The 115,343-nt window shown below is 50.2% G+C and carries 112 protein-coding genes and 3 tRNA genes (2 of these 115 only partly in view); 77 read left to right on the top strand and 38 right to left on the bottom strand.

The window, feature by feature from the left end:
- The 4 genes in view from UNDKW_RS10860 to UNDKW_RS10875 are tightly spaced (at most 36 nt apart) and all read left to right on the top strand, a layout consistent with a single transcriptional unit that may run on beyond the window.
- A protein-coding gene (locus UNDKW_RS10860) for a YbaB/EbfC family nucleoid-associated protein (protein WP_110253135.1) crosses the window boundary here: on the top strand, window positions 1-9 show its 3' end. The gene continues 318 nt to the left of window position 1, outside the view; the window shows 9 of its 327 coding nt (coding positions 319-327); the start codon falls outside the window, past its left edge; the stop codon is at window positions 7-9.
- A 2-nt stretch (window positions 10-11) separates the two neighbouring features.
- Entirely contained in the window at window positions 12-608 is a 597-nt protein-coding gene (recR, locus tag UNDKW_RS10865; RefSeq protein WP_162058699.1) for a recombination mediator RecR, read from the top strand.
- Window positions 609-637: 29 nt separating this feature from the next.
- Complete coding sequence (locus UNDKW_RS10870) at window positions 638-1,303, top strand: hypothetical protein (RefSeq protein WP_162058700.1); 666 nt, start codon at window positions 638-640, stop codon at window positions 1,301-1,303.
- Between the two features lie 36 nt (window positions 1,304-1,339).
- On the top strand, window positions 1,340-2,587 hold the full coding sequence (locus tag UNDKW_RS10875) for a CaiB/BaiF CoA-transferase family protein (RefSeq protein WP_162058701.1): 1,248 nt from the start codon (window positions 1,340-1,342) through the stop codon (window positions 2,585-2,587).
- A 151-nt stretch (window positions 2,588-2,738) separates the two neighbouring features.
- Here UNDKW_RS10875 and UNDKW_RS10880 read toward each other — a convergent pair whose 3' ends face one another.
- Together UNDKW_RS10880 and elbB are read right to left on the bottom strand one after the other, a co-directional pair.
- Window positions 2,739-3,341 (bottom strand): MarC family protein, encoded by a 603-nt coding sequence (locus tag UNDKW_RS10880; RefSeq protein ID WP_162041049.1) that lies wholly within the window; start codon window positions 3,339-3,341, stop codon window positions 2,739-2,741.
- 41 nt (window positions 3,342-3,382) lie between these two features.
- Window positions 3,383-4,033, bottom strand: a complete 651-nt coding sequence (elbB, locus tag UNDKW_RS10885) for an isoprenoid biosynthesis glyoxalase ElbB (protein WP_232063340.1) — start codon at window positions 4,031-4,033, stop codon at window positions 3,383-3,385.
- Between the two features lie 239 nt (window positions 4,034-4,272).
- On the opposite strand from elbB, the gene UNDKW_RS10890 reads away from it, so the two are divergent.
- The 16 genes from UNDKW_RS10890 (at window position 4,273) to UNDKW_RS10965 (ending at window position 20,168) form a co-directional block, all read left to right on the top strand.
- Complete coding sequence (locus tag UNDKW_RS10890) at window positions 4,273-4,473, top strand: DUF1289 domain-containing protein (RefSeq protein WP_162058702.1); 201 nt, start codon at window positions 4,273-4,275, stop codon at window positions 4,471-4,473.
- 56 nt (window positions 4,474-4,529) lie between these two features.
- Window positions 4,530-6,788, top strand: a complete 2,259-nt coding sequence (locus UNDKW_RS10895; RefSeq protein WP_162058703.1) for a xanthine dehydrogenase family protein molybdopterin-binding subunit — start codon at window positions 4,530-4,532, stop codon at window positions 6,786-6,788.
- A 219-nt stretch (window positions 6,789-7,007) separates the two neighbouring features.
- Window positions 7,008-7,478 carry a type II secretion system major pseudopilin GspG gene (gspG, locus tag UNDKW_RS10900; RefSeq protein ID WP_162041052.1) on the top strand — a complete coding sequence of 157 codons (471 nt, stop codon included), beginning with the start codon at window positions 7,008-7,010 and terminating at the stop codon, window positions 7,476-7,478.
- Window positions 7,479-7,487: 9 nt separating this feature from the next.
- A complete protein-coding gene (gene gspH, locus UNDKW_RS10905; RefSeq protein ID WP_370529109.1) occupies window positions 7,488-7,952 on the top strand; it encodes a type II secretion system minor pseudopilin GspH in 465 nt (154 codons plus the stop codon).
- Between the two features lies 1 nt (window position 7,953).
- On the top strand, window positions 7,954-8,340 hold the full coding sequence (gene gspI / locus UNDKW_RS10910) for a type II secretion system minor pseudopilin GspI (RefSeq protein ID WP_162041053.1): 387 nt from the start codon (window positions 7,954-7,956) through the stop codon (window positions 8,338-8,340).
- Window positions 8,330-9,010, top strand: coding sequence for a type II secretion system protein J (locus tag UNDKW_RS10915; protein ID WP_162058704.1), 681 nt, complete (start codon window positions 8,330-8,332; stop codon window positions 9,008-9,010). The genes gspI and UNDKW_RS10915 overlap by 11 nt, the downstream gene beginning before the upstream one ends.
- Complete coding sequence (gene gspK / locus UNDKW_RS10920; RefSeq protein WP_162058705.1) at window positions 9,007-10,011, top strand: type II secretion system minor pseudopilin GspK; 1,005 nt, start codon at window positions 9,007-9,009, stop codon at window positions 10,009-10,011. The genes UNDKW_RS10915 and gspK overlap by 4 nt, the downstream gene beginning before the upstream one ends.
- Window positions 10,012-10,017: 6 nt before the next feature.
- Entirely contained in the window at window positions 10,018-11,265 is a 1,248-nt protein-coding gene (gspL, locus tag UNDKW_RS10925; protein ID WP_162058706.1) for a type II secretion system protein GspL, read from the top strand.
- Window positions 11,265-11,765, top strand: coding sequence for a type II secretion system protein GspM (gene gspM, locus UNDKW_RS10930; protein ID WP_162058707.1), 501 nt, complete (start codon window positions 11,265-11,267; stop codon window positions 11,763-11,765). The genes gspL and gspM overlap by 1 nt, the downstream gene beginning before the upstream one ends.
- Before the next feature lie 15 nt (window positions 11,766-11,780).
- A complete protein-coding gene (gspN, locus tag UNDKW_RS10935; protein ID WP_370529110.1) occupies window positions 11,781-12,560 on the top strand; it encodes a type II secretion system protein N in 780 nt (259 codons plus the stop codon).
- Window positions 12,561-12,589: 29 nt separating this feature from the next.
- Window positions 12,590-14,725 (top strand): type II secretion system secretin GspD, encoded by a 2,136-nt coding sequence (gspD, locus tag UNDKW_RS10940; RefSeq protein WP_162058708.1) that lies wholly within the window; start codon window positions 12,590-12,592, stop codon window positions 14,723-14,725.
- Between the two features lie 3 nt (window positions 14,726-14,728).
- A complete protein-coding gene (gspE, locus tag UNDKW_RS10945) occupies window positions 14,729-16,159 on the top strand; it encodes a type II secretion system ATPase GspE (RefSeq protein ID WP_162058709.1) in 1,431 nt (476 codons plus the stop codon).
- A gap of 4 nt (window positions 16,160-16,163) precedes the next feature.
- Window positions 16,164-17,384 carry a type II secretion system inner membrane protein GspF gene (gene gspF, locus UNDKW_RS10950; protein ID WP_162058710.1) on the top strand — a complete coding sequence of 407 codons (1,221 nt, stop codon included), beginning with the start codon at window positions 16,164-16,166 and terminating at the stop codon, window positions 17,382-17,384.
- A gap of 10 nt (window positions 17,385-17,394) precedes the next feature.
- Window positions 17,395-17,994, top strand: a complete 600-nt coding sequence (locus UNDKW_RS10955; protein ID WP_162058711.1) for a type II secretion system protein N — start codon at window positions 17,395-17,397, stop codon at window positions 17,992-17,994.
- Complete coding sequence (locus UNDKW_RS10960; RefSeq protein ID WP_162058712.1) at window positions 17,991-18,815, top strand: uracil-DNA glycosylase; 825 nt, start codon at window positions 17,991-17,993, stop codon at window positions 18,813-18,815. The genes UNDKW_RS10955 and UNDKW_RS10960 overlap by 4 nt, the downstream gene beginning before the upstream one ends.
- A gap of 102 nt (window positions 18,816-18,917) precedes the next feature.
- On the top strand, window positions 18,918-20,168 hold the full coding sequence (locus tag UNDKW_RS10965) for an HD-GYP domain-containing protein (protein ID WP_162058713.1): 1,251 nt from the start codon (window positions 18,918-18,920) through the stop codon (window positions 20,166-20,168).
- A gap of 52 nt (window positions 20,169-20,220) precedes the next feature.
- Here the strand turns inward: UNDKW_RS10965 and UNDKW_RS10970 are convergent, their stop codons facing one another.
- Complete coding sequence (locus UNDKW_RS10970; RefSeq protein ID WP_162058714.1) at window positions 20,221-21,201, bottom strand: NADPH:quinone oxidoreductase family protein; 981 nt, start codon at window positions 21,199-21,201, stop codon at window positions 20,221-20,223.
- A 105-nt stretch (window positions 21,202-21,306) separates the two neighbouring features.
- Here UNDKW_RS10970 and surE point away from each other — a divergent pair, with 105 nt between their 5' ends.
- The 21 genes from surE (at window position 21,307) to UNDKW_RS11075 (ending at window position 43,178) form a co-directional block, all read left to right on the top strand.
- Window positions 21,307-22,044, top strand: coding sequence for a 5'/3'-nucleotidase SurE (gene surE, locus UNDKW_RS10975; RefSeq protein ID WP_162058715.1), 738 nt, complete (start codon window positions 21,307-21,309; stop codon window positions 22,042-22,044).
- Window positions 22,041-22,910, top strand: coding sequence for a protein-L-isoaspartate(D-aspartate) O-methyltransferase (locus tag UNDKW_RS10980; RefSeq protein WP_162058716.1), 870 nt, complete (start codon window positions 22,041-22,043; stop codon window positions 22,908-22,910). The genes surE and UNDKW_RS10980 overlap by 4 nt, the downstream gene beginning before the upstream one ends.
- Window positions 22,911-22,952: 42 nt before the next feature.
- Complete coding sequence (locus UNDKW_RS10985; RefSeq protein ID WP_162058717.1) at window positions 22,953-23,906, top strand: peptidoglycan DD-metalloendopeptidase family protein; 954 nt, start codon at window positions 22,953-22,955, stop codon at window positions 23,904-23,906.
- Window positions 23,907-24,079: 173 nt separating this feature from the next.
- Window positions 24,080-25,141, top strand: a complete 1,062-nt coding sequence (gene rpoS / locus UNDKW_RS10990; protein ID WP_370529111.1) for an RNA polymerase sigma factor RpoS — start codon at window positions 24,080-24,082, stop codon at window positions 25,139-25,141.
- A 138-nt stretch (window positions 25,142-25,279) separates the two neighbouring features.
- Complete coding sequence (gene rlmD, locus UNDKW_RS10995) at window positions 25,280-26,614, top strand: 23S rRNA (uracil(1939)-C(5))-methyltransferase RlmD (RefSeq protein ID WP_162058718.1); 1,335 nt, start codon at window positions 25,280-25,282, stop codon at window positions 26,612-26,614.
- 223 nt (window positions 26,615-26,837) lie between these two features.
- Window positions 26,838-27,263 carry a nucleoside-diphosphate kinase gene (ndk, locus tag UNDKW_RS11000; RefSeq protein WP_162041069.1) on the top strand — a complete coding sequence of 142 codons (426 nt, stop codon included), beginning with the start codon at window positions 26,838-26,840 and terminating at the stop codon, window positions 27,261-27,263.
- A gap of 86 nt (window positions 27,264-27,349) precedes the next feature.
- The gene (gene rlmN, locus UNDKW_RS11005; protein WP_162061886.1) at window positions 27,350-28,510 is read left to right on the top strand and encodes a 23S rRNA (adenine(2503)-C(2))-methyltransferase RlmN; all 1,161 of its coding nucleotides are present in this window, start codon (window positions 27,350-27,352) and stop codon (window positions 28,508-28,510) included.
- Between the two features lie 11 nt (window positions 28,511-28,521).
- Complete coding sequence (pilW, locus tag UNDKW_RS11010) at window positions 28,522-29,313, top strand: type IV pilus biogenesis/stability protein PilW (protein WP_162061887.1); 792 nt, start codon at window positions 28,522-28,524, stop codon at window positions 29,311-29,313.
- Window positions 29,306-30,370, top strand: coding sequence for a RodZ domain-containing protein (locus UNDKW_RS11015; RefSeq protein ID WP_162058719.1), 1,065 nt, complete (start codon window positions 29,306-29,308; stop codon window positions 30,368-30,370). Before pilW ends, UNDKW_RS11015 begins: the two co-directional genes overlap by 8 nt.
- A gap of 2 nt (window positions 30,371-30,372) precedes the next feature.
- Window positions 30,373-31,650: a flavodoxin-dependent (E)-4-hydroxy-3-methylbut-2-enyl-diphosphate synthase gene (gene ispG, locus UNDKW_RS11020; RefSeq protein ID WP_162058720.1), complete on the top strand. Its 1,278-nt coding sequence runs from the start codon at window positions 30,373-30,375 to the stop codon at window positions 31,648-31,650.
- 14 nt (window positions 31,651-31,664) lie between these two features.
- Window positions 31,665-33,023 (top strand): histidine--tRNA ligase, encoded by a 1,359-nt coding sequence (hisS, locus tag UNDKW_RS11025; protein ID WP_162058721.1) that lies wholly within the window; start codon window positions 31,665-31,667, stop codon window positions 33,021-33,023.
- A 42-nt stretch (window positions 33,024-33,065) separates the two neighbouring features.
- Window positions 33,066-33,722 carry a tetratricopeptide repeat protein gene (locus UNDKW_RS11030; protein ID WP_162058722.1) on the top strand — a complete coding sequence of 219 codons (657 nt, stop codon included), beginning with the start codon at window positions 33,066-33,068 and terminating at the stop codon, window positions 33,720-33,722.
- Window positions 33,723-33,734: 12 nt separating this feature from the next.
- Window positions 33,735-34,895, top strand: coding sequence for an outer membrane protein assembly factor BamB (bamB, locus tag UNDKW_RS11035; protein ID WP_162058723.1), 1,161 nt, complete (start codon window positions 33,735-33,737; stop codon window positions 34,893-34,895).
- Window positions 34,896-34,900: 5 nt separating this feature from the next.
- Window positions 34,901-36,244, top strand: coding sequence for a ribosome biogenesis GTPase Der (der, locus tag UNDKW_RS11040; protein WP_162041075.1), 1,344 nt, complete (start codon window positions 34,901-34,903; stop codon window positions 36,242-36,244).
- Window positions 36,245-36,443: 199 nt separating this feature from the next.
- Complete coding sequence (hfq, locus tag UNDKW_RS11045) at window positions 36,444-36,680, top strand: RNA chaperone Hfq (protein ID WP_162041076.1); 237 nt, start codon at window positions 36,444-36,446, stop codon at window positions 36,678-36,680.
- 30 nt (window positions 36,681-36,710) lie between these two features.
- Window positions 36,711-37,838, top strand: coding sequence for a GTPase HflX (gene hflX, locus UNDKW_RS11050; protein WP_162058724.1), 1,128 nt, complete (start codon window positions 36,711-36,713; stop codon window positions 37,836-37,838).
- 31 nt (window positions 37,839-37,869) lie between these two features.
- Entirely contained in the window at window positions 37,870-39,135 is a 1,266-nt protein-coding gene (gene hflK / locus UNDKW_RS11055; RefSeq protein WP_162058725.1) for an FtsH protease activity modulator HflK, read from the top strand.
- Window positions 39,135-40,037 (top strand): protease modulator HflC, encoded by a 903-nt coding sequence (hflC, locus tag UNDKW_RS11060; protein WP_162058726.1) that lies wholly within the window; start codon window positions 39,135-39,137, stop codon window positions 40,035-40,037. The genes hflK and hflC overlap by 1 nt, the downstream gene beginning before the upstream one ends.
- A 115-nt stretch (window positions 40,038-40,152) precedes the next feature.
- Window positions 40,153-41,304, top strand: a complete 1,152-nt coding sequence (locus tag UNDKW_RS11065; RefSeq protein ID WP_162058727.1) for an ATP phosphoribosyltransferase regulatory subunit — start codon at window positions 40,153-40,155, stop codon at window positions 41,302-41,304.
- A gap of 3 nt (window positions 41,305-41,307) precedes the next feature.
- Entirely contained in the window at window positions 41,308-42,621 is a 1,314-nt protein-coding gene (locus UNDKW_RS11070; RefSeq protein ID WP_162058728.1) for an adenylosuccinate synthase, read from the top strand.
- A 23-nt stretch (window positions 42,622-42,644) separates the two neighbouring features.
- A complete protein-coding gene (locus UNDKW_RS11075) occupies window positions 42,645-43,178 on the top strand; it encodes a phosphoribosyltransferase (RefSeq protein ID WP_110254186.1) in 534 nt (177 codons plus the stop codon).
- A gap of 246 nt (window positions 43,179-43,424) precedes the next feature.
- Here UNDKW_RS11075 and UNDKW_RS11080 read toward each other — a convergent pair.
- Window positions 43,425-43,509, bottom strand: a tRNA-Leu gene (locus UNDKW_RS11080).
- 232 nt (window positions 43,510-43,741) lie between these two features.
- A tRNA-Leu gene (locus UNDKW_RS11085) sits at window positions 43,742-43,826 on the bottom strand.
- 159 nt (window positions 43,827-43,985) lie between these two features.
- Between UNDKW_RS11085 and rnr the strand changes: the two genes are divergently transcribed.
- The 3 genes from rnr (at window position 43,986) to cysE (ending at window position 48,119) form a co-directional block, all read left to right on the top strand.
- Entirely contained in the window at window positions 43,986-46,481 is a 2,496-nt protein-coding gene (gene rnr, locus UNDKW_RS11090) for a ribonuclease R (protein WP_162058729.1), read from the top strand.
- 45 nt (window positions 46,482-46,526) lie between these two features.
- Window positions 46,527-47,258 carry a 23S rRNA (guanosine(2251)-2'-O)-methyltransferase RlmB gene (gene rlmB, locus UNDKW_RS11095; protein WP_162058730.1) on the top strand — a complete coding sequence of 244 codons (732 nt, stop codon included), beginning with the start codon at window positions 46,527-46,529 and terminating at the stop codon, window positions 47,256-47,258.
- Between the two features lie 114 nt (window positions 47,259-47,372).
- Window positions 47,373-48,119, top strand: coding sequence for a serine O-acetyltransferase (cysE, locus tag UNDKW_RS11100; RefSeq protein WP_162058731.1), 747 nt, complete (start codon window positions 47,373-47,375; stop codon window positions 48,117-48,119).
- 32 nt (window positions 48,120-48,151) lie between these two features.
- Here the strand turns inward: cysE and UNDKW_RS11105 are convergent, their stop codons facing one another.
- The 14 genes from UNDKW_RS11105 to fliF form a co-directional block, all read right to left on the bottom strand.
- Window positions 48,152-49,690, bottom strand: coding sequence for an NAD(P)H-hydrate dehydratase (locus tag UNDKW_RS11105; protein WP_162058732.1), 1,539 nt, complete (start codon window positions 49,688-49,690; stop codon window positions 48,152-48,154).
- Window positions 49,691-49,693: 3 nt separating this feature from the next.
- Entirely contained in the window at window positions 49,694-50,491 is a 798-nt protein-coding gene (gene fliR, locus UNDKW_RS11110) for a flagellar biosynthetic protein FliR (RefSeq protein WP_162058733.1), read from the bottom strand.
- A gap of 21 nt (window positions 50,492-50,512) precedes the next feature.
- Window positions 50,513-50,782: a flagellar biosynthesis protein FliQ gene (gene fliQ / locus UNDKW_RS11115; protein WP_162058734.1), complete on the bottom strand. Its 270-nt coding sequence runs from the start codon at window positions 50,780-50,782 to the stop codon at window positions 50,513-50,515.
- Window positions 50,783-50,790: 8 nt separating this feature from the next.
- Entirely contained in the window at window positions 50,791-51,558 is a 768-nt protein-coding gene (fliP, locus tag UNDKW_RS11120; protein ID WP_162058735.1) for a flagellar type III secretion system pore protein FliP, read from the bottom strand.
- 9 nt (window positions 51,559-51,567) lie between these two features.
- Window positions 51,568-52,032 (bottom strand): flagellar biosynthetic protein FliO, encoded by a 465-nt coding sequence (fliO, locus tag UNDKW_RS11125; protein WP_162058736.1) that lies wholly within the window; start codon window positions 52,030-52,032, stop codon window positions 51,568-51,570.
- Entirely contained in the window at window positions 52,029-52,457 is a 429-nt protein-coding gene (gene fliN / locus UNDKW_RS11130; RefSeq protein ID WP_162041089.1) for a flagellar motor switch protein FliN, read from the bottom strand. Before fliN ends, fliO begins: the two co-directional genes overlap by 4 nt.
- The gene (gene fliM / locus UNDKW_RS11135; RefSeq protein ID WP_162058737.1) at window positions 52,450-53,451 is read right to left on the bottom strand and encodes a flagellar motor switch protein FliM; all 1,002 of its coding nucleotides are present in this window, start codon (window positions 53,449-53,451) and stop codon (window positions 52,450-52,452) included. The genes fliN and fliM overlap by 8 nt, the downstream gene beginning before the upstream one ends.
- Before the next feature lie 4 nt (window positions 53,452-53,455).
- Window positions 53,456-53,959 carry a flagellar basal body-associated protein FliL gene (gene fliL, locus UNDKW_RS11140; RefSeq protein ID WP_162058738.1) on the bottom strand — a complete coding sequence of 168 codons (504 nt, stop codon included), beginning with the start codon at window positions 53,957-53,959 and terminating at the stop codon, window positions 53,456-53,458.
- Between the two features lie 331 nt (window positions 53,960-54,290).
- Entirely contained in the window at window positions 54,291-55,907 is a 1,617-nt protein-coding gene (locus UNDKW_RS30400) for a flagellar hook-length control protein FliK (RefSeq protein ID WP_232063341.1), read from the bottom strand.
- A gap of 20 nt (window positions 55,908-55,927) precedes the next feature.
- A complete protein-coding gene (fliJ, locus tag UNDKW_RS11150) occupies window positions 55,928-56,368 on the bottom strand; it encodes a flagellar export protein FliJ (RefSeq protein ID WP_162058739.1) in 441 nt (146 codons plus the stop codon).
- Window positions 56,369-56,400: 32 nt separating this feature from the next.
- Window positions 56,401-57,789, bottom strand: coding sequence for a flagellar protein export ATPase FliI (fliI, locus tag UNDKW_RS11155; RefSeq protein ID WP_162058740.1), 1,389 nt, complete (start codon window positions 57,787-57,789; stop codon window positions 56,401-56,403).
- A 5-nt stretch (window positions 57,790-57,794) separates the two neighbouring features.
- Complete coding sequence (locus UNDKW_RS11160; protein ID WP_162058741.1) at window positions 57,795-58,475, bottom strand: flagellar assembly protein FliH; 681 nt, start codon at window positions 58,473-58,475, stop codon at window positions 57,795-57,797.
- On the bottom strand, window positions 58,468-59,463 hold the full coding sequence (gene fliG, locus UNDKW_RS11165; RefSeq protein ID WP_162041094.1) for a flagellar motor switch protein FliG: 996 nt from the start codon (window positions 59,461-59,463) through the stop codon (window positions 58,468-58,470). The genes UNDKW_RS11160 and fliG overlap by 8 nt, the downstream gene beginning before the upstream one ends.
- A complete protein-coding gene (gene fliF / locus UNDKW_RS11170) occupies window positions 59,456-61,147 on the bottom strand; it encodes a flagellar basal-body MS-ring/collar protein FliF (protein ID WP_162058742.1) in 1,692 nt (563 codons plus the stop codon). Before fliF ends, fliG begins: the two co-directional genes overlap by 8 nt.
- Window positions 61,148-61,349: 202 nt before the next feature.
- Between fliF and fliE the strand changes: the two genes are divergently transcribed.
- Complete coding sequence (gene fliE, locus UNDKW_RS11175; protein WP_162058743.1) at window positions 61,350-61,703, top strand: flagellar hook-basal body complex protein FliE; 354 nt, start codon at window positions 61,350-61,352, stop codon at window positions 61,701-61,703.
- A 139-nt stretch (window positions 61,704-61,842) separates the two neighbouring features.
- Here the strand turns inward: fliE and UNDKW_RS11180 are convergent, their stop codons facing one another.
- The 8 genes from UNDKW_RS11180 to UNDKW_RS11215 all read right to left on the bottom strand — a co-directional run bounded on the left by UNDKW_RS11180 (window position 61,843) and on the right by UNDKW_RS11215 (window position 69,236).
- Entirely contained in the window at window positions 61,843-62,604 is a 762-nt protein-coding gene (locus tag UNDKW_RS11180; RefSeq protein ID WP_162058744.1) for a flagellar brake protein, read from the bottom strand.
- 36 nt (window positions 62,605-62,640) lie between these two features.
- A complete protein-coding gene (locus tag UNDKW_RS11185) occupies window positions 62,641-62,952 on the bottom strand; it encodes an EscU/YscU/HrcU family type III secretion system export apparatus switch protein (RefSeq protein WP_162058745.1) in 312 nt (103 codons plus the stop codon).
- Complete coding sequence (locus tag UNDKW_RS11190) at window positions 62,939-64,270, bottom strand: flagellar hook-length control protein FliK (protein WP_162058746.1); 1,332 nt, start codon at window positions 64,268-64,270, stop codon at window positions 62,939-62,941. The genes UNDKW_RS11185 and UNDKW_RS11190 overlap by 14 nt, the downstream gene beginning before the upstream one ends.
- 5 nt (window positions 64,271-64,275) lie before the next feature.
- The gene (locus UNDKW_RS11195) at window positions 64,276-64,611 is read right to left on the bottom strand and encodes a flagellar protein FliT (protein ID WP_162058747.1); all 336 of its coding nucleotides are present in this window, start codon (window positions 64,609-64,611) and stop codon (window positions 64,276-64,278) included.
- Between the two features lie 6 nt (window positions 64,612-64,617).
- Complete coding sequence (fliS, locus tag UNDKW_RS11200; protein WP_162058748.1) at window positions 64,618-65,088, bottom strand: flagellar export chaperone FliS; 471 nt, start codon at window positions 65,086-65,088, stop codon at window positions 64,618-64,620.
- 43 nt (window positions 65,089-65,131) lie between these two features.
- Window positions 65,132-67,144, bottom strand: coding sequence for a flagellar filament capping protein FliD (gene fliD, locus UNDKW_RS11205; RefSeq protein ID WP_162058749.1), 2,013 nt, complete (start codon window positions 67,142-67,144; stop codon window positions 65,132-65,134).
- A gap of 120 nt (window positions 67,145-67,264) precedes the next feature.
- On the bottom strand, window positions 67,265-67,648 hold the full coding sequence (locus tag UNDKW_RS11210) for a flagellar protein FlaG (RefSeq protein WP_162058750.1): 384 nt from the start codon (window positions 67,646-67,648) through the stop codon (window positions 67,265-67,267).
- Between the two features lie 100 nt (window positions 67,649-67,748).
- Window positions 67,749-69,236: a flagellin gene (locus UNDKW_RS11215; RefSeq protein ID WP_162058751.1), complete on the bottom strand. Its 1,488-nt coding sequence runs from the start codon at window positions 69,234-69,236 to the stop codon at window positions 67,749-67,751.
- Between the two features lie 404 nt (window positions 69,237-69,640).
- Between UNDKW_RS11215 and UNDKW_RS11220 the strand changes: the two genes are divergently transcribed.
- From UNDKW_RS11220 to UNDKW_RS11260, 9 genes are read left to right on the top strand one after another with little or no spacing between them, the layout of a single operon-like run.
- Window positions 69,641-70,636, top strand: coding sequence for a tetratricopeptide repeat protein (locus UNDKW_RS11220; RefSeq protein WP_162058752.1), 996 nt, complete (start codon window positions 69,641-69,643; stop codon window positions 70,634-70,636).
- Complete coding sequence (locus UNDKW_RS11225; protein ID WP_162058753.1) at window positions 70,534-71,844, top strand: hypothetical protein; 1,311 nt, start codon at window positions 70,534-70,536, stop codon at window positions 71,842-71,844. Before UNDKW_RS11220 ends, UNDKW_RS11225 begins: the two co-directional genes overlap by 103 nt.
- Window positions 71,841-72,611, top strand: coding sequence for a glucose-1-phosphate cytidylyltransferase (rfbF, locus tag UNDKW_RS11230; RefSeq protein ID WP_162058754.1), 771 nt, complete (start codon window positions 71,841-71,843; stop codon window positions 72,609-72,611). Before UNDKW_RS11225 ends, rfbF begins: the two co-directional genes overlap by 4 nt.
- Window positions 72,605-73,684 (top strand): CDP-glucose 4,6-dehydratase, encoded by a 1,080-nt coding sequence (gene rfbG / locus UNDKW_RS11235; protein ID WP_162061889.1) that lies wholly within the window; start codon window positions 72,605-72,607, stop codon window positions 73,682-73,684. Before rfbF ends, rfbG begins: the two co-directional genes overlap by 7 nt.
- A complete protein-coding gene (locus tag UNDKW_RS11240; protein ID WP_232063342.1) occupies window positions 73,681-74,259 on the top strand; it encodes a dTDP-4-dehydrorhamnose 3,5-epimerase family protein in 579 nt (192 codons plus the stop codon). The genes rfbG and UNDKW_RS11240 overlap by 4 nt, the downstream gene beginning before the upstream one ends.
- The gene (locus UNDKW_RS11245) at window positions 74,256-75,482 is read left to right on the top strand and encodes a class I SAM-dependent methyltransferase (RefSeq protein ID WP_162058755.1); all 1,227 of its coding nucleotides are present in this window, start codon (window positions 74,256-74,258) and stop codon (window positions 75,480-75,482) included. The genes UNDKW_RS11240 and UNDKW_RS11245 overlap by 4 nt, the downstream gene beginning before the upstream one ends.
- Window positions 75,483-75,491: 9 nt before the next feature.
- Window positions 75,492-75,980 carry a DapH/DapD/GlmU-related protein gene (locus UNDKW_RS11250; protein ID WP_162058756.1) on the top strand — a complete coding sequence of 163 codons (489 nt, stop codon included), beginning with the start codon at window positions 75,492-75,494 and terminating at the stop codon, window positions 75,978-75,980.
- A complete protein-coding gene (locus UNDKW_RS11255; RefSeq protein WP_162058757.1) occupies window positions 75,977-76,792 on the top strand; it encodes an NAD(P)-dependent oxidoreductase in 816 nt (271 codons plus the stop codon). The genes UNDKW_RS11250 and UNDKW_RS11255 overlap by 4 nt, the downstream gene beginning before the upstream one ends.
- Window positions 76,789-77,538, top strand: a complete 750-nt coding sequence (locus UNDKW_RS11260) for a cephalosporin hydroxylase family protein (protein WP_162058758.1) — start codon at window positions 76,789-76,791, stop codon at window positions 77,536-77,538. The genes UNDKW_RS11255 and UNDKW_RS11260 overlap by 4 nt, the downstream gene beginning before the upstream one ends.
- A gap of 121 nt (window positions 77,539-77,659) precedes the next feature.
- On the opposite strand, the gene UNDKW_RS11265 is transcribed toward UNDKW_RS11260, so the two are convergent.
- Window positions 77,660-79,312: a GGDEF domain-containing protein gene (locus tag UNDKW_RS11265; RefSeq protein ID WP_162058759.1), complete on the bottom strand. Its 1,653-nt coding sequence runs from the start codon at window positions 79,310-79,312 to the stop codon at window positions 77,660-77,662.
- A 58-nt stretch (window positions 79,313-79,370) separates the two neighbouring features.
- The gene (locus UNDKW_RS11270) at window positions 79,371-80,018 is read right to left on the bottom strand and encodes a response regulator transcription factor (RefSeq protein WP_162058760.1); all 648 of its coding nucleotides are present in this window, start codon (window positions 80,016-80,018) and stop codon (window positions 79,371-79,373) included.
- Between the two features lie 166 nt (window positions 80,019-80,184).
- On the opposite strand from UNDKW_RS11270, the gene greB reads away from it, so the two are divergent.
- Both greB and UNDKW_RS11280 read left to right on the top strand, forming a co-directional pair.
- Window positions 80,185-80,733, top strand: a complete 549-nt coding sequence (gene greB, locus UNDKW_RS11275) for a transcription elongation factor GreB (RefSeq protein ID WP_162058761.1) — start codon at window positions 80,185-80,187, stop codon at window positions 80,731-80,733.
- A 26-nt stretch (window positions 80,734-80,759) separates the two neighbouring features.
- The gene (locus UNDKW_RS11280; RefSeq protein WP_162058762.1) at window positions 80,760-82,112 is read left to right on the top strand and encodes a DUF3422 family protein; all 1,353 of its coding nucleotides are present in this window, start codon (window positions 80,760-80,762) and stop codon (window positions 82,110-82,112) included.
- 8 nt (window positions 82,113-82,120) lie between these two features.
- Here UNDKW_RS11280 and UNDKW_RS11285 read toward each other — a convergent pair whose 3' ends face one another.
- The 4 genes from UNDKW_RS11285 to UNDKW_RS11300 form a co-directional block, all read right to left on the bottom strand.
- The gene (locus UNDKW_RS11285; RefSeq protein ID WP_162041114.1) at window positions 82,121-84,424 is read right to left on the bottom strand and encodes a bifunctional (p)ppGpp synthetase/guanosine-3',5'-bis(diphosphate) 3'-pyrophosphohydrolase; all 2,304 of its coding nucleotides are present in this window, start codon (window positions 84,422-84,424) and stop codon (window positions 82,121-82,123) included.
- Between the two features lie 63 nt (window positions 84,425-84,487).
- Entirely contained in the window at window positions 84,488-84,691 is a 204-nt protein-coding gene (rpoZ, locus tag UNDKW_RS11290) for a DNA-directed RNA polymerase subunit omega (RefSeq protein ID WP_110253221.1), read from the bottom strand.
- Between the two features lie 43 nt (window positions 84,692-84,734).
- Window positions 84,735-85,379, bottom strand: a complete 645-nt coding sequence (gene gmk / locus UNDKW_RS11295) for a guanylate kinase (protein WP_162041115.1) — start codon at window positions 85,377-85,379, stop codon at window positions 84,735-84,737.
- A 136-nt stretch (window positions 85,380-85,515) separates the two neighbouring features.
- Window positions 85,516-86,433 carry a YicC/YloC family endoribonuclease gene (locus UNDKW_RS11300; protein WP_232063343.1) on the bottom strand — a complete coding sequence of 306 codons (918 nt, stop codon included), beginning with the start codon at window positions 86,431-86,433 and terminating at the stop codon, window positions 85,516-85,518.
- A gap of 137 nt (window positions 86,434-86,570) precedes the next feature.
- Here UNDKW_RS11300 and UNDKW_RS11305 point away from each other — a divergent pair, with 137 nt between their 5' ends.
- The 8 genes from UNDKW_RS11305 to UNDKW_RS11340 all read left to right on the top strand — a co-directional run bounded on the left by UNDKW_RS11305 (window position 86,571) and on the right by UNDKW_RS11340 (window position 94,899).
- Window positions 86,571-87,581, top strand: coding sequence for a serine/threonine-protein kinase (locus UNDKW_RS11305; protein WP_162041116.1), 1,011 nt, complete (start codon window positions 86,571-86,573; stop codon window positions 87,579-87,581).
- A gap of 124 nt (window positions 87,582-87,705) precedes the next feature.
- Window positions 87,706-88,641, top strand: coding sequence for a PP2C family serine/threonine-protein phosphatase (locus tag UNDKW_RS11310; RefSeq protein ID WP_162041117.1), 936 nt, complete (start codon window positions 87,706-87,708; stop codon window positions 88,639-88,641).
- 3 nt (window positions 88,642-88,644) lie between these two features.
- Window positions 88,645-89,382 (top strand): ribonuclease PH, encoded by a 738-nt coding sequence (gene rph, locus UNDKW_RS11315; protein WP_162058763.1) that lies wholly within the window; start codon window positions 88,645-88,647, stop codon window positions 89,380-89,382.
- 22 nt (window positions 89,383-89,404) lie between these two features.
- Window positions 89,405-89,995: an RdgB/HAM1 family non-canonical purine NTP pyrophosphatase gene (gene rdgB / locus UNDKW_RS11320; RefSeq protein ID WP_162058764.1), complete on the top strand. Its 591-nt coding sequence runs from the start codon at window positions 89,405-89,407 to the stop codon at window positions 89,993-89,995.
- Complete coding sequence (gene hemW / locus UNDKW_RS11325) at window positions 89,992-91,251, top strand: radical SAM family heme chaperone HemW (protein WP_162058765.1); 1,260 nt, start codon at window positions 89,992-89,994, stop codon at window positions 91,249-91,251. The genes rdgB and hemW overlap by 4 nt, the downstream gene beginning before the upstream one ends.
- Before the next feature lie 343 nt (window positions 91,252-91,594).
- Complete coding sequence (locus UNDKW_RS11330; protein ID WP_162058766.1) at window positions 91,595-92,746, top strand: HDOD domain-containing protein; 1,152 nt, start codon at window positions 91,595-91,597, stop codon at window positions 92,744-92,746.
- 3 nt (window positions 92,747-92,749) lie between these two features.
- Window positions 92,750-94,768, top strand: coding sequence for a bifunctional diguanylate cyclase/phosphodiesterase (locus UNDKW_RS11335; protein ID WP_162058767.1), 2,019 nt, complete (start codon window positions 92,750-92,752; stop codon window positions 94,766-94,768).
- Between the two features lie 41 nt (window positions 94,769-94,809).
- Window positions 94,810-94,899: transfer RNA gene (locus UNDKW_RS11340), tRNA-Ser, on the top strand.
- A 128-nt stretch (window positions 94,900-95,027) separates the two neighbouring features.
- On the opposite strand, the gene UNDKW_RS30095 is transcribed toward UNDKW_RS11340, so the two are convergent.
- The 5 genes from UNDKW_RS30095 to UNDKW_RS11365 all read right to left on the bottom strand — a co-directional run bounded on the left by UNDKW_RS30095 (window position 95,028) and on the right by UNDKW_RS11365 (window position 98,110).
- On the bottom strand, window positions 95,028-95,285 hold the full coding sequence (locus UNDKW_RS30095; protein WP_197893139.1) for a hypothetical protein: 258 nt from the start codon (window positions 95,283-95,285) through the stop codon (window positions 95,028-95,030).
- 9 nt (window positions 95,286-95,294) lie between these two features.
- Window positions 95,295-95,564, bottom strand: coding sequence for a PAAR domain-containing protein (locus UNDKW_RS11350; protein ID WP_162058768.1), 270 nt, complete (start codon window positions 95,562-95,564; stop codon window positions 95,295-95,297).
- Window positions 95,561-96,031 carry a phage baseplate assembly protein V gene (locus UNDKW_RS11355; RefSeq protein ID WP_162058769.1) on the bottom strand — a complete coding sequence of 157 codons (471 nt, stop codon included), beginning with the start codon at window positions 96,029-96,031 and terminating at the stop codon, window positions 95,561-95,563. Before UNDKW_RS11355 ends, UNDKW_RS11350 begins: the two co-directional genes overlap by 4 nt.
- Window positions 96,032-96,130: 99 nt before the next feature.
- Window positions 96,131-97,528, bottom strand: a complete 1,398-nt coding sequence (locus UNDKW_RS11360) for a phage antirepressor N-terminal domain-containing protein (protein ID WP_197893140.1) — start codon at window positions 97,526-97,528, stop codon at window positions 96,131-96,133.
- 102 nt (window positions 97,529-97,630) lie between these two features.
- Window positions 97,631-98,110 (bottom strand): lysis system i-spanin subunit Rz, encoded by a 480-nt coding sequence (locus tag UNDKW_RS11365; RefSeq protein WP_232063344.1) that lies wholly within the window; start codon window positions 98,108-98,110, stop codon window positions 97,631-97,633.
- A 730-nt stretch (window positions 98,111-98,840) separates the two neighbouring features.
- On the opposite strand from UNDKW_RS11365, the gene gspG (UNDKW_RS11370) reads away from it, so the two are divergent.
- From gspG (UNDKW_RS11370) to UNDKW_RS11430, 13 genes are all read left to right on the top strand, one after another.
- A complete protein-coding gene (gspG, locus tag UNDKW_RS11370; protein WP_162058771.1) occupies window positions 98,841-99,275 on the top strand; it encodes a type II secretion system major pseudopilin GspG in 435 nt (144 codons plus the stop codon).
- Between the two features lie 32 nt (window positions 99,276-99,307).
- Window positions 99,308-100,510, top strand: a complete 1,203-nt coding sequence (locus tag UNDKW_RS11375) for a type II secretion system F family protein (protein ID WP_162058772.1) — start codon at window positions 99,308-99,310, stop codon at window positions 100,508-100,510.
- The gene (locus UNDKW_RS11380; protein WP_232063345.1) at window positions 100,507-102,210 is read left to right on the top strand and encodes a GspE/PulE family protein; all 1,704 of its coding nucleotides are present in this window, start codon (window positions 100,507-100,509) and stop codon (window positions 102,208-102,210) included. Before UNDKW_RS11375 ends, UNDKW_RS11380 begins: the two co-directional genes overlap by 4 nt.
- Window positions 102,203-103,027, top strand: a complete 825-nt coding sequence (locus UNDKW_RS11385) for a hypothetical protein (RefSeq protein WP_162058773.1) — start codon at window positions 102,203-102,205, stop codon at window positions 103,025-103,027. The genes UNDKW_RS11380 and UNDKW_RS11385 overlap by 8 nt, the downstream gene beginning before the upstream one ends.
- On the top strand, window positions 103,024-103,578 hold the full coding sequence (locus UNDKW_RS11390; protein WP_162058774.1) for a PilN domain-containing protein: 555 nt from the start codon (window positions 103,024-103,026) through the stop codon (window positions 103,576-103,578). The genes UNDKW_RS11385 and UNDKW_RS11390 overlap by 4 nt, the downstream gene beginning before the upstream one ends.
- Window positions 103,575-104,186, top strand: a complete 612-nt coding sequence (locus UNDKW_RS11395; RefSeq protein ID WP_162058775.1) for a hypothetical protein — start codon at window positions 103,575-103,577, stop codon at window positions 104,184-104,186. The genes UNDKW_RS11390 and UNDKW_RS11395 overlap by 4 nt, the downstream gene beginning before the upstream one ends.
- Window positions 104,183-104,728 carry a hypothetical protein gene (locus tag UNDKW_RS11400; protein ID WP_162058776.1) on the top strand — a complete coding sequence of 182 codons (546 nt, stop codon included), beginning with the start codon at window positions 104,183-104,185 and terminating at the stop codon, window positions 104,726-104,728. The genes UNDKW_RS11395 and UNDKW_RS11400 overlap by 4 nt, the downstream gene beginning before the upstream one ends.
- A gap of 12 nt (window positions 104,729-104,740) precedes the next feature.
- Complete coding sequence (locus UNDKW_RS11405) at window positions 104,741-106,921, top strand: secretin N-terminal domain-containing protein (RefSeq protein ID WP_162058777.1); 2,181 nt, start codon at window positions 104,741-104,743, stop codon at window positions 106,919-106,921.
- Window positions 106,918-107,109 (top strand): hypothetical protein, encoded by a 192-nt coding sequence (locus UNDKW_RS11410; protein WP_162058778.1) that lies wholly within the window; start codon window positions 106,918-106,920, stop codon window positions 107,107-107,109. The genes UNDKW_RS11405 and UNDKW_RS11410 overlap by 4 nt, the downstream gene beginning before the upstream one ends.
- 42 nt (window positions 107,110-107,151) lie before the next feature.
- On the top strand, window positions 107,152-107,631 hold the full coding sequence (locus UNDKW_RS11415) for a type II secretion system protein (protein ID WP_162058779.1): 480 nt from the start codon (window positions 107,152-107,154) through the stop codon (window positions 107,629-107,631).
- Window positions 107,632-107,635: 4 nt separating this feature from the next.
- The gene (locus UNDKW_RS11420) at window positions 107,636-108,040 is read left to right on the top strand and encodes a type II secretion system protein (RefSeq protein ID WP_162058780.1); all 405 of its coding nucleotides are present in this window, start codon (window positions 107,636-107,638) and stop codon (window positions 108,038-108,040) included.
- 10 nt (window positions 108,041-108,050) lie between these two features.
- The gene (locus tag UNDKW_RS11425; protein ID WP_232063346.1) at window positions 108,051-108,545 is read left to right on the top strand and encodes a type II secretion system protein; all 495 of its coding nucleotides are present in this window, start codon (window positions 108,051-108,053) and stop codon (window positions 108,543-108,545) included.
- 358 nt (window positions 108,546-108,903) lie between these two features.
- A protein-coding gene (locus tag UNDKW_RS11430; protein ID WP_162058781.1) for a carboxypeptidase-like regulatory domain-containing protein crosses the window boundary here: on the top strand, window positions 108,904-115,343 show its 5' portion. 193 nt of this gene lie beyond the right edge of the window; 6,440 of the gene's 6,633 nt are visible here — the first part of the coding sequence; its start codon is at window positions 108,904-108,906; its stop codon lies off the right edge, out of view.

Here is a 115,343-nt window from a genome sequence, read left to right on the forward strand (position 1 = left end):
CCATTCTGAGTGTGAAAAAACTCGGTAGTCTGGAAGCCTTGTCTGAGGCATTGCGCCGCTTACCCGGTGTTGGGCCAAAGTCTGCGCAGCGCATGGCTTATCACTTGCTGCAACATGACAGGGAAGGCGCCGCCATCCTTGGTATGGCGCTGACTCACGCGGTTGAGCGGATACAGCATTGTGCATCCTGCAATACCTTCAGCGAGAGCGAAGTCTGTGAAACCTGTCTGGATGCGGTGCGCGATACCAGCCTGCTGTGTGTGGTAGAAACACCCTCAGACCAGATGATGATAGAGCAGACCATGACCTACAAGGGTCTGTACTTTGTGCTCATGGGGCGGCTTTCTCCGCTTGATGGCATAGGCCCAAAAGACATACACCTGGAAAAGCTGGTCTCCAGGGCTACCGACGGTAAAGTGCAGGAGGTGGTGCTGGCCACCAATTTCACCAATGAAGGTGAGGCAACCGCGCATTACATCAGCGAAACGCTGAAGGCACGTGGCTTGCGGGTCAGCCGCCTGGCACGTGGTGTGCCGGTTGGTGGTGAGCTTGAATATGTGGATGCAGGCACGATTGCCCGCGCCATGCTGGATAGACGGACTACTTAATACAGTAACTGAGATAATAATAAGCCATCATGTTTCTGATCCCCGCCGAACAAAAAAGCAAATTGCAGTTGCAATGGTCAGACCTGATACAGGGCTTGGCGGGTAGTCCCCGGCATGCCAAAGAAGTCTGGGCTTTACTGGACAAACACTACTCAGAACCTCAACGCAGTTTTCATAATCTCACGCATATCCAGTCCATGCTCAGGCATGCTGAACAGCGGCGCGCAGATATCCAGAATTTCCCTGTTGTGTCTCTGGCGATCTGGTTTCATGACATGGTGTATGACACCCATGCCAACAATAATGAACTGAAAAGTGCAGAATTGGCAGGGGAGTTGATGATGCGCATGGAGATCAATCCTACCGTCATCATGCATGTGCAGCAATGCATACTCGCCACGGCCAGACATGAAGTGGCTGATTTTAAAAACCGTGCGGCAGATATTCCCTTGTTTCTCGATATCGCACTGACTATCCTGGGCGCACCCAAGGACGTGTATCAGCAATATAGCCGGGCGATCCGCAATGAATTCCGCTGGCTGGAAGCACCTGCTTACAGGGCAGGGCGCCTGAAAGTGCTGAAGCGCTTTGCAGGCCGCGAACAACTATATTTTCATCCCATCATGGCGGCGCAGTTTGATGCGCAGGCACGCGCAAATATCGAATGGGAAATCAAGAAGCTGACTTTTGTATAGGTCGGTCCCGTAACTTTTCTGAGCGCATTTTCTCTTATGCAGTCACAAGCTAAAGCACATGGCCCTTTGGCGGGCATCAAGGTTCTGGAGTTGGGCACACTGATCGCTGGGCCATTTTGCTCGCGCATGCTGGCTGAATTTGGTGCCGAAGTGATCAAGGTAGAGTCACCCGATGGTGGTGACCCCCTGCGTCAATGGCGTGTGCTGAAAGATGGTACTTCACTGTGGTGGAGTGTGCAGGCACGCAATAAGAAAAGCATCACCCTGAATATGAAGCAGGAGCAGGCGCGTGAAATTGCCAAACGCCTGGCTCTGGATGCCGACATCATCATAGAAAATTATCGTCCCGGCGTACTGGAAAAATGGGAGCTGGGATTTGAAGATTTAAAAGCGATCAATCCCGCCACCATCATGGTACGTCTATCTGGCTATGGCCAGACCGGGCCTTTGAGAGACTTGCCCGGCTTTGGTGCTATCGGTGAATCCATGGGTGGTTTGCGTTATGTCTCTGGCCATGCTGATCGCCCACCTGTGCGCGTAGGCATATCGATAGGTGACTCTGTCGCTGCCTTGCATGGTGTCATTGGTGCCATGATGGCCTTGCGTCATCGCGATGTTACTGGCGGACGCTGGAATGGCAAGCAGGGCGAGGCATGTGTCGCTGGGCAGGGGCAAATGGTGGATGTGGCTTTGTATGAGTCAGTATTCAATTTGATGGAATCGCTGGTGCCAGAATTTGATCATGCTGGTGTCGTGCGTGAGCGTACTGGTGGGGCCTTGCCTGGCATCGTCCCATCGAATACTTACACCACGGCGGAAGGTGAAAATATCGTCATTGCGGGCAATGGTGACGCGATCTTCCACAGGCTCATGAAAGCCATAGACCGTGACGACCTGGCACAAGACCCTGGCCTGGTGCGCAATGATGGCCGCGTTCCGCGTACGGCAGAAATCGATGCGGCAATTCAAGCCTGGTGCTCAGGCCATGATATAGAAACTGCTTTGCAAATACTTAAAGCAGCCGATGTGCCGGTGGGTAAAATCTACTCCGTACGCGATATGATGAGTGACCCGCAATTCCTGGCGCGGCAGATGTTTGAACAACATGCATTTGAAGATGGCACGCCAGTCAAGTTGCCTGCGATTACACCGAAGATGTCAGAAACTCCTGGTCAGACACAATGGCTGGGTCCACGCCTGGGACAACATAATCAGGAGGTATTGAGCGGGCTGGGTTATAGTGATGCCGAGATCGCGCAAATGACTGAAGATAAAATAATTTAAAGGACAACCATGAATCGTCAGATGCTTAAACAATTCCTGATCGCCCTGGCGCTGTTCCTGCTCGGTTACTTTAGCTTTAATCACTGAAGGCGCTTGATAAATCGTCTGGTGTGGCTGACCAAGACCTCAATGCCTGGTCAGCTGTATTTTGTCAGTTCAGGGTTTTCAGATAATCCCTGATCCCCGCCAGCAGCATTTCGACCGACATCGCCGTCAGTATCAAGCCCATCAGGCGTTCGAAGGCTGTCATCGCGCGCACACCCAGTACTTTTTGCATGCGTTCTGCGCTCAACAATACCACCAGCCAGACTATTGCAACGGCAGTCAATGCCGCCAGATGTACCACCATGTCCTGACGGCTATCGGATGAAAACAGCAAGACTGTTGCCAGCGCAGACGGGCCAGCCAGGGCTGGTATTGCCAATGGCACGATAAAGGGTTCGTGACCATCTTCCACATCGCCAAAAATACCACCTTCCTGCGGGAACACCATGCGCAAGGCGATAAGGAACAGGATCACGCCGCCACCTATGCGCAAGGACACTTCGGTCAATTGCAGCGCAGTGAGGAAGTGTTTGCCAAAGAACATGAACAGCAAAAGCAGGCCAAAGGCTATCGCGCATTCGCGCACGACGACCCGCCAGCGCCGCTCGGGCGCAACATGGGACAGGGCGCTGACAAAGATGGGGACGTTGCCAAACGGGTCGGTGACCAGTATCAGCAACATCAGGGATTGGAAAAAATCTTGAGTCATGAAGACCTTGTTTGAAAAATGAGACCTGGGGCTTTGGTGTTTTAGATTAATGCCAGCGTCGCTTTGACGGCCGCTTCTATGCCAGTGGCAGCTTCAGCAATGTTTTCTGCCAGCATATAGGCTGGTGTGCTGACAACTTTTCTTTGCTTGTCGATGACAAATTCTTTGACCGGGCAATTGATGTGCTGCCCGCCCATGGCTGTGACAGCGCTTGCTGTGCCTTCATCTGTGCCTATGGTGACGGCAACACCATTGCCGTAGATGTGGGGCATCATGGCGGGAGCGATGCAGATGTAACACGCTGGTTTGCCTGCATCAGCGATGGCTTTGGCAAAACGCAATACATCTGGCTGTATCTGGCAGTCCGCTCCTTTGCTGGCAAAGTCAGACAGGTTTTTGGCGGCACCAAAACCACCAGGGAAAAATACTGCGGCATAATCATTGGCATTGGCCAGCGCGATGTCCTTGATTTTGCCACGGGCAATGCGGGCAGACTCTACCAATACATTGCGGCTTTCACCTTCAGCGACCAGGCCAGTAAGGTGATTGACAACATGGGCTTGCGGGATATCGGGTGCCAGGAATTCAGGTTCTGCACCGGCTCTGACGAGAGCCAGCATAGTCAGCACACTCTCGTGAATTTCAGCGCCATCGAAGACGCCACAACCGGAAAGAACGACGGCTACTTTCATGATGTACCTTTATATTTGTGAGGGATAGACAGAAAGCAGCCAATTTTCCCGCTGAAGCCTGTAGGCTGTCAACAAAGTCCCTCTGTTTCTGGAAAAATAGAGGGCAAAATAGAGTAAGGCCACCAACGCAGTAAACAAAAAAACATTTACTATTAGCCGGGGAAAATGCGAACGCTCGTTTTATTATAAGAGTGCCAAGCTCTCAAGCAAGATTTTCCTGAAAACAAGAGTACATATATATGTCAGTAATAAAGATGGAAGGCAAAGAGCGCCCGGACACACCCTGTGTTGCTGTTTGCTCAACAACATTTGATGATGTCTGTCGTGGCTGTGGCCGCACTGTGGCTGAGGTGGCAGAGTGGGTGTTCATGACGGCAGAACAAAAGGAAATCGTTTGGACCAGGATATTGGCAGAAGGTTATCCAAGACGGAATACATAAGCACGCCAAATATATAAGAAATAATGTGAAGGCGGCAAAAATAAGGGAGACAGCGCATGTCGCAGCAAAAAAAATCAGGACGCCGCCGCTTCATCCTGGGTGGCTTGGGCTTGACGGGTGCATTGCTGGTGGGGTGGGGCGTCGTGCCGCCGCGCCAGCGACTGAACACCAGTACACCCTTGCCGGTATCAAATGGCGAAGTTGCCATGAATGGCTGGATCAAGATTGCGCAAGATGGCACAGTCAGTGTTGCCATGCACAGGAGCGAGATGGGGCAGGGCATACACACTGCCTTGCAAATGTTGGTAGCCGAAGAGCTGGATGTGCCCATGAGCATGGTCAGGCCCATGTATGTGCCCGCTGACAAAATCTATGGAAACATGGCCGCATTGGCTGATGGCCTGCCTTTTCACCCGGATGATCACGGTAGCCTCAAGCGCACCGCGCAATGGGTGACGCTCAAGTTTGCCCGCGAACTGGGTTTGCAAATGACCGGCGGCTCTTCCAGCGTCAAAGATGCCTGGCAACCTATGCGTGAAGCGGGTGCTACGGCCCGCGCCATGCTTATTGCCGCAGCAGCAAAAAAATGGAATGTGGCTGCGACAGAATGTACAACCAAGGATGGCGTGGTCAGCCATTCAACCGGCAAGCACGCCAGCTATGCTGAGCTGGCTGCCGATGCTGTCAACAGCAAACCTGGCGAGATACAACTCAAGCGTCCGCAAGATTTCAAAATCATAGGCCAGCCGCAGCTGCGTACTGATGCCGTCCCCAAAGGCGATGGCAGCGCCCAGTTTGGTATTGATGCGCGACCAGAAGGCATGGTGTATGCCGCCATCAAACAAAGCCCGACCATAGGTGGTCGCATCAAGTCTTTTGATGCCGCTGCAGTCAAGTCCATGCCCGGCGTTATGCAGGTCATTGATTTTTCCATGGAAGGGGCGGTTGCAGGTGTTGCCGTGGTGGCTCAGTCTTATTGGCAAGCCAGACAGGCACTGGATAAATTGCCCATCACTTGGGATGCGGGTGAGAATGCGCAACTCTCTACAGAAAGTATTTTTAAGGACTTTGCCAGTAAACTCGATAGTGAATCTGGTTTTGCCTATCACAACACCGGAGATGTCGAAGAAACCTTGGCTGGCAAGGGCGTAACAAAAACCGTGGAGGCAGAATATCGTGCGCCGTTTCTTGCACATGCAGCGATGGAGCCTATCAATTGCACCGCACAGCTCAAGGATGGCAAGCTGCAAATTTGGGTTTCTACTCAAGTACCTGGCGTGGCAGCAGATGTAGCTGCTAAAGTCACCAAGCTTAAATCTGAAGATGTCACTCTGCACATGGCCTATCTGGGTGGTGGTTTTGGCCGCAGGCTGGAAGTAGATATGGTCGCGCAAGCCGCGCGTGTTGCCTTGGAATCCAGGGGTGCTCCGGTCAAGCTGATCTGGAGCCGGGAAGAAGATACTACGCACGACATGTATCGCCCGGCCGCCCTGGCACGCTTCAGGGCAGGGCTGGATAGTGCGGGCAAATTGCTGGCTTATGACAACAAGTCCGTGTCGGGTTCAATTACCCATCAGGTATTGGCGCGCACCTTTGGTTTGATGGGGGCAGGTCCTGATAAAACCACGGCAGAAGGTGAATTTGACATGCCGTACGAAATCCCGCATCAGCGTATCCGGCATGTCATTGCTCCAAGCCCGGTGGCGCTGGGTTTCTGGCGCTCAGTAGGCCATTCACACAATGCCTTTTTTAAAGAGAGTTTTATCGATGAACTTGCCCACGCAGCCAAGCAGGATAGCCTGATATTTCGCCGTGGTTTGTTGAAAGAGCATCCACGTCACCTTGCCGTGTTGGATGCCGCAGTACAAAAAGCAGGCAAGCCAGCAGAGGGTAGAGCGCATGGCCTGGCATTGCATGAATCCTTTGGCAGTATAGTCGCCCAGATAGCTGAGGTCTCGGTGCAGGGTGGCCAAATCCGGGTGCACAAGGTCACTTGTGCTGTGGATTGCGGTATCGCGGTTAATCCCAATATCATTGCCCAGCAAATGGAGTCTGCCGTGGTATTTGGTCTCAGTGCCGCCCTGTATGGCGAGATCACGATCAAGGACGGCAAGGTCATGCAGAGTAACTTCAACGACTATCAGGTCTTGCGCATCAATGAGGCACCAGAAGTCGAAACTGTCATCATCAAGAGTGCAGAGCCTCCGCAGGGAATAGGTGAGCCAGGGGTTCCGCCAATTGCCCCGGCCGTTGCCAATGCGGTATTTATACTAACGGGCAAACGTCTGCGTAGTCTGCCGCTGAAATTGAGTTGACACATACTGGTGGTAGTATGAGGTGCAATTCAACAGAATTCATACATATTAATTTCCAATTTTGTGTTTAAATATTGTCTTCAAGGCATTTTTTGTTACTATTCGATACAGAAAGTGGCCCCAGGGATAATCTCAGGATTTATACTGCGTCAGCGTGCAGCTAGTATGTACGCCACGCATTTTTTTATTTTTAGAGTTTTTATTTTTTAGAATTACGCCATGCTTAATTTTTCAGTTCCTTCAGTTTCATTACGTGCAGGCAAGGCCAGGAATTCCCAGCGCGGTTTTACCCTGATCGAGATCATGGTGGTTGTGACCATCATCGCCATTTTGGGCGCATTCATGGTGCCTAGGCTGACGGGTTTTACCCATGAAGCCAGGGTGACTGCAGCCAAGCAGGATATTTCCACCATCATGGGTGCACTGAAGATGTACAAATTGCATAACCAGCGCTACCCGACTACGGAGCAGGGTTTGCAGGCACTGATAGAAAAACCAACGTCTGGCCCTGCAGCAAATGCATGGCAGACGGGTGGCTATATAGAAAAACTGCGCAATGACCCATGGGGCAAGCCATATCAATATCTTTCGCCTGGTATCAGAGGTGATGTTGATGTATTTTCTCTGGGTGCTGATGGCCAGCCCGGCGGCAGCGGAGAAGATGCCGATATAGGCTCCTGGGACTTATAAGAAACAAACATGAAGATGAAGCATGGGCAGCAAGGTTTTACCTTGCTGGAGTTATTGGTGGTGTTAGTCATTTTTGGCCTCATTCTGGGGGCCATCAGTATTAACGCCATGCCGGGCGAGCAGCAACGCCTGGAAAATGACGCCAAGCGTATTTCCCTGCTTTTGCAACTTGCCCGTGATGAAGCGATCGTGCGCAATTTGCCGGTGGCTTTTGAGGTGGATCAGAATGGTTATCGCTTTCTGGTCAGGGAAGACAGAATCTGGTCTCCTATCAAGGACGACATGCTGCGCGAACGGTTTTTTCAAACTGCGCCAGTGGAATTATCCATGCAGCCCCAAGCGGCAGACAGCTCGGTGATCAGGATACTGTTTGGCCGTGAACCCGTCGATAAACCCTTTGTGCTCACCATCAAGTCCAATGACAAACATGTCAGTGTACGGGCCGACGGTATAGGTCATTTTTCAGTGGAATAAGATGCATAAGATGCCGCGCTTGCGCTCACAATCTGGATTTACCTTGCTGGAAGTACTGGTGGCACTGGTCATCGTCGGTACTGCCCTGGGTGCGAGCTTGCGTGCAGTGGGTAGCCTGACGCAAAACAGCAGCAGCTTGCGCGCTTCCATGATGGCGACCTGGTCGGCTGAGAACCGTTTGGCACAAATACGTCTGGCGCATGAGTGGCCCGCCTTTGGTGAACGTACCTTTGCCTGCCCGCAAGGCGACTTGCACCTGATGTGCGAAGAGCATGTCATTGCCACTCCCAATCCTTCTTTCAGAAGAGTTGAAGTGTTTGTGTATGAAGCAGACAGCCCTGAGCGCCGCATCATCAAGCTGACGCAGGTGGTGCCGAATGCACTTTAAATGTAAACCATACCGGAAAGACCGTACAGCCAATTTGCCACAGTCCGGTTTTACCCTCATAGAGCTCTTGGTAGCGATTACCATATTGGCGATTATTGCCGTGCTCGGCTGGCGTGGCCTCGATAGTATTGTCCGCGCCCGGACCGTGCTGGCCGAGGAAATGGAGCAGACACGCGGCATACAACTGGCGTTTGCCCAATTGGAGAATGATTGCGCCCATATTGTCGATGCCAGTAATTTGCCGGGTCGCGAAGTTTTCAGCGCCCAAGGGCCGAGATTGGCATTGGTGCGCACTGTATTTGAAGAGAATCAACCCACCCGCTTGCAAGTTGTCGTCTACAGCGTGCGTGGTGGCGTACTTGGCAGGCGCGAAATGCTGCCCACCCGTGAACTGGCAGTGCTGGAGCATGATTGGCAAAATGCCATGTCTGATGCCGAGACTACGCCCTCGATCGGCTTGCAGACCCAGGTGACAGGGTTTGAAATGCGCACTTGGAAAGAAGGTGAAAATGGCTGGCGTGCCGGTGGCAGCGAAGCTGGTGCGAATCCCACGCCAGCAGCGCCAGGCATTCCAAGCAGAGCCGGTAAATTGACCGGGCTGGAAATTGCCGTGCAGCTATCGGGCCGTGAGCTGCCTGTCACCAAAGTATTCTTGCTGGGCGCGGTATGAACTCAAAAAATACCCGCCAACAGCGTGGCGTAGCTGTGATTACTGCCTTGTTGCTGACAACCCTTGCTATCACCATTGTTGCCAGCCTGTTCTGGCAACAGCAAGTACAGGTCAGGTCGATAGAAAACCAGCGCATGCAATTGCAAAAGAAATGGATATTGCGCGGGGCGATAGACTGGGCAAGACTGATATTGCGTGAAGACGGCAAGCAGTCTGCCAATGTCGATCACCTGGGAGAGCCATGGGCTGTCAAGCTGGCAGATACCCGCCTTGATCAATATGTGGAAAATGCCAAGACTGAAAATGAAGATAGCGATGCCACGCTGTCAGGCCAGGTCGTTGATGCGCAAGGAATGTATAACCTGAATAATCTGGCGACAGATGGCAATGTGGATGCACGTGAGGTGGCCGTGTTCAGCCGTCTGCTGGTGAATTTGCGTTTTGATGGGCAACTCGCAGAAGCTGTTGCAGATATGGTGGCAAGGACACAAACCCGGGCGATTGCTGCGCCAGGTTCTTCTTCCGCTGAAACAGGGGCAGGAAAAAGCACCTCCGATTCCGTGCAACCTGAAGTACAATTCCTGCGCTTTACTCAAGTAGATGATTTGCTGGCAATTAATGGATTTACGCCGGAGATGGTGGAGAAGCTGAAAGGCTTTGTCACGGTGTTGCCAGGCAAGACCAGTATTAATGTCAATACGACATTTGCCGAAGTGCTGGCTGCCAGAATTGACGGACTTAGCGTGGGTGATGCTGCCGCCATGATCGCCAGTCGCGACCGTGCGTACTTTCGCACGATGGCAGAATTCAAGTCGCGCTTTGAAGACAGGCTCAAAACACTGACGGACAAGGATGTGGATGTCGCCACCAGATACTTCATCGTCAATGGCAAGGTCAAAATGAATCGTTCGGCACTGGATGTCAGTGCATTGATAGAGCGTGCCGATAATATAGGGTCAACGGCAATGACAACAACGGTGCTTTGGGTACGGGAAAATTAAATAAAAATGGCAAGCACACTGTATATCTCTTTGCCCTCCAGAGTGGCGGCACAACACAGGCCAGACTGGTCTGCGCAAGCATTGGCTTTCGCCTTGATATCGGCAGAAGGCCGCCTGCAACAGCAAGGGCATTCCAGCCTCGCCGATTTAAAAGCGCTGGCGATCAGCGCAAAACAGGTGGCTTTTATCCTGGCTGCCAGTGACACCAGTTTGCTGAAAACCAAAGTGCCACCGATGTCGGCAGCCAGGTTGAAACAGGCATTGCCGAATTTGCTCGAAGATCAGTTGATTACCGATCCTTCAGACCTGGTGCTGGTCGGTGGTGATGTGCAGGATGGAGAAGTCACTGTTGCCGTCACGGATAAAGCCTGGCTTGAAGGCTTGGCCAAACGGGTAAAAGACTGGCCGACCAGGAAATTTTCTGCCTATCCAGCACAATTGTCGCTTGCCTATGATGAGGCCAGCCAGACTGCCTCAGCCCTGATAGAAGAGAAAGATGAGGGACTGGAGCTGAGCCTGCGTGACGGTGTTCAGCATGGCCTGGGCCTGAGCCTTGAAAGTGCAGGCATGGGCGATGCGCTTTCCATGCTGGCGCAATTGAGCAATAGCACCAAAGTTGCTGCTTATGTTCCGGCAACTGCAATCGAAGCATGTCAACTGGCATTGAAGTCAGATGGCCTGGAAGACAAGATAGAAATCTTGCCAGTAAGCTGGGTCAACCGGGTAGCGGGTATCAATACCAATACGCCCGACCTGATGACAGGCGTGGCGGCAGAACACATGGCCAGTTTTGACTGGAGCAAATGGCGCTGGCCGCTACGTTTGGCAATAGCCTTGGCGGTAGTCAATTTGCTGGCGCTGAATATTGAATGGTTCAATCTGAGGCGTGAAGAAAAAGATCAGAAGAGTGCCTTGTTGCAGGTATTCCGTAATACCTATCCAAAAGAAACCGTCATTTCTGACCCGTTGAAACAGATGCAACAAAAAATCAACATATCAAAACGGGCAGCCGGACAGTTTGCAATCAATGACTTTGCCGTGATTGCAGCGCAATTCTCGCAAGTATGGGACAGGGTCGGCGTGCCTGGTGGTGTGGCGTCCATAGAATACAAAGACAGGTCATTGTTCGTCAGAATCAAACCGAATGTGCAAGTGCCGATGGATGCCTTGCGTTCTGCACTGGGCGAGCAATCCATGAAAATCACTACCGCATCAGATGGTGCTTTGCGTGTTTCCACCGGGGGTAAAGAATAATGTTCAGTGCAATAAGAGAACAGTTCAATTTCTTTTGGCAGTCCAGGGTAGAGCGCGAGCGCAAAATGCTGATCATTTGTGCCTTGTTCATTATTGCTGCCATAGTCTATGGTTTTTTTCTTGCTCCTGCCTTGAACGGCCGCAAGCAATTGAGTATTGCATTGCCTGTCTTGAATCAGCAATTGGCAGAAATTACCGAGTTAAGCAAACAGCAGGCCGGCTTGACTGCCAATTTGTCTGAATTTGTTGCGCCTGTGAGCCGCGAGCAAATAGAGGCGGTGTTGGGGCGGCGTGGTATCAAGGTGCAAACTGTCGCAGTCAGTGATGATCTGGTACGTTTGCAAATTCCAACTGCTTCTTATGCAAGTTTGATGGAATGTCTGGTGGAAATGCAAAAAGCCTCAAGACTGACCGTGGAAGAAGCAAAGCTGGTGTCCCTGCTCGAAAGTGGTCAGGTAAGTGCGACCCTGACTTTGCGGCAGCAAAGAAGTTCTACCTGAGGCCGGAATACAGCGATGTTAATCACCCGGCGTTTGACGTGGATACTGACAGCATTGATCAGTGTCATTTTGACTGTAGTTGTGTTTTTGCCTGCCAGTTGGCTGGGCTTTGCGCTTGAAAGACAAAGCCAGGGCAGGTTGAGTCTGGGCGATGTGCAAGGCAGTTTCTGGCAAGGCTCGGCATTTGTGGGTGTGGCAGCAGGTAAAGTCGGGCCGGTGACGCCTTTGTTCCCCGGGCGGTTTCAGTGGCGAATTTCGCCTTTGCTGATGTTGGGGCAAATCAAGGTTGAGCTGGAAAATTCTGCGGCCTTGTCTGCCCCTGTCAAGATTGCAGGTAACTTCAGTCAGTGGCAAGTCAGTCCGTCGGTGTTGTTGTTGCCGCCAGAGCGGCTGGAAGGTTTGGGGGCTCCTTTGAATACCGTAGGGCCTACCGGTTTATTGCATTTGTCCTGGAATGAGTTGCTGTTTTCGCGCAAGAATGCGCAACTGAGTATGACGGGGCATATGCAACTGGAGCTGGCAGAAATGGCATCACGCCTGTCGCCTATCAAGCCTCTGGGTAGTTACCAGATGGCGTTTGATTTGCGCGGAACAGAAGCAGATATGCAGTTGTTGACGATGAAGGGCCCGATGATGCTGGCAGGAAGTGGGAAGATGACAAATGGTCGTTTCCAATTTTCTGGCAAGGCATGGGCAGAGGCAGGGCAAGAAGCAAGGCTGGCAAATTTATTGAATTTGCTTGGGCAGCGTCGTAATGACGGTGAAAAAGATGTAATTGCGTTAGAGTTCAAATGAAAACATTTCCATTAAAGCACAGGGTCGCCATGACTAGAAATTCGCTACGCCAACCTATCCAGCAATTGTCTGCATTGACTGGTGCGGCAATATTGACAGCCGGTTTCTTGATGGCACCTATGGCCATGGCACAAGACCCGTCAAAAAATACGGTCGATATCAACCTGGTTGGCGCGGATATAGAGTCGGCCATCAAGGCGATAGGTCACTATACCGGCGTGACTTTCATCATTGATCCACGCGTCAAGGGACAGATCAATCTGGTGTCGGAAACACCGCTGACCAAGGACCAGGCTTATAAGCTACTGACTTCCACTTTGCGTCTGCAAGGTTTTTCAGTGGTGACGGCGGACGGTTACTCCAAGGTGGTGCCAGAGTCAGATGCCAAGTTGCAGCCCGGCCCTACCCAGAATACAAGTTCAGAAAGAACAGAAACTGCCAAGGGTGACCAGGTAGTCACCCAGATCTATAAGCTGAATTATGAGTCATCCGCCAATATCGTGACGATATTGCGCCCGCTGATTTCGCCGAATAATACGATTAATGGTAACCCCAGCAATAATACGGTGGTCATTACCGATTATGCAGACAACATCAAGCGCTTGAACAAGATCATCGCTGCCCTGGATGTACCTGCAACCACAGATATGGATGTGGTCCTGATCAAGCATGCAATCGCTTCTGACATCGCCACCATGGTTTCCAAGGTCGTAGATTCGGGCGGCGGCGGTGCTGATCCTACCAAGCCGGTATTGCTGGCTGACCCGCGTTCCAATGCCATACTGGTGCGTGCTTCTTCTGTGGCGAAGGCAAACCAGATCAAGTCGCTGATCGCCAAGCTTGATCAGCCTACCTCACAGCCTGGCAATGTCCATGTGGTTTATTTAAAGAATGCTGAGGCTGAGAAGCTGGCGCAAACCTTGCGCTCCATCGTTACTGGCGATACATCTTCTTCGCGTAGTTCAAGCAGCACGATTTCCAATGCAGGCAGCGCAGCCAATGGTACCAACAGCCCTGTATCTGCAAATACTACCGGCACTGCGCAAAGCAGCATGCCATCATTCAGTAATAACAGCACAGGCAGCAGTTCTAGTGGTGGAGGTGCAGCGGGATATATCCAGGCTGACGCATCGACCAATACCCTGATCATTACCGCGAGTGAACCTGTCTACCGCAATTTGCGCACGGTGATAGAACAGCTTGATGCCCGCCGTGCCCAGGTTTATGTAGAGGCCCTGATTGTTGAGATCAGTGCAGACAAATCCAATGAGCTGGGTGTGCAATGGCTGGGTTTGTCAGGTGACAGTACCAGTAATTATCGTATAGGCGGCGGCACGTCGTTCTCTACCAAGGGAAATAATATCCTTAACCTTGCTGCAGGCAATGCCACTACTTTAGGCTCGGTGTTGCCGGGCTCAGGCTTGTCCCTTGGCTTGTTCAAACAAGTCAATGGTCAATTGGGCCTGGGCGCATTGGCGCGCGTGTTGCAGACAGATGGCAATGCCAATGTCTTGTCGATACCAAATATCGTCACGCTGGATAACGAAGAAGCCAATATTATCGTCGGTAAAAATGTCCCACTGATTACTGGTCAATTTACGACTGCATCCAGTGGTACTGCTGGTGTCAATCCTTTTCAGACCATAGACCGCAAACAGGTAGGTTTGAAGTTGAAAATCAAGCCGCAAATCTCTGAAGGTGGCACAGTCAAGCTGGCGATTTATCAGGAAGTATCGAGCGTGGATGATACGACCAATGCCGCAGGCATTATCACTAAGGAACGCTCGATCACTACCAATGTGCTGGTCGATGATGGCCAGATTATTGCGCTGGGTGGTTTGATTGAAGACAGCACTACTGATGGTGGCGAAAAAGTACCAGGTCTTGGTGATATTCCCTTGATTGGTAATCTGTTCAAATACCAGACCAGCAAGCGCTCTAAAACTAACCTGATGGTGTTCCTGCGTCCTACCGTGATACGCAACGCAGAGCAAAGCAATAATATTTCTGTTGATCGCTATGACTATATGCGTACCCAGATCGTACCTTCCAAGGATGGCGTTGCAGAGAATTTGTGGCCGTCTGCAGAAAAAGGAAAATTACTGACCACCCCTTTGCTGATCTCTCCTGAGAAAACACCGACCACAGGCAAGGAAGGCAAATAAGCCATGCTTGATCATCGTTTATTGCCTTATGGTTTTGCCAGGGATTTCTCTGTGCTGGCAGTCAGAGACAATGCTGTCATCAATGGCGTCGTAGAAATCCAGATTTCCAAGATGACGCCGTCTGCAGCGATATCTGAAGTCGGCCGCAAGTTTGGCAAGGTTAAACTGGTCATGCTGCCGCATACTGAGTTAGCCGAGGCAATCGCCAAGGCTTATGCCGGTTCTGGTGGTGATGCAGCCGATGTCGTCGGCGAAGTGGAGTCTGACCTGGACTTGGCCAAACTCATGCTGGATATGCCAGCGATTGAGGACTTGCTGGAGTCGGCTGATGATGCGCCGGTGATACGCATGATCAATGCGCTGCTGACGCAGGCCCTGCGTGATGGCGCATCAGACATCCATATCGAGCCGTTCGAACAGATTTCTGTCGTGCGTTTCCGCGTCGATGGTGCTTTGCGTGACGTGGTGCGTCCGAAGAAGGCAATCCATGCTTCCCTGATTTCACGTATCAAAATCATGGCGCAGCTTGATATTGCCGAAAAACGCCTGCCGCAGGATGGTCGCATTACCTTGCGCATAGGTGGCAAGCCTGTTGATGTGCGGGTATCCACTTTACCAACCGGCCACGGAGAACGTGCTGTATTGCGCTTGCTGGATAAAGAAGCGGGACGTTTGGATTTGAGTCATCTGGGCATGAGCGCCGATGTGTTGACGCAATTCGACAAGCTGATTGCTCAGCCGCATGGCATCGTGCTGGTGACCGGGCCAACTGGCTCGGGCAAGACCACCACTTTGTATGCAGCGCTGTCACGGGTAAATGCCGGTACCACCAATATCCTGACGGTAGAAGATCCTATCGAATATGAATTGGCCGGTGTAGGCCAGACACAGGTCAATGCAAAAATCGAAATGACTTTTGCCAAAGCCTTGCGGGCAATTTTGCGGCAAGATCCTGACGTCATCATGATAGGTGAGATACGCGATCTGGAAACTGCGCAAATTGCCGTGCAGGCTTCTTTGACAGGCCATCTGGTGCTGGCAACCCTGCATACCAATGATTCTGCCGCCGCAGTGACACGTTTGCTGGATATGGGGATAGAACCTTTCCTGTTGTCTTCTTCATTGCTGGGTGTTGTCGCGCAACGACTCGTACGTAAACTGTGTATCCATTGCCGTGTTGAAAAAGATGGTGCGTGGCATGCGGTCGGTTGCGAGCATTGCGGTCATACCGGTTATCAGGGGCGCGTTGGTGTCTATGAGTTATTACAAACCACGGACGCGATTCGTGCCCAGATACATCATGAGGCGGCAGAAGCAGAAATACGTGCGGCAGCCCAGGCGGATGGCATGAAAACCATGCGTGAAGATGGTGATCGCTGGCTGAAAACTGGTGTTACTACGCCAGAAGAATTGTTGCGCGTGACTAAGGAATAAGTACATGCCAGCATTTCGATATGAGGCTGTTGATAACTCAGGCCATACCAGTAAAGGCGTATTAAATGCCGATAGTGCCCGGGCTGCCCGCAGTGACTTGCGAGCTCAGGGCCTGGTGCCGGTTACTGTAGAGTCCATTGCCAATCAAATGGATGCGGGTGGCAAGCGCAAGACCAGCTTCTTTGCCGATCATCTTTCTACTGTGGAAAATGCCTTGTTTACCAGGCAATTGTCCAGCTTGCTGGAGGCTGGCTTACCGCTTGAGCAATCCCTGTCTGCCTTGCTGGAGCAATCAGAGCGCACTTATGTCCGTGACCTGGTCGGTTCTATACGCTCGGAAGTCATGGCCGGTAATTCCCTGTCTGACGCGCTGAAGCAGCATCCCAATGATTTTACTGATATCTATTGCGCACTCGTGGCTTCGGGCGAGCATATCGGCCATCTGTCGCGGGTGTTGTCGCGACTGGCTGATTACATAGAGAGACGTAATGCGCTGGTGCAAAAAGTCAGGCTGGCATTTACTTATCCGGCAATCGTGACGGTGGTGGCTTTTGCCATCGTGATCTTCTTGTTGACTTATGTGGTGCCACAAATTGTTTCTGTCTTTGCCAATACCAAGCAGAAGCTACCTTTCCTGACACTGGTGATGCTGGCAATTTCAGATTTTGTGCGGGCTTATGGCTGGATCGTTGCAATTCTGTTGGTGGCTGCTTATTCCCTGTGGCGGCTGGCTTTGCGTAATCCTGATTTCAAGATGCGCTGGCATCGCTGGTTATTGCACGCACCTTTGTATGGCAAGTTTGAACGCAGCCTGAATACGGCAAGGTTCGCCAGTACCCTGGCGATTACAACTGGCTCAGGTGTGCCTATCTTGCGGGCCCTGCAAACCAGCCGCGAAACCTTGTCCAATGTGGCCATGCGTGCGCAGGTGGAAGAGGCAACGGCCAGTGTCAGGGAGGGCGTCAGTCTGGCGCGCGCCTTGTCCGCACACAAGCATTTTCCACCTATGCTGATACACATGATCAGAGCTGGTGAGGTGACTGGTGAATTGCCCGCCATGCTGGAGCGCGCGTCAAATACCCAGGAGCAGGACCTTGAGCGCCGGGCAATGACCATGGCTGGCTTTCTGGAGCCGGTATTGATCCTGACCATGGGGATCGTCGTCTTGCTCATCGTGCTGGCGGTACTGATGCCTATCATAGAAATAAATCAATTGGTACGCTAAAAGGATAAAAATGAAACGCTTACCTGTCCTTGTGACATTTCTTTTGTTTATCGCACTATGTGCGTCATTGAGTTTTTGGGCGCTGCGTTTATTCAAGCCGCAGGCAAGGGCGGTTGCTGCCGGGTTTCAGCAAAACAGTTATGAACCAGGTACTGGGCAATGGGGTGGTATTTTCGGTAATAGCCAGGTCGCGCAAGCTACTGCCACCAATTACCAGTTAAAAGGCATTGTGCTGGCAAAGCAGGCTGAGAAAAGCCTGGCCATCATCAGTGCCAACGGAAAACCAGCTGTAGCTGTGGCCATGGATAAGGAGGTTGCTCCTGGCGTGCTCCTGAAAGAAGTGCATGAAAAATATGTGATGGTGTCTGAATCCGGCATCATGCGCCGCGTAGAATTGCCGCAAATGCCGGATATGAATCGTGGTCCGGTACAAATACCGCCCTTGAATCAGTCCAATACAGTGCCGCCACAAGTGGCGCCTGTCGCATTTCCTTCTGCCAAGCACAATGATGCACCAGGCGGACCTATCAGCAGCCCGCCACCACCTATGGTGACACCTGGCTTGCCTACGGCCTCTCTGCCATCTGCAATGCCGGGCGGGCAGCAATGAGTTCATGGCAAGATGTGTGCCCAGAAGATGTGCGTCTGGCGATAGAACAGTCACACTCATCCTGGCGGCCTGTCATAGAGAGGGGATTGCAGCGAGTGCATGAAGCCAATCCGGATTATTTCCCGGGTTTGACCAAGTCTGACTATCTGCCCAACCAGGCCAGATTATTTGCTGCCTTCTCCATGCCTATGGATGATGTACGTTACATCCTGATGGGTGAGGGACCTTATCCGAGGGTAGACAGTGCTACAGGTTATTGTTTCATGGACGGGGCGGTAAAAAGCTTGTGGTCTGATGAAGAGGGCGGTGGCTTATCCAAGAAAGTCAATCGCGCCACGTCACTCAGAAACTTCATGAAGATGTTGCTGGTCGCTTCTGGTCATTTGCAGCAAGAGGCAACTGCTGGTGACGCCATGGCTGCTGTTGCCACACAGGCGCGTTTGCCTGAGGGCGGTTTTATACAGACGCTGGACGATTTACAACACAAGCTCATTGCACAAGGATTTTTACTATTGAATGCCAGTCTGGTATTTCGTGAAGACACAGCTCCGGTAAAAGATGCAAAAGCATGGCAGCCATTTTTGCAAACTGTTTTATCTGCGCTAGATCAATATCAAAGTTCGCACAAAAAGCAAAAGGCAGTGTTAGTCTTGTGGGGTAAGATTGCCGAGCAGCTTCGTCTCATGCCCGAGACCGCACTGTACGAGCAGATCAGTGCTGAGCATCCCTACAACCTGAGTTTTATTGCTAACAAGACAATGCAGGATTTTTTCCGTCCTATGAATTTATTGGGTAACTTGCCTGAAGGAAAAATTTTGTAATATACGGTTTTACTACTGGCTTGTGGACGAGCTTTGTAGAATAATTGGGTGACACGTATTGAAGCCTTTTTTGCTTATCCAATTCATAACTTTCCCCTGCCTATGTTGAAGAAAATTGAAGTCGCTCAACTGAGGGTTGGCATGTATGTGCAGGAACTGTGCAGTTCCTGGATAGATACGCCATTCTGGCAAAAGTCTTTCTTGCTTGGAGAAATTGAAGAGTTAAAAAAAATCCAGGCAACCAAAATCCGTCATGCCTGGATTGATGTCAGCAAGGGCCTTGATGTCCTGCCCGAAGCGGTAGAAAAAACGGTCGCCGAGCCAGAGCCGCAACCCGAGCCTGCGCCAGAACCGTTGCCAGAGCCTGCTCCATCGCCGCGCCAGATCACCTCAGCCTCCATGGATGACGAACTGGGGCGTGCTTCTGCCATTGTCAGCAAATCCAAGCAAGCCGTGTTCAGCATGTTCAGTGAAGCCCGCATGGGCAAGGCGGTAGATGTCGGTAATGCCCAGAACATGGTGGAAGAAATTGCTGATTCCGTCATGCGCAATCCTGGTGCCCTGATAGGTTTGGCCAGACTCAAGACCAAGGATGATTACACCTATATGCATTCGATTGCCGTATGCGCACTAATGGTGGCATTGGCCAAGCAACTGGGCTTGTCTGAAGAGGCAACCAGGGAAGCCGGTCTGGCTGGCTTGTTGCACGATATAGGCAAGATGATGGTGGATGCTGATATTTTGAACAAACCAGGAAAATTGACGGAAGCTGAATTTGTCTCCGTCAAGGAGCATCCAGTAGCTGGCTACAAAATGTTGAAAGAGGCCAAGGGTGTCAGCGCAATTGCCTTGGATGTATGCCTGCATCATCATGAAAAAATTGATGGTACCGGTTACCCAAGACGTCTGAAGGGAGATGAGATCAGTTTGTACGCACGTATGGGGGCGGTATGCGATGTGTATGACGCGATTACTTCAGATCGACCCTATAAACAAGGCTGGTGCCCTGCTGAATCATTGCGCAAAATGGCTGAGTGGAGTAGCGGTCATTTTGATGAAAAAGTATTTCAGGCTTTTGTCAAAAGTATAGGTATTTATCCTGTGGGTACAATGGTCAAGCTGGAGTCTGGCAGGCTGGCTGTCGTCGTTGAACAACAGGTTGGCAAGTCTCTGTTATTGCCAAAGGTCAGAGTATTCTTTTCTGTTAAATCTATGGCCTACATTGCTCCAGAACTGATTGACTTGTCACGTCCGGGAATGAATGACAAGATCGCCTCACGTGAAGATGCTGCCAAATGGGGTATCAAGGACATCAATCGTTATTGGCTCGGTGAGGCTGCCAACAACCGCTAACAAGTAGTCCCTTTTTGGGAAAAGACCTCGCACGCAGGCGAGGTCCCGGACTTTATTGTTCAGGTTGTATGACGATCTTGCCTGTCACCTTGCGGGCTGCCAGGTCGTTCAAGGCTGCTGGTGTGTCTTTGAGTGCATAGCGGGCAGAGATATGTGGCTTTATTTTTCCTTCATGCAGCCATCCCATCAGCTCACGCATGGCAGCCAGGTTGGCTTTAGGCTCACGCTTGGCAAACTCACCCCAGAAAACACCAACCAGAGAAGCACCTTTGAGCAGGGTCAGATTCAATGGCAGCTTGGGTATTTCGCCATTGGCAAAACCTACCACCAGATAGCGACCGCGCCAGCCTATGGAGCGAAAAGCTGGTTCTGCGTAAATGCCACCGACCGGGTCATAAATCACATCCGGGCCTTTGCCATCTGTAGCGGCCTTGATGGCTTCGCGCAAATCCTGATTGCTGTAGTTGATAGTGACATCGGCACCATGCTGCTTGCAGATATCGAGTTTTTCATCGGTCGATGCTGCTGCAATGACACGGGCACCCAGAGCCTTGCCAATTTCTATGGCGGCAAGTCCGACACCACCGGCAGCGCCCAATACCAGCATGGTTTCACCAGCTTTTAACTGGGCACGATCTACCACTGCGTGATGGGAAGTGCCATAGGTCAGGGTGATCGCTGCTGCAACGTCAAAGTCCATACCTGGTGGCATGGGCATGACGGCATTGGCAGGGGCAACGACCTGTTGTGCAAACGCACCATTACCAATAAAGGCAATCACCTTGTCGCCAGCCTTGATATGGCTGACACCTTCACCAACGGCATAGACTATCCCGGACAATTCGCTGCCTGGCGTAAATGGCAGTTCAGGTTTGAACTGGTACTTGTTTTGTATGATCAATACGTCAGGGAAGTTGACGCCTGCTGCCTTGACATTGATGGCCACCTGGCCAGGTGCTGGCACCAGATCTGGTAAATCTTCTATCACCAAAGTGTCTGGCAATCCCCACTCCTTGCAAACAACAGCTTTCATTTTGATGTCTCCATAAAATAGTACGACCGTTTGATTTTGTGATTATGCCGTAAAAATCTGTTCTCTGTAGAAATTTATATTTCAGCATCAGGTAGAATACAAAACATGAAAATTCTGATCAGTAATGATGATGGTTATCTGGCTCCTGGCATCGTGGCGCTCGCTGAGGCCATGGCATCAATTGCCGAGATTACCGTGGTGGCTCCCGATAGTAACCGTTCCGGGGCATCGAATGCCTTGACCCTGGACCGGCCCTTGAGTGTGCAAAGAGCCAGCAATGGTTTTTACTTTGTGAATGGTACTCCTTCTGACTGCGTGCACATCGCCCTGACCGCCATCATGAAAGAAAAACCTGACCTGATCGTTTCTGGTATCAATCAGGGGCAGAATATGGGGGACGATACTTTGTATTCTGGTACCGTAGCCGCAGCGACTGAAGGATTTTTGTTTGGTATCCCGGCAATTGCCTTTTCGCAAACTGAAAAAGGCTGGACGCATCTGGATGCAGCAGCACGCATTGCGCTGGATATGGTGAAGCGTGGTTTCTCAGACTTGGCCAGACCGTTCCTGCTGAATGTGAATATTCCTAATCTGCCGTTTGAAGACATCAAGGGAGTGCGCAAGGCGCGCCTGGGTAAGCGTCATACTTCTGAGCCTGTCATCCACATGACTGATCCGCACGGTCGGGATATTTACTGGATAGGCCCGCCAGGAGCAGCACGGGATGCCAGCGCGGGGACGGATTTTGATACGACGGCCAGGCATTTTGTTTCGGTAACACCTTTACAAATAGATTTGACGAATACCCGCCAGTTGGCTGACCTGGATATGGATTTTGCATGACAACCAAGGATAAGCGCTTTCCTTTGCCCTTGTCTTCTGTGGTCAATCAAAAAGACAAGGCCGGTGGTGGGGCAGTGCGGCATACCGCGATGCCGCAAACTGCCATGCGCAATGCCGCCCATCATTTAAGTGGTGTGGCTGCAGCTAAAGCTGCAAAATCCCAGCAATTGAATGTACCGCAGGGGGCTGCAGGTTCTTCCGCAGGTTTGTCGCCTTCTTTATTGTCTGGCCCCCTGGTGTCTGAAGGCGTAAGGCGTGCCATGGTCGCTCGGGTTGCGCAACAAGGGGTCAAGGATGCGACTGTGCTGGCAGCTTTGCAAGCCGTGCCCAGACATTTGTTTCTGGAATCTGGCATGGCCAGCCAGGCCTATGTGGATGCCTCCCTGCCCATAGGCCATCACCAGACCATTTCGCAACCGTATATTGTGGCCCGTATGCTGGAAATCATGCGTAATGGTGGCAAATTGGAGCGTGTACTTGAGATTGGTACTGGCTGCGGTTACCAGGCAGCCGTCCTGTCTGTGATGGTCAAAGAGGTATATTCCATAGAGCGTATCAAGGCCTTGCATGAACTGGCCAAAAGCAATCTGCGTCCCATGCGTATCGCTAATATCCGGCTTTTATATGGCGATGGCATGCAGGGTTTGCCGGGCGAGGCCCCTTTTGACGGTATCATATTGGCAGCAGCGGGAATGGAAGTGCCGCAGGCCCTGTTAAAACAGTTGCGGGTAGGTGGTAGGTTGGTTGCACCTGTGGGCGGGCGTAATCAGGTGTTGCAATTGATAGAACGTGTATCCAATTATGAATGGAAGAGTTCTGTGCTCGAATCCTGCCATTTTGTGCCTTTGCATCCCGGCGTAATTTAGCTTTGCCCATGGCAACAATGAATTTGATAGATTAAAACAGAAATGAAGAAAATACAGCAAATACTACAAACTGGTTTATCCATAACAGTCTTGGCGGTCATGACTGCATGTACCACCAATGTCCAGAATAAGGCGCCAGTTGTGGAGCGGGGCTTTGATCCCAAGCCAGTTGATCCTCCTCCTGTCGTTGAGGTTGTCAAGCCAGTGGTGAAGGCTCCCGATAATACTCGCGGTACCTATGTGGTCAAACGTGGTGATGGCCTGTACAGAATCGCACTTGATCATGGGCAAAGCTATAGTGACCTGGTTGCCTGGAATGACTTGAAAAACCCGAACGACATCAAAGTGGGGCAGGTTCTGCGGGTTGCTCCACCGGACGCTGTCCAGGGGGCGCAAACTACGGGTGTGGCACCAAATGCCGGAATTGAAGTCAAACCTTTGCCAGTGAACGCAGCTACCAACAAAACCAGCCCGCGCGGCGACAAGCGGCCATATTCAGAGGCTAATCTCGCTGAGTTGCAGAAGGCAGATGCCACGGTAGTCGCCTCGGTTGCACCGACAGTGCCAGTCATTAAGCCTGAAAGTCCTGTACCAGCCAAGGCAGCAGAACCTGCTACGGCTGAAACCGAAAGTGTGGATTGGATGTGGCCGGCTGACGGTAAAGTCCTGGCGACATTTGACGATGTTAAGAATAAAGGCTTCGATATCGCTGGCAAGATGGGGCAGGATGTATTGTCCGCAGGTGCCGGTAAAGTTTTGTACGCAGGTAGTGGCATCCGTGGTTATGGTAATCTGGTGATTATCAAGCATACCAGCACCTTGCTGTCAGCCTATGCGCATAACAAATCCATACTCGTCAAGGAAGGGCAGAGTATAAGCAAAGGGCAAAAAATTGCTGAAATGGGAAATTCTGACAGTGATACGGTGAAGCTGCATTTTGAGATCAGGGTCCAGGGTAAGCCGGTTGATCCGGCAAGATATCTGCCAGCCCGCTAGCTTTTGCGCGCCTTTGTTGTGAAGATGCAGCAAGTGCCGATGTTTTGCGTAAATTGACATTTTTTATGTAGGGTAATTCCAGAAAAACTGTATTGGTAAATTAATATTGCCATTTTCGACAATAATTTGTTCAAGCAGGACTCACTTACCGGATTCGCAAACCAGCTCAGATCATGCATAACAATTTAAGCACCTACAAGTTGGAAAATTCTTCCGCTAGCGATGAGCCGGATATGTCGCCGGACGGCGCTGATGGTGATGCGCATCCTGCCTCGGATGCTGTGGATATGGATGATGCGGCTGATCTGGCGCAGGAGGGGCAGGACGAGCAAAGTGAAGATCCTGCGGCGCTCATTGTTGCCCCTATTGATGAGCTGAAAAACGTACTTGCTGCCGAGCTTTCTACAGATACCACGCAATACTATTTGAATCAGATAGGTACTCGGCCATTGTTTGCCTCTGCTGAAGAGCTGCATTATGCGACTCTGGCCAAGCAAGGTAATTTTGAGGCCAGGCAAAAAATGATAGAGCACAATCTGCGCCTGGTTGTGTCGATTGCCAAACACTATATCAACCGTGGCGTTGCTTTGCTCGACATGATAGAAGAGGGTAATCTGGGTCTGATGCATGCCATCGACAAATTCGAGCCCGAACGCGGCTTTCGTTTTTCGACCTACGCAACTTGGTGGATACGCCAGAGTATAGAGCGCGCAATCATGAACCAGGCCAGGACCATACGTCTGCCTGTGCACATGGTGCGTGAACTGAACCAGATACTACGGGCCAAGTACCATCTTGAATCGCAAAGGCGCGATGGCAGGGATGCGGCACTGGAAGATATTGCCCTGCTGGTCGACAGGCCAGTTGATGAAGTGCAGGATATTCTGACCCTGTCCGAGCATGCCACCTCGCTGGATACGCCACTTGACAATGATCCCCAGTCCAGTCTCATGGATATGCTGCCAGGTGATAGTGATGATGCGCCAGACATTCGTGCCGAGCAGCATGAAATGACGATCCTGGTCAGGGACTGGCTGTCAAAATTGCCTGACAAGCAACGTATCGTCATCGTGCGCCGCTTTGGACTTGATAATGATGATCCGGCAACTCTGGAAACCCTGGCCGATGAAATGGGGATTACCCGTGAACGTGTGCGTCAGATACAGCAGGAGGCTTTGATCAAACTAAAGCGTTCGTTTGCTTCACGTGGCGTGGGTCGTGACTCTGTGCTTTAGTTGGCTGGCGGCATCTTAAGTTATAGCAGCCAGTTCAATTCGCATATTTCTTGAGGTGCGCGTCCGCGCATCTCTTATAATTCCGTCTTTTAAATCTCACTTCCTCCCGGCGCGATATATCTCGCACCGTTAATTTCCATGAATACAATAGAAATTCGCTCTTTGGATATGGACGCACGTGGCGTCGGTAACTTGCAAAATGAAGATGGTTCCACTGGTAAGGTGGTGTTTGTTGATGGTGCGCTGCCAGGTGAGTTGGTTGAGTTTAGTACCTACAAAAAGAAGGCCAGTTGGGAAGCTGCAACCATGATGAGCCTGGTACGCGAATCTTCGCAAAGGGTGGAGCCTAAATGTGAATTTTTTGGCACTTGCGGCGGTTGTTCCATGCAGCATCTGGATGCCAGCGCCCAGGTTGCCATGAAGCAGCGTGTGCTGGAAGACAACCTCTGGCATATTGGCAAGGTTAAATCCGAAATCATGCTCCGGCCCATCATAGGTCCGACCTGGGGTTACCGCTACCGCGCACGTCTGTCTGTGCGCCATGTGATCAAAAAGGGCACGGTACTTGTTGGTTTCCATGAGAAAAAATCGCGTTATGTCGCGAATATGGAAACCTGTGACATCTTGCCTGCGCATGTGTCTGCCATGCTCATGCCTTTGCGTGGCCTGGTGGCTTCGCTGTCCATCGTTGAAGCCTTGCCGCAAATCGAACTGGCAATAGGTGAGGGCGTGACTGCCATGGTATTGCGCATCATGGCACCATTGACCAAAGAAGATGAAGTCAAGTTGAAGGCATTTGCTGATCAATATCAGGTGCAATGGTGGTTGCAAACCAAGGGGCCGGAAACAGCCGCGCCATACTACCCTGTGACTAGCGAATTGCATTATCTGTTGCCAGAATTTGGCGTCAAAATGCCGTTCAAGCCGACTGATTTCACTCAGGTGAACCATCATATCAACCGGGTACTGGTCGCACGCGCTTTGCGCATGCTGGATGTGCAAAAAGATGAGCGTATCGCTGATCTGTTCTGCGGCCTGGGCAATTTCACCCTGCCTATCGCCACGCTGGCAAGAGAGGTTGTGGGTATAGAGGGTAGTGATACCTTGACTGAGCGTGCTCTGGAAAATGCAAAACACAATGGTCTGGCGGCCAAGACCTCGTTCAGTACGCGCAATCTGTTCGAGGTGACGGCACAAGACTTCGTCAAGCTTGGTAAATTTGATCGTTTCCTGATCGATCCGCCGCGCGATGGCGCCATGGCTGTCTGTCAGGCTTTGATTGATCTGGGTGATATCGCGCCTGAATTAAAGCCCAAGCGTCTGGTCTATGTTTCATGCAGCCCTTCCACCCTGGCCAGGGATGCTGGCATGCTGGTGAATCAGGCTGGTTATCGTCTTAGCAGTGCTGGTGTCATTAACATGTTCCCGCATACCTCTCACGTGGAATCCATGGCAGTTTTTGATCTGATCTAGATTTTTGCAATAACAAATCTGTCGTTATGATTGCCCATCTCTGATGGATTTGCCTTATTGCAATGAAATCCCTGCTTCAGATGACATAAGTTCAATTGATTCAGTCTGCGACCAATTGTATTTCTTGAAAGACATATCTGAGCTGGTGGTTTCATGGTAAAATCTAAGGTTAGATGAATTCTTGAAATTTTTCTTAACCCTTTCTTTTTATTGGAGTTTTTAGATGGCTATCGAACGTACATTGTCTATTATTAAGCCTGACGCAGTTGCAAAAAACGTCATCGGTCAAATTTACAGCCGCTTTGAAGGCGCTGGCCTGAAAGTAGTTGCTGCCCGTATGGCGCAGTTGTCCCGTGCTGAAGCTGAAGGTTTCTACGCTGTTCACAGCGCACGTCCTTTCTTCAAGGATCTGGTTGATTTCATGATCTCCGGTCCAGTGATGATCCAGGTTCTGGAAGGCGAAGGCGCAATTTTGAAAAACCGCGACCTGATGGGTGCGACAGATCCTAAGAAAGCAGAAGCTGGCACAATCCGCGCTGATTTCGCTGACTCTATCGATGCTAACGCTGTTCACGGTTCTGATGCTCCAGAAACAGCTGCTGTGGAAATTGCTTACTACTTCCCGGCGTTGAACGTTTATTCCCGTTAATTCAGACTTTGTCTGCATGTAACAGAATAAAGAATTAAGATATGCACCTCATACAGTCTGGTGCTGTTTGAGGTGCGAAAGAGAAGATCATGACGGTACTCACAAATTTATTGGATCTGGATCCAGCGCAGCTCGTCGCATATTGCGGTGACTTGGGTGAGAAGCCGTTTCGTGCCAAGCAATTGCAACGCTGGATACACCAGTTTGGTGCCAGTTCGTTTGATGAAATGACAGACCTCGCGAAATCCCTGCGCGAGAAGCTCGCTACGCGGGCGATGATTGCCGCTCCCGCCGTGATCAGTGACCATACCTCTGCAGATGGCACGAGAAAATGGCTGGTTGATGTCGGCCAGGGTAATGCTGTAGAAACTGTATTTATCCCTGAAGAAAACCGTGGCACCCTGTGTATTTCTACCCAGGCTGGTTGTGCGGTGAATTGCCGTTTCTGTTCTACTGGCAAGCAGGGTTTTAACCGCAACCTGAGTGTAGGCGAAATCATAGGCCAGCTCTGGATGGCAGAATTTGAATTGCGCAAGACCAAAGGTATTGCACCTGGCCCTAAAGGTGAGCGTCAGATCACCAATGTGGTCATGATGGGCATGGGTGAGCCTTTGCTGAATTTTGAACCAACTGTGACTGCCTTGCGTCTCATGCTCGATGATAATGCTTATGGCTTGTCGCGTCGCCGCGTGACGCTATCTACCAGTGGTGTGGTTCCCATGATAGACAAGCTGTCGCAAGAATGTCCGGTGGCACTGGCGGTGTCCCTGCATGCGTCAAATGATACTTTGCGTGACAGCCTGATACCACTGAACAAGAAGCATCCATTGAAGGAGTTGATGGCGGCCTGCAAGCGCTACCTGGAGTTTGCGCCGCGCGACTTTGTCACATTTGAATATTGCATGCTGGATGGTGTCAATGATACTGATGCGCATGCCAGGGAGTTGATCGAGCTGGTGCGTGATGTGCCGTGCAAGTTCAATCTGATTCCTTTTAATCCTTTCCCGGAATCTGGCCTGAAACGATCAGCGAATCCGCGTATCAAGGCATTTGCCCAGATTTTGCTCGACGCAGGCTTGGTAACAACCACCCGTAAAACCCGTGGCGATGATATCGATGCGGCTTGTGGTCAACTGGCTGGTGAAGTGCAGGACAGAACGCGTGTGCAAGAGCGCATGCAAAAAATGGCGGAATATCAAAAGAAGTTTGGCGAAAATTTTGGCAAGATCGTGGAGATCACTCAGTGAAAATTTCTCAAATGCGTCAATGTTTTTTGAATGGAGTGCTGGTGGTGCTGGCACTTTCTTTGTCAGCATGTGCATCCAAGAGCCTGGAGGGTGATAGGCCAGATCAAAACATGTCTGCCGAAAAGCAGGATGCGCGAAAACGTGCATCCATACGCATGGAGCTGGCTGTTGGTTATTATCAGCAGGGGCAGCAGAAGGTTGCTCTTGAAGAGATTCGTCAGGCGTTATTGATTGCGCCTGATCTGGTTGATGCTTTCAGCCTGCGGGCACTTATCTTCATGGATATGGGTGAGAAGCAACTGGCCGAAGATAATTTTCAGCATGCACTGAAACTCGCACCAGGTAATAGTGATATTGGCAATAATTATGGCTGGTTCTTGTGTATGAACGGACGTGAGAAACAAGGGCTTGTGTATCTTGAGAGCGCTGTCAAGGATCCCGCCTATAATGCGCCAGCTAAGGCATTGAATAATGCTGGATTGTGCAGTTTGCGTATCAAGGATACGCTTGCTGCAGAACGCTATTTCATGCAGGGTCTGCGTGAAGATGCTGGCAATCCGCAAATCAATGCGAATCTGGCCGATGTGCTTTACAAACGCGGTGAATATAAACAGGCGAAGTTTTATATTGGCCGTGTACTCAAGTTGGACGTGTTGGCAGCAAATGTATTTTGGCTTGCCATCAAAATTGAAAAAAAATTGGGTGATGAGGCTGCGGTAAATAGTCTGGCTACGCAACTGCGTCGCCGCCATCCTAATTCAACAGAATTTTCTCTGTATCAACGTGGAGTGTTTGATGAGTGATGCGGGCGCGAATCTACCTGTAGAACCTTTGGCTTCCGAGATATCTGAGACTAAAGCGGTTTTGTCTGTAGTGCAGACTGCCGGTTCTCAATTGTCTGCTGCGCGCGTTCAACTCGGTTTGAGTGTGCAGCAGGTGGCGGATCAACTCAAATTGTCCCAACGCCAGATACTTGCGCTGGAGAGTAATCAATTTGATGATTTGCCCAAGATGGTGATCGTGCGAGGTTTTGTGCGCTCTTATGCGAAACTTCTCAAGCTTGACCCTGCGCCAGTGATCGACTGCCTCCCTGCAGAAAAGGGCCTGTCTGGGCTGGATGCAGATTTGCGTCCTACCCTTGCGACACCTTTCATGGAGTCTCGTACGCCTTTTCTGGGACGTCAGGATAGTAATAATAATCGCAAGTATGTGATAGGTGCGATAGTGCTGGCTGCATGTGCCCTGATCTTTGTGGCGGTGCAAAAGCTGGAGCAAAACGATTACATCAAGAGCCTGATCTCAGGGCAGTCTGCAAAAAAAACGACTGAAGCAGAGCCTGAAAAACCTGTTGAAAATCCAGGCGCGGCATCTATCAAGCCAGAAGCTGATAAGCCAGCGGCATCGACTATTCCCACAGTGCTTGGTACGCTCAATGGTGCAAAACCAGAAGCTCAGGATATCGTTCCTCCACCCAAAGTGGATCAGGATGTACAAACTCCGGTGTCTGCGCCAGCGGTTGCTCAACAAGCTTCGGCCCTGGCTTCAGCTCCTGTGGTTGCAGTAGCTCCGGCCCCGGTTTCCGTGCCTGTTGCGGTTGCCGCGCCAGCAGTGGCAGATGCGGGAAATAATCAGTTGAAACTGAAATTCAGGCAAGACTCTTGGATACAGGTCAAGCGTGAAAATGGCAGTATTGTGACTTCTCATCTCGCCAAAGCGGGCACTGAAGAGGTGTTTGACATGAAAGAGGCTTTGCAGCTCAGGATAGGTAATGCTGCAGGTGTGGATGGCTGGTTGCGTGGCAAATCCATGGAGATTGCGCCTGGCAAGGATAGTAATGTCATTAATTTGAATGTGAAGTAAAGATGACGGATTTTTTATCGGAAATCGGTTCTGGTCCTAAGCTCAGGCGTGCATCCCGTGCTGCCAAAGTGGTATATGGCAACCGGGAAGTTCTGGTAGGTGGCGGCGCACCTGTCGTGGTGCAATCCATGACGAATACTGATACTGCTGACGCGATAGGTACTGCAATTCAAATCAAGGAATTGGCGCGGGCTGGTTCTGAGTTGGTGCGCATCACGGTCAATAACGCAGAAGCGGCAGCAGCCGTACCAGCGATACGTGAACAGTTGGACCGGATGGGCATAGATGTGCCGCTGGTAGGTGATTTTCATTACAACGGCCACACGCTGTTGAATGACTTTCCTGATTGCGCCAAAGCCTTATCCAAGTACCGGATTAATCCTGGCAATGTAGGCAAGGGCGCCAAACGCGATACCCAGTTTGCCCAGATGATAGAAATGGCTTGCCGCTACGATAAGCCAGTGCGCATCGGTGTCAACTGGGGTAGCCTGGATCAGGCCTTGCTGGCTCGCATCATGGATGATAACGCCAAGCGTGCTCAGCCATGGAGTGTGCAAGCCGTGATGTATCAGGCATTGATCACCTCTGCGATTGAAAGTGCGCAAAAAGCTGAAGAACTGGGTCTGGCAGGTGACAAGATTATCCTGTCTTGCAAAGTCTCAGGTGTGCAGGACTTGATCGCCGTTTACCGCGAACTGGCAGCACGTTGCGATTACCCCTTGCATCTTGGTCTGACCGAGGCTGGCATGGGTAGTAAAGGCATCGTCGCTTCGACTGCAGCATTGTCGGTATTGATGCAGGAGGGCATAGGCGACACCATACGCATATCCCTGACACCGGAGCCCGGTGGTGACCGTTGCAAGGAAGTTGTCGTTGGTCAGGAAATTTTGCAGACTATGGGTTTGCGAAAATTTACGCCCATGGTCATTGCTTGCCCCGGCTGTGGCAGGACTACCTCGACTGTGTTCCAGGAACTGGCTGATGATATCCAGAGTTTCCTGCGGAATCAAATGCCAGTCTGGAAGAGTCAGTATCCAGGGGTAGAGAATATGAATGTCGCCGTCATGGGCTGTATCGTTAATGGCCCAGGTGAATCCAAGCACGCCAATATTGGCATCAGTTTGCCAGGTACGGGTGAATCACCGGCTGCGCCAGTTTTTATTGATGGTGCCAAGGCGCTCACCTTGCGCGGCGACCGTATTGCAGAAGAGTTCCAGGAAATTGTGCTGGACTATGTCAAGAGCCACTATGCCCCGGTGCATGGCGTAACAAATAATTAAATCAGGTAGCAAGTATGTCGGAAATAAAAAAAGCAGAAAAAATCGCTGGTGTGAAAGGGATGAATGACCTTTTACCGGATGACGCCCCGTTGTGGGAGTTGTTTGAAAATACTGTGCAATCTGTATTGAAGAGTTATGGCTTCCAGCAAGTCCGTACACCTATTGTCGAGCCTACTAATTTGTTCGCGCGTGGCCTTGGTGAAGTAACGGATGTCGTCGAAAAGGAAATGTATTCCTTTGAAGATTCCATGAATGGCGACAAGCTGACTTTGCGCCCGGAAGGTACCGCCGGTGTCGTACGTTCTGCGATTGAACATAATCTTATTTACGATGGTCCAAGGCGCTTGTGGTATACCGGTCCCATGTTCCGTCATGAAAAACCGCAGCGTGGTCGTTATCGTCAATTCCATCAGGTGGGCGCTGAGGCGCTGGGCTTCACCGGCCCGGACATTGATGCCGAACTGATTATGATGTGTCAGCGTTTCTGGGATGACCTGGGGCTGCAAAATGTGCGTCTGGAATTGAATTCCATTGGCGATGCAGAAGAACGCAATCAGCACAAGGCCGCGTTGATCGCTTATTTTGAACAACATCAGGACATTCTGGATGCCGAAGCAAAAAGGCGTTTGCTGACGAATCCCTTGCGTATTCTGGATACCAAAAATCCTGCCATGCAAGAGATGGTCAATGCGGCACCTAAATTGCTCGACTATCTGGGTGCAGAGTCACTGGCCCACTTTGAAGGCGTGCAAAAGATTTTGCGTCATAACAGCATTCCATTTACCATCAATCCGCGTCTGGTGCGTGGGCTTGATTACTATAACCGCACTGTCTTTGAATGGGTCACTGACGACCTCGGTTCCCAGGGCACAGTTTGTGCTGGCGGTCGTTATGATGCCTTGTTTGGTATTTTTGGTGGCAAGCCAACACCAGCCTGTGGTTTTGCCATGGGCATAGAACGTTTGCTGGAATTGATGAAAGCCAATGGCGACGTACATCAGCCTGCAATGTGCGATGCTTATCTGGTGCATCAGGGAGCAGAAGCACAAATGCAGGCGATGGTATTAAGTGAGCGTTTGCGTGATGCAGGTCTGGATGTTGTGTTACATTGCGCAACTGCCAATGGCGTAGGCAGTTTCAAATCCCAGATGAAAAAGGCTGACGGCAGCGGTGCGGCTTATGCTGTCATCATCGGTGAAGATGAGGCAAATAATAATACAGTGAGTATCAAGGAGTTGCGCGCGGCTGACGCTGAAAATAATCAGGTTAACGTCCCGTTCGATACTGCGGTGGATTACCTGGTTGATCAAATTGCCGGTAGCGCTGAAGCAGATTGCTGTGATGATCCTCATCATCACCATGTACACCATTAATCCATATTAAAAATATTTATAACATAGATAGACAAAGATACTATGGCATACGATTTAGAAGAACAAGAGCAGTTAGATAACCTCAAGGCAATCTGGAAAAAATACGGCAACATGGCTACCTGGGGGCTGATCGTTGCCCTTGCTGCTTATGCTGGCTGGACCGCATGGACATCGCGTCAAAACACCCAGACTTTGCAAGCTTCTCAGTTGTATGAAGAAATGCAGAAGTCGGTTGTTGCCAAAGACAATGCCAAGGTGCTGGCAGTGACAGAGGATTTGAAAGCCAAATTTGCTTCTACTTCATATGCACCTATGGCTGCGCTGGTAGCAGCCAAGAGCGCATTTGATGCGAACGATCTGAAGGCTGCCAAGAGCCAGTTGCAATGGGTGGCAGATACTTCCAAGGCTGATGAATACAAGGCTGTGGCAAGAATACGCCTGGCTGGTATAGCGCTGGATGAAAAAGCCTATGACGAGGCCCTGAAGCAATTGTCAGGTACTTTCCCCGCACAATTCGATGCTGATGTGCTGGATGCCAAAGGCGATGTCTATGTAGCGCAAAACAAGATCGAAGATGCGCGTACTGTGTATAAGTCAGCGCTGGAAAAAATGGCAGATAAAAGTCCAGGTCGTCAGGCTTTGCAAATGAAGCTGGATGTCATCGGTGGTGCGGCAGATACTAAAGTTGTCAGTAAATAAGGGGAATCATATATGCAATTTTCTGCCAAACTGCTCGTTGCGTCATCTGTATTCATGGCAATGACGGGCTGTTCCACGCTGTCTTCGCTGAATCCATTTTCATCTAAATCTGACGCAAAAAATCAGCCAGCAGTTTTGACTGAGATCAAGTCCAGTCTGGCGATTAAACCCAGTTGGACAGTGGCAATTGGTACTGCGGGTAACTACCTCTTTACTCCTGCAGCCTATGCGCAAAATGTCTATGTGGCTGCGGCTGACGGCACGCTGGCACGCATAGAGGTGGCGACTGGCCGCACGGTCTGGCGTATCAATGCGGGTACCCGTTTGACGGCAGGTGTTGGCGTTGATGGTACAACTGTTGCTGTTGCAGGTGAAAAAGGCCAGGTATTGGCATTTGATCTGGACGGCAAATTGCGCTGGAAAACCCAGAGTACAAATGAAATTTTATCTGCCCCAGCGGTTGGTCAGGGTCTGGTTGTGGTTCGCAGTATAGACAACAAGGTCAGTGCTTATGATCTCACTAACGGTGAACGCAAGTGGTCAATAGAGCGTCCTTTGCCTCCTTTGACTTTGCGTCTTGCTCCTGGCATCGTGATGCAGGGGCAGCAGGCAATTGTCGCCATGCCGGGTGGACGTATGTCTTCACTGGCGCTGAATAATGGCGGTTTGCGCTGGGAGGCAACAGTCGGCGAGCCCAAGGGTGCTACTGAACTCGAGCGTGTCGCCGACGTTTCGGGTGCGCCAGTGATCCTGGGTAACGATATTTGTGCCAGTTCTTATCAGGGCAGGGTGGCTTGTTTTGATGTGGCTACCGGTGCTTTGCGCTGGGCCAAACCTTTGTCCAGCGAGGTTGGTGTCAGTGTTGACGAGCGCTTTGTGTTTGCCTCAGATGTTGCTGGTGCCGTAAATGCCTTTGCCCGCAACGGTGGCGCAAGTGCCTGGCGGAATGACAAGCTCAGCTATCGTCGTTTGTCAGCACCAATTTCGTATGACCGTGCAGTTGCGGTCGGCGATTTCGCAGGTTATGTCCACTTCCTGTCAAGGGAAGATGGTTCTTTCATCGGACGTGTTACTACCGATGGTAGTCAGATTTTAGCAGCGCCTTTGGTGGTCGATGCTAAACTGATCGTTCAAACAAAATCAGGATCAGTGGTTGCTCTTGCAACCGAGTAATAATAATGAAGCCGGTTATCGCACTTATAGGCCGACCTAACGTCGGCAAATCCACGCTGTTCAATCGGCTCACCCGTTCACGCGACGCTTTGGTCGCAGATTTACCTGGCTTGACCAGGGACAGGCATTACGGCGAAGGCCGTGTTGGTGAACGCCCTTTTCTGGTGATTGACACTGGCGGTTTCGAGCCTGTCGCCAAAGAAGGCATCATGCATGAAATGGCCAAGCAGACCAAGCAGGCTGTGGCTGAAGCAGATGTTGTTGTTTTTATCGTCGATGGTCGTCAGGGTCTGACACCGCATGACAAAACCATCACGGATTTCCTGCGCAAATCAGGCCGCTCCGTCATGCTGGTGGTAAATAAGGCCGAGGGCATGAAATATACCTCGGTCACTGCAGATTTTTATGAACTGGGTCTTGGCGATCCTTATGTGATCTCTGCCGCACACGGTGATGGTGTAGCAGATCTGGTCGAAGAAATGGTTGATATCGCCTTCGCCCAGCGCCCTGAGGAAGTTGAAGAGCCTGAATCCCAGGTTCGCGGCATCAAGATTGCCATCGTTGGCCGTCCCAATGTCGGTAAATCGACACTCGTGAATACCCTGCTGGGTGAAGAACGGGTCATCGCTTTCGATATGCCTGGTACCACTCGCGACTCGATAGAAATCCCTTTCGAGCGTGATGGCGTGCATTATTCCCTGATTGACACCGCTGGTATACGTCGCCGTGGCAAGGTTTTTGAGGCCATAGAGAAATTCTCTGTCGTTAAAACCCTGCAATCGGTGTCGGAAGCCAACGTAGTCTTGTTGTTGCTGGACGCACAGCAGGACATTTCAGAGCAGGATGCCCATATTGCAGGCTTCATCCTGGAATCTGGTCGTGCGCTGGTAGTTGGCGTCAATAAGTGGGATGGTTTGCAAAGTGACAGGCGCGATGAGATCAAGATGGACATAGAGCGCAAACTGAATTTCCTGACATTTGCCAAATTCCACTTCATTTCAGCCTTGAAATCGACTGGTATAGGTCCTCTGATGAAATCCATTGATGCTGCTTATGCTGCTGCGATGGTTAATTTATCTACGCCCAAACTCACACGTGCCCTGATTGAAGCAGTAGAACATCAACAACCCAAGCGCAAGGGCTCTATCCGTCCCAAGTTGCGCTATGCGCATCAGGGTGGGCAAAATCCGCCTATTATTGTCATTCACGGCAATGCACTTGAGGCAGTGGGTGATGTGTATAAGCGTTATCTCGAAAAACACTTCCGCGAAACGTTTTCACTCACTGGTACTCCTTTGCGAATAGAAATGCGTTCTGGCAAGAATCCGTTTGACAAGTCGTCGAAGTAAGCTCGTTCAGTTAAGTCTGCTGGCAAGTATTAAAATGTAAGAAAATGCTTGGTTGATCTCCTTTTGCAGTGAAATTTAAGCAAGAGATATGCAATTAAGATGAAAATAGATTACATTACTTTGTAATCAACTTCTGGGAATACTTGTATTATGATAAGTAGTCCCCAACTCCTAATCACAACAACACAATGGAGCTGTTATGAGCAATAAAGGGCAATTATTACAAGACCCATTTCTGAACGCTTTGCGTAAAGAACATATTCCTGTATCAATTTATCTGGTCAATGGCATCAAATTGCAGGGCCATATCGAATCTTTCGACCAGTATGTGGTTTTGCTGCGTAATACTGTGACACAAATGGTTTACAAGCATGCTATTTCTACCGTTGTACCAGCACGCGCAGTCAGCATTAACACCGAGCCAGAGGCAGAGTAATTTTTGAGTAATGAAATAAAGAAGCCGTCCATGCGCGCCGCTTTAGTCGGCGTGGATTTTGGTAAGGACGACTTTGCCGCCAGCCTGGAAGAACTCTCTTTGCTTTCGCAGTCCGCGGGGGCAGAGCCGGTTACAACCATCACTTGCAAACGATCAAGCCCTGATGCTGCTTTTTTTGTCGGCAGCGGCAAGGCGGATGAGATTGCGCATGCTGTTGCCGACGCTACGCTGGATATAGTCATTTTTAATCATGCACTCTCGCCGGCGCAACAGAGGAATCTGGAGCGCCACCTGAAGGTGAGGGTGGTTGATCGTACCAGCCTGATCCTGGATATTTTTGCTCAACGTGCCCAAAGTCATGAAGGTAAGGTTCAGGTGGAATTGGCTCAGTTGCAACATCTGGCCACGCGATTGATACGTGGCTGGACGCATCTGGAAAGACAAAAAGGTGGTATAGGTTTGCGCGGCCCAGGCGAGACTCAGCTTGAGACTGACCGCCGCTTGCTGGGGGAGCGTGTCAAAATGCTCAAACAAAAGCTCGATAAGCTACATAAGCAAAGGGAAACCCAGAGACGTTCGCGTGGCCGTAGTAATACCTTGTCGGTTTCTCTGGTCGGTTATACCAATGCGGGTAAGTCCAGTCTGTTTAATACTATGACCAAGGCAGGCGCTTATGCCGCCAATCAATTATTTGCAACGCTGGATACTACTTCGCGCCGCTTGTACCTGGGCGATGCGGGTAATATCGTCATTTCTGATACGGTTGGTTTTATTCGTGAATTGCCTCATCAACTCGTTGCAGCGTTCAGGGCAACATTGGAAGAAACGATACATGCCGATTTGCTCTTGCATGTCGTAGATGCAAGTAGTCCTGTAAGGTTTGACCAGATACAACAAGTCAATCAGGTGCTTGAAGAAATCGGCGCGGATCACATACCACAGATACTTGTGTGGAATAAGATAGATCTTGCTGAGCTGGAGCCTTCGGTCGAGGTAGATGAGTGTGATAAAATCCAGAGGGTTTTTTTGAGTGCCCGCACCGGAGCAGGTATAGGTTTGTTACGCGAAGCTATCGCCGAATTCGCACTGGCAAAAACGTCTGGCATTGCGCAAACGGCAACGCCAGAGGCAGTTGATGCACGCTTTGATTTTCAGTAGTCCAACCCACTATTCATTGGATAGCGACAGAATGCTTGTTTCATTTCTCAAAAGAATTGGTTTGACCATGTCCATAAATGATCCGCAATGGGGGCGTGGTTCACAAAACAATAATCAAAATAATAATAAGCCCGATGGCAAAAAACCACCGGATGGCCCACCTGATCTTGATCAGTTATGGAAAGACTTTACCCAGAAATTGGGGCGTCTGTTTGGGCAAAATGGTGGTGGCGATAATGGTGGCAATTTTTCACCAGACTCATCTGGCGCTAAAGTTGGCGCATCCCTGATTGTTGCCGTAATCGCGCTGGTATGGTTGTCCAGTGGTTTTTTCATCGTGCAAGAAGGGCAAACTGCTGTCATCACGACATTTGGTAAATTCAGCCATCAGACTTCTGCCGGCTTTAACTGGCGCTGGCCTTATCCTGTCCAAGGACATGAGATAGTCAATCTGTCGCAAGTCAGAACGGTGGAGATAGGCTACAAAAAAGGCTCAAAAGAGCGCGAATCCCTGATGTTGACTGATGATGAAAACATCGTCGATATTCAGTTTGCTGTCCAGTACACCTTGAACAATGCCGCAGACTGGCTGTATAACAACCGTGATCAGGAAGAGATGATACTTCAGGTCGCAGAAACTGTTGTCCGCGAGGTCGTCGGTAAAAGCTCCATGGATTTTGTCTTGTATGAAGGTCGTGAAAAAATAGCACTTGATGTCAGTGCAGGCATGCAAAAAATCCTGAATGCGTATGGTTCAGGTGTGCTGGTGGCGCAAGTGACCATGCAAAACGTGCAGGCACCTGAGCAGGTCCAGGCTGTTTTTGAAGATGCGCAAAAAGCAAAGCAGGATAAAGAGCGCCTGAAAAATGAAGGCATAGCTTATGCCAATGATGTTATTCCAAAGGCACGTGGTGAGGCGTCCCGCATGATACAAGAGGCAGAAGCATACAAAGGAAGTATCGTTGCCAATGCTCAGGGTAATGCTTCACGCTTCCAACAAGTGCTGGTTGAGTATCAAAAAGCGCCTGCCATTACCAGGGACAGGATGTACCTGGAAACCATGCAGCAAATATTTGCCAATACCAGCAAGGTGATGATGGATACCAAGACTGGTAATAATATGATTTATCTGCCTCTGGATAAAATCCAGGGTGATCAGGCAGCGAAAGTCGCGCCGGCGGCTCCTGCACAGGTAACTATTCCTGCAGCAGAGCAGATACCTACCGTGGAAATGCGTTATGGCAAGGATGGAAGATCAAAAGATAACCGTGATACACGCGAAAGGGAGGGCAGATAATGAATAAGTTTGCTACTTTCCTCATTGCCATCTGTGGTGCAATTTTAATTGCTTATTCGACTATTTTTGTTGTTGATCAGCGTTCGCACGCGATTGTCTTTGCTTTGGGTGAAGTCAAGTCTGTCATCAGTGAGCCTGGCTTGCACTTCAAGTTGCCACCACCATTTCAGAATGTCTTGTTGCTGGATAAACGTATCCTGACTATTGATACGAATACTGGTGATCGTTTTGTCACGTCCGAAAAGAAGAACATCCTGGTTGATTCGTATGTGAAGTGGCGTATCAAGGACCCACGTCTGTATTTCGTCAGCTTCAATGGCGAAGAACGCAGAGCGCAAAACAGGATGTTGCAAATCATCAAGGCTGCCTTGAATGATGAAATTACCAAGCGTAAAGTAGGCGAAGTAATATCTACACAGCGTGGCAAGGTCATGGACGCCATCAAGAAAAAGGTTTCTGACGAAACCAAGCAGATAGGTGTGGAAATTATAGATGTGCGCCTCAAGCGTGTTGATTACGTAGAGCAAATCAATAATTCGGTGTATGAACGCATGAAGGCCGAGCGTACCCGTGAAGCAAATGGTCTGCGCTCTACCGGTGCAGCTGAAAAAGAAGAAATCAGCGCAGATGCTGATAAGCAAAGATTGGTGATCAAGGCTGAAGCTTATCGTGAAGCGCAAAAGATACGCGGTGCAGGTGACGCTGAAGCTTCACAGATTTATGCGCAGGCGTTTGGTCAAAATCCAGAATTTTATAAGTTCTATCGCAGCCTTGAGGCGTATACTGCGTCATTCAAGAACAAGAGTGATGTCTTGGTAGTGGATCCAAACTCTGAGTTCTTTAAATATTTTAAGAGCCCTTCTTCGGTAGGTGGTAATGCTCCTGCTGCAAAGGGTAAGTAACACTCGCCACTGTAAATAGTGACTGTAGTGACAAACAGCGATCTGCACAAATTTTGTGCAGATCGCTGTTTGTCGGATAGACTCAACCAATTTCTTGTTTTTTTGATTGTTCTTCATGCCGAATTGGCTTTTACCTGAAAATATTGCTGATATCCTGCCGTCCGAAGCGCGCAAGATAGAAGAATTGCGCCGTGTTCTCCTGGACAATTTCAGACTGTATGGCTACGAGCTGGTCATGCCGCCCATGCTGGAATACATAGAGTCCTTGCTGACCGGTGCCGGTCAGGATATGGATTTGCGTACCTTCAAACTGGTAGATCAAATCTCTGGCCGTACCATGGGCCTGCGGGCTGACATGACCACGCAAGTAGCCCGTATTGATGCGCATCTCTTAAACCGCCGTACTGTTACCCGTCTTTGCTATGCGGGCAGTGTCCTGCATACCAAGCCTTCTGGTCTGCACGCCACACGCGAGCCTTTGCAAATCGGCGCAGAAATTTATGGCCATGCTGGCCTGGAGGCGGATGCTGAAATCCAGGAACTGGTATTGGCTTGTCTGGCACTTGCGCATGTAAAAGATGTCAGGCTGGATATGTGTCATGTCGGTGTCTTGCGTGCCTTGCTGGCGGCAGATCCGCTCGCCAAAGCGCAGGAAAATACTCTGTATGCCTTGCTGGAGGCAAAGGATTTGCCTAGCATCGATAAGCTGAGCAAGAATTTTTCACCCGAGGTGCGTGCTGCATTAATGGTTTTGCCAGGTTTATATGGCGATATTTCCGTTATCCAGAAAGCGCGTGCGGTACTGCCTGCATTTGAAGGCATACAGACCGCGCTCGACGAACTGGAGCATCTGGTGCGTTTGACTGGCACAACCCATGTCACGATAGATCTCGCTGATTTGCGTGGCTACCACTATCATAGTGGGGTGATGTTCAATGTGTTTGTACCAGGTTTGCCAAACGCGGTGGCCCGTGGTGGTCGGTACGACCATGTGGGCGAGGCTTTTGGACGCTCACGTCCGGCGACTGGATTTTCCCTGGATTTGCGTGAGCTGGCGCGTCTGCTGCCATCCGCAGAGAGAAAGGATGCGATCCGGGCTCCCTGGGGTAGTGACCCTGCATTGCGGGCAAAGATCGTAGAGCTGCGTAGTGAAGGTGAGATCGTTATTCAAAGCTTGCCTGGGCACGAGAACGAACAAGACGAATTTGACTGCAATCGCGCGCTCATTTTCGATGCAGGTAAATGGATTCTTCAAAATGTAGGTTGAGTGATGACACAAACTAAAATTGCAAAAAACGTAGTCGTAATCGGTACCCAGTGGGGCGATGAAGGCAAGGGAAAAATCGTTGACTGGTTGACGGATCACGCCCAGGGCGTCGTACGTTTCCAGGGCGGTCACAATGCTGGTCACACATTGGTCATCGGTGGTCAAAAGACAGCCTTGCAACTGATACCTTCCGGCATCATGCGTGCTGGTACGGCCTGCTACATCGGTAATGGTGTGGTCTTGTCTGTGCCTGATCTCTTGCGTGAAATTGACAAGCTGCAGGCAAACGGCGTTGAAGTTGTTTCCCGTCTCAAAATTTCAGAAGCTTGCCCAGTCATTTTGCCGTATCACACTGCACTTGATGCCGCGCGTGAAATTGCCCGTGGTGCCGCCAAGATAGGGACGACTGGCAAGGGTATAGGTCCTGCCTATGAAGACAAGGTTGCCCGCCGTGCGATACGCGTCGCTGATTTGCTCAATGAAGAGCGTTTTGCCGAGAAGCTGCGTGAAAACCTGGATTACCACAATTTTGTGTTGACCAATTATCTCAAGGCGCCTGCAGTTGAGTTCCAGAAAACACTGGACGATACTCTGGCCAACGTGCCGCGTATCCGCCCCATGGTGGCAGACGTATCCAGTGCCTTGTATGCGGCGCATAAAGCTGGTGCCAGCCTCTTGTTTGAGGGTGCGCAAGGCAGTTTGCTGGACGTCGATCATGGTACTTACCCTTTCGTTACCTCCAGCAATTGCGTGGCTGGCAATGCAGCGGCAGGTTCTGGTGTTGGCCCTAATATGTTGCATTACATCCTGGGTATCACCAAGGCTTACACGACACGTGTAGGTTCTGGCCCATTCCCATCTGAATTGCCAACCGATGCCGGCGTAGGTAAGCACTTGGCTAGCGTTGGTCATGAATTTGGTACGGTTACTGGCCGTGCGCGTCGTTGCGGCTGGTTTGACGCAGCCTTGTTGAAGCGTTCTGTGCAAATCAATGGTGTATCAGGCATGTGCCTGACCAAGCTGGACGTGCTGGATGGTCTGGAAACACTGAAGCTGTGTACCGGCTACAAGGTCGATGGCAAAGTCGTTGATATCTTCCCGGTTGGTGCTGAAGAGGCGGCGCGCTGCGAAGCCATTTATGAAGAAATGCCGGGTTGGTCTGAAACCACAGTTGGCGCGCAAAGCATGGATGCTCTGCCAGTCAATGCCCGCAATTACATCATGCGTATTCAGGAGCTGGTTGGTGTTCCTGTCGATATGGTCTCTACCGGACCAGATCGCGAAGAAACCATCGTGTTAAGGCACCCGTTTATCTAAGAAGGAACAATAAAAACATGAATATGCCTGCATCTACAGACAAGGACTTATGGGTTTCCTGGGAAGCCTATCATCGTTCCATCGAGCAGCTTGCATTGAAAGTGCATGAGTCTGGCTGGAAATTTGATCAAGTCCTGTGTCTTGCCCGTGGTGGCTTGCGCCCTGGTGATATTTTCTCCAGGATATTTGACGTGCCTCTGGCGATTTTATCGACCAGTTCCTATCGCGAAGAGTCAGGTACCGTACAGGGCACTCTGGATATAGGAAAGTATATTTCCATGACCAAGGGTGCGTTGCAAGGTAAAGTTTTGGTGGTCGATGATCTGGTCGATTCTGGCGTTACTCTGGAAAAAGTACTTGTGCATTTGCGTGAGAATTTCCCGGCTGTGACTGAAGTAAAATCGGCTGTGATCTGGTACAAGGCATGTTCATCAGTGGCTCCGGATTACTATCTGGACTATCTGGCGAACAATCCATGGATACACCAGCCTTTTGAAGAGTATGACAGTATCAGGCCTCATCAGTTGAATGCCTGGTTGAAAAAGGGCGCAGCCTAACTGACAGTTATGAAAACGGAAGCAATTTGCTTCCGTTTTTTTATGGCTACGCTATGTGATTATCTAGTGCTTTATTGCGATGGGTGTCTTGTGTTCTGTGGAGGGGGTGCTCCCGCCAGACTTCGCTTGATTTGGATAATGCAGATATGATGCAGCTTGCGCTAATGATGAAAGCAAATGAGGCAAATGGAGCAAATGTGGAATTGAAAAAGCCCGCTGATTTTTATCAGCGGGCTCTCAAATTTGTGGTGCCCACGGAGGGACTCGAACCCCCACATCCGAAGACACATGGACCTGAACCATGCGCGTCTACCAATTCCGCCACGTGGGCAACGGAAGGCGTAATTATAGAGTATTTGACTGGCTTTGGGGAAATATTTCGGAGAAAATTTCGCATTATGGTGCGGGCAGGTAGAAAGTCGTCGGCAGCTTGGGCAGGAAGTGCAGGGTCAGGGGATTTCTTGCTTATACTTGCAAAACTGAATACGTGGGATGTGCCGAATGTGAAATTCGAAGTGGAATTGAAAAAGCCCGCTGATTTTCATCAACGGGCTCTCAAATTTTGGTGCCCACGGAGGGACTCGAACCCCCACACCCGAAGGCACATGGACCTGAACCATGCGCGTCTACCAATTCCGCCACGTGGGCAACGGAGAACAACATTATAGATTAATTGAAGCATTTGTCAAGGTGAGCCACCTTGCGGATACAAGAATTGTTAGGCGAAAGAGGTTTGCTACAGTAAACTATGGCCTGATAAGATTTTGGCGTGAGCCAAATTAACTTTTTTAAGAAAAAATACAAAATTTGAACAAGCATTTATACCCCATCCCCAGTCGCGAAGAGATACTGGGTGTTCTACGTACTAACACGGCAAAAATGACGGCGACTGCAATAGCAGATGCGTTGTCAGTAAAACCTGAGGAGTTAGATGGCATGACACGACGTTTAAGCGCGATGGAAAGAGATGGGCAAGTCAAAGTAGATAAAGGTGGAAATTTTTCCATCGCCAATCACGATAACTTCATCAGCGGTAAAGTCAGCAGTCATCGCGAAGGTTATGGTTTCCTGATTCCTGATGATGGCAGTGAAGACCTGTTTTTGCCAGAGCGCGAAATGCAAAAGGTCTTGCATGGTGACCGTGTCATGGCGCGTGTGGTAGGTACTGACAGGCGTGGTCGTCTTGAAGGCGGCATACTTGAGATACTCGACCGTGCCAATACTCATGTCATCGGGCGGCTGTTAAATGAAAACGGCGTCTGGATAGTTGCTCCTGAAGACAAACGCTTCAGCCAGGATATTTTATTGACCGGCGCACCGGGCAAAGCCAAGGCTGGTCAGGTTGTCAGCGTCGAGTTGACCGAACAACCTACCCGCTACGCACAACCGGTTGGCAAGATCGTTGAAATTCTGGGTGATGTTGATGACCCCGGCATGGAAATCGAAATCGCTGTCCGCAAATTTGGTGTGCCTCATGAGTTTTCTGAAGCGGTAAAAAAAGCCGCAGCCAAATTGCCATCCGAGGTACGCGATATTGATCTGGCTGACCGTGTGGATCTGCGTGACATTCCATTGGTGACTATCGATGGCGAAGACGCCCGCGATTTTGACGATGCAGTGTATTGTGAACCAGTCAAGATAGGCCGCAGTAAAGGTCACAGGCTGATCGTCGCCATTGCCGATGTCAGCCACTATGTCAATCCGAACGATGTGCTTGATGAAGAGGCGCTGTTGCGCAGTACGTCGGTGTATTTCCCGCGCAGGGTGATACCGATGTTGCCTGAGCGCCTGTCGAATGGCCTGTGTTCGCTTAATCCTGACGTTGATCGCCTGACGCTGGTGTGCGATATGGTAATTACGCAAGACGGTGAAGTCACGGCTTACCAGTTTTATCCGGCGGTCATTCATTCTGCTGCGCGCTTCACTTATACCGAAGTGGCAGCAATACTGGGTAACACCAAGGGACCAGAGGCTGCCAAGCGCCTGACCCTGGTGCCGCATCTCCTGCATTTGTATGAGGTCTTCCAGTCTCTATTGAAGGCACGCCATGCGCGTGGGGCCATCGATTTTGAAACGACAGAGACCTATATCGTTTGCAATCCATCTGGCAAGATAGAAAAGATACTGCCACGTACACGCAATGATGCACACAAGCTGATTGAAGAATGCATGCTGGCAGCCAACGTCTGCGCAGCAAATTTGCTGGAAACCTATAAGCATCCAGGCACTTATCGTATTCATGCAGGTCCGACCAAAGAGAAGCTGACCCAGGTCAGGAATTTCCTGAAACAGGTAGGTCTGTTCCTCAATGGCGGCGACAAGCCTTCGGCATCGGATTATGCTGAGCTGATGAATAAAATTAAAGGGCGACCAGATGCGCCACTCTTGCAAACCATGCTGCTGCGCTCCATGCAGCAAGCGGTTTACAGCCCGGACAATATTGGCCATTTTGGTTTGTCGTATGATGCCTATGCCCATTTCACCAGCCCTATACGCCGTTACCCCGATTTGCTGACCCACAGAGCGATCAAGGCCATTTTGCAGGGGCGTAAATATGAACCCAAGGGCATAGACCTGACACTCTTGAATACTTCAGTATCGAATGCCGCCAGAAAACAGCAAATTGCTGACAAGGCAGCGGGCAAGAAGAAGGAAGAAAAAGAACAGACCATCTGGGATGCTTTGGGTGTTCACTGTTCTGCCAATGAGCGTCGTGCCGATGAAGCTTCACGTGATGTCGAAGCCTGGCTCAAATGCTACTTCATTCGTAACAAGGTTGGTGAAGAATTCACCGGCATGATTACGGGCGTGACTCAGTTTGGTATCTTTGTCCAGCTCGATGACATTTTCATCGAAGGCCTGGTGCATGTCACTGAGCTGGGTGCTGACTACTTCCAGTTTGACGAAGCACGTCACGAGTTGCGTGGCGAACGCACGGGCAAGCGTTATCAGTTGACTGACAAAGTCACAGTGCAAGTCAGCCGGGTTGATCTGGATGCGCGCAAGATTGATCTGGCCATAGTCCAGGCTGTGTCACCACGCTCTGCAGGATTGGCAGATACCCGCAGTGCAACTGCCAATGAAAAAAATCGCAAAGGTACAGCCAGCGCCAAGAAAGCCGTGCTGGTTCCGGAAGAAAAAGCCGTGGCAAATTATGGCAGAGGCGGTAAAGCTGCTTCAGCCAGGAAAGTAAAAGAAGAAAGTTTTTCTGGTGGACGTCGCCAGAAATCTTCGCCTGCTGCTGCCAGTGCAAAGAAAAAAGCACCAGCTGCCGCCGGTAAGTCAGCGAAGAAAAGACGTTAGTACCTCAAAGTACCTCAAAGAAATGCATGTAAAGAAAAGAATGAAATGAAAAGTAAAATGATTTTTGGTTTCCATGCGGTCACCTCCCGGATCCGCCATGAAGCCTCTTCCGTCGAAGAAATCTATGTAGATTCTTCTCGCGTTGATGGTCGTATGAAAGACCTCTTGCAAGCAGCAAAATCTGCTGGTGTGCGCATCATCCCGGCAGATGATCAGCGCCTCAGCAATATCGTCGGTACACGGCGCCATCAGGGCGTAGTAGCGAAGGCCAGTGAATTGTCACTGGCACGTAACCTCGATGAATTGCTTGACGCGATTGATGGGCCACCATTGTTGCTGGTGCTGGATGGCATCACGGACCCACATAACCTGGGTGCCTGCCTGCGCGTGGCTGACGGCGCGGGTGCGCATGCAGTTATCGCTCCCAAGGACAGGGCGGTGGGCTTGAATGCCACTGCAGCCAAGGTTGCCAGCGGCGCTGCTGAAACAGTGCCGTACATCACCGTCACTAATCTGGCACGCACCCTTCGTGAATTGAAAGACCGTGATATCTGGCTGGTTGGTACCTCAGATGAAGTCGAAAAAAATATCTACGATGTCGATTTCAAGGGTGGTTGCGCCATCGTCATGGGTTCTGAAGGTGAGGGCATGCGCCGCCTGACCCGCGAAACCTGCGATATGCTGGTCAGTGTCCCCATGTTCGGTTCTGTAGAAAGCCTGAATGTCTCCGTGGCTTCAGGTGTTTGCCTGTACGAAGCCCGCCGCCAGCGTCTGTAAGCCATAGTTTCTGTAAACCTGTACGTCTGGTGCCCGGTGATTTGGGCAGCGGACGCAGCTTTTTCAGAAATACGCTACTATCTTATTCCCTTCCGTCATATCCATAAAAAGTTCATGTTTAGCCGCCTGAGAGAAGATATAGCCAGTATTATCAAGAAAGATCCTGCCGCCCGTAATGCCTGGGAGGTGATCACTTGTTATCCTGGTTTTCAGGCGATACTCATGCATGGCTGGGCACAATGGTGCTGGAAGCGTGGCCTGAAATGGCTGGGCCGTTTTATCTCGCACATTGCCCGCGTATTGACAGGTATAGAAATCCATCCTGGTGCGACCATAGGCCGCAGGGTATTCATAGACCATGGTTTTGGTGTGGTTATTGGTGAAACGGCAGAAATTGGTGATGACTGCACGATCTACCAGGGCGTGACTTTGGGGGGGACTTCCCTGTCGCGTGGCGCAAAACGTCATCCTACGCTGGAGGCGGGTGTCATTGTCGGTGCTGGTGCCAAGGTGCTGGGTGGTTTTACCATAGGTGCGGGTGCCAAGATAGGGTCTAACTCTGTGGTGCTCAAGCCTGTGCCTGCTGGTGGTACGGCAGTTGGTAACCCTGCTCACGTGATCAAAAAAGAAGTTGCTTCGGCAGATTCAGAAACTGCGCATTTGTTCACAGCTTATGGCGTTACACAAAATAGTGATGACCCGATTTCCAAAGTTTTGCACAAGCTGATTGATCATGCTGCTGCACAGCAAGAGCAGATAGAAAAATTGTCCGCTGCCTTGGCACAATCTGGTATTGCCTGCGATGCCCGCTCTGAAGTCGGTAAACTGATACCGGAACAGATTAATAGCCTGGTTGACTGATTCCTGGTCCAGTCGGGAATTAATTGGTGGTTTTAGGTTTTAGCGTGATAGGCAAATTGATTGATGTGAAGCCTAATCTCTGACAATAACTCACTGGCAGTCAAACCTATAGGCCCTGTTCCGTTTTTTACCAGTTCATCGGCTGCATGACCATGCACCCAGGTCGCGATTCTTGCCGCATCCATGCTATTGCCAAGCTGCGCCAGTAAGGCACCTGCCACGCCTGCCAGTACATCACCAGTGCCGCCGCTGGCCAATGCCGGATTGCCAGTCGTATTGATAAGCAGCTCGCCATCAGGGTTGCAGATAATACTGCCGGAACCCTTGAGTATTACTACTGCATTGAATCGACTTGCCAGTTCTTGTGCTGCAGGCAGGCGATTATTCTGTACGTCAGCGACGCTCTTGTGCAGTAATCTCGCTGCTTCCAATGGGTGTGGTGTGAGTATGCATGGAGTACTTCTGTCGTGTAATAGGGCCTGCAATTTGCTGTCTGCAGCAATCAGATTCAAGGCATCGGCATCAATGACCAGTGCTTGCGCAGTCTGAATCGCACTGCTGAGTAAGGCATGCGCAGCGTTTGAAGTGCCTAGCCCTGGGCCTAGGACCACAGTTGCCTCTGCCAGACTTATATCTCCAGCATGACGGAACATGATTTCTGGGTGCAGACTATCGTAAGCGGGTGCTTCTGCCAGCATGCTGCAGTAAATCCTCCCGGCACCTGCATACTGTGCAGCCCTGGCCGCAAGGATGGCAGCGCCTGCCATGCCCCTGGCACCGCCAAGTATGACGACGTCACCAAAACTGCCTTTATGACTGTTTTGTTTGCGAGGTTGTAGAATTTGCAGCAGGGGAGTGCGTTCATTCAGATAGCTGTGGCATTCAGGAAAAAAATCGTCAGAAATATCCAGTTGGTTAACGGTGACGTGACCCGCATAGTCTTTGCCTGATCCTGTATGCAAGCCAGGTTTGTTGGCAATAAAAGTAATAGTATGGCTGGCCTGAATAAGCACGCTGTCTTGACTCACTGGCTGCCCGGTATCGGCATTCAAACCACTGGGGACGTCAATCGCCAGTACTGGGATAGTTTTTTCAGATGCGAGTTGGTTGATGAGGTTGATCAGCCTGGCGATGTCAGCTTCTGGTGCCCGTTTCAGACCTATGCCGAATAAGCCATCAATAATCAGGCCCCAGTTTTGTGACGGGGTATTGAGTAATGTGTGACGGTCCGCAAACTCCAGTCCAGAGCCCCGTGCTCTTTGCAGTGCAGCCTGTGCATCTGGAGAGTATTTCTCAAATACCCCGCACATGAGACAAACGACTTTGAAACCCTGTCTGGATAAGTGATATCCGGCCTCATAAGCATCCCCTCCATTATTACCCGGTCCTGCCAGTATCAATATGGGATATTGCTTGTTCGCGCAAGTTTTTGCTGCCAGTTCTGCCGTCGCCAGTCCGGCTTTTTGCATGAGCGTGACATCGCCCTGATGTGCCAGTGCACGGGTCTCTATTTCACGTATCTGTTCTACGTTATATAGTCTGGCTTCGTCGGTAAATACTCCGCATGACATGATTTACCTCTTTACAGGGAGCGGTGTAGTCTGGCTTAAAGACTGTATCATTTCCAGGCCACTCTGGAACAGATTTTGCAGCGGTAGTAGCAGGTAAGGCATGATAAGGGCGACCATCAAAAAACCTACACCTATGGTGATAGGAAAGCCGATACCAAACAAATTCAATTGAGGCGCAGCGCGCGTCAATATGCCAAGAGCGACGTTGGTTACCAGCAGGGCAGCAACAATGGGCAGAGAGAGATGCATGCCTACGCTAAAAATTTGCTCCCCCCAGATTGCCAGCTTTTGATAATTGAGACCAGATTGATAAGTCGTGGCAATTGGTATGGTATGAAAACTTTCCACCAGCGCCGCCAGCATGGAGAGATGCACATTCAGTGTCAGCATCAGCAAAGTGGATGTCAGCACAAGGAATTGTGCAATGGCCGACGATCGCCCCTGCGTCTGTGGATCAAAAAAAGTCGCAAAGCCCAACCCCATGGTCAAGCCAGAAATCTCACCAGCCATCTCTATGGCAGAAAAGACGACGCGCATGACAAAGCCCATTGCCAATCCTATGATGAGCTGCTGCGCCAGCACCAAAATGCCATTCAGCGAAACCGGGTCAAGATTGGAAATGGCTGGCAGGGTAGGGGCGACGATCAGCGATAAAACTATTCCCAGCGCGATCTTGATTTGTACCGGAACAGTGTTATTGCCAAATGGCGGGGCAACAGCAATCAGCCCCAGTATCCTGGTCAGGGGCCAGATAAAGGAGTTGATCAGTGCAATCAGCTCATTGCTGGAAAAAGAAATCATGGAATTGCGATGGTACGCAAATCAGGCTGCCATGGTGGCGATGCTGGAAAACATCTGGCGCATGTAATCCATCAGGATTGATAGCATCCAGGGCCCTGCAATAATGAGCGTGACAAAGATACCTATCAGCTTGGGTATGAAAGACAGGGTCGTTTCATTGATTTGCGTGGCTGCCTGGAAAATACTGACGATCAGACCTATGCCCAGTGCCACCAGCAATAAGGGGGCAGACACCATCAAGGTGACTTCCATGGCCTGGCGACCTAATGTCATTACGCTATCGGGTGTCATGGTGAACCTCAGTAAAAACTTTGTGCGAGTGAACCTATCAACAACTGCCAGCCATCGACGAGTACGAAAAGCATGAGCTTGAAGGGCAGCGATACGATAGCAGGTGAGACCATCATCATACCCATGGACATCAGCACGCTGGCAACCACCATGTCGATGATGAGGAAGGGGATGAAGATGGCAAAACTGATTTGAAAAGCAGTTTTCAATTCACTGGTAATGAAGGCAGGGATCAAAATTCGCAAAGGCACATCTTCGGGCCCTTGCAACTCAGGAGTATTGGATAATTTTACATACAGGGCAAGGTCAGTCTGCCTGGTTTGCTTCATCATGAATTGTTTCAGCGGGGTTGCTCCCTTATCCAGGGCAACCTGCATGGTGATCTTGTTTTCAGTAAATGGCTGATAAGCTTCAGCATAGATTTTGTCAAACACCGGTCCCATGACGAACAGAGTCAGGAACAAGGATAAGCCCACCATCACCTGATTCGGTGGCGCAGACTGGGTACCCAGCGCTTGCCTGAGTAAAGACAGGACGATGATGATGCGGGTAAAACTGGTCATCATCAGCAAGGCCGCCGGCAAAAAGCTGAGTGCCGTCAGGAATAGCAGCGTCTGTATGCTGAGTGAATAGTTTTGCCCGCCACCAGGTGCGGGCGTGCTGGTGATTGCTTGCAGGCCACCATTGGCCTGTGCCACGGCGGCTTCTGGCAGAGCAAGTCCGCACAGCAAAAGTGCCAGCCAGATGAGCGGCAGATGAGCGCGCAAAGTTTTCATGCGATGTAATTACCTGTTCTCAGACTGCTCTGCAGATCGTTCGGTAGTCCGTTTTTCCAGTGTGCGCTTGAGCCATGCAGAAAAAGGATCATTGGCAGTTGTTTGTGCTGACTGATTCAGCAGCTCTTCCTGTTTGGGCATGCTGGCTAGCGTGTTGATATTGCTGGCAGTGACGCCAAGGACCAGCCATTGATCTGCAATCTCGACTACCATTACCCGTTCGCGGCTTCCAACATTGACGCCACCAATGATCTTGACGGGGATCTTATTTCCCACGCTCATCATGGGCCCCAGGCGACGCATCAGCCAGGCGGCCATGACAACCAGGCCCAGTACCAGGAGTAATGCTGTGGCAATTTGTATAACGCCGCCACCAGTTGAAACAGGCGCATTCTCGGCAGCGAAAACAGGATTGCTCAGGCTTGCCAATGCTCCCAGCGTTACCGCCGCAAAATAAGCTGAAGTAGTCCTCATTTGTTGAGCTTGCGTATGCGTTCTGCAGGCGTCACGATATCGGTCAGGCGTATGCCAAACTTATCGTTGACCACAACCACCTCACCCTGGGCAATCAGGCAGCCATTGACCAGCACATCCATAGGCTCACCCGCCAGACCATCAAGCTCTACGACAGAACCCTGTGCCAGTTGCAGCAGGTTTTTGATGGCAATCTTGGTTCTGCCCAACTCTACCGTCAGTTGAACCGGGATATCCAGAATAAAGTCGATGTCATTATGGGTTTCAGGTGCGTTACTGCTCTTGCCGCTGAACTCTTTAAAAATGGCAGCACTGGCCGGTGGTGCTTCAGCCTTTTCGGCTGCCGCAGCTTCTGCTCTTTCTTGCTCTGCAATTGCAGCGCCCCAATCATCTTCACTGATGGGTGAATCGCCGTTGTCATCCATGATTTTCTCCTTGTACTACTTCCTGTACGCTGGAGCTGATCAGCTTCTCCACGCGCAAGGCATATTGCCCGTTAAACACGCCGTATTTACACTCCATGACTGGAGTGCCATCGACTTTTGCTGAAATAATTTCTGGTACTGAAAGCGGAATGATATCGCCTTCCTTCATATTCAGTATATCGCCCAGAGTGACGCGCGTGGTGCCCAGATCTGCAACTATTTCAACTTCTGCTATCTGTATCTGTTGCGTCATCAGACGTACCCAGCGTTTATCCACCTCCAGGGTTTCGCCTTGCAGGCTACTGGTCAGAATGTCGCGTATTGGCTCTATGGTGGAATATGGCATGCATAAATGCATTTCACCACTGACTGGCCCCAGTTCTATTGTGAAGGTGGTGGATACCACAACTTCATTCGGAGTCGCAATATTGGCAAACTGGGTATTCATTTCTGAGCGTATATATTCAAATTCTATGGGATAGACAGGTTCCCAGGATTTGGAATAGGTTTCAAAAATGATTTCCAGGATGCGGTGAATGATACGTTGCTCAGTCTGGGTAAAATCGCGGCCTTCAACACGGGTATGGAAGCGGCCGTCACCACCAAACAGATTATCCACCAGCAAAAACACCAGGCCAGGATCAAGCACAATCAATGAGGTGCCACGCAAGGGCTTCATGTGTACCAGATTCAGATTGGTTGGTACTACCAGGTTGCGGATGAACTCACTGTACTTTGATACCCTGACAGTACCGACGGATACCTCTGCACTGCGGCGCAGGAAATTGAACAAGCCTATACGCAACAAACGGGCAAAACGTTCATTGATAATTTCCAGCGTCGGCATGCGGCCACGGACGATGCGTTCTTGCGTTGCAAGATTGTAGGGCCGAACACCGGAGGTATCCTCCAGAGATTGCGAATCGTCCTGATCTCCCGTGACGCCCTTCAAAAGGGCATCAACTTCTTCCTGGGAGAGAAAATTATCTGACATGATTTTATTGGACTACAAAAGACGTAAAGAAAACACCACTGACTTTTTGTGGCTCTCCCTTGGCGGTAAAAGGCTGGGCAACTTTTTCGATAATGTCATTAACCAGTTTCTCCTTGCCTTCGGACGATAAAATTTCAGACGCATCCTTGCTTGACAGCAGGAGCAATAAGCGGCTGCGCACTTGTGGCATATTGGCCTTGATCAGATTGACCTGTTCTTCATCCTGCACTTGCAGTGTCATGCTGATTTGCAGGTATTTGTCGCCATCGTTTGATTGCAGATTGACTGTAAATGGTTCGAGAGCAAGAAATACCGGGGCTTTGGCCGGTTCTGCCTTATGTTCTTTTTCTTTGTTGGCCGGGGCTTTTTTAGTCAGAAAAAAAGCTGCGCCGCCACCTGCTGCGACCAGTAAGACGACAACCGCGGCGATGATGATCAGGAGCTTTTTTTTCGACTTTCCTGCTGGAGCATCACTTGCTTCCGCTGCTTTGGCTGGTGCTTTCGCCATGGTTTTCCTCTCTGTAGGCAATAAATGCCATGATTTTTACGTATTATGCTTGATGGCAGGCATTTAAGATCCGGGAAAAAGAGGGCGTATTTCAGCTTATCTCTGATATTTGCAAATGAGTGAACTCACTTCATTGCCTGGATCAGCCTGCTCATGATCATTCTACATGCATGTACAAGTTTTTTTCCAGAGAGTAGAAGCTGATCTTGCTGCGTATGAGCAATACTTTTGTGTCAGAGAGTGAAATAAGGTCTGCAACAATGGGCCGGTGTGCAAATCCGGCGACCATTGCAAGGTGTCAGCTCAAGAAATGGTAGTCATGCCAAAAGACTCAGGCAAAGGTATCCACCAAGCCGTTATTTGTCTGTATCCTGGCCGGCGCTGTACTTGTTGTGCTGATCGTATTGTCTGGTAAGTCAACGCCAGTTCTTGTTGAGCCCAGACTGCGTGGCTGTTGTTGCGCGAAATTTTGTCCCTGGCCTGCAGCCTGTGAATTAACAGAGAAACCTGTCAATTGCACACCCGCATCGCTGAGCATTTGTTTTAAGCGCGGCAAGGCCGCTTCCAGTGCTTCCCTGACTTCTGGCTGGGCGGAAGAGAAACTGGCGCTGGCTTGTTCATTACTGACCTTCAGCACGACCTGCAAGGGGCCGAGGTCCGGCGGGTTCAATGTCAGCTCTGCTGATTGCAAGCCTTCGCCGACCATCCAGACAACTTTCTGGCCTACTGCTTTATCCCAGCCATTGCTGCCAACACGTGGTGCAATTTGCTCTGCCGCCAGCACTGCGGCATTTAATTGCGTACTACTGACCGCATTGGCTGCAATCGCAGGTGGTGCCATGACTTGCTGACTGTCTTTGGTAGTTGCACCCGTCTTGACTTCAGATATACGTTCTGCCATGGCATCTTTTGCCTGTGCAATATCAGTGGCAAACGATTTTGGTGTGTCCGCCGCACTTGCTACAGTGCGTGCATCCCCTGCCTTGTCGTTGGTGGCTTTAGCCAAACTCAGGTCGCTGATCTTGGCGTCACTAACTGCCGTTTCAGATGGTGTGTCTGCGCCGACTGTAGTTACGCCCTTGCTTGTCAGTGTATCTTTTGGAGCGGGAGAGGTGAGCTCAGCCGCGCGGCTAATGGCATCCGTCAATTTGCTGGCCTCTTTATCGAGAGGTGACGCTACCGCAGTTTGCCCAGTCTCTGCCAGACTGCCCGTGGTTTTGCCATCAGCCTTGCTGGCAATCATTTGCGCAGCAATTGCTGCAACATCAGCCTTGCCGGCAGGGTCCTCAGACTTGACCTGTTCCTTGCCCGTTGATTTGCCATCAAGCTGGGTAGTGGCCAGATCCTGATTTTCTGCGCCTGACTTTGCCAGGCTGGCGACCGTATTACTATCGATCAGATCGCTTGCCGCTGAGTCTGCGCTGGCGATGGCTGCAAGACTATCATTTTTACTGGTATCAACATCGCTTGCAACAGGTTTTTTGGCTACATCTGCAGCCACAGGTGCAGGATTGAGATTGCCTACCAAGGCCAGAATTTGTTCGCTGATACTGAGTCCATCTTCTTTTTTGACATCAGTCTCGTCTTCTTTGCTGACTGTGCCATCAGTACTTGCCGCGTCTGTTTTTGCTGCACCGGCATTGCCAGGAGCATTGTCGTCATTCTTTGCCAACTTATTGCCAGTATTGGCCTGGTTATTGCCGTTGTTGTTAACGTTATTGTTGGTGTTGTTATTTGTCGCGTTATTATTGTTTTTGTTCGCCTGTGGAGGTTTGTTAGCGCTGCTGGCAGGGTGCGGCACATCCATCTCTGGCCTTCTTGATCCAGAGATTTCTTTATTCAGCATTTGATTGAAGCTGTTTTCGGTATTGCCAGACGAGTTGCTTTTGCTCGTTTTGGTAGCCGCAGCCGTCTTGTCTGTTGCCGTCAGTATGGGATTAGCTTGCATTTGCGGTACCTGTAAATAAATTAGCGCTTATAAAAAAGGGCGCGGGCAGCCATTTCATCGGTTTGCTTCTGATCTCGCTTGGCTTCTTTTTTTTGCTGGACCGTAAGCGCACGATTCTGCAAAGTATCGTAAGAGAGCCGCTTTTTCTCAGAGGCCTGCCATTCTGTTCTTGCCATCACGATGCGATGTTCTGCATCCATGACGACTTGTTTTTGTCCATCAATAGCCGAGTCCAGCTTGGCCAGGAAAGACAAGAAATTCGTGTATTGCGATACAGTCAGGCCCTTTGCTGCACCATCCTGTAGTCTCTGCGCGTAATCATCGCGGTATTGTTGTAATAAACTCAGTTTTTTTTCTGTATCTTCATGTGCACGTATGGCTTTACCCAGAAGTTTGGCGGCATCGTCAACTTCTTTCTCTGCCATTTCTATCAGTGTGCTAATTGGTGATTTCAACGCCATGGTGATTTAAGTATAGTCGCTGGCAGGATTTTCTAAGCGTTGAATAGAGCCTGAAGTTGCCCCAAGCTTTCGGGAATGCTACATTTTTCGGTAATATCTTGTTGTAAAAATGAAACGATTCGGTCGCGCAGGCGGATTGCCTCATCCAGTAGTGGGTCTGATCCCGGCGAATAGGCGCCTACGCTAATCAAATCACGGCTGCGTTCGTAACGGGAATACAGCTGTTTAAGTCTTCTGGACAGCGCCTGGTGTTCTGGTGATGTAATGCTGTGCATGGCGCGGCTGATCGATTGTTCTATATCGATAGCGGGATAATGCCCGCTTTCAGCCAGGGTCCGGTTCAGGACGATATGGCCATCCAGAATGGCCCTGGCGGCATCTGCTATCGGATCCTGCTGATCGTCACCTTCGGTCAGGACAGTATAAAAGGCAGTGATTGAGCCGCCACCAGATTTGCCATTGCCCGCTCTTTCTACCAGGACTGGCAGCTTGGCAAATACGGATGGCGGGTAACCCTTGGTCGCTGGTGGTTCGCCTATGGCCAGGGCAATTTCCCTTTGTGCCATTGCATAGCGCGTCAGTGAATCCATGATCAGCAATACACTACGGCCCTGATCCCTAAAATATTCAGCGATGGTGGTCGCGTAGGCAGCGCCCTGCAGGCGCATCAGGGGCGGGGCATCGGCTGGTGCTGCCACCACGACTGAGCGTGCCAGGCCTTCGGCACCAAGAATTTGTTCGATGAATTCTTTCACCTCACGACCCCGTTCACCTATCAGGCCAACCACGATGATGTCGGCGGCGGTATAGCGCGCCATCATGCCCAGCAAGACGCTTTTACCCACGCCAGAACCGGCAAACAGACCCAGGCGCTGGCCCTTGCCTACGCTGAGCATGCTATTGATGGCGCGGACGCCCACGTCCAGCGTTTCAACGATAGGAGCGCGTTCCAGCGGATTATAGATGCGCGCACCCAGGGGGGCTGATTCGTGGGTGCCGAGAGGGCCCAGGGTATCAAGAGGGCGGCCATTACCATCCAGCACGCGACCCAGTAATTCGTAACCTACTGGCAGATGACGGCTACGGTCACTGGGACGGCGACGTGGGTGATTGACGATTTCATGTGCTTCAGGTTCCGCCGGGAAGACCGGTGCTCCTGGTGTGACGCCGTCAAGATCACTATGTGGCATCAGAAATAACCTGTCGCCATCAAAACCGACTACTTCGGCATCTATCTTTGCACCACTTTGTAAATGGATGGTGCAGGCACTGCCTACTGGCAAGCGCAAGCCAACTGCTTCCATGACCAGACCCGTGACCCGGGTGACGCGGCCAGACATGGAGGTAGTCTGTACATGCGAAATCTGTTCCCGGCTTAAACTGAGCCTGGATTTCCAGTCATTGATGAAGGTATCCTGCATGCGTATCAATCTGTTTTGTAGTCACTGATTTGCATACTGTCGAGTAGCTTTTTCCAGCGAGTGGAATAACTGGCATCCACCAGGTTATGCTGGGTGACCAGCTTGCAGCCACCGCGTTCCATATTGGTGTCAGCCACGATGCGCCAGCCATCTTCAGACAGAGCTTCTCCCAGTTGATTTTTCACCAATGCTACGTCGTCAGGATGGAGCAGGATTTGCGCTGGCTGTTGTACGCTGGCCAGCAGTGCAATGGCTTCTTCGACGATGGGCAGGATCACGGTAGGGTCGGTATCCAGTTTGGCCTTGAGCATGGCTTGCGCCATGTCCAGGGCCAGATGCATCAGCTCATTTCCCATTTGTTGTGACGCTGAATGCAATTGTCCTGAAAATGCTTGTGCCATTTGTTGCAGGGCCAGGATTTCCAGTTGCACTTGTTCCATGGTTTCTGCATAAGCAGTTTCCTGGCCATCTTTCAGGCCACGCTCATAAGCTTCTTTATAGCCCGCAGCAAATCCTTCCTGCCTTGCAGCTTCCCTGGCATGTTCTGCTTCCAGGCGTTGCCGTGCAGCGACCTGAGCGTTCGCAGCCTTGACTTCTTCGACCTGGGCTGGCCGGTTATCGCCAAACGAAGCCATTTCCCAGCGCTGGAAAGCAGTCATGTCACCACTGCGCGTGGCATTAGACATAGGCGTCCTCACCTTTTGCTCCTAACATGATTTGTCCTTCATCAGCCAGACGTCTGACGATGAGCAGGATTTGTTTTTGCTGTGCTTCCACTTCTGACAAACGTACCGGACCTTTGGATTCCAGGTCTTCGCGCATCATTTCAGCCGCACGTTGCGACATATTCTTGAAGATTTTTTCGCGCATGTCCTGGTTTGCACCTTTCAGTGCCACGATCAGGGAGTCGGACTGTACTTCGCGCAACAGCAACTGTATACCCTTGTCATCAATCTCAAGAATGTTATCAAAGACAAACATCTCATCCATGATTTTTTCAGCCATGTCGCCATCATATTTGCGCAGATTGTCCATGACTGAAGCCTCATTCTCACCACTCATGAAGTTCAGAATTTCTGCAGCAGCGCGTACGCCACCTATGGATTTTTTCTTCAGGCTTTCGTTGCCGGTCAGCAGCTTGGTCAATACATCGTTCAGTTCGCGTAAGGCAGTTGGCTGGATACCATCCAGGGTAGCAATACGCAGCACGATGTCATTGCGCAGGCGTTCAGTAAACTGGTTCAGGATTTCGCAAGCCTGGTCACTTTCCAGATGAACCAGGATGGTGGCGATAATTTGTGGATGCTCATTCTTGATCAGCTCTGCAACTGAGGGAGAATCCATCCATTTCAGGCTTTCTATGCCGCTGGCATCTTTGCCACCGAGGATACGGTTTAATAAAGAAGCTGCCTTGTCGTCACCCAGGGCTTTGGTCAGTACGTTGCGGATGTATTCGTCTGAATCCAGACCCACCGAGGAACTGAGGTCGGCCGCGGCCTTGAATTCTTCCAGCACCTTGGCGATGGCCTCGTGCGGGATGGCACCAATCGCAGCCATGGCTGCACCGATTTTTTGCACTTCGCGTGGCCCAAGATATTTCATGACCTCGGCAGCGCCATCTTCACCCAGTGCCAACATCAGGGTGGCGGCTTTTTGGACTCCATCTTCACTCATTGCTGACCCATGCCTTTACTACGTTAGCTACAATACGGGGATCGTCTTTTGCCAGTTGTTTCGCCATTTCCAGGTTCATTTCATAGCTGGAACCATGCCTGGTATTTTGCAATTCTGCTTCTTTCGACAAATTCACAATGGCAGCTTCTTCTTCCTCTTTTTCTGCTTCTTCCTGAGCGCGTTTTTCAGCTTCGATTGCTTCCAGGGTTTCTTTGTCCTTGCCCATCATCTTAAGTAACATGGGTTTCAGGAAGCCAAAAAACAAGTAGGCAAGGACTACGGCAACACCTATGTATTTGGCGATTTCCTTAGCCATTTGCAATACATCAGGCTGTTTCCACAGTGGTAAATCTACTATAGGCTCTTTTTCAGGGCTGGCAAAGGGGCTGTTGACCACGTTCAAAGTATCGCCCCTGTCTTTGTTGAAGCCCATGGCTTCTCTGGTCAGATCAGTGATCTGGGTTTTTTCTATATCTGTCAATGGACGTGTCGTGGTTTTGCCATTTTTATCTGTTTCTGTTTTGTAATTGATGACTACGGCGACAGACAGACGTTTCACGCCGCCCATAGGTTGCTGGGTATAGCGTATGGTCTTATCGACTTCAAAGTTCATGGTGGAGTCTTTTTGCATCAGGCCAGCGTTGGATGCCGCACTCTGCGTATTGGCTGCGCCGCTGGCGACGATAGGTGCTGTCGCCGGGACAGGCGGCTGATTGCTCAATGCCCCAGGGATGCCAGACGGATTGCCTGCTTTGTTGTACGACTCGCTGGTCTGCTGGCTGCGGATGGCTGAAGCTTCTGGCGGTGAATTAGGTTTGTACGTCTCAGCAGCTTGTTCTGAGCGGGAGAAGTCGATGTCTGCGGTCGCTTCGGCACGCACATTATTGGCACCTACAATCGGCGAAATAATCGATTCTATGCGTTTGATAATGTTTTGCTGATATTCCTGCACATATTTAAGTTGTGAGGGATCAAGGCTGTTGTTTGCCATTTGCTTGGCAGGATCGGACAGCAAATTACCATTCTGATCGACAATAGTGACATTCTTGGCAGATAACTCAGGCACGCTACTGGCCACCAGGTGAATGATGGCGCTGACTTGCTGCTGATCAAGCACACGGCTGGGGTAAAGATTCAATAAAACCGAGGCGGTTGGTTTTTGCTGATCGCGGATGAAAACCTGTGATTTGGGAATGGCCAGATGCACGCGCGCAGTCTGGACGGCAGAGACTGCTTGAATGGAACGGGCCAGCTCGCCTTCCAGTGCACGCTGGAAATTCACTTGCTCCAGAAACTGTGAGATTCCCAACTTCTGGTTTTCCATCAATTCAAAACCGACATTGCCGCCCTTAGGCAAGCCTTGCGAAGCCAGTTTCAGGCGCGCATCGTGCACCTGGCTGGCAGGGACGAGAATGGCATTACCACCTTCAGAATATTTGTAAGGAATGTTTAACTGTTGCAATGAGGCAACGATAGCGCCGCCATCCCTGTCATTAAAATTGGAAAACAAGACTTTGTAGTCAGGAGTCTGGCTCCATAGCCAGACGCCAACCATGATGGCCAAAGTAATGGCTGCGCCTACCCCCAGCAGGATATTGCGCGTGGCAGGCGTCTGCGGCAAGCCAAATATGCCTGGCAAGGCAGGGCCAGGCGGGGCCATTGCTATATTTTCTGCGGTAGCCATAGTTCACCTTGTACTAAGTAATGTGTCAGCGGATTGCATGCGTGCTATTCCAGATATGGTTTTTTCCTTGATAGCGATTTTCCACTTAATTACTAAAATCAAACGCAGGAAAAACGATGCCTTTACAGTTCTTTTCCAAGCTCCCGTTTGCCATCTGGCTGTTAATGTAGCAAATGTGAAAGTCCACAATATAGGTGATCAAATGAAAATGGGGGGCATAGACGCCAGTCGCATAGAAGCCATGGTTGCGCAATTAAAGGCAACTGCGGCCAGGATGGAGGCAGGTTCGGGCTTGGGAGTGAGCCCGGCAGACGGTGCAGCTCCGCCTGGCAGGCTGGATTTCGCAGAGGCATTAAAGGCGTCGCTGGAAAGCGTGAATCAGTCGCAGGTCAGCTCGCAACAACTGGGGCAAAAGTTTGCCATGGGCGATGATAAAGTCAGTTTGTCCGACGTCATGATTTCCATGCAAAAAGCCAATATCTCATTCCAGACCACCGTGCAGGTCAGAAACAAGATGGTATCGGCGTATCATGACATCATGAACATGCAGATATAGCTTCCCGGTAAGACTTGCAGCAGGCTAGCCTCTGCACCTGTATCTTGCCTGGGCTCGAAAAAATTAGGCCCGATTGCTGGAAATCGGGCCCTGTCTTTGCAACTATCTGACTGTTTAGTTAATTGTTTAGCTAATTTTCTTAGCGTATGCCAGTCAACTTGGCATTGCGTTCCCGTTCCAGTTTCATGATGTAGCGCTGTATGCTTGCCAGGACGCTGTTCGACATGTTAATGAACTGGCAGCCGAGGCGGCGGTTTGATTTTCCATTCAGCAGAACCAGATCCTGAGAATTGCGGATTTGCAGTATCACATCCACCAGGCCTATGGTTGGCAAATCCAGTTTGCAATGCTCATAGATGGTGCCTATGGTGCTATCGAGGACTTTTCTTTCATCAAGTATGGCTATGCCACCACAACTGATATCTACCAGGGCAAGCTTCAGTGTTTCCTGGCGCTCTTCCAGATGTACTGGTATCAGCGCGCGGATGGGGTTCGATAGCGGAGTGTTGATGCGATAATATTCGCGCCTTTGCAGGCGTATCATACTTGCCGGTATCTCAAACTGCAGTGCAGGGCGGTCTTCAAACTCTATGCGTTCAAGATTCGATGCGGAAAATTGTATGCTGATCCTGTCGAGCAGGCCTTCAAACGACACCCTTGGCGCTTCAATGATACGTTGATTTGCCAATTGACCAGGAGCGCTGTCTATGATCACCAGATTGCTGCTGTCATCGACATCAAGTATAGAGGTAATGAATACTTCCGAGCCACTATTGATCAACATGCTGATCAATTGCTTGCTTTCTTTCAGGCCGCGCAGCAAACCGATGATTTCCCGACGGGAATCAACTTGAAACGGGCTTTGATTTTCTGTACCCAGACTCGGAGGTGTCGATGGCATATTTTTATAGTGGTATTTAAAATTGGGGCTGTTATTTTATTGTCGCCCTGAAGTCTCCGAAATTGTCTCAGACTTTTCCGTATCAATATGGTAAAGCCAAGCGAGCAGTTCTGCAACTGCCCGATACAGGGCCGGTGGAATATCTCTGTCAAGATCGACCTTCATGAGCAAAGAAACCAGCTCTTTGGACTGATGCACATGGACCCCATGCTCTTTTGCCCTGGCAATGATTTCTTCGGCAATTAATCCTTTGCCCTTGGCAACTACCTTAGGCGCTGCATCTCCATTCTGGTAAGCCAGCGCAACGGCATTTTGTACTGGTTTGACAGGTGGATCAGCTGCGCTCATTTTTATTCACCACAAAAGACATCAGTGGTGAACCGGCCACCTGCATCGCAGTTGCCAGTTCACTTGCATGATCCTTCAGGGCGGAGACAGTGCTACTTTGCTCAGCCCGTAAGGACAGGCCCAGATTACTTGACTGCAGATTGATGATAGCCGTGACTGGCCCCAAGTTAGGCAAATCAAAACGAACCACCGATTGCCAGTTTACGTCCTCAATATCTTGCTGATTGCGTTTCCCCTGGCTTTCTTTCTTAATTTCCCATTCGATTTTTTGTCCGGGGAAAAGCTCTCCTTGCCATCGTACGATATTTTGCTCCAGAACATTTAGTTGCTGGTGAATTATTTGGCCCATTTCTTTGTTGGCCGGGTTTAAAGCTGAAGCAGAGTTGCTGGCGGTGGCATCAGAAGAGGCAATTTGAGATTGAGGCTCAGCCCTGATGTCATTAATAGGACGTTTACCCTGTGCCCATTCTGCAACATGTGACTCATAAAACAAACCACTGGTGTTGATCTGGTGCTGGAGCTTGCTGGCGGTGGCGCTTGTGTCTTTCAATTCCGTTGCTGTCGCGACGACCGGGGTTTGGCTGGCAATACTCAGTTTCTCCCCTTGACTGGGGGTTGCCTGCAAAATTTGTGTAATGAATTTCCCGGTGCTGCTCAATGATGTTGGTGCGCTGCTCAGATGGTCTGGTGTCGTATCAAAGGCGTTGTTATTGCCGGGGATGAGCTTACCGTTGATTTCTGTCGGTTTGGCCGTGGTTACTTCCTGTGGTCCGACCTTGGGTGAGTTGACAGTGGCATCGTTGCTGATCTTCTTGCCAGCTTCATTTACTGACAAACTGACTATACTCGAAGTATCGGCTTTGGCACCTGTTTCTGGAGTGACTGGCCTGCTGGCAGTTTGAAGGCCTAGAGTATCTACCTCGTCAGTTGCTGCACCCAGATAATTACTGGACTGGAGTTGTGGGCGCTTTTCTGCGCCTGTTGCGTAGTTTTGCGGTAGCGGGGTAGGGAAATGCGCGTCCCCGTCATGTTCCAGCAGAAATGTGGGGCGGGGTTCGGTCGCGATCAGGCGCAGTGGAATCTGGTCACCTGTTTTACTGCCTTCGGGCAGCATCATCTTGGCGGTAATGCCTGCCACTCTGACGGTAAAACTGCCGTCCATTAACTTTGACAGGATTTCACCCTTGAGCAATTGCCCGGTAACCAGCTGCGCCAGTTTTGGGGTGATGTCCTGCCGGGTTTCGTTAATGGACAGTGCTGCTGCCGGTGCCTCGATATTGGCAACTGGTTTGGACAGAATATCGAGCCGGGTCGCCATAAAAATCAGGCTGAACTACCTGCACCATACGCATTGGATAATTTTCTGTTGGTACTGGAGTTTTTCATCAGGTCTGACAACTGCGCCATCCATGGCTCGGTAATGTCACGAATTTCCTTGTCGTCGGCAAGAATTTTCTTGATGATGCGGACTTTTTTGTCACGCATGTCTGCGGGCAGATCAAAAGGGATTTCGCTTTCACGTATGGTTTGTACTCGGCTGGAGCAGTCACTTTCCAGTTGTTCCAGCAATTCCCAATTTCCTGAGCGCGCAGCTTCCAGCATATTGCCTGTAATTACGGCAACATTTTCATACAATGAGATCAGTTCCAGACTATTCATCTTGATTCAAGCCTCAACAAAGTTGGCAGGACGAGGGGACAATGGGTCAACATTCATTTTGGGTGCTTCCGCAGCAGGCTCGTTGCTGGGGGCAATTGCTTCCCATGAAGATTTTAAATCCCTTAATAGATTCTTTACTTCATTGAGCATCTCATCGTTATTGTCCAGATTGGCGCGAATCAAGCGGGCACTCATATATTCGTAAAGGGCATCAAGATTATTGGCTATTTCTCCACCGGCCTTCTTGTCCAGGCTGGCGCGCAGTCCGTTTTCGATAATCGCGATAGCTTTCGAAATTGATTGACCTTTAGAGGCTATTTCACCATTGCTTAAGTGCTGCGATGCATTGGAGATCGCTACGATTGCTCCTTCAAAAAGCATCACGATCAATTTATGGGGACTGGCAGCAATCACGCCAGTCTCTATGCCTACTTTTGCGTAGGCATTTGCACCACGTACTTGAGATGAGCCAAACATAGCGATTAATCCTCTCTGAAATTATTGATACTGCTAACTACATTCACTTCGTACTTGACGTCAGTGCTGCCAGTTGTTGTGTAAGAAATGAACTTGTATTATTCAAACTGCTTACAATCGAGTCCAGGGCTGTAAATTGAGCCCGGTAGCGTGCTTCTGTATCGAACAGGCGGCTATTCAAAATATCTCTTTGTTTGCCTATGTCCTTGATGCTGCGGTTGATACCGTCTGTAGCACTGGATATCGAGCCGGAAGTGCCAACGACAGTAGATAGCAAAGACGATACCTGAGATGCATAACCCCTGGAAAAATTCACTGTCCCACGGGCTCCCAGTGAGCCGCCACTGACCAATATTTTCAAACCCTCGGTATCAGATCCAGTAGCACCTGTCAGGAACTGCCCACTGCCAGCCGCTGTAATGCCATTCAGTTTGCCTGCCACATCCACGCCTGCAGTGCCGTTGAGGACGGTGCCGGTAAAACTGGCTGCACCAGTGCCGGTGCCATCTGCCAGGTTCACATTCGAAGCACTGCCATATTTGGTTGATTGCAATTGCAACTTGCCGCCGCTGTTAATGGTGGCAGTGACGGTTGAACCATTGTCTTTGAAAGTGGAATTCCCGTTGATTGAGGTTTGCAGCAAGGTTGCCAGTGAAGACGCCGTGTAAGTGCCGGCGGCCAGTGACACTAGGGATGTTTTCCCATCCAGGGTGACATTGATGGCAGTGCTGGCTGCAATGGTGGTGTTGCCAGTGCTCAGGTCCAGATCGCCTTGCAAGCCACCTTGCGTAGCAATGGCAGTTATTTCCAGGCCGTAAGCGCCTTGCTTGGTCGCACTGGTGGAGCTGCTGTAACTGACCAGGCTGTCCGTCGCTTTACCAACGGAGGCAAACAAACCGCTGATTTCATTATAGTTTGTCGATAAGGCAGCACTGAGTTTCGTCGAATCGACGGAGAGTGTGCCATCTTTTTGAAAATTGATGCCTATGCTGGCAAGGCTGGTGATGTTTCCGCCCAGGCCGTTGACAGCAGTACTGAGTGTCGATCTGATCTGGCTTTGCACATTCCTGGCGGTAGAGTCGCCAATCAGAATGCCACCTTTTTTTGTGCTGGCATCGTAACCAGTCAAGGTTTTTAAGGTTGCCTGAAAATCATTGTAACCTTTGACAAAACCATTAATGGCAGACTGTATGCCGCTGGTATTGGCACTCAGGGCAAGGCTGGTCGTGCCTACTTTACTGAGGTTCAGGGTGGTGCCCTGTATGGCACCCGTTACTGCGTTGGACGTGCTGGAAATTGCAATACCATTGACTGTCAGTGCCGCATTCTGTGCAGTGGTGGTTTCAGTAAAGTTTTGTGTGCCGGCAGGATCATAATTGACCAGGCTTTGGATGGCGGCATCGCCCGTTGCAGAAATCTTAAGACTAGAGGTCGCTCCAGTTTTGGCAGAAGTGAGCACCAGATGGTAAGGTGTGGCACTACCGTCACCAACAATGGCGGCAGTTGCGCCTACCTTCGCGGCATTAATTGCATCACGGATGCCTTGCAGAGAATTGTTGGCACCATCAATAGTGACTGTGCCTATCGATTGCGTGGCATCCTGGGTAAAGGTAGAGCCCGTATACACACCATTTGCAGAAGTGCCACCAGTAATAGTGCCAAACTCAAAGGTGATGGTTGTGCTGGTGCCGCTGCCGATACTTGCTGTAGAACTGGCTTGACCAGCGCTGGAAATCGTCTGTGCCTGTGCCAGTTTTGTTACATTGACGTTATAGTTGCCTTGGGTAGAAACGCTGGTGGTAGTGGCAGACAGGATGGAGCTATCGCCAGCTGTAGCAGTTAGCGACTGAAAAGTGCCCAGATTGCTGAGGCCGGTAACATTGGACTGAAAAACGCTGAGCGCGCTGTTAAGCGTGCCATAAGCAGACAGCTTCGCCTGAAAACTGGCTTCTTTCTTCGCCAGTGTAGTCAGAGGCTGACTCTCCACCTGCATTAATTTGGTAATGAGGCCGTTGACGTCCAGATTGGCGCCTAAGCCTGTCGATTGTATGCCCACATTGTTCCCCTTGTCAGACCGTACTGTACTAAATTATCGGCAAAGACAAACCAGACTTTAGAGGGGAATTTACATGCCAATTTAAAACTTAGATGCAGGACTGACTATATGATTAGCTAATTACGCTTGTTGTTTGATCAGTAAACCCTGTAGTTTATCCAGAGAGCGCGAGATTTCAAGGGCTTCCTCGGACGGGATCTGGCGCAAAACTTCTTTGGTTTGCAAATCAACCACCTTAACGACTACTTTATTACTATGTTCTTCCACACTGAATTCTAGTGATTGTGACAGAGACTGGATTGTCTTGTTGATATCATCGACAGCTTTGGTCACTTTATCGAATTCTGGTGGTGCGGATGCAGAAGAGGCTGCCTTGACGGCATCAATGGTTTGCGTTGATGCTGCTGCAGACCTTGAAACGGGGGGGCTGGTATCGGGGCCTGTTGCACGGTCAGTGATCAGTTGTCCTGATGGAGATGCGCTCCCTATCGACCGGATGTCCATGATCTTTTCCTTCAAGAAAAATACCCCTGGTCAAAAAGATGACCAGGGGGACATGCTTTACGCTTTAAGTATAGACCTAATTTACATAAGCCTACTGCTATTAGCCACGCAACAGGGCCAGGACGCCGTTAGGCAAGCCGTTAGCCTGTGCCAAAATCGCTGTGCCAGCTTGTTGCAAGACCTGACCACGTGTCAGAGATGCTGTTTCTTGAGCGAAATCTGCATCACGGATACGGCTGCGGGATGCTGTCAAGTTTTCAGAGTTGGTCTGCAAACTTTCAATCGCAGAAGAGAAACGGTTCTGATAAGCACCCAGAGAAGCGCGGGAACTATTGATCGATTGCAGCGCCGCATCGATGGTCGTCAACGCGGCGGTGGCCCCGGCAGCGGTACCCAGATTCAGTGAAGATACACCTGCACCTACTGTTACAGTAGCAGAAGTGAAACCACCTGTCAGGTTGGCAGCTGCCAAACCAGTACCAGTACCGTTAGCCAGAGTGATACCTGCAGAGCTGGTAGAAGTCAGGGACAGTGTCGAAGTGCTGACGTCGGTTGCGCCTGTTGCAGACACGGTAATACCTGTATTGGCAGCGGCAGCAGCAGCGTTAGTGCTGGCTGTTACAGTGATGTTACGGCCGTCGGCAGCAGCCAGTGCGACTGCACCAGTTGTTGTGTTGAATGTAGCTGTAACACCTGTTTGTGTGCTGATTGCATTAACGGCTGCAGCAACTTGTGCGCCGCGTTGCGCACCAGAAGTAGATGCATTCAAGGCGCCCAGATTTACGCCGTTAATGGTAATGTCGCCAGAAGCAATCGCAGTTGCAGAAGTACTTGCAGTACCAGCAATAGTTGTGGAGCCTACAGTTGCTGTTACGCCTGTGCTGCCGCTGATCGCATTGATGGCTGCTGCTTTAGCGATACCGCTGCCGGTAGAGTTGGAGAAGGATACGCCGTCAGCAGCGGATGCGCCAACCTGGAAGCCGTTGATGGACAAGTCACCGGCAGCCAGAGCTGTTGTGGTAACTGCACCGGCACCGGCTACTGTCGTAGCGTAGCTGGAAGATGCACCAACACCCAGGGCGCTAGATTTTGCGCTGGAGATGGAAGCGATACTGATTTGATCGTTTGCTGTACCGTTGGCACCGACCTGGAAAGTTTGTGCAGAGAAGCTACCGTCAAGCAGGTTCACGCCGTTGAAGTTAGTGCTGCTGGCAACGCGGTTAATTTCAGAAATCAGCTGACTTGCTTCGTTGTTCAGAGCGGCGCGATCAGAAACGCTGTTGGAGCCGTTGGCGGATTGTACGGCCAGATCACGGATACGTTGCAAGTTGGAGCCGATTTGTTGCAGCGCGCCCTCAGCGGTTTGCGCCAGGGAGATACCGTCGTTTGCATTACGTGCAGCTTGATTCAAGCCACCGATTTGTGAAGAAAGACGTTCGGAAATCGCCAGGCCAGCAGCATCGTCTTTTGCGCTATTGATACGCAAGCCAGAAGACAAACGTTGGAGGGACGTATTCAGAGCGGATTGAGATGTGCTCAAATTGCGTTGCGCATTCAGCGAAGCAATATTGGTATTAATAACAGCCATGGTGATTCTCCTTACCTAAGTTATACAATTTTGGCGTAGTAGCCTGAAACTTTGGTCTTTCGTGCTGACTATTGGACCGCCGTTGTAAAGGGTATCGGTAGAGACTAAAAAAGTTTTAGCGTGTTTCTGAAAATAAATCTTATTTTTTTTGCTCAAGTTTTTTAACTCTTTCCGCTTGTCGACGCTTTTTTAAAATACTTTAGGGTCAAATTTGATTTAGTTTTCAGGCTTTATTTAACACATGGAAACAAAATCATTAGCTATAAAATAAGCCTGAGCATGGTGGTTTCTGGTATTTTCCAGTCTGGACATGCAGTTTTATTCATTTTGCTTACTTAATTTGTAAGTCAGATGAGGTAATTGTAAAAAAGATTAATGATAAGAAGCTGACCTGGGGACTGGACATGGCAAAAACGAGTTTTGATGCGCGAAAAGCAATGCGCGATGTTCATCGACTTTTCGATGCTGGTTCTGTTTCCGAGGCCAGGCAAGGCTGCCTGACTATCATCAGGCATTTTCCGCGTCACGCAGAAGCTTTATATGCCCTGGCCAGGATGGCTGGGGATGCGGGTGAGAGTGATGAAGCCATGGGATATTTGAAACTGGCTTTTGACGTCATGCCTCACTTTCCTGACAACAGGAAGATTGCTTTCGGCATATTCAATAAATACTTGCTGGCGAAACAGTACCCCCAATTGGAAGAGGCTGGCCTCTGGCTATCAGCTTATTTGCCACGGGACGGCATCGTTTGGGACTATATAGGGATAGCGAGGATAGAGCAGGCCAAGTTTCCGCAAGCACTTGAAGTGTTGAGCAAGGCTGTTGCCTTGTTGCCAAATAACCCCCACATACTTGCGAATATGGGCAATGTGCTGATTTCTCTCGAGCGTTGTTCCGATGCCATCGTGTATCTGGAAAAAGCACTGGCTATTCAGCCAGAGATGGTTGTTGGCCTCAATAATCTGGGAAATGCATTGCGTTTCATAGGCAAGACAGAGGAGGCGATAGCGAGTATATCGAAAGCAGTTCAATTAGACCCGGGTTTGCCCTATCTGTACAATAATCTGGGCCTCGCTTATCGTGAGCACGGTATGTATAGCGTCGCCATCGAACAATACCGGCACGCCTTGCAACTGCAGCCAGAGCTGGTGCAGGTTTATCCCAATCTGATTGATGCACTGCGCCAGAACGGGCAAGTGCAGGAATCCATAGAGTGCGGGCAGCATGCGCTGACGCTGACCCACGATATTCCTGAAATCTGGGGGCTTATGGGGACACCTTGCGCGAGGCGAATCACTTGGATGCGGCGATCGAAGCTTATATCAAAGCCCTGTCTTTCAAGCAGGATAGCCTGTCTTCTTTCAACCGGAAAATTTACACTAACCTCTTATTTTGTCTGAATTACCATCCGGATTTAACGCCTGGGGTGATTTATAACGCTTACCATGAATTTGATCTGCGTTTTACTGCGCCGCTCAAGGCAACATGGAAGAAATTTGAAAATGCCCGAGTGCCGGGTAGGCGTCTCAAGGTAGGTTATGTGACGCAAGCTTTTTATAATCATGTTTGCAAGTATTTCTTGCTGCCGCTGATAGAAGCGCATGACAAGGATCAGGTTGAGGTCTATGCCTATGCAAATCCGCCTTTCGAAGATGAAGTGACTGCCTATTATAAGAAGCAGGTAGATCACTGGGTGCCAACCCGGGATCTGACGGATGAGGCGCTGGCAGAGCGTATTCGTGCCGACGGGATTGATGTCCTGGTGGATGTGGCAGGCCATACCAATGGCAATCGTTTACCGGTCTTTGCGCGCAAACCGGCTCCTGTTTCCTTGCATTGGCTGGAGTATGGTTACACGACGGGTCTAAGTGCCATAGATTATTACTTGACTGACAAGCCTACAATTACGGACAATTGCGCACATTTATTTTCTGAGAAGGTCTGGTGTCTGGATGGCCCGGCCTATGTTTACAGACCGGATACGCGCAGGGCAGAGCTGACACCTTCACCTTTTGAAAAAACGGGTCTGATTACCTTTGGCAGTTTATCGCGTTCAACCAGGATAAATCATCGTGTAGTGCGCGTCTGGGCAACGATACTGGATGCAATGCCAAATTCACAATTAATAATCAATAGTGGTGACTTTAAAGACCCACAAGTACAAGAAGAAATGGCATCACGCTTCATGCGCTATGGTATAGACCGCTCACGATTACATATAGGATTCAGTACACCATCCTGGGAAGTGTTGAAACACATCGATATCAGCCTGGATTGTTTTCCCCATAATTCGGGAACGACTCTGCTTGAGTCATTATATATGGGCATACCATTTATCTCTCTGGCAGACCGGCCTTCAGTTGGTCGCATCGGCGCCAGCATATTGACAGCAATCGGGCATGAAGAGTGGCAGGCTTATACAGAAGATGAATATGCGCAAAAAGCGATTATCCTCGCACATGATCTGGACGGTCTGCGCAGCCTGAGGGCTGGTTTGCGCCAGGAAATGGAGCAATCCCTGCTCATGAACGAACCGGCATTCGCACGTTCAGTCGAAAAAGCTTATCGCCAGATGTGGCAAATTTATTGTGAAGGACAGGAAGAGTGAAGGCCGTTATCTTAGCTGGTGGTCTGGGTACCCGTATTTCTGAAGAGACCCACCTCAAGCCCAAACCCATGATAGAGATAGGGGGGCACCCCATACTCTGGCACATCATGAAGTCGTACTCGGCGCATGGTGTGAATGAATTCGTAATCTGCTGTGGCTATAAGGGTTATCTGATCAAGGAATATTTCGCCAATTATTTCCTGCACATGTCAGATGTCACCTTCGATCTGCAGAATAATAGTATGGAGGTGCACGAGCACCATGCTGAACCCTGGAAGGTAACCCTGGTCGACACAGGGGAAGACACCATGACTGGAGGGCGTCTCAAGCGTGTTGCACGTTATTTGCAGGGCGAGGAAGCTTTTTGCTTTACTTATGGCGATGGCGTTGCAGACCTGGATATTGCGGCTTCTATCGCATTCCATAAGCAACACGGCAAACTGGCTACCGTTACAGCAGTTCTGCCTCCAGGACGCTATGGTGCACTGGAACGTGACGGTAATCAGGTCGCCGGTTTTATTGAAAAGCCGCGTGGTGACGGTGGCTGGATCAACGGCGGATATTTCGTGCTGTCTCCCAAAGTACTTGATTTTATCGAAAATGACAGTATCAGCTGGGAAGCCGCGCCACTTGCCGAATTGGCAAAGCGCCAGGAATTAATGGCCTTCGAGCACAGTGGATTCTGGCAGCCCATGGATACCTTGCGTGAAAAAAATCTGCTGGAAGACTTGTGGCAATCCGGAAAAGCACCGTGGCGAGTATGGTAAATCACCCCACACAAACAAGCATCGTTGATCCGGCCTTCTGGCGCGGGCGTCGTGTCTTGCTGACCGGGCACACTGGTTTTAAGGGAGTCTGGCTAGCACACTGGCTGTCTGGCATGGGTGCCGTGGTACATGGCCTGGCTCTGGCTCCGGTAACCGAGCCTAATTTGTTCGATTTGCTGAAGATTGAAGACAAGGTCAGCAGTCACATTGGCGACATACGCGATATCCATGCCGTGACTGCCGCGATGGATAAATGTCAGCCAGAGTTTGTATTTCATCTGGCGGCGCAGGCCTTGGTGCGTGCGAGTTATCGTGAGCCTCTGGCGACTTTTGCCTGCAATATCATGGGCACGGCCAATCTGCTGGAGGCAATCAGGGGACGCAGCGATGTAAAACTTGCGCTGATCGTGACGACGGATAAAGTCTATCGCAATCTTGAGCAGATCAAGCCCTATCCAGAAACTGCCGAATTAGGTGGCCATGATCCTTATAGTGCGAGCAAGGCTGCAGCAGAGCTGGTGTTGGCAAGCTATCGCGCTTCATTTCTGGCCGGGCAGGGTACTGCCGTGTTGGCAGCCAGGGCTGGGAATGTGATTGGCGGTGGCGACTGGTCTGAAGACAGATTGCTGCCAGATGCCGTAAAAGCCTGGCAAAGCGGGCAGACTTTGCAGATTCGCCGTCCCGACTCTGTCCGGCCATGGCAACATGTACTGGAGCCGCTGTCAGCTTATCTGTGTCTTGCCCAGTATGCCCATGCAAATCCACAAGTTAGCCATGCGTGGAATATAGGCCCCGATGATGCTGCAAGTGTCAGAACAGTGGTAGAACTGGCTCAGGCTGCTTACGGTAGTGGACAGACTGAATTTGCGACTGATATTGTTGGCCCGCATGAAGCAGGCTTATTGGCATTGGATGCCAGCAAATTGAAGCAGACCCTGGGAATTACCCCGCGCTGGAATCTTGAGCAGGCGGTCAGCCGCAGCATGCACTGGTATCGTGATTTTGCGCAAGCTCAGTCTGCCGCAGAATTGTGTGACCGTGACATCGCCGCTTTCATGGCAGGTAATGCATGATGAAGCTCTCAGCCTCAGGCCGTTTCGAAATTTTATCGACGCCTCTGGATAGTCTGCACCTGCTGCAAAGAAAAGTGATGGGTGATCAGCGCGGTTATTTTCAACGCATGTTTTGTGCAACGGATTTGGCCGGGTTGGGTTGGTATGAACCTATAGCGCAGGTAAATCATACCTATACCTCAGTAAAGGGGTCTATACGTGGCATGCACCTGCAATTGCCCCCCAGTGCAGAAATGAAATTAATCACTTGCATGAAAGGCGAGGTCTGGGATGTAGCCGTAGATTTGCGCGCTGATTCAGCCACTTTCTTGCAATGGCATGCTGTGTTGTTGTCACAAGCGAATCAGCGCTCGTATTTAATACCTGCCGGTTTCGCCCATGGCTTTCAAACTCTGTCGGATGAGGTTGAAATGCTATATTGTCATAGCAAGCCTTACGTACCGGCAGATGAAATGGGGTTAAATCCATTTGATGCCCGGTTGGCAATAGAATGGCCTTTGGGGGCAACCGAGATGTCGGATAAAGACCGCGACTGGCCCATGTTAAGCAAAGAATTTCAAGGAGTGATTGTATGAAGTGCCGGCATTGCGCGCATGAGTTGACGCAAACCTTTCTCGATCTTGGTTCAGCACCGCCATCGAATGCCTATTTAAAACCAGAAGCCCTGAGCCAGGCAGAAATCTGGCTGCCTTTGAAAGTAATGGTTTGTGATGCTTGCTGGCTGGCACAAACCCTGGATTTTACCGGGCGTGAAAATTTATTTGATGCTGACTACGCCTACTTCAGTTCATTTTCTTCCAGCTGGCTGGCCCATGCGAAGAAATTTGTTGAAACGATGCGCCAGGAGCTGGGCTTGGATTCGCAAAGCCTGGTGATGGAAGTCGCGGCAAATGACGGGTATTTGCTGCAATATGTGCAGGAGGCCGGCATCCCCTGTTTGGGTGTGGAACCAACTGCCAGCACAGCTGCAGCAGCAAGGGGAAAAGGCATCAATGTCATAGAACGCTTTTTTGGTGTGGAGTTGGCGAAAGAGATACTGGCACGTGGTCAGCGCGTTGATTTATCGGTGGCAAATAATGTATTGGCGCATGTGCCTGACATCAATGATTTTGTCGCTGGCTTTAGCCTGGTCTTAAGCGAGCAAGGTGTCGCCAGTTTTGAATTCCCGCATTTGTTGAATATGGTGGAGCAAAACCAGTTTGATACTGCTTACCATGAACATTATTCTTATCTGTCACTGCATGCGGTCAAAACGGTGTTTGCAAAAAATGGTTTGCATGTATTTGATGTGCAGGAGTGGCCAACGCATGGCGGCAGCCTGCGTGTGCTTGCGCAGAGAATGGATATCAGATATCGCGAAGAAAAAGCCAGTGTCGCACAAATACTGCAAGCAGAGCAGGCAGCGGGTATTCTCAATACCGGCTTTTATGAGGCAGCACAGGCTAAGGCAGAATCTGCCAAGTTTGCATTGCTCGAGTTTTTGCTTAATGCAAAACGCAATGGCAAGCGCGTGGGTGCTTATGGCGCTGCTGCCAAAGGCAATACCTTGCTGAACTTTTCTGGTGTCCGGCCTGATCTCTTGCCGTATGTCGTGGATATCAACACCCATAAGCAAGGTAAATTCATGCCTGGCAGCCATATACCTATTGTTGATATTCAGCATTTACTGGCAGATAAGCCGGATTTCATCCTTATTTTGCCCTGGAATTTGCAGGCAGAAATCATGCAAGACCTCCCCCAGGCAAAAAACTGGGGTGCGCAGTTCGTCGTTGCGATTCCTCAATTAACGGTGTTGTAAGAGCTCAGCATGATAGAGATACATCCTGACGCGCGAATTTCCAAACTAGCTGATATTGAAGATTCAGTCAGGGGGACGCGCATTATCATAGGTGCCTTTTCCAGCATAGACAGCTTTGTCAAATTCAAGCCTGCCGGTGGCGTGGCCGATGTTGTGATTGGTGAGCGCAGTGTCATCAATTCTGGCTGCGTCCTGTATACGGGAAACGGCATCTTGATAGGGAATGACGTCGCGATTGCCGCCAATTGTACTTTTGCGCCAGTCAATCATGCCTATCACGACAAAAGCCGGCGCATCAATCAACAAGGTTTCTTGCCTGGCAAAGGCGGTATCATCATTGAAGACGATGTCTGGATAGGGGCAAATTGCGTGATACTTGATGGTGCCATCTTGAGGCAGGGCTGTGTCATAGGTGCAGGTTCTATCGTCCGCTCTGAGGTTGCTGCGTACTCCATCAATGTTGGCAACCCCTTGAAGCAAATCGGGATGCGCAAATGAGCGAGGCTTTGCGCGCAACCCTGATAGGTGGCAAGGGCTTTGTCGGGCGGCATCTGCATCAGGCTTTGCAAGCAAAGGGATGGGACAGTTATGTGGCAGAACGCGATGATCCGCGGCTGACGACGGATGACCTGGGCCATGTTTTTTATTGCGCTGGCCTGACGGCCGATTTTCGGCAACGTCCCTATGCCACAGTAGATGCCCATGTGCAGCTGCTATCAAGTATTTTGCAACATACTCGTTTTGCCAGCCTGACTTACTTGTCAAGTACCCGTGTTTACGCTGGTGCCCTAAATACACAAGAAGACGCAGCATTGACCGTCAGCGCTCACTTGTCTGGCGATTTATATAATATTTCCAAGCTCATGGGTGAAAGCCTGTGCCTGCATGGTGGTCGCAATGTGCGTGTAGTTCGTTTATCGAATGTGTATGGGACAGGGATGCCAGAGCAGAATTTCCTGGCCGATATCTTGAATGCCGCAACAAAAACGAAAAGGGTGGTATTTCGCAGCAGCCCTGATTCGGAAAAAGATTACATTTCCATCACAGATGTCGTGCGTTTTTTGCCCATAATTGCCACACAAGGCGAGATTGGCATATACAATTTAGCCAGGGGCAGGAATACTACGCATGCCAGAATCGCAGCATTGCTGGAACAGTTTGGCGTCCGTTGTGAATTCGAAAATCATGCGCCATGCATCAGTTTCCCGCCTATTTCCACATTAAAGCTGGAGTCCCTGTCCGGGCAGCCGGAATTGGATATAACAAGTGAATTACCAGCGCTTTTTAATCATTACACAAAAAAACCATGAATCCGATTAAACAATTTGAAGCAGAACGCGATGCCCGCATAGAGCAATTGGGCAAAGACCTTGAGTTCCAGGCGCAGTCCCGCGATTGGCTGGAACAAAGCATGCGTCGTCAGTATGTTTACAACTTTTCATGGTTGGGCCGACCCATCATACAAAACCCGATAGACATGATGGCGATGCAAGAGCTGATCTGGACGGTGCAGCCCGATCTCATCATAGAAACCGGTATTGCTCATGGCGGTTCTATTATTTACTCCGCTTCCTTGCTGGAGTTAAACGCTGCTTGCGGCGGTAATCCTGACGCTAAAGTTATTGGTATCGATATTGATATCCGCGAACACAATAAGGAAGCAATTCTGCAGCACCCTATGTCCAGGCGTATACAGATGCTGCAGGGATCAAGCGTCGCCAGTGAGATTGTGGACCAGGTGAAGGCCATTGCACAGGGTAAACAGAAAGTCCTGGTTTTCCTGGATTCCAACCATACCCACGAACATGTATTGGCTGAGTTGCAGGCTTACGCACCATTGGTAACGAAAGACAGTTATTGCGTCGTATTTGATACATTTGTAGAAGATGTGCCGGCAGACGTATTTGATAACCGCCCATGGCAGCCGGGAAATAGCCCGAAGACAGCAGTGCATGAATATCTGAAAACTCATCCGGAATTCGTGATAGACAAGGCTATGGACTATAAATTGCAGATTACCGTGGCACCTGACGGCTTCCTGAAACGGATCAGCTAAAAAAAGCTCAAAAAAAACACGGAGGACATCATTTTGTTCTCCGTGTTTTTTGTATCCGCTTTTACTCTTTTACTGATACTGAACAGTGATATATTTCCACTGATCTGCTGATCCCTTGATATCAGCCCGCCTTGATGACGCGGTTTTTGCCAGACTGTTTTGCCTCGTACATCGCCTTATCAGCACGCTTGATGGTTTCTTCTTGTGGCTCGCGTGGATTGCGCAAGGCAACGCCCGCACTGAAAGTGATGAACAAGCGTTGATCATTGGCCGTGAAGAAGTGCTTGGTCAGTTCTCTTTGCACGCGCATCATGGCCTGGGCAGCTTCTTCCAGCTGCGTTTCTGGCATGATGATGACAAATTCCTCACCGCCGTAGCGTGCTACCACGTCTATGGATCTCAGGGTTTGCTTGACAATACGTACCAGGTGAACCAGCGCCTCATCACCGGCGGCGTGGCCATGGGTGTCGTTGAGCTTTTTGAAGTTATCAAGATCCAGCAGGGCTACGCAAAGTGGGGTGTTGCGACGGTCAGACCTGTCGGCTTCACGTTCAAATACATCGTCCATACCCCTGCGGTTCAGGCTGCCTGTCAGCTGGTCTTCCCTGACCAGTTCACTCATGTGGGCAAGCTTGTTTTCCAGTTCCTTGATGCGTGCTTCTGCTTCGCTGACCTCTTTTTGGGCGGCGACTATCATGTCACGCGAGCGCAGGGTTTCGCTCTGGACTTCCCTGGTTTCGTTGAGGATATTCCTGATCAGATCGCTGACCTCGGCAACATTCTTGGCTGTACTTAATTGCTGTGAATACGCTCCCATTTTGTGCTGATAGGCACCGGTGCTGTCTGCCATGGCATTCAATCTGTCGATAAATGCCGTCATCATGTTCTTGACTGAGGTTTTTGACTCGTCAATACTGGTTTTCAATACGCCTTGCTTGTAGATGACATCTTTCAGGCTGCGCGTGGCTTCTTGCAGGGCACGGTGATCAATCGGGCCCGCGATGAGATTTTGTACCACCTCGATCTGGCCGCGTAACCAGTTATCGTTATCAAGCAGATCGTGGATATTGGTCAGCAGCAGGTCGAACAGGCGCAGCAGCAATTCCTGTTGTTCAGCGCTGTCACCGCTTTGCAGTTCAATCTGAAAGCACAATTGCTTGAGTCTGCCAGCGATCATGTTCAGCTCACCTTCATTGACCGCAACCTTGACCGCCGTGCCCAGGCTTTCCGACTCTTCGGCAAGTTGCGGGCTAGGTTTCAGTAGCGAGGTGAGGGCAAGTGTCAGGGTGCGGTATAGTAAGTCCTTGAGGATGCGCAACCTGCCATCCTCAACCGGGCCATCATCAACCAGGGAGATGCTCTTGCTGGCAACAGGCGTTGGCAGCGGATCGACGAGACTGATGTTATTCGAGGCAGTTGGCGGCGGAGCCGTAATACGTTCAGCCAGTTGGGTCAGGCCACGGCCATAATCTTGCCAGTTGCCAGTTTTGATCGCACGGCTGAAGCGTTGCCCAAAAGTGGACATCTCACCTGTCGAAATCTGCAGGCTGTTGGCAAAATTGGCAAGTAAAATCTCGGCTTGCGGAATGACTGGAGTTGCCTCCACTTCAGGCGGGGCTTCTACCGGAGTATCCGGAATACCAGCTATATCATTATAGAGTTTGCGGTAGGCCTCTGGTGTTGGCGCAATGCGCTGTATTGCCAATTGTCTGAATGTCTCGCGCGCAATATCTGTAGGACTTTTAAACTGCGAATTATTTGGAGTTTTCGACATTTTGCTTTGCCAATGACCTTGCTAACAAGAGTATTGCCCACGACATTAATATTGCCGTTTAATCTACAAGCTGATTTTTTATTGCATAGTGCGTTAATTCAGCATTGTGCCGCAATTTCATCTTCAATAGAATTCTCGACCTGTATTCGCTAATGGTTTTTACAGAAAGTGACAATTCTTTTGCGATGTCGCTAACTGACTTGCCTGAAGCGATCAGGGTCATGGTTTGGAACTCACGGTCAGACAGGGTTTTGTGCAGTGCATCTTCATGTTCCTGGTTCAGGTTGTTTGCCAGTTCCTGGGCAAGTTGCGTACTGATGTATTTCAAGCCACGGGCGACTTGTCGTATGGCTTCCAGGATTTGCACGCTGCTGCATTGCTTGTTCAGAAAACCAGAGGCGCCGGCTTTCAATGCCCTGACTGCATACTGATCTTCTCTGTGGATGGAGAACATCAGGACTGCGATATGTGGTTTTTCGGACTTGATTTGCTTTAAAACCTCTATGCCATTCCTGTCTGGCAGGGCAATGTCCAGCAACAAGACCTCAAAATCGAGCTGGCGGCTCAGGCGTATTGCCTCCAGGCCGGTTTCTGCCTCTGCGATGATGGACATATCTGTTGTGGTTAAGACAATGCTTTTTATTCCCTCTCTCACAACGGCATGATCATCGACGACGAGTACATTGATTGCTGCTTTTTCTGTCATGCAAAATCCATTTTCTTAATCAGGCAACCTGACATTACCCAGCATCCTATCAGGAGTGATATTGAATGGTAACGGCAAGCAAACTATTCTTCTATTTTATAAGCTAAGTGTGGGCTTTCGGTGGCACAAAAGAAATTATTTTGATCAACTCCGCTACAATGTAGTAATGAGCAAAGCATTTATCAAAGAATCAGATTCCGACGACGAAGAGGAGTTCGGCGCGCCAGCCATTCCTGCGGGTGTAAAAAACTATATGACGCCGGAAGGGCATCAGCGCATGAAGGATGAGTTCTTGCAACTCATGGATGTGGAGCGGCCCGAGATCGTCAATATAGTGCACTGGGCTGCCTCCAATGGTGACCGCTCTGAGAATGGCGACTATATCTATGGCAAAAAACGCTTGCGTGAAATCGACAGGCGCATACGGTTTTTAACCAAGCGCCTCGATATTGCAGAAGTCTTCGACCCGCGTATTCATCATGGTTCTGATCAAATCTATTTTGGCGCCACTGTCACCTATGAAAACCAGCATGGTGAAGCGCATACTGTGACAATTGTCGGTGTTGATGAATTTGACCCCCTGCAAGGCAAGATCAGCTGGATTTCCCCTGTTGCCAGAGCACTCATCAAGGCAAGGGTAGATGATACGGTGACATTGCGTACCCCAGGAGGGATAGAGGAGTTGACCATACTTGAGGTCAATTACCCGGCATAAGATTTTTAATTTCCCTATGAATCCACATGTCCCTTGCATATTCCAAACTCAACCATCCCTTACGTGTGCCTCTGGCCGCAGAAGTTCATTCCAGGCCTTCGTTGCGCTTGCATGCGCCAGAGACGCTGACCCATCTGGCGATTTTTGCCAGAAATGATGCCCATCTGGGTGGTGATAACCTGCTGACCCAACAAGTCATACTGGGTGATTTTTGCCGTCATTTTGCTGTGGCGAGTCCCTCGGGTGATGCCAAGTATTTCTTCCATGATTTTGGTCGTTTCCGCCTTAAATGGGAATGCCATACAGAGTTTGCCACCTATACCTTTGTCGAAAACCAGGCCGAGCCACACGATAGCGTTCAGCATGAGACGGAGTTGGCCCAGGTATTTGCCAACGCCCCCATCCGTCATTTGCCTCAGCAATGGCTGTTTGAATTGCAAGAAAAGGTTATGGTCGCCACCCATGTTGCCCTTATCCCTGCAGCCCGGGAATTTAATCCACCTTCGCCGGTAAAGCAGATATTTGAGGGTGGGGTGGTGGTGGGTAGTGAGGTTTTGAGCCGTGGTGAAGTATGGACAGATTTTCTGATACAGGCAGATGGCTTCAGTCGCTTCGTCGTCAAGGACAATGGTTTTCTCGATCAGCAGGCGGGGCGGACGGTGCAGCGGCTACTCGAGATCGAGACCTACAGAATGATGGCACTGCTGGGTTTGCCGCATGCGCAAAATTCTTCTTTTGTATTGAATGACATAGAGAGGGATCTGGTTGCTCTGACTGCAGCAATGACGATGGCAGGCAATGGACAAGGCGAGGCAAGTTCGACTGATGCTGAACAAAGCTTGCTGCGGCAAATTATAGACCTGGCTGCCCGCACTGAAAAACTGGCGCTGGAAAACAGTTATCGCTTCGCGGCTTCCAAGGCTTATTTCAAGCTGGTGCAGTCGCGTATTGCCGAGTTGCGTGAATTCAGGATAGAAGGCGTGCCAACCATAGGTGAATTCATGGACAGACGTCTGGCACCAGCCATGAACACCTGTGAAGCTATCGTAAGACGGCAGGAAACACTGGCAGAACGTATCGCCAATACCAATGATCTGTTGCGCACCAGGGTAGGCATCGTACAGGAGCAGCAAAACCGCAAGATATTGCAAAGCATGAATGCCAGGGCGGGCCAGCAATTACGCTTGCAGCAAGCGGTCGAGGGTTTGTCTGTCGTGGCGATCAGCTATTACATGACTGGTCTGGTCTATTATGCAGGCAAAGGCCTGAAGGCTATCGGATTACCGATTAATCCAGATATTCTGGCTGGTTTGTCCTTGCCTGTGATTGCTGGTGTGGTCTGGTGGGGCCTGCGCAAATTGCACAAGACCATACACTGACAGTATTGTTAGCCGTGCTCTCTGACTATGCGCGTAACACCAGCCAGATGCTTGATGTTACGCATGATTTTTGCCAGGTGGGTGCGGTCTTCTATCTGTATTGTGAAGTGAATATTGGTCATGTCATTGGCATCGCCATCTTCCATATTGACATGGCTGATATTTGCATCTGATTCGCCAATCTCGGCAGCAATGCGGGCGAGGGCGCCGCGCTCATTCGTCACAGTCACCGCAATGCGGCAATCAAAGCGGCGGTTCAGGTCTTCACCCCAGTTGACATCGATCCAGCGGTCAGGCTCCTTGATATGCAGGCGCTTGGCATGCTCGCAATCATCCGTATGCACGACCAGACCCTGATCGCGCTTGAGTTGACCAACTATGCCATCTCCCGGGATAGGCAGGCAACACGGTGCCAATTGTACCGACAAGCCCTCACTGCCATAAATAATGACGGGGTCGCGCTTGTTGTTGATCTTGTCGCCAAATTGCTGGAAGGGGATTGACGGTGAGTCATCTTCCACCAGGTCCAGTATATGCCTCGCCACCAGCGCAGCCATGCGCTTGCCTATGCCAATATCGGTATGAATTTCATCCAGTGATTTGGCGCTGGATTCATTGAGCAATTTATCGACCAGGCTGTCTGGCAGGTCAGGGTTCAAATTCACTGACACCAAAGCCTGCGCCAGCAATTGTTTGCCCAGCTCTGTCGATTCATTCAGGTTGATCGTACGCAGGTAATGGCGTATTGCCGACCTGGCCTTGCCAGTACGCACATAAGTCAGCCAGTTTGGTGTAGGGCGCGAATTGGGTGAAGTGATGATTTCGACGATATCACCATTCTTCAATTCAGAACGCAGTGGCACTGGTTCGTGATTGATGCGTGTGGCAATCGCCTGATCACCAATATCGGTATGGATGGTGTAGGCAAAGTCCAAAGCTGTTGCTCCGCGGGGCAGGGCAATAATTTTGGATTTTGGAGTGAACACATAAACAGAGTCAGGGAACAGATCAATTTTGACATGCTCGAGAAACTCGGCAGAGTCTCCTGTCTGTTTTTGTATGTCCAGCAGAGACTGCAGCCAGGCGTGCGTGCGCTGTTGCAAGTCAGTCAGGCTGCCTTCTTCGTTCTTGTACAGCCAGTGCGCAGCAACACCCGATTCTGCGACATGATGCATGTCACGCGTGCGTATCTGGAATTCCACCGGCGTGCCGTAAGGCCCAATCAGCGTGGTGTGCAGGGATTGATAGCCATTCGTCTTGGGGATCGCAATATAGTCCTTGAACTTGCCCGGCATGGGCTTGTACAAGGCGTGCAAACTGCCCAGCGCATAATAGCTGTCACGGAAATCGCTGACCACGATACGGAAACCATACACATCCAGCACTTGGGAAAAACTCAGGTGCTTGTCGTGCATCTTGCGGTAAATACCGTACAGGGTTTTTTCGCGGCCATACACTTCGGCCTTGAGGCCAGCTTCGGACAGGGCGGTCTTTACCGCATCCATGATTTTGTTGACGACTTCCCGGCGGTTGCCACGCGCTGCCTTGACCGCTTTTGAAAGTGTGCGGTAACGCATAGGGTAAAGATGCGAAAACGCCAGATCCTGCAGCTCGCGGTAGATATTATTCAGCCCCAGCCTGTGTGCGATAGGCACATACACATCCATGGTTTCGCGTGAAATACGGCGCTTCTTTTCCGCCGACATGAAACCCAGGGTGCGCATATTGTGCAGGCGGTCTGCCAGCTTCACGAGAATCACGCGTACATCCCGCGCCATGGCGAGCAGCATCTTGCGGAAATTCTCTGCCTGCGCTTCAATCTGGCTCTGGAATTCGATCTTCTCAAGCTTGGAGAGACCATCAACCAGGGTGGCAACTGGTGCGCCAAAGCGCTCAATCAGTTCATCCTTCTTGACATCCTGATCTTCCATGACGTCATGCAGCAGTGCGGCCATGATGGCTTGCACGTCCAGCTTCCATTCGGCACAGATTTCTGCCACGGCAATCGGGTGGGAAATATAGGGCTCGCCAGACTTGCGTACCTGACCCAGGTGCATTTCATCAGAAAAGCGATAGGCTTCCTTGACCAGTTTTAATTCACTGGCCGACATGTATTCGCTGATGCGGTTGGTGAGTGCCGTAATGGAGGCGACACCGGTATTCGTCGATGACGCACGAATACTGTCTAATTCATCCAGGGGAGAACTGTGTTTGTTGATGCTGTTCGCAGGGCTGCGTATGGCAGCCAGCGCGACTGCAGCAGAATCGGCCGGTTTGCTTTCCAGAGATGAATGACTGTCATTGAGGTTCATTCTGTGATTCCCGGCCGGATAAAGGCTTAAAGAAGGGGCGGCTAAGAATGTAGGTGCAGCGGCTTACACCGGCACTTTTTTCAACATTTCTATACCGACTTTACCTTCAGCGATTTCACGCAGGGCGATTACCGTAGGCTTATCCTTGGAATCTACCTTGGGAGTGTGGCCTTGCAGCAATTGGCGCGCGCGATAAGTGGCGCACAGTGTCAGCTGAAAGCGGTTAGGGATTTGTTTCAATGCGTCTTCAATGGTAATACGTGCCATATTTCTTCCTCAATACTAAAAAATACTCAATTGGGTTTGCGAATTAATTCGCGTTGGCGTGAATGCCAAGTTGGGTAAACAGCTCGTAGTGGCGTGTTGCCTGTTGTGCAAACCGGCAGCGCGTGGCTTTCACGATTGCATTCAATTCTGACAAGGCTGTTGCAAAGTCTTGATTAATAATAACATATTCGAACTCCGGGGAGTGCGCCATTTCACCGCCAGCAGCCAAAATGCGCTTGGTAATGACGTGCGGCTCGTCCTGGCCGCGCTTCTTCAGGCGCTCTTCCAGGGCGGGTATCGACGGCGGCAATATAAAAATGCCAACAGCACCGGGAAATTGTTTTCTGACTTGCTGCGCGCCTTGCCAGTCTATTTCGAGTAGAACGTCGGTACCTGAGCGCATCTGGTCTTCTATGGTAATGCGTGAAGTGCCATAGTAATTACCGAATACTTCTGCTGATTCCAGAAATTCACCCTGTGCCTTGCGCGCCAGAAAATCTTCGGGTGTCGTGAAATGATATTCGCGACCATCTTGCTCGCCCGGGCGCGGTGCACGGGTAGTGTAGGAGATCGATAATTTGATCGCCGGTTCTTGTGCCAGCAAGGCATTGACCAGTGAAGACTTGCCTGCACCGGAGGGGGCGGCGACCACAAAAAGACTGCCTGCAGTCGTATTATTGGTTTTCATGGCATTCCTCCGGTAGGTTTAATTCAGGTCATCTCAGGTCATCAGCAAGACAAATTGGGCTGCATGCTCCCATAATTCACCGTCCCGCAATATTTCCCAAGAAAAAGAGTGCGGGAGTATAAGCAAATGCGCCTGTTTATTCAAGGTTTTGCACTTGTTCGCGCATTTGTTCTATGAATAACTTCAATTCCATGGACGCATCCGACAATTCTTTGGATGCAGCTTTGGAACCCAAGGTATTTGCTTCGCGGTTCAATTCCTGCATCATGAAGTCCAGCCTTTTGCCAACCTGACCACCTTTCTTCAGTATATGTCTGGTTTCTGTCAGGTGGGCTGACAGGCGCGCCAGCTCTTCTGCCACGTCCACACGTATGCCATACATGGTCACTTCCTGGCGGATACGGTCCAGCGCTTCTTCGCGTGTGATCGTCTGGCCTGCATTGGAGCCGCTGGATTGCAAAGCAAGGCCCAGGGCTTCTTCCAGCCTGGTAGTAGCTTTTTGCTGGAATTGCTGAACAATTTGCGGCATCAGTGGCGTGATGCGGGTGACGATTTCTTCCATTGCAGCGATACGACTCAGCAGTACTTGCTCCAGCGCCGCACCTTCACGTTCACGGCTGATGATAAATGCATCCAACGTCTTGTTGATGGTGTCATTGATAGCAGTCTGCAGAAACTCTGCATTGATTTCGCTTTCTTCTATGACGCCGGGCCAACGCAGGATTTCATTGGCGCTCAGTGCCGCCGCATCCGGAAACTGCTGCTTCAAACTGGCCTGGAAACTGGCAAGCTGCTCAAGCAAGCTGGTATTGAGGCTTTTATTATGTGTTTCTGTCAGTTTTTTACCATAGCTGAAACGGCATTCCACTTTACCGCGTGCCAGCTTGCGTGTTAATGCTTCGCGAAATTGTGATTCAACTGAGCGAAACTCGTCATTAATACGAAATTGCAGGTCCAAAAAGCGGGAATTGACGCTTTTGATCTCTATGGTAATGGTGCCAGCATCTGTTTCATTGGTGCTGCTGGCATAACCTGTCATGCTGAAAATGCTCAAGGTATTTCCTTAAAAAGGCGTGAACTGTGTATTACTGTGCATTGGATTGGCTAAATTGTGCATTAGACACTAGGATATTCTTTACAAATACCGCAATAATCAACACAATCCGTTTTGTATAGTGAATTGGACGATTGATGGCCGCACAAAATAACGCACCTCTGCCAGATGGACTGGAAATTGCCGGATACCGCATTGTAAAGAAAATTGCGTCCGGTGGCTTTAGTATTGTATATCTGGCTTCTGACGAAGATGGCAACGCAGTTGCAATTAAAGAGTATTTGCCCAGCTCATTGGCCTTACGCCAGCAAGGTGAGCTGGTACCGGCAATCTCGAATGAGAATTTGCCGATTTACCGCATAGGATTGAAGTGCTTTTTTGAAGAGGGGCGCGCACTGGCACGCATCTCGCACCCGAACGTGGTCAGCGTTATCAATTTCTTCCGCGCCAATGAGACCGTCTATATGGTCATGGCCTATGAATCTGGCCGTTCATTGCAGGAGCATATCCTGCGTCGTCGCGACAAGGGTGAAAAGCCGCTGGTATCAGAGCGCTTCATCCGTCGTATGTTCAACCAGGTCATGAATGGCTTGCGCGAAGTGCACACCAATAAGCTGCTGCATCTGGATTTGAAGCCGGCCAATATCTACCTGCGCCTGGATGGTACGCCTATCTTGCTGGACTTTGGTGCAGCCCGCCAGACCCTCAAAACTGACATACCCAAGCTTTACCCAATGTATACTCCGGGTTTTGCTGCACCCGAGTTGTATTTGAAGAACGGCAATCTGGGCCCCTGGACTGACATTTACAGCATCGGTGCTTCAATTTTTGCCTGCATGGTAGGTGCGCCGCCGCAACCGTCAGACCAGCGCAAGACCAGTGACAAGATGGAAGGGCACTACCGCAAGCTGGAAGGTTTATACTCTTCAGAATTGATAGAGGTAGTGCGCTGGTGTTTGCAACTGGATCCGCTGGAGCGGCCGCAAAGTGTGTTCGCCCTGCAAAAAGCCCTGGCGATTCAGGCGCAGCCGCAGCGAGAACTGACCTTTATGGAAAAAATGACATTAAAGTTCAAGACGCTATTTGCTGGAAAAAGAAAAAAAGTCGAAAGCGACCATACGACCATACAGGAAAGCACCCTGAATTAAGGCTGCATTAAGCTGGTAAGGCTGTTTTGGCTGAGTATTTTCGTCGCTGGCCAGGCTCTGGAGCAAACGTATGCGCTCCCTGGCTTGTTTGTATCAATAACCATTATGAAGTTTAAAAAATCTCATGCGTTTTTCCGTTTATCAAGAAAGTCATATTGGTGGCCGCAAGGTCAACCAGGATCGAATGGGTTACAGCTTTACCCGCGATTCGATTTTGCTTTTGCTGGCGGACGGCATGGGTGGTCACATCATGGGCGAAATGGCTGCAGCCATTGCCATGCAGACTATAGGTAACCTGTTTCAGCAGCAGGCACACCCTATGATAGGGAGGCCTGAACGCTTTATGGAAGACAGCTTCCTGGCTGCCCATCAAGAGATACATCGTTATCGCGCCATCAATAATTTGCCAGAAACGCCACGCACGACCATCGTTGCCTGCCTGATCCAGAATGGCTATGCCTACTGGGCGCACTGTGGTGATTCACGTTTGTACTGGATGCGCCAAGGTCAGATTTTGTTGCGCACCAAAGATCACTCACGTCTGGAAACCCTGATCGCCCAAGGCAAGGTTGATCCGGCAGAAAGACATACCCATCCTGACCGTAACAAGCTGTTCAACTGCCTGGGCGCACCTAATGCACCTATCGTTGAACTGTCACGCCGTGCGGTGTTGCAGCCTGGTGATTTGCTGTTACTGTGTTCTGATGGTCTGTGGTCAGTCTTGCCCGATCATATGCTGGCGCAGCGTCTGCACGATCACACCATCGTGCGTGCCGTGCCTGAGTTGATACGCTCGGCGGTCGATATCGCTGGCAAGCAAAGTGACAATGTCACGGCCCTGGCCATGATGTGGGAAGGCGATGACAGGATGGATAATTCCACCATCATCTCGACCAATACCTTGCCTATAGGTTCAGTCACGACCACCATACAGGCACCAGTCGATGCAGAAATTGAAACCACCGATGGTGACGTGTTCAATGATGCAGAAATTGAAAAAGCCATAGCAGAAATTCGCAACGCGATACACAAATCATCACGCATTACTTCTAAGAACTAAATCATGTCAAACTCATTTCGCCCTAGCGGGCGTTCACCGGACGCACTGCGTCCGGTGGTTATCAGCCGCCATTTCACCAAGCATGCAGAAGGCTCTGTCCTCATCGAATTTGGCGACACCCGTGTTATCTGTACTGCGAGTATAGAAGACAAGGTGCCAGGCTTTTTGAAAGGCAAAGGGCAGGGCTGGATGACAGCCGAATATGGCATGCTGCCACGCTCCACCCATAGCCGTATGGACAGGGAGGCTGCCAAGGGCAAGCAATCTGGCCGCACCCAGGAAATCCAGCGCCTCATAGGCCGTTCCCTGCGCTCTGCCTTTGACCTGGAGGCTTTTGGCGAACGTACCCTGCATATCGATTGCGACGTGATCCAGGCGGATGGCGGTACCCGTACTGCATCTATCACTGGTGCCATGGTTGCTGCCTATGATGCATTTTCCAAACTGGTAGAGCGCGAAGTCATTCCCGCCGTACCACTCCGCCATTTCGTGGCGGCCATCTCGGTTGGCGTGTATCAATCCCAGCCTGTGCTGGACCTGGATTATCCAGAAGATTCTCAATGCGACACTGACATGAATGTCGTCATGACTGAACATGGTCACTTTGTTGAGGTACAGGGCACGGCAGAAGGTGAAGCATTTGACCGCATGACCATGAATGCCTTGCTGAATCTGGCGCATGACGGCATCGCCGATTTGATCGCCTTGCAAAAAGAAGTATTGGGTTTGCAGGTCAGTTGATTGGAAGTATGAGTATATGAGTATGAGCAAGAACCAGAAAATAGTCCTGGCCTCGAATAATCAGGGCAAGCTCATAGAGTTTTACCAGATACTGTCACCGCTGGGCATAGACCTCAGGGCGCAATCTGAATTTGACGTGCCTGAGGCTGAGGAGCCTTATCCCAGCTTCGTCGAAAATGCCCTGACCAAGGCCAGGCATGCATCGCGCCTGACCGGTTTGCCAGCGTTGGCTGATGATTCTGGCATCTGCGTCAACGCCCTGCAAGGCGCGCCGGGCGTATTGTCGGCCCGTTTTGCTGGCGAGCCCAAGTCTGATGTGCGCAACAACCAAAAGCTCATCGCGGATTTGGCTGGCATGGCTGACAAATCCGCCTATTATTACTGTGTGCTGGTCTTTGTGCGTTCAGAATTTGACCCGCAACCTGTCATTGCTGATGGCGTCTGGACAGGTGAGATTATTGCCGATGCCCGTGGTGAAAACGGCTTTGGCTATGACCCGCATTTCTTCATCCCGAGTTTGAATAAGACCGTGGCTGAACTTGCTGCAGCAGAAAAGAATCAATTGTCGCACCGTGGGCAAGCCTTGCGCGCCCTTGTAGAAAAACTGAAATGATACCCATCAAGCCCATAGCGGCAAGCCAGCCAGTACAAAAAAAATCACCGGATTTATCAAATATACCCGGTGACGTGGCCAGCCAATATCTTGCACCAGGCAGCCTCAACCTGACGCAATTGCCGCCGCTATCGCTGTACATCCATTTTCCCTGGTGCGTACGCAAATGCCCTTATTGCGATTTCAATTCGCATGAAGTCAAAGGCAGCTTTGATGAGTCCGCCTATCTGGATGCCATGCGCGCTGATCTTGAGGCCGCCTTGCCACTGATCTGGGGTCGCAAGATATACACCATCTTCATCGGTGGTGGCACGCCCAGCCTGATGTCAGCGGCAGGCCTGGACAGGTTGCTTTCTGACGTGCGTACGCTGTTGCCACTGGATGGCAATGCAGAAATCACCATGGAAGCCAATCCCGGCACCTTTGAAGCAGAAAAATTTCGCTCTTATCGTCAAAGCGGCATCAACCGCTTGTCGATTGGTATACAAAGTTTCAACTCCAAACACCTGGCTGCTTTGGGGCGTATTCATGACGGTGACGAGGCACGCAGGGCCATAGAAATCGCGCTGGCAAATTTTGATAACTTCAATCTGGACCTGATGTTTGCCCTGCCAGGGCAGACCATGGATGAAGTCAGGGAGGATGTGGAAACAGCTATTTCTTTCGCGCCACCACATCTGTCGCTATACCACCTGACGCTGGAGCCGAATACCTATTTCGCCAAGTTCCCACCAGCCATACCCGATGATGATCTCAGCGCAGAAATGCAAGACCTCATTCACGGGCGCATGGCTGCAGCAGGTTATGGTAATTATGAAGTTTCTGCCTATGCTCAGGCGGGCAGGGCATCAAAGCACAATCTCAATTACTGGAACTTTGGTGACTATCTCGGCATAGGCGCCGGTGCACATTCAAAAATATCTTTCCCGCACCGGGTAGTACGCCAGGCACGCTACAAGCAACCCAAGGCTTACATGGACGCCATGGCTGCTGGTAATTGCGTGCAAGAGTCGCATGAAATTCCTGTAGATGAAATGGGTTTTGAATTCATGTTGAATGCATTGCGCTTGCAGCAAGGGTTTAAGGTCAATTTGTTTCAGGAGCGCACTGGCATGCTGCTCAACAGCATAGAAAAAGAATTGCTGATTGCTGAGAACAAAGGTCTGCTTTACCGCGACCATGAAATCATTTGCCCCACACCCCTGGGCAAGCAATTTTTGAATGACCTGCAACAGATTTTCCTTGGTGGTGAATAATTTATTTGCCTGATGCGGGTCTGATACGGGCCTGATGTGAATCCAGCAAAGCATGGCATTTTTACCACATGCTTTATTGGTGAAATCTAAAATATCTCCTATGCTGATAGCAGGGTATCGGCATTCAATATGTCTGTTGCAAAATCAGCAGCCTGACGCTTTTAAGCCCGATTTATGGCAATTGTGTCAGATTGCACTCATCAAGTATCAAAATACCTCACCTGTCGCTTTAAATTGTGTTGCAATTGGTTAAGTCCCAAACTAATATCTCTACCAATTTTTGTAACATTTGACGTCCTTCTTTATGACTCAGGCTCGTGGAATAGGCACTTTTTTGCCCGTGATGAACAGCAAGCAACAATTGCTTGCACTTCAAGCTGATTTTGGTGCTTTGCCAATCGGTGATGTCATTGCTTTGCTCCAGTTTTTGCATGAAAAAGAAATCTTTTCCAGACTTTCTGGCATTTCTGTTCTGGTCAGGATTGCAGACCCTCTGCTTGTCCCGGCAGACATCGATACACGCCTGCCATTGGCACGCATACTCTTTGCCGTACCGGTAAAAGCGGCCGAAGACAAGGATGTGCAAACCAGGCTCAAGTATTTCAACTCCCACGGTGCCCGCATCATCATGGATGATTTGCAGGCGCACGACAATGCGATATGGGAAGGTGCAAAGAAAATCAGTGTTGATTGCAGCAAGGATATTCCTGCCCACATCAAACCCTTGCTGTTTCGCCTGCATGGCGGAGACCACCTGGCGCAACATCTGCCCCATGCAGCCTTGCAAGAGCAGGCGCATGAAGCTGGTTTCAAATGGTTCTCTGGCGATTATGCATTTCATCCACCCGCCAGCAATAAAGCCGCAGATGCCACCGCCAGAACGCGCTTGTTGAAGTTGCTGGGTCTGGTCGCCCGCGATGCAGAATCGCGCGAACTGGAAGAATTGTTCAAGCAAGATGCAACCCTGTCTTTCATGTTGTTCAAGCTCGTCAGTTCTGCCGCCTTTGCGCAAACCGTGCGGGTGTCCAGCTTTGGTCAGGCCATTAACCTGCTGGGGCGCAGGCAGTTGCAAAGATGGCTGCAGCTATTATTGTATGCACGCCAGCAAGATCACAGCGGCAGCTTGAACCCCTTGATGCCGCGCGCCGCTTTTCGCGCCAGCCTGATGGAAGCAATTTGCCTCAAGCGTGGCGGCAACAAAGATGAGCTCGACTGTGCCTTCATGGTAGGCATGTTTTCTTTGCTTGACAAACTGTTCGGCAACCCCTTGGTTGAGGTGCTGCAACCTTTAAACCTGAATACAGACGTGCTCGACGCATTGCTGCATAAATCAGGCACACTAGGTAAAAGCCTGGACCTGGTAGAAAGGGCAGACCGTCCTCTCAAAGACTTTGATGTTGGCCTGATAGAAGAGCTCGGCTTGAGTGCCGATGATTATTACGACTGCATGATCACTGCTTATGCATGGGTGAATCAGGTTTGCCAGGATATGTAGCCAATGACCAGGCAAGCTGCGATACATGAACTCGAAGTTGGTGCCAGTCTCGGCGAGGCTGTCTTGTGCTTGCAAGGCCAGGAGCTTGATGCCGCTTTAAATCGCATAGTCAAAGAAGTTTTTCGTGACGCCAATGCGGCATTCCGCCGTGGCAAACTGGATGAGCAAAAAACACAGACTGATGTGCTCTGCATGGCATCACCCGAAACCTATTACATCCTGTCCGGTAAAAAAGGTCAGATCAACGAAGCCGACCTGGCAAAACTGAATACCCTTGCCAGTCTCACGGCCAAGCTGTTTTCCAAACGCGCAAAACTTGACCAGGAGCTGCAGGCATCTGCCCAGGCACAATGGCAACAGACTCAGATCATCGACCAGATTCACGAGTCCGTCATTACCATGGATTTGGCAGGCTTCATCCTCAGCTGGAACCGTGGCGCAGAAAAACTCTTTGGCTATGCCGCGCAAGAAGTCATAGGCAAAAACATCCTGTTCTTATACGACGATGAGGGCGAGCCGGATACGCATTTGTATGACAGCTTCCTTGAGCATGGTGGCCGCGAAATGGAAGTGCGCCGCAAGAAAAAATCGGGTGAAGTATTCTGGGCCAGTCTCAGCCTGTCACCATTATGTGATGCCCAGGGCCTGCCCATAGGCATCATAGGCTATCTCAGCGATATCACTGCTCGCAAAGAAGCAGAACAAAAAATCAATCACCTCGCTTACTACGATGCGCTGACCAATCTGCCCAATCGCAGTCTGTTCCGGCAACTCGTCGATAATGCACTGTTGCACTCACAAAGAAACAGCAGCAACGCTGCGATTATCTTTCTTGACCTGAACCGTTTCAAACTCATCAATGACACGCTTGGTCACGACATAGGCAATGAGTTATTGCGCCAGGTCGCAGCCCGGTTCTTGTTAACCCTGCGCGAGAATGACATCGTAGCCCGCCTCGGTAGCGACGAATTCGCCATCGCCGTACTCGACATCAACCAGCATTTTCATGCCAGCCTGGTGGTGCAAAAACTCTTGCAGGCTTTGAATGACGCCTTCATCGTTTCAGGTCATGAACTGCGCGTTGGTGCCAGCATAGGCATCAGCGTCTTCCCGCAAGACGGCAATGACGCCAATGCCTTGCTGCAAAAAGCCGACATCGCCATGTACAAGGCCAAGCGCAGCGCCGGCAATGTATCCGGCAGCTTTGTGTTTTACAGCGACAGCATGAACCAGAGCATCGCTGGCAGACTGTATCTTGAATCCAGCATGCGCAAGGCGCTGGAAAACCAGGAATTCTATTTGCAGTACCAACCCAAGGTTGATATCAAAAGCGGCAAAATCATCGGGGCAGAAGCCTTGCTGCGCTGGCAACACCCAGAAAAAGGCCTGATCTCGCCAGCAGAATTCATCCCCGTCGCAGAAGAAACCGGTCTGATCCTGCAAATCGATGCCTGGGTACTCGAAACCGCCTGCGCCCAGGCCAGGGAATGGCAAGACAAGGGTATAGCGCCGTTCCGCATCGCGGTCAATGTCACAGCGAGAGAATTCACCAGCAGCCTGCCACTGCGCGTTAAAGAGGCCCTGCAACGCTACCAGATATCACCACTATGGCTGGAACTCGAAATCACTGAGAGCATGCTCATGCACAGCACCGAGAGTGTCATCGCCATCATGGAGCAAATCACTGCCCAGGACGTTGTGCTGGCCCTTGATGATTTTGGCACAGGCTATTCCAGCCTCTCATACCTCAAACGCTTCCCTATCGATACCCTAAAGATAGACCGCTCCTTCATCCTCAACATCCCCGCAGACCAGAATGACTGTGCCATCGCGAGCGCCATCATCATGATGGCCAAGCAACTCAAACACAAAGTCATCGCCGAAGGCGTAGAAACCCGCGAACAACTGGCCTTCCTCATCAACGCCGGTTGCGACGAAGTGCAAGGCTACCTCTACTCCAGACCCGTCAGCCCCCAGCAATTGCTCGCTTTGCTGGATAAAAATTTCCATTTCGAAATTTGATCCTTGCCCAAGCCCGCCACTCAGGTTATACTAAGCGGCTCGGAAGCTTGGCAGAGCGGTTGAATGCACCAGTCTTGAAAACTGGCGAGGTGTTAAAGCCTTCGTGAGTTCGAATCTCACAGCTTCCGCCAACGAATACGAAAAAGCCCTTGATTATCAAGGGCTTTTTTATTTTCAGCGACTGGGAGGAGGGCGCTTTGCATGCAAGATTTTGGACCAGTATTTAACAAAATGCGGAAAGCCTTTCCGCAACTCTTGCTTAACGGGTCGGTTTTACCGTCTCGCCGATGCGTCGATACACCTTTTTTGTTATCTGTTTGTCACCGTGCTCCAATAATTTACTCGCATCGTGCAAATTTGATATCTCGCTGGCAGCCTTCGGGCGGATATCCCTAAACTTAAACTGCAAAATTATGCTCGCCATGTCCTCATCACGAGGCAAGATATCGGCTATGCTCTGGCGCAAATGCGCCAGGCCTACCAGACGTTCACCAGTTGAGAGATTCATGCCTGCCATTGCCTTGCCTTAATCCGGTATCAAAAACCAGCTACGGCCGATGCTGGGGTGGGTGCAACTGGCGTGATGCCCGGCGCGGCATACGGGTATGCCGTTTAATGTCATCCATGTGGAACCCTCTACCATCACCGGGTTAGCATGCGGCACCGGGCAATGTGGGACGATGCGGTCACCCAGCAGCACGACAGGCGCGCCATCAACAGCAAAGAAGTCTTGCCCGCCAGCACGGTGCGGGCCGCCTGCGCGGTCCAGGGCTTTTACGGCGATGCCATAGCTCATGATTTGACGCCCTCAAATTTAGGCGTACGCAAGGTCACGCCATCGTTGCGCAGTTCCAGCGTGGTAGCACCAACGACAAAACTAAACTTGCCATCAGCAGGCAAGGTAATGATGTAGTGATGCTCTGCGTGGTTGTAATCAGCGGTCGCGCCGTCTGGGTATTGGATGCGGGTGTTGTCTGGGTTGGTGTCTGGTGCAGGGTTGTGGTTGCTGGCAATGCCTGGCAAGACCACACCGCCTGCAAATTCACCGGATGGCGAAAGCAAAACGCATTGCTCGCCAACTGTGGGCGGGTTCCATGTCTTTGTTTTGCCAGCGCGTGCCGTTGCCATTGGCAAGAAGCCGGTTTTAATGTCGCCAATTTGCAGGCGCACCTGCGGTACGCGACCGTGCTTGACTTCGGCAATGGTGCCAAAGCGGACGAGATTTTGCAGGCGGCGGGAGAGGTCGGCAAGGGTGAATTCCATGCCGTCTATGGTGACGTGACCGGGCTAGCCAGTCACGCGGGGAGGGGGTGCTATTTCAAATAACAACCCCCTCGTATGTTCATGCACGCGTTCGGGCAATTATGTTTTATTTGGTATTTTACCTGGGTTATTAAATTCCAATTGATTTTCGCCAGACTTGAGCGTCAATTTAGAAGCACTTCCCAATAACGCAGATGCAAGCTCATCTGCTGGATGTATGACACGTTCTGGCTCTGATTTTTCTGTTATAAAAAGCCCCCTTGTGATACTGGTAAGAAGTTCTGTTGGCATTGACGTTGCAGTATTTTTTTGCCATTCAAGGCTGCTTTCGATTGCCCAGTTTGCGCGATTGATGTCCATCTTAAATTGCTGCAATTGGAACTCAAGATTCGCATGATGTTCCGCCCATTTATTTGTCCATTTTATGTAATAAAGTGTTGTTCCTACCAAGCCAAATGACAGAAGCGTAATGCGGATCCATAGTGCATAAATTTCAGGTGATGTCGACCTATCAGGAGATATGTTCGCTGCAGGAATAGAGGCTGGTTGTTCTTTATCAACTGCTTGTTTTGATGACTTATCCACTGCAGCTATAGACGCGCTAGTTTTTTCTCTTGTGATATCTATAGCTGTCAATTGAGAAATTGATAAAGCTAGAATTCCCATAAAGACGATAAACAGCGCAAACATGCCCCTTTGAACAGGCTCTCGTTTTTTTTCAGTCTTTTCTGATACACCAAATTGCGCAAATTGATCTTGTACATCTTTAAGTATGTTCTCACGATTTTGGCGACGTGCATGTGTGTTGTTACTGTCGTCAATTGTTTTTAATTTTTCGTCGAGAGCTATACTCTTATCAGTTAATTCAGCCTGTTGAATCAAAATTTCGGATGTAAATTTTTTCCGCTCTTCTTCTAACTCTTCCAGTCTTTTTGAAATGCGAGTATCAAATTCTTCATCCAATTTCTTTCTGTATTCGAGATTTTGTTCCGAACCTTTCTTGATCAATTCTTCATTTAATTGTTCAAGACGTGTCAGCGTCGCGGTGTGAATTGCCGCACTTTCTGCCATTGCTAGATCGACTTCACCCGCACTTGGTATAGTTAATGAAATCGCCTTTAACTTCTTGCTCAAGAACTGAACAACTGAGACGACTTGTTCCGCAGTCGCAGTGCTGTTTGTGTTCTGGAAAGTGATTTCATCTATGCCGCTGAAACGCTGTTCAACTGGCCTGTCGCCACCGCGATGGTAAGTAAGCCAAGCGGCAAGTTTGCGTAATGGCAGACAGACCATTTCTCGATTTTTACCATCTTCACCAACTGCCATGATGATCATGGTAGTTGATTGGAACCGGTCATTTAGCTTAGGGCGCTGACTTTCCCAGGCAAGGCCCATGCCTTCAACAAGGGGTTTCATCGGCACCATAGGCTCATTGTTGTCATTGACGAACGTCAGCGTGTCTTCATAAAACGGGACTGGAATAATCTGAGTTTGCATGTTCTTGCCTTTAATTAATTGGATTCGTTGTGCGCGCATAGAAAATAGTAAATTAGTTTGCAAAATATTACGAGACCGCGAAAAGCTGACGCAAATTGCACATCATGAAATGTGGCTGGCGTCGTCGCCGTCTGCGGCGATGGCTGCAAGAGTTGCTCCAGCCTCTGGCGTAAGATGGGCTCGCGTTTCTGGGCTATTGCCGGGGCTAGTGGGGGTATTTGTGCCGGCACTGGTGCTGCAAGCCTGGACGGGGATTGACAGGCGCACAGTGCAAGTGCGCACGCTGTTAATAAACTGGTCGCGTTTGGATTTTTCATCTTGTAGCTCTTTTTGGTGGGTGGTGGCGATGATGGCGAGGCTGCGGGACATGAGCCTTTCGTTTTCTCTGGCTGCTTCGCTGGCCTGGGCTTGGTCCTTTGCAATCTGGGCGGTGAGTTTATCGACCTGGTGGACGGCGTCTTTGTATTTGACGATGCAGAAGAGGGCTGCGGCGCCTGAATTTGGTGAGTACGAAGATTTCATCCGAATAGAGCGCGAGGTGATTATGTAGGGGTAGTAGGGGTAAGGGAGCAGGTCTGGCATTCATGCATTTCCAACCCAGCGGGCGATTACGTGCTGCTAATTGCCCCTTTGCGGGCTGGTCGCTTCGCCATACCCATCCTGCAGAATGCAAGTTGCATCGCGTGACAACCCAGCTATCAATGATTATTTCAAGCCCAGTTGCGCCACAAGTCTCACAGATTGCCAGACTTCGCTCGGCCACATCGTCTAAGTAGTCGGTGAACGCCGTGTCGTTGTGTGGAGCAAGATCAAATCTTAATGCCCCATTTTTGGAAGGCACACGTTATCGATATATGTGGAGGTAAATTCTCGAAGACTTCGTCGACTAAGGGCAGCCAGCCTTCACCACAAGTGTCTCGGATCGCGTCTCGCGCCTGCATCCTAGTCAAACAATTTTCCATTTGAAGTCTCCGTAGTTTCCGCTAATTGTCGGGTTATGTCGCAGGGTGGAGGGCCAAGTCTGACATCCATGCATCTCCAACCTGGAGGGCGATTAGGTGCTGCCCCCAGCCTTCTTCGGCTACAAAGTCAAGACGTAAAACGGGACGTAGAATAAATTGTTATCTTATTGCTCTTTCTTTGCGATCTAAATTATGTTACCCTCGCGGGCTGCTTAAAATTTAGACACATTATTTCACATAGATAAATTGGTGAGTAGAATTTTTGACAAATATTAAGGAGTGTCCGAAAATCGCGACTCTCTGTAACAATATTCCATATTAGTTAGACAATCAGGTATCAAGTGAATTTCATGCTTAAAGCTAAGGGACGCCAGTATTTTCAAAAACGAAATGCAGGTTTTACGTTATTGGAATTGTTGGTTGTCGTAGTAATCATAGGCCTGCTCGCTTCTTATGTCGGACCTAAATACTTTGCTCAAATAGGCAAGTCTGAGGCGGCGGTTGCAAAAGCGCAAATTACTGCATTTGAAAAGGCATTGGATACCTACCGCATTGATGTGGGGCGGTTTCCAACGACAGAAGAAGGGTTGGCTGGTTTGCTTGAAAACCCATCTGCAAATACAAAATGGAATGGACCCTATTTGAAAAAATCCATTCCAGTTGATCCCTGGGGGCGTCCGTATCGCTATCTGTCGCCAGCCAAGGACAAGGATTTTGAGATCATTTCTTACGGCAAAGATGGGCAAGCGGGCGGCACAGGTGATGATGCCGATATCAGTAACTAGGTGCTTTTGGCGCAAACTTTTTAAATCAAATTATGCGCTTCAAAATAAGGGCACTGACACCTGATCAGCAAATCATTGAAGAAATCATCGATGCACGCACTGAAGCCGATGTGCGCCTGATGATAAAGAACCGTGGCTGGGTGATATCTTCACTGCAGCAAATTGGTGCTCTGTCGTTATTGAAGGCCGGTCACTCCGGTTTAAAGCCTACAAAATTTTCATTGTTACTGTTTAGCCAGGAATTATTGGCTTTGCTTAATGCTGGCCTGACTATTGTAGAAGCACTGGAAGCCTTGCTTGAAAAAGAGCAAAACCAGGAAATTCGTAGTGTACTTTCTAGCATTCTGACAGGTCTGCAGGAAGGTAAGCGTTTTTCACAGGTGCTGGCCGAACAGGCGGAATACTTTCCGGATTTATTTGTTGGCATTGTCCAGGCATCAGAAAGCGCAAGTACCTTGCCACCATCGTTGGCGCGGTTTATTGAATACCAGCAGCGTATTGATGTCGTCTGGAATAAAATTATCAGCTCCCTTATTTACCCCGCCATCCTGTTTCTTGTTGGCGGCGCGGTTACATTTTTTTTGCTGGTGTATGTGGTCCCTCGTTTTGCTGAGGTTTATCGCGGTACTGGACGTTCTCTGCCTTGGTCGTCTCAGCTACTGTTGAATTGGGGGGCGTTCGTGACAGAGCATGCCTCAGTATTTACCTTGGTTTGCCTGGCTGGCGCTTTGTTTTCAGGCATCTTCATCAAAGGTATCTGGCAAAGAAACGGCGCTTTGGGTCTTGTCGCCAAATTTCCGGGTTTTAGCGAGTCGATTCGTATTTATTCTTTATCCAGACTGTATATGACCCTGGGCATGTTGCTGGACGGTGGAATCCCCATCGTTGCTGCCTTGAATACAGCTGCCAACATGGCAGGGGGCAATATGCAAACCGCTTTGCTTCAGGCAACTGCTTCGATTGAATCCGGTGTCATGCTGTCTGAGGCTTTTGAGCACTATGAATTGACGACACCGATTTCCCAGCGGCTGTTAAGAGTTGGTGAGCGCACTGGCGAATTGGGGAAGATGCTGACGCAATCAGCCAATTTTTATGAAGGCGAAATCACGCGCTGGATAGACCGTTTCATCCGTAGTTTTGAACCAATTTTGATGGCTGTCATTGGTCTGATTGTTGGCACCATTGTAGTGCTTTTGTATATGCCTATCTTTGATCTGGCGGATGGTCTTTCATGAATACAACTTCCGATAATATGACCAGCGTCCTGGTTACGCCTGAGTTGCTGCAGCAAGCCAGGGACTATGCCAATCAACATCATGTCAGCATGTGGCTTGCCCTGCATAACCTGACCCAGGTGGAGCCCAGGAAGCTGCTGCAAATGCTGGGCCACTATTGCGATATGCCAGTGATGGAGACGATGGAGTTGCAGGCACACGTGCCTGCTTTTGATTTGTTGCCGCTGAATCGTGCCATGCAAAAGCAAAGCCTGATACTGCGTGATACACAAAATTGCTTATTTGCTGTCATCTCTGATCCCTTTGATCCTGATGCCCAGATATGGCTTGGTTCCATCGCTAAATCGCCTCTACAGTTCCGGCTAGCATTAAATACCGACATACAGGCATACCTGTCGCGCCATGAAGATACTACCCGCACTACGGATAGCCTGGCGAATACTGCGTCCCTTGATACTGCCGCCAAGCGTGAAAGCAAAGCTGCCACCAGGTTGTCATTTGAATCTGTTTCTGAAGCGGCCAGCCCTGCGGTCAAGTTGGTCAATACTACCTTGTACGATGCTTTAAAAGTTGGTGCTTCAGATATCCATCTGGAGAGCACGGCACATGGTTTGAGCGTCAAGTACCGGATTGATGGTGTGTTAGATCACGTCACTTCTACAACTGGTATCGCTGATGCTGAACAGGTAATTTCCCGGCTTAAGGTATTGGCTGAGCTTGATATTTCAGAGCGCCGGGTGCCGCAAGATGGCAGTTTTTGTATTGAGGTCAATGACAGGGAAATCGATTTGCGGCTTTCCATCATGCCCAGTATACATGGCGAAGATGCGGTTATCCGTATCCTCGATAAACGCGCAATGGTAGAAGCTTATGGTGCCCTCAGTCTGGAAGCATTGGGTTTTGATGAAGCCTCACTGGTTACCTTGCGCATGCTGACAGAAGAGCCGTATGGCATGTTGCTGGTGACTGGGCCTACTGGCTCGGGTAAAACTACTACGCTCTATGCAGCACTGTCAGAAATCAATAGCGGACGCGAAAAGATCATTACCATTGAAGACCCGGTCGAATATCAATTGCCCGGCATTTTGCAAATCCCGGTAAATGAGAAAAAAGGACTCACCTTTGCCAAGGGCCTGCGTTCTATCTTGCGCCACGACCCCGACAAGATCATGGTGGGTGAAATTCGCGACCAGGAGACGGCAGAAATAGCCGTGCAGTCTGCACTGACCGGCCATCTGGTGCTCACCACAGTGCACGCCAATAATGTATTCGATGTATTTGGGCGCTTTGCTCATATGGGTATAGATCCTTATGCCTTTGTGTCTGCGTTGAACGGCATCTGGGCACAGCGGCTGGTCCGTATCAATTGCCCGCATTGTTCGACAGAAATCACTGTTGATGAACATATGTTGAAGCGAGTCAATCTTACTGTGGAAGACGTTCACGATTACCATTTCAGACAAGGACAGGGTTGTGGTGATTGTCGCGGAACCGGTTATAAAGGCAGGCGCGCCATCGCAGAGATACTGACTTTGACTGATGAAATCCGTGAAATGATTATCGAAAAACGTCCTATCAGGCAGATCAAGGACGCTGCAAGACGAAATGGTACAACCACCCTGCGTGAAGCTGCGCTGGCAATGGTCAGGCGCGGCGACACGACGCTGGAAGAAATAAAAAGGATTACGCTGCATGCTTAAATTCTTTTGTTCGTCCTTATTGGTTGATATCAACACCAGCCAGTTTCATATCAGCCGGCAGACAGCAAAAATCCGTCGCACGACAACACTTGAGGCTACAGCGCCAGTTCCCTTCGACATAGAGCTGGATGACCATCATTTTTGCGCGCATTGGCAGTCGGTATTTACCAGCTATCCAGATAGAAAATTGTTGCTCGAATTGATAGTGGACGATGTTTTGGTCAAGTATTTTGTGTTGGCACCACCTGCGCAGGCGCGGTCTTTGAAAGATCTTCATGCGGCAGCGCAGATGCGCCTGGAAACTTTGTTTGGCGTGTCCGGGGATGACTGGCTCATTAGCGCGGACTGGCAAGGTAATGAACCTTCTTTAGTTTGTGCCATTCCCAAGGTGCTTCTGGAAAAAATAGGCATTGCAAGTAAACAATCAGGTCAACAAATATTGAGCTTGCAGCCTCGCTTTGTGTGGTTATGGAACCAATGCAAGCAAAGGCTCCCAATGGATGGTTGGTTTGCATCTGTTGATGAGAAAATCATGACGCTGGCTGCATTCCGGGGCGGAAGTGTGAATATGATCACCAGCATACTGTTGCCCAAGGATAGCGATAACGTATGGGTGCAAACTCAATTGCAAAGGCTGGCAATGCTGCATCATTTGACCCCGCCTGCGCAATTATTGCTTGCTGGTCGAATCCCGGCAGCATGGCAAATGAGCCTGTTGCACCGTACTAATCAGTATCAAATCGCAAAAATAGACTTCGCAAATAAAATAGCTACTGCCAAGACCGCGTTGGGAAGCATGGAGGAGGTCGCTTCATGAGATCACTACAAATAGAATTTGCTCCAGATTCGATAGCAAAGCGCTTGCATTACACTTCATTTCCAGTGCTGCTGCTGGCTGTATTCACCTTGATCCTGCTTTGTGGTCTGGTATGGCGTGGTAAGCAACTGATGCAAACCAGCATGCATGTTACTGAAAAAGTACAGGCCTTGAAAGCCGATATCGAGAGGGTAGAGAAAAGACAAATCAAGACGCCAGTTGCCAAGCTAGCTCAGGAGCAAGTGATTGCGATCAATCAGGCCGTTGCCAAACTCAATCTGCCCTGGACGGATGTGTTTGATGCGCTGGAAAAAGCCAGTTCTGACAAAGTCGCCTTGTTGCAAGTGACACCGAATAGTCAAAAAGCCAGTTTGAAAGCAATTGCAGAGACAAAGAATGGCGACGATATGATTGCGTATATCGAAGTCTTGAAACAACAAAAACTGTTTACCACCGTGGTTCTTGAAAAACATGAGATCAACGAGCAAGACCAGAACAAACCATACAGGTTTCAATTTGAAGTGCAATGGCGTGACGGAGTGAGGCAATGACGACAACTCTACAACATGCCCCCGGTTCAGCAAGACAAATTCGACTCGCCATTGCGCTTTTGGCGCACAGATTGGGTTGGTTTACATTGCTGTTGTTTAGTTTGTTGCTTGCTGCCAGTGCAGCCTGGTGGTGTGGAGTACCTTATGTGCAAAAGCAAATCTATAGCATGGAAGAGCAACTGGCTGATGTGCAGGCCAGGCGCCAGCAATTGAATGTCGCAAAGCAAACTCCAGCGCCGGATGATAATTTACTACGCCTGAACGCGTTTTATGAATTGCTGGGTGAAAAGAAGCATGTAGAACAGCAAGTTAAAACCATACTGTATCTGGCCAATGAGGCAGGTGTTAGTCTGAAAGCTGGCGAGTATCAACTGGCAGAAAATAGTGCAGGTAAATTTTATACCTATAAGGTGCAATTGCCTGTGAAGGGAAGTTACCAGCAAATCCGGAAATTTGCAGAACAGGTTTTGTTGACTATTCCATTTGCATCGCTGGATGAAATTTCATTCAAACGTGAAGCCATCAACGGTACTACGATAGAATCGAAAATGATATTCACTATCTACGTGAGCGCAGCTATCGCAGCACCCGACAGAGGTTTTGAATGAACGCGCGCAAGATATTGCTGGGCGTTTGTTTGGTTGTTGCTGCATGGCTGGCCCTGTTTGCAGATAAAACTCCTGATGCAGATGTCGTCGAGGCCGTGACACCTGCCAAGAAAACACAGGTAACGCAAACAAATCTTGCCAGCACCAAGCCAGTGGGCGCCAACGCAAAGCTGCCCGCTGCAAGCCAGGTACAGACGATTGCTGCTGTCATCGACAGGAAACAATTAATTGCTGCTGATTACAAAGCGAATGGAAACTTTTTTGATGCGCAAAGCTGGACACCGCCACCTCCACCAACAGCCAAACCACCACCACCTCCGCCACCAACTGCGCCGCCGCTACCATTTCGTTATCTGGGTAAAAAGACAGATGATGGCCAGATAGAAGTGTACTTGTCTAGCGGCGACAGGACTTTTATCGTCCAGGAAAAAACCATTATTGAAAATATCTACCGTGTCGATGCCATCAAACCGACCATGATGAGCATCACTTACCTGCCTTTAAATCAGGTGCAGACTTTGCAAATTGGTAGCACAGATTAAAAAAGAGTATTCATGAATTCAACTCAATATTTACCGCCCCGCAGGCTGCTCGCCCTGATGATAATCTGCATGTCGCTGTTTGGTTGCGCAGCACAGATGGCCTATCGTGATGGCAAAGATTTGATTGCACAAGATAAGCTCGAAGATGGGCTTGAGAAATTCAAGCTTGCCATGAACGAGGCACCTGGTCAGCTTGAATATCGCAAAGCCTATCTTAAAACGCGTGAGCAAATCATCTACAAGCTGCAAGAGCAGGCAGATTTGTCCATAAAATTGGAAAAACTTGCTGCTGCCAGAGAAAATTTTCAAAGAATCCTGAATATCGATCCGGCAAATGAGCAGGCAAGGGCAGGCTTGTCCAGACTCGAGCAACTTGAGCAGCACACCGCTTTGATGGCTGAAGCGCAAGCTTCGTTCGACAAGAAAGATTACAGCCGCACTCAGGCGCTGACTAAAAAAGTATTGGCAGAAAATCCCGCTAATGTCGCAGCCAACAAGCTTGCCAGAATGGTTGCTGAGTCTGTCGCGCAGGTGCCGCAGGAAACCAGGTTAAATGCCGCCTACCGGAAAACCATTAATATTGAATTCCGTGATGCACCGGTCAAGCAGGTCTTTGAAGTGATTTCCCGTACATCAGGTATCAATTTCTTATTTGACCGCGACGTAAAAACTGATCAGCGCACATCCTTATTTCTGAAAAACAGCAGCATAGAATCGGCGATTCATTTTACTTTGCTGACCAATCAGCTGGAAAAACAGGTCCTGGACGGCAATACGATACTCATTTATCCAAATACTGCTGCCAAACAAAAAGAATATCAGGAGATGGTCGTCAAGAGTTTTTACCTGACCAATGCTGAAGCAAAAACCGTGTCGAATTCGCTCAAGACTCTGGTCAAGACGCGCGACATCGTTGTCGATGAAAAACTTAATATGCTTATCCTCAGGGATAGCCCGGATGCTATAAAACTGGCAGAAAAAATCATCGCTCTGCAAGACCTGCCAGAACCCGAGGTGATGCTGGAAGTAGAGATACTGGAAATCAAACGCACCCGTTTGCTGGACCTGGGCATACAATGGCCAAATAGCCTGAGTCTGGCGCCATTGCCATCCGCTTCTGGCGGTGCCCTGACTTTGCGTGACCTCAAAAATAACCTCAATTCATCCACCATAGGTGCGACGGTTGGCCCGGTTTCGGTCAAGGCCAGACGTGAGACAGGTGACGCCAATCTTTTGGCCAACCCACGCATACGTGCAAAAAACCATGAAAAAGCAAAGATATTGATAGGCGAGCGCGTGCCGAATATCACGACCACCGCCACTTCCACTGGTTTTGTTTCAGAAAACATCAACTACATAGAAGTAGGTTTAAAGCTTGAGGTTGAGCCCACTATCTATTTGGACAATGACGTGGGTATCAAGATCGCTCTAGAAGTCAGCAGCCTGACCAATCAATTGAAAACGCAGTCTGGTTCGGTTGCCTACCAGATTGGCACCCGAACAGCCAGTACAGTCCTGCGCCTGAAAAATGGCGAGACGCAAATACTGGCAGGCCTGATCAATGATGAAGAGCGCAGTTCTGGTAACAAGGTGCCCGGCCTCGGTGAAATGCCTATTGTTGGCCGCCTGTTTGGCAGCCAGCTTGACGATAGTCAGAAAACAGAAATCGTCCTGTCGATAACACCACACCTCATACGCAATATCCAGCAGCCAGAAATACGTAATGCCGAATTCCAGTCTGGTACGGACACCAGCTTCAGGGTAAGGCCTGACATGTCTGATACTGCGCCAGGATCAAATACAAACACCGGTGCATTATCTAATGATGCAGCCAGGAGCTCAGTCAAAACGGACAACAGCCCGGCGAACAATCCGGCGAATGGCCTCGGCAGTAACAATGCCAATAATGCCGGAAGCATCAATGGGGGTATAGGTGGTATAGCCGGAACCGGTGGCATCACCAATGTCGGTATGCCACAAATGGAATGGCAGGGCCCACGCAGTGTAAAAATTGGCGACGTATTTTCCTTGCAGTTGATCATGCAATCTGATCAACCCGTAACCAGTGTGCCGCTTATACTAGGTTTTGATCCTGCAGTTCTGCAAATAGTGAATGTCAATGAAGGCATATTCCTCAAGCAGGGGGGGCACCTACCAATTTTAATGCTTCGATTGATCCCAAAGGGCAGGTGACTATCAGTAATACACGTAGTTCTGGCGGTGCCAGCAGCCCTGGCAGCTTGATGACCATCAACTTCCGGGCCATGGCTGCGGCAGAATCTACACCGCTTAAAGTATTGTCTGTCGCCCCTGTAGGTGCAGCGGGGCGCAATCTGCCCGCACAAGCCTTGCTGCCATTCAATGTTGAAGTTCAACCCTGAACATCAGGTTGATAGATATATGCAAGACAAATATAGAGCGACATGAAACGCACACCGGAAAATGGCTTCACCCTGATAGAATTGCTGATTACCCTGGCAATTCTAGGGGTGCTTGCAAGCATTGCCATGCCCGTTGCGCAGATCGCTGTGCAGCGTAGTAAAGAGAAAGAGCTAAAACTGGCACTACGCGAAATACGCACTGCTATCGATCAATACAAGCGTCTCAGTGATGAAGGGCGCATCCCCAAAAACTTCAATTCAACCGGTTATCCAGCTACCCTTGATATACTGATTGAGGGCGTCGTTGATCAACGCGACCCTGGCCACAGAAAAATATATTTCCTGCGCCGCTTGCCGCGTGACCCCATGCAAGTAAATGTCAATCTGGAGCCTGCTGCCAGTTGGGGAAGGCGCAGTTATGCAAGCGAGGCAAATGACCCGCAAGAAGGGGATGATGTGTATGACGTTTACTCGACCAGTTCCCGGCAAGGCTTGAACGGCATCGCTTACACGCAATGGTGAAAATATGCGACAAGCAATAAATCAATACTCCTCGTATAAGCGAAACGATGGTTTTACCCTGATAGAGCTACTGGTGGTGCTCGCCATCGTCGCCTTGCTCAGTACTCTGGCTTTACCCCGCTATTATCAAAGCCTGGATAAAGGTAAAGAAGCTGTTCTGGTCGAAAACCTGCGCACCACCAGAGAAAGCATAGACAAATTTTATGCTGATACCGGCCGCTACCCAGAAAATCTTGAAGAGCTTGTAGATCGCAAGTATTTGAAGAGCATGCCCATAGACCCCATCACCGAAAGCACAACAAGCTGGCAAATCATCGCGCCCATAGATGGCGCACAGGGGCAAGTCTATAATATACAAAGCGGCGCGCAAGGCCAGCGTGCAGATGGCACGGCTTATCAATCTCTTTGACTAAGTGCGCGTGCCAAAGCATACCAGCCTCAGTATCAGGCCACGCAAACCAGCCTGCCATCAAAATGGCATGGCTTACCTTGGCCTGCTATTGAGTGTGGCCTTGTTGTCGATCGCAGCGCTAGCCACCTTGCAAGTTCACAGCCTTATGCAAAGACGTGCTGCAGAAGAAGACTTGCTTTTCATCGGGCAACAATACCAGCAAGCTTTGCTAAGCTATGCCAATGCATCGCCACCCGGCACACTGCGCGCTCCGGCCTCGCTTAATGACTTGCTGCGCGACCCACGTTACCCCATGCCGCGCCGCCACATACGCCAGTTGTACCTGGACCCCATTACTCTGCAGGCAGACTGGGGTTTGATACTGTCGCCAGATGGAAAAGGTATCATAGGCATATATAGCAAGTCTGAGCGCGCACCAATCAAGCTTGCCCAATTTCCTGCCGCATTGAAGGGTTTTGAGAATAAAAAAAGCTACCAGGAGTGGGTGTTCAAGGGCCTTTAAACCTGGCATGAATACCTTGTATGTTACAAATGAAATTTGTATGGCACTAATACCACTTTCGTAAAGACAGCTTGATTAAATAATTCTTTTAAATCAACATTGTCTTATGGAAATTGATCTATCGGAAACGTTTTCCTCGCCCTCTTCAGATATCACTATTGGTGATACTAGTTATCAGAAATTTACTGCTTGCCACAAATTGTAACAATCGTTACTATCCGGGTTCAAATTTCTAACGTCTATCTGCGATCTCTCAAATTAACTACTGAGGTTCGGCTCAGTGCGTTTATTTCAGGGGTCTGCTGTGCTTCAAAATGTCGGTACTTTTGTGCGAAACCTATTGGTTGGTGCTCTTTTTTTGGTCACCTTATTAGTACATGGCGCTTATGCGCAAACCACCGGCCCAGTGGTGAATGGCCTGAAATGGCTTAATACGCAGATACTCTCAGACGGTAAGCTGGGTAATGAGGCTCAGTCCATTGCAACTCCCTTGCAAGCACGAGCAGAAGTAGCTCAGACATTGCAGTTACTGGCAAGCACTCCGGCTAGTTTGTTAACTTCCATATCATCTGAACCAGATGCCAGTACGGAATACCTGGCACGTAAAATCATAACGCTTGCTACTGCCAAAGCTGATACCAGTGCGCTGATGGCACAAATGCTTAATCGCATCAATGTTGACGGTGGTTTTGGCGGTGCCCCAGGCTATGCCAGTAATGTACTGGATACGTCCCTGGCTTTGCTTGCTCTGAAACAGGCAGACCGCACAGATGGTGTCGTTGCGGCTCTCGCTTACTTGCAATCAGTGCAGGGAACAGATGGCTCCTTCCAGCTAAATGGCAGGATAGACCTTTATAGCAGCATTTATGCACTCGCCGCTTACCGTGCTCACGCCAGTGCAGTGCCGCTTACTGCATCCATACAAGTGTTGACGACTTACCTCATGGCACAGCAATCGTCGCCTGGTAGCTGGAACAGCTCAGTTTTCCTTAGCTGTCTTGCTTATGAAAACTTGCATGATTTTATTCCTGCAGTACCTACGGCTACTGCCGTTCAAACTTATCTGCTGAATGCCCAGTTGCCAGATGGTAGCTGGGGAGGTGATCCCTATCAAACGGCATTGGCACTGCGTGCCCTGAGTATCAGCCAGTATGTTCCAGCCGATCCAAGCCTGGCAATCATCAAAGGTAAATTGCTTGAGAGTCAGACCGGCTTTGCCGTCGCTGGTGTGCGTGTCGTGCTTGTCGGTTCAAAAACAGTTGAGCTGACGACCGGTGCCGATGGTAATTTTAGCTTCACCAACCAGACTCCCGGTAACTACTCCCTGAGTTTCTCGCTGGCGAATTACACCAGCTTGAGTGCTACTACCAAAGTGAATGCAGGCCAGGTCATGGACTTGGGCGTGCTCAAATTATCCAAAATCAGTACTGCAACAACAGCGACTATTTATGGCGTGGTGTCTGATGCACTTAGCGGAGCACCTGTGCCTGGGGTACTTGTTTCAGGTGCTACGTTCAGTACCGTGACAGACATGAATGGCAGCTACCAGTTTGTCAATGTTTTGGCGGGAGATGTGCCGTTGACCGTCAGCAAACTGGGCTACAAAACGGTCAACAATACTATTCGCGTTGCTGCGGGTGCTACGGCTGTTTACTCACCTAAGATTTCTGCTTCTGGTAATAGCTCTGATGTGACCAGCACCAGCATTTTTGGTCAGGTAATGGATGCAGGAAGCAACCAGGTTCTCGCTGGCGTTGATATTACGATAGTGGATGCAGCCGGGCCTCATACATTGAAATCTGATGCCAATGGTAAATTCGTTCAAGGGAATGTACTAAAAGACGCGAACGGCATGGTCAGCATGACATTCAAGCTTGGCCAATACCTTGATACCAACACCGTTGCATTCATAGATGGCCAGTCCACTGTCGATATGGGACAGATACGCATGCGTAAGGTCAAGGCAGCAGTTCTGTTGCCCCAAATTTCCATTGCACGTATAGACCGGAAAAACGCAATTACCAATCCACAATCACTGGAATTGTCAGGCTTCCTCAATGTTACTTTGCAGAATACGGGTACTGCTGATGTCCCGGCAGGTATCAAATTACTGGCGTTTAACGATACCAATAAAAATCGCTTATTTGACGGTAATATCGACCTGAAACTGGGCTCAGCCAGCCTGGCGAGTTCAATAGCACCGGGGCAAACAGTCGTGGTCCAGGTTCCGGTGAGCGGCATCTTGCCATTCAGAGATGCCCCTATTATTGTCTGGGCAGATAGCGAACAAGGCCTGGTACAGATTAGCAAGGACGATAATCTGAAATCCAGTGCAGACTTTATTGAAATCAAACCTGATTCCACATTATTTCAACCTAAATTGAAATGGCAGTGGGCAGGTGGCACGACCATGCCTGACTATAATCAGGTCGAAATGGCACCTCTGGTTATGCCTGCCGGTAAGGGCAGCAAGTCGTCTATCATCATTTTTGCATCGTTCCGTCATCCATCTTATCGTGACGGAATACTACGTATCGTCAACGGCAAAGACGGCAGTGAAGTAGTCACCGTAACTGACCCGGCTTATCGTATTTCTTCTGTAAGCCATATGGCAGCCGCAGATATTGATGGGTCTGGAGAAATTACCATCATTGCTCAAAAGGCAGATAACGGGCTGATTGCTTTCAGCAGCACTGGCGCCGTCAAATGGATGGTGCCTGGGACACAATTTGTCTCTGCATGGCATGGTGGCGGCATCAGTATTGCTGATCTTGATGGTGACGGTAAGGCCGAGATTATTTATGGCAAAACCGTCTTCAATTACGACGGCACTTTGCGCTGGAATGGCGGCGGTGACTTTATTGGCGATAATTATCAGCGAGGTTATGCTGACGTCGTTGCCCCATACTCTATCGTTGCTGATATCAACCGGACTGGCCGCCCAGCGGTTATTGCTGGCGCATCTGCTTATGATGCAGATGGTCGTTTGTTATGGCAAAACAATGCAGTTGGAGACGGTTTTACCGCAGTCGCCAATTTCACAGGCGATCGTTATCCTCAGATCGTCTCAGTCAACAGCGGCAAAGTGCATTTGCTTGACCATAATGGCGCAATTATCTGGGGCCCTGTTTACCTCCCTGGCGGTGGTCATGGTGGTGTGCCTGTCATTGCTGATATGGATGGTGATGGCATTCCTGAAATTGGCATAGCAGGTGCTTTTGCGTATACGGTATTCGGCGCAGATGGCAGTATCAAATGGAATGTTCCGACTTATGATATTTCATCTGCCACAGGTTCCAGCGTGTTTGACTTTGCGGGTGACCACAAAGCCAAGGTGGTATATGCCGATCAGTTCAATCTGAAAGTATATGACAGCGCCAGTGCCAAGATACTATTCAGTATCCCAAACACATCCGACACCTCTTTTGAAATGGCTGTTGTTGCCGACGTGGACAACGATGGACATGCTGACTTGATCGTTCCGCAAAGTTCTGGCTCTGCCGTAGGCTTGCGTATTTATCAGGATGTGAATAATGCTTGGGTAGGCGTGCGCAGTATATGGAACCAACATAGCTATCACATTACAAATATCAATGATGACGGCACAGTTCCTCGCGTTGAAAAAAATAGCTGGGAAGTCAATAATAATTATCGCTTGAACGCGAGAGTAGACATTTCAGCGACAGCTGCCCCTGATGTGACTGCATCCTTTATACGGATCAATGATCAGGGTGGTGTCAAGTCGTCTGGCCTCACCGTCAGGATAGGTAATGCCGGTTTGCTGCCAATAGCTGCGGGTACACCAATCGCGTTTTACAGCGGGCAAGCGGGAGGCGGCAATTTGCTCGGTACGGCAGTCACCGGCGTTGACCTCAATACCAACGAATATCAGGACGTCACCCTGAATTATTCAGGTTCTATGGCCAGTATCAAAACCCTCGCTGTTGTCGCAGATGACGACGGCAAGGGCGCTCACACGCTCAGTGATTTTGATATCAGCAATAACACTGTGTCGTTTGGCCTGGATGGTTTGGCGGGCTCATTTGCTATCGCAGTCAACACAGATGCAAGCAGCTATCCGTCCAATACCAATGTTCAGCTTACTGCTACGGTAAAAAATCTTGGTAGTTTCGATAATAATGCCCAGGTACAGTTCATTGTGCAAACTATCGATGGCGTTAACGTAGCCGTACTGCCCAAACAGGTAGTAAAAATAGCCGCAACTGCACAAAGTCAGGTGCTTGGTGTCTGGAATACCGGTTCCACTATTGCCGGTAAATATCAGGTCCTTGCGCAATTGCTGGATGCAAATGGCGTAGCATTTACCCAGGCACAGTCAGCCTTCACCATAGGCAGTGGTAATACTGTCCTGACCGCCAAACTCAGTACCGATAAGACCAGCTATGGGCCGGCAGATACCGTACAGTTAAGTGATGTCATCAGCAATGCCACACAAAACCTGCCGGTTGATAACATCCAGGTTGTCACCACTGTGAGCAACCCGGATGGCTCAGTACGTTTCAGTAAAACAGAAACCCTGGCACAACTGCCTGCAGCAAATAGCAAAAACTATGCTTACAGCCTGACATTGAATGGCGCAGCACCAGGCCAGTATGCCGTCAAGGTAATCGCAACTGCTGGTAGTACCACCGTACAATCGGTGGCCAGTTTTGTGGTGACCGCCTCTTCCAGTAATGGCAGTGGTCTGACAGGTACTGTCGCCGTCAACCCGGCACAGGTTGCAGTGGGTAGTGCATTGGCACTCAACTTCAGTGCCAGCAATCAGGGCAACAGCGCGCTGACAAATCAGGTATTGAGTGTCAACATCATAGACCCGGTTGGTCAAAAAGTTGTCGCCCAGTTCCCCTATACCAGTACCATTGCAATAGGCGGCACGTTCAGCGGTAGCACAACCTGGACAGCCGCTGGCAGCGTGGGTTCGACCTATGTGGCGGCCCTGACTGCTACTTTCGGTGCCAACACCGTGACCCTGGCCCAAGCCAACTTCACCCTGGCTGCACCGCAAATCAAGCTGAACACCGTCATTGATACTGACAAGAGCAGTTATGCACCGACCGATATCATCAAACTGCATGACCGCCTGACCAATGCCACAAGCAACCAGGCAGCCAATAATCTGCAGGTCGTGGTTACAGTCAAAAACCCGGATGGCAGCACGCGTTTCACTAAAACCGAAACCGTGATCAGCCTGGCAGCCAATGCCGCACAAGACTACAACTACAGCATTAATCTCAGTGCAGCACCGGCAGGTCAGTACACAACTTCTGTCGTAGTCAGCATCGCAGGCAACACCGTGCTCTCACAAGCCAGTGGTGTATTCACAGTAGCATCCACCGCCAGCACAGGCAGTGGCCTGAAAGGCAGCATCACTGCCTCTGCACCGCAAGTGTCAGTGGGCAACCTCATCAGTTTCCCTTTCAATGTCACCAATGAAGGCAATGCCGCTTTGACGGATTTGCCCCTGACCGTCAGCATTACAGACGCAACACAAAAAGTCATCGCCAGCTTCCCTTACAAAACCACGCTGGCAATGACAGCCAGTTTTGCTGGCAACACTGACTGGACCAGTGCCGGTACAGCAGGTGCGCAATATACTGCCGTGTTAAGCGCAAAAGTCGGTAGCAATACCCTGATGCTGGGCCAGGTCAGCTTTACGCTTACTTCATCCGTCGTCAGCCTGACCATCAAGCAGGCCGCAACGCCATGGCAAAACGTGCTCGTCTACAGCGCCTGCAAACGCGCTGCGGACGAATTGTTGGGCAAATGTGCAGCCACCAAGTTCCCGACAGAAAATGCCGCGACCCTGGCTCAATGTGACACTGGCAGGGCAGGCGTACTCGACACTGTCCTCGCTAATCAGGGTATCAGCCACACCATCAGCACCGATGCAACGACTTTCCTGACGCAACTGCGTAGCGGTAACTACAGCACCTACTGGATCAGTAATGGCGCCAGTGCCTTGCCAGAACCGGCAGCGTCCGAATTGCTGGCAGCGGTCAAACGCGGGCAGGGCTTCATGCTTGACAGTTTGGTGACGGCAACCAACCCGCAACTCGCCCAATGTTCAGGTGTCACCAATAACGGTGCCTATGCCACAGCCCTGCAACAGCTGAGCCTGTCTGGCGGCGTGTTCAGTGGTGCTGACCTCGCAGGGCCTGCTACCCAGACCAAACTGGCAACTGCGGGTGGTACTGTCGAAGCAACACTGAAAGGCACAGCCACCAGCCCAGGCATCGTCAGCGCCAATTATGGCAACGGCAAAACCCTGGCATTTGGTTTTGACTGGAATGACACATTGAAAGCGCAAGGCAGCGAAAACCGCTGGTCGCTCATGATCAAGCAAGGCCTGGATTACCTGACACCGGCAGCCGCAGATTTGAATGCACTGCTGCCAGGTGACATCAGCACGCTGAGCAGCACCATCACCAATGCCGGTGCCGCCCAGCCTGTACGCATAGTCCAAAGCCTGCCAGCCGGATCAGTGATCAAGTCCAGTACGCCAGCCGCTACCATAGGCAGTAATGGCAATGGTGATGTCACCGCCACCTGGAACCTGACAGCCGCTTCTGCTGCCGACACCATCGTCTCAGTGCGATGGCAGGCGCCGGTATCTGCCGGTACCTACAACGCCAACCTCGCCCTCAGCATGGTCAGCGGGGGCAATGCCACGCCTTACAAGTCGCAAGACCAGGCCATCAAAGTACAAAGCGCCAGCCAGATCAATGCGCAGACCATCACCTTGATACAAGGCCTGAGCCTGTCAACGCCAGCACAGCT

This window comes from Undibacterium sp. KW1, from assembly GCF_009937955.1.
GTDB lineage: Bacteria > Pseudomonadota > Gammaproteobacteria > Burkholderiales > Burkholderiaceae_D > Undibacterium.

Coding starts and splice junctions, on each gene's coding strand:
- UNDKW_RS11260 (WP_162058758.1), top strand. CDS start 76,789: ATGAATCCGATTAAACAATTTGAAGCAGAACGCGATGCCCGCATAGAG.
- UNDKW_RS11360 (WP_197893140.1), bottom strand. CDS start 97,528: ATGCAAACTCAGATTATTCCAGTCCCGTTTTATGAAGACACGCTGACG.
- UNDKW_RS11420 (WP_162058780.1), top strand. CDS start 107,636: ATGCGACAAGCAATAAATCAATACTCCTCGTATAAGCGAAACGATGGT.
- elbB (WP_232063340.1), bottom strand. CDS start 4,033: ATGAAAGTAGCCGTCGTTCTTTCCGGTTGTGGCGTCTTCGATGGCGCT.
- UNDKW_RS10895 (WP_162058703.1), top strand. CDS start 4,530: ATGTCGCAGCAAAAAAAATCAGGACGCCGCCGCTTCATCCTGGGTGGC.
- fliO (WP_162058736.1), bottom strand. CDS start 52,032: ATGAGGACTACTTCAGCTTATTTTGCGGCGGTAACGCTGGGAGCATTG.
- UNDKW_RS10985 (WP_162058717.1), top strand. CDS start 22,953: ATGAAGAAAATACAGCAAATACTACAAACTGGTTTATCCATAACAGTC.
- ndk (WP_162041069.1), top strand. CDS start 26,838: ATGGCTATCGAACGTACATTGTCTATTATTAAGCCTGACGCAGTTGCA.
- gspN (WP_370529110.1), top strand. CDS start 11,781: ATGTTAATCACCCGGCGTTTGACGTGGATACTGACAGCATTGATCAGT.
- rlmD (WP_162058718.1), top strand. CDS start 25,280: ATGAATACAATAGAAATTCGCTCTTTGGATATGGACGCACGTGGCGTC.
- fliI (WP_162058740.1), bottom strand. CDS start 57,789: ATGCAGGATACCTTCATCAATGACTGGAAATCCAGGCTCAGTTTAAGC.
- hflC (WP_162058726.1), top strand. CDS start 39,135: ATGAATAAGTTTGCTACTTTCCTCATTGCCATCTGTGGTGCAATTTTA.
- UNDKW_RS11180 (WP_162058744.1), bottom strand. CDS start 62,604: ATGCCATCGACACCTCCGAGTCTGGGTACAGAAAATCAAAGCCCGTTT.
- hisS (WP_162058721.1), top strand. CDS start 31,665: ATGTCGGAAATAAAAAAAGCAGAAAAAATCGCTGGTGTGAAAGGGATG.
- hfq (WP_162041076.1), top strand. CDS start 36,444: ATGAGCAATAAAGGGCAATTATTACAAGACCCATTTCTGAACGCTTTG.
- fliN (WP_162041089.1), bottom strand. CDS start 52,457: ATGGATGACAACGGCGATTCACCCATCAGTGAAGATGATTGGGGCGCT.
- UNDKW_RS11245 (WP_162058755.1), top strand. CDS start 74,256: ATGAAGTGCCGGCATTGCGCGCATGAGTTGACGCAAACCTTTCTCGAT.
- UNDKW_RS11365 (WP_232063344.1), bottom strand. CDS start 98,110: ATGCCAGACCTGCTCCCTTACCCCTACTACCCCTACATAATCACCTCG.
- UNDKW_RS10960 (WP_162058712.1), top strand. CDS start 17,991: ATGAGTTCATGGCAAGATGTGTGCCCAGAAGATGTGCGTCTGGCGATA.
- UNDKW_RS11310 (WP_162041117.1), top strand. CDS start 87,706: ATGCGTTTTTCCGTTTATCAAGAAAGTCATATTGGTGGCCGCAAGGTC.
- rfbG (WP_162061889.1), top strand. CDS start 72,605: ATGGTAAATCACCCCACACAAACAAGCATCGTTGATCCGGCCTTCTGG.
- UNDKW_RS11395 (WP_162058775.1), top strand. CDS start 103,575: ATGACGACAACTCTACAACATGCCCCCGGTTCAGCAAGACAAATTCGA.
- UNDKW_RS10870 (WP_162058700.1), top strand. CDS start 638: ATGTTTCTGATCCCCGCCGAACAAAAAAGCAAATTGCAGTTGCAATGG.
- UNDKW_RS11255 (WP_162058757.1), top strand. CDS start 75,977: ATGAGCGAGGCTTTGCGCGCAACCCTGATAGGTGGCAAGGGCTTTGTC.
- UNDKW_RS11195 (WP_162058747.1), bottom strand. CDS start 64,611: ATGAATAGTCTGGAACTGATCTCATTGTATGAAAATGTTGCCGTAATT.
- UNDKW_RS11160 (WP_162058741.1), bottom strand. CDS start 58,475: ATGTCTAATGCCACGCGCAGTGGTGACATGACTGCTTTCCAGCGCTGG.
- fliL (WP_162058738.1), bottom strand. CDS start 53,959: ATGGCGAAAGCACCAGCCAAAGCAGCGGAAGCAAGTGATGCTCCAGCA.
- UNDKW_RS11355 (WP_162058769.1), bottom strand. CDS start 96,031: ATGGAATTCACCCTTGCCGACCTCTCCCGCCGCCTGCAAAATCTCGTC.
- fliG (WP_162041094.1), bottom strand. CDS start 59,463: ATGAGTGAAGATGGAGTCCAAAAAGCCGCCACCCTGATGTTGGCACTG.
- bamB (WP_162058723.1), top strand. CDS start 33,735: ATGCAATTTTCTGCCAAACTGCTCGTTGCGTCATCTGTATTCATGGCA.
- gspL (WP_162058706.1), top strand. CDS start 10,018: ATGGCAAGCACACTGTATATCTCTTTGCCCTCCAGAGTGGCGGCACAA.
- greB (WP_162058761.1), top strand. CDS start 80,185: ATGAGCAAAGCATTTATCAAAGAATCAGATTCCGACGACGAAGAGGAG.
- gspI (WP_162041053.1), top strand. CDS start 7,954: ATGCATAAGATGCCGCGCTTGCGCTCACAATCTGGATTTACCTTGCTG.
- gmk (WP_162041115.1), bottom strand. CDS start 85,379: ATGAAAACCAATAATACGACTGCAGGCAGTCTTTTTGTGGTCGCCGCC.
- UNDKW_RS11270 (WP_162058760.1), bottom strand. CDS start 80,018: ATGACAGAAAAAGCAGCAATCAATGTACTCGTCGTCGATGATCATGCC.
- UNDKW_RS10955 (WP_162058711.1), top strand. CDS start 17,395: ATGAAACGCTTACCTGTCCTTGTGACATTTCTTTTGTTTATCGCACTA.
- rpoS (WP_370529111.1), top strand. CDS start 24,080: ATGCATAACAATTTAAGCACCTACAAGTTGGAAAATTCTTCCGCTAGC.
- gspG (WP_162058771.1), top strand. CDS start 98,841: ATGCTTAAAGCTAAGGGACGCCAGTATTTTCAAAAACGAAATGCAGGT.
- UNDKW_RS11375 (WP_162058772.1), top strand. CDS start 99,308: ATGCGCTTCAAAATAAGGGCACTGACACCTGATCAGCAAATCATTGAA.
- der (WP_162041075.1), top strand. CDS start 34,901: ATGAAGCCGGTTATCGCACTTATAGGCCGACCTAACGTCGGCAAATCC.
- UNDKW_RS11400 (WP_162058776.1), top strand. CDS start 104,183: ATGAACGCGCGCAAGATATTGCTGGGCGTTTGTTTGGTTGTTGCTGCA.
- hflK (WP_162058725.1), top strand. CDS start 37,870: ATGCTTGTTTCATTTCTCAAAAGAATTGGTTTGACCATGTCCATAAAT.
- pilW (WP_162061887.1), top strand. CDS start 28,522: ATGCGTCAATGTTTTTTGAATGGAGTGCTGGTGGTGCTGGCACTTTCT.
- hemW (WP_162058765.1), top strand. CDS start 89,992: ATGATACCCATCAAGCCCATAGCGGCAAGCCAGCCAGTACAAAAAAAA.
- UNDKW_RS10875 (WP_162058701.1), top strand. CDS start 1,340: ATGCAGTCACAAGCTAAAGCACATGGCCCTTTGGCGGGCATCAAGGTT.
- UNDKW_RS10980 (WP_162058716.1), top strand. CDS start 22,041: ATGACAACCAAGGATAAGCGCTTTCCTTTGCCCTTGTCTTCTGTGGTC.
- UNDKW_RS11405 (WP_162058777.1), top strand. CDS start 104,741: ATGAATTCAACTCAATATTTACCGCCCCGCAGGCTGCTCGCCCTGATG.
- UNDKW_RS11065 (WP_162058727.1), top strand. CDS start 40,153: ATGCCGAATTGGCTTTTACCTGAAAATATTGCTGATATCCTGCCGTCC.
- UNDKW_RS11185 (WP_162058745.1), bottom strand. CDS start 62,952: ATGAGCGCAGCTGATCCACCTGTCAAACCAGTACAAAATGCCGTTGCG.
- fliE (WP_162058743.1), top strand. CDS start 61,350: ATGAAAATGGGGGGCATAGACGCCAGTCGCATAGAAGCCATGGTTGCG.
- UNDKW_RS11220 (WP_162058752.1), top strand. CDS start 69,641: ATGGCAAAAACGAGTTTTGATGCGCGAAAAGCAATGCGCGATGTTCAT.
- hflX (WP_162058724.1), top strand. CDS start 36,711: ATGCGCGCCGCTTTAGTCGGCGTGGATTTTGGTAAGGACGACTTTGCC.
- rlmB (WP_162058730.1), top strand. CDS start 46,527: ATGAAAAGTAAAATGATTTTTGGTTTCCATGCGGTCACCTCCCGGATC.
- UNDKW_RS11210 (WP_162058750.1), bottom strand. CDS start 67,648: ATGGACATCCGGTCGATAGGGAGCGCATCTCCATCAGGACAACTGATC.
- fliQ (WP_162058734.1), bottom strand. CDS start 50,782: ATGACACCCGATAGCGTAATGACATTAGGTCGCCAGGCCATGGAAGTC.
- UNDKW_RS30400 (WP_232063341.1), bottom strand. CDS start 55,907: ATGCAAGCTAATCCCATACTGACGGCAACAGACAAGACGGCTGCGGCT.
- UNDKW_RS11250 (WP_162058756.1), top strand. CDS start 75,492: ATGATAGAGATACATCCTGACGCGCGAATTTCCAAACTAGCTGATATT.
- UNDKW_RS11190 (WP_162058746.1), bottom strand. CDS start 64,270: ATGGCGACCCGGCTCGATATTCTGTCCAAACCAGTTGCCAATATCGAG.
- fliS (WP_162058748.1), bottom strand. CDS start 65,088: ATGTTTGGCTCATCTCAAGTACGTGGTGCAAATGCCTACGCAAAAGTA.
- ispG (WP_162058720.1), top strand. CDS start 30,373: ATGACGGATTTTTTATCGGAAATCGGTTCTGGTCCTAAGCTCAGGCGT.
- UNDKW_RS11390 (WP_162058774.1), top strand. CDS start 103,024: ATGAGATCACTACAAATAGAATTTGCTCCAGATTCGATAGCAAAGCGC.
- UNDKW_RS11415 (WP_162058779.1), top strand. CDS start 107,152: ATGAAACGCACACCGGAAAATGGCTTCACCCTGATAGAATTGCTGATT.
- UNDKW_RS30095 (WP_197893139.1), bottom strand. CDS start 95,285: ATGGCAGGCATGAATCTCTCAACTGGTGAACGTCTGGTAGGCCTGGCG.
- fliP (WP_162058735.1), bottom strand. CDS start 51,558: ATGAAAACTTTGCGCGCTCATCTGCCGCTCATCTGGCTGGCACTTTTG.
- UNDKW_RS11280 (WP_162058762.1), top strand. CDS start 80,760: ATGTCCCTTGCATATTCCAAACTCAACCATCCCTTACGTGTGCCTCTG.
- UNDKW_RS11240 (WP_232063342.1), top strand. CDS start 73,681: ATGATGAAGCTCTCAGCCTCAGGCCGTTTCGAAATTTTATCGACGCCT.
- fliR (WP_162058733.1), bottom strand. CDS start 50,491: ATGATTTCTTTTTCCAGCAATGAGCTGATTGCACTGATCAACTCCTTT.
- UNDKW_RS10880 (WP_162041049.1), bottom strand. CDS start 3,341: ATGACTCAAGATTTTTTCCAATCCCTGATGTTGCTGATACTGGTCACC.
- gspG (WP_162041052.1), top strand. CDS start 7,008: ATGCTTAATTTTTCAGTTCCTTCAGTTTCATTACGTGCAGGCAAGGCC.
- cysE (WP_162058731.1), top strand. CDS start 47,373: ATGTTTAGCCGCCTGAGAGAAGATATAGCCAGTATTATCAAGAAAGAT.
- gspE (WP_162058709.1), top strand. CDS start 14,729: ATGCTTGATCATCGTTTATTGCCTTATGGTTTTGCCAGGGATTTCTCT.
- UNDKW_RS11215 (WP_162058751.1), bottom strand. CDS start 69,236: ATGGCTGTTATTAATACCAATATTGCTTCGCTGAATGCGCAACGCAAT.
- UNDKW_RS11380 (WP_232063345.1), top strand. CDS start 100,507: ATGAATACAACTTCCGATAATATGACCAGCGTCCTGGTTACGCCTGAG.
- UNDKW_RS10915 (WP_162058704.1), top strand. CDS start 8,330: ATGCACTTTAAATGTAAACCATACCGGAAAGACCGTACAGCCAATTTG.
- UNDKW_RS11075 (WP_110254186.1), top strand. CDS start 42,645: ATGCCTGCATCTACAGACAAGGACTTATGGGTTTCCTGGGAAGCCTAT.
- UNDKW_RS11335 (WP_162058767.1), top strand. CDS start 92,750: ATGACCAGGCAAGCTGCGATACATGAACTCGAAGTTGGTGCCAGTCTC.
- rpoZ (WP_110253221.1), bottom strand. CDS start 84,691: ATGGCACGTATTACCATTGAAGACGCATTGAAACAAATCCCTAACCGC.
- gspF (WP_162058710.1), top strand. CDS start 16,164: ATGCCAGCATTTCGATATGAGGCTGTTGATAACTCAGGCCATACCAGT.
- gspK (WP_162058705.1), top strand. CDS start 9,007: ATGAACTCAAAAAATACCCGCCAACAGCGTGGCGTAGCTGTGATTACT.
- gspH (WP_370529109.1), top strand. CDS start 7,488: ATGAAGATGAAGCATGGGCAGCAAGGTTTTACCTTGCTGGAGTTATTG.
- UNDKW_RS11330 (WP_162058766.1), top strand. CDS start 91,595: ATGAACAGCAAGCAACAATTGCTTGCACTTCAAGCTGATTTTGGTGCT.
- UNDKW_RS11105 (WP_162058732.1), bottom strand. CDS start 49,690: ATGTCATGCGGAGTATTTACCGACGAAGCCAGACTATATAACGTAGAA.
- UNDKW_RS11285 (WP_162041114.1), bottom strand. CDS start 84,424: ATGAACCTCAATGACAGTCATTCATCTCTGGAAAGCAAACCGGCCGAT.
- fliM (WP_162058737.1), bottom strand. CDS start 53,451: ATGTCAGATAATTTTCTCTCCCAGGAAGAAGTTGATGCCCTTTTGAAG.
- UNDKW_RS11265 (WP_162058759.1), bottom strand. CDS start 79,312: ATGTCGAAAACTCCAAATAATTCGCAGTTTAAAAGTCCTACAGATATT.
- gspD (WP_162058708.1), top strand. CDS start 12,590: ATGACTAGAAATTCGCTACGCCAACCTATCCAGCAATTGTCTGCATTG.
- UNDKW_RS10890 (WP_162058702.1), top strand. CDS start 4,273: ATGTCAGTAATAAAGATGGAAGGCAAAGAGCGCCCGGACACACCCTGT.
- UNDKW_RS11385 (WP_162058773.1), top strand. CDS start 102,203: ATGCTTAAATTCTTTTGTTCGTCCTTATTGGTTGATATCAACACCAGC.
- UNDKW_RS11305 (WP_162041116.1), top strand. CDS start 86,571: ATGGCCGCACAAAATAACGCACCTCTGCCAGATGGACTGGAAATTGCC.
- UNDKW_RS10970 (WP_162058714.1), bottom strand. CDS start 21,201: ATGAAAGCTGTTGTTTGCAAGGAGTGGGGATTGCCAGACACTTTGGTG.
- gspM (WP_162058707.1), top strand. CDS start 11,265: ATGTTCAGTGCAATAAGAGAACAGTTCAATTTCTTTTGGCAGTCCAGG.
- UNDKW_RS11070 (WP_162058728.1), top strand. CDS start 41,308: ATGACACAAACTAAAATTGCAAAAAACGTAGTCGTAATCGGTACCCAG.
- UNDKW_RS10965 (WP_162058713.1), top strand. CDS start 18,918: ATGTTGAAGAAAATTGAAGTCGCTCAACTGAGGGTTGGCATGTATGTG.
- fliJ (WP_162058739.1), bottom strand. CDS start 56,368: ATGGCGTTGAAATCACCAATTAGCACACTGATAGAAATGGCAGAGAAA.
- UNDKW_RS11350 (WP_162058768.1), bottom strand. CDS start 95,564: ATGAGCTATGGCATCGCCGTAAAAGCCCTGGACCGCGCAGGCGGCCCG.
- fliF (WP_162058742.1), bottom strand. CDS start 61,147: ATGGCTACCGCAGAAAATATAGCAATGGCCCCGCCTGGCCCTGCCTTG.
- UNDKW_RS11030 (WP_162058722.1), top strand. CDS start 33,066: ATGGCATACGATTTAGAAGAACAAGAGCAGTTAGATAACCTCAAGGCA.
- rph (WP_162058763.1), top strand. CDS start 88,645: ATGTCAAACTCATTTCGCCCTAGCGGGCGTTCACCGGACGCACTGCGT.
- surE (WP_162058715.1), top strand. CDS start 21,307: ATGAAAATTCTGATCAGTAATGATGATGGTTATCTGGCTCCTGGCATC.
- UNDKW_RS11015 (WP_162058719.1), top strand. CDS start 29,306: ATGAGTGATGCGGGCGCGAATCTACCTGTAGAACCTTTGGCTTCCGAG.
- rdgB (WP_162058764.1), top strand. CDS start 89,405: ATGAGCAAGAACCAGAAAATAGTCCTGGCCTCGAATAATCAGGGCAAG.